The sequence below is a fragment of the Pseudoalteromonas sp. Xi13 genome, from assembly GCF_003952205.1.
Classification (GTDB): Bacteria; Pseudomonadota; Gammaproteobacteria; order Enterobacterales; family Alteromonadaceae; genus Pseudoalteromonas; species Pseudoalteromonas atlantica.
The window spans coordinates 576,716-692,058 of the sequence record NZ_CP034440.1; the positions used below are offsets into that span (position 1 = coordinate 576,716).

Sequence of the window (115,343 nt, forward strand, 5' to 3'; positions counted from 1 at the left end):
ACAATTGTGTTTAAACCAAAATAATTGCAAATATATAAACAATAAACTTTCAATATAAATAAATTAACACTTAAAGTTATATAATTAGTAATAAATAATTATTTAGTAAAAAGTGGAATTGTAGCTTCATCTTGAATTTTGTATGTTTCCGATTTGCTACTAAAATTTTCATGGCCATATTTAATTATAATACAGGTAACATTATCGCGTGCACCTCTTACTAAAGAAGAATGCATTAGCGCCATACCTGAATCAATAATACTATTAGGTTCTAATGACAAACATATTTCTTCATCAGACAATTCGCCTGTTAAGCCATCTGAACAAAGCAAGAAAATATCATTAGTATTTACTTCACCTTGTACTACATCTACTTTAACTTCGTCTGTAACGCCCACTGCACGGGTAATCACATTCGAAAGAGGATGCGTTTTTGCTTCCTCGATTGAAATTACGCCCTCATCGATAAGGTCATTTACTTGGCTATGATCCCGCGATACTTGCTGTAATTGGCCATTTCGCAACATGTATGCCCGGCTGTCACCTACCCACAAAACGTAATATTGATTATCTTTTATAAATAAGGCGGTTACTGTGCTGCCCGCGGTTTTACTTCCTAAGTACTGAGCGCTGTAATCATTTAATTGGCGATTTGCATCTTCAATAGCTGAAACAATATGAGAAACGCTAAGCGTAGCTAGTGTCTTTTCTTCAACTTTTGCTCTAATAACATCTACGACTAGTTGGCTTGCAACTTCACCCGCTTCATGTCCACCCATTCCATCAGCTACTACCCATAAGTTATGGCTATTAATTTCAACATGAGAGTCTTCATTTAATTGCCTAACTGCACCGCGATGAGTTATTGCGTAACTTGTACTTAAATTGCTAATCACTATTTTTTACCTGTGTGTAATTCCATTCCCAATGTTTCCATCGGCCATCTAACATAGCAGCAACTTGGTTAACAGGCGGTAGTCCTGAAGTAACAAGCATCATAGGCTTTATATTGCATGAACCGTGTGTCCACCAAACACTATAATCACCATGCTTTTTATATAAAAGTGCATGTAGGGTGTCTTTTAAAACATCACTTGATAGCTCATCACCTGAGAACTCAAATGCTTCACCTTCTTTATTTTTGTCGCTAGAGGGAGAAATACTAAGCTGCTTTTTAGGCGCTATAAGGGTGCTTATCGATTTAGCAACGTCTTTTCGCCAAGTAAAAAGGTCAACAGAGCTATCGAGCACTTTAAGTACAGTGTCTTCGTACTCTAAGGAGAAAACGCCCGAATTTAATACCTCTATCGGCGCAACTTCTAATGTACTGGCCACTGTAAATGGGTAATGGCGCCCTACTGCATCCATACTCGGTAATAGGGTTCCCATTACGCCTTTATCGCCAACAATATTTGGCGATAAAGCAAAATGCCATACAGGACCTGTTAGGTAGTTATCTTGCCAATTGTCGCCTAACTGTTCCTTGCTTACAGCAATAGCTGCTTGCAGCCATTGCTCCCAGTGCTCTGAAAATTCTTTCGAAACGCTGTCTTGAACAAAGTCCCCCAAGCTAGGGACTTTGCCGAGGTAGCCTATATTTATAATCGGGTCGGACATGAAAACTTCTCTACACTTTTATTCCAAAATGGATGCCTAATTGATTTTGGCAATAGCTCAACTTTTGCGTTGTTACCCATGAGAGAAAAATGTAACTCTAAATCCTCACGTGTTTTAGCTCTTTTAGCGCTAAGCTCATCTAGCATGCGATAAAGCGACCATTCACCTTGGTAAGTCGTATTTACTGAGCGGCCTCCATTAGGTGGAGTGAATACAACTCGCGTTTTACTTTGTCCACTTGCGCCTGGCCAAACAAAGTTAGTAACTCTTAAAGGGCCATGGCGGTAAATCATTGATTGACCGTCAATTTCAATCATTAAGCTCGATGTAGTTTTATCCAACGATAGCGGACGTAAGCCAAACTCAATTCTAGGTGTTGCACTTCCACCATCGAAGAATACGGTTTGAATTTGATGGGCTAGTTCAAACATGGCTAGAGTATCAGCGCTTATGCCAATGTCTTTTTCAAACTTCCACGGACTCGAACTCATATCCACACTTGGCGCTACATAGTTAGTGAAGAAGCTATCAATAGTGCCATCTGGTCCAAAGAAGCGTGTAAAGTCTTTCATATTCACTTCTTTTTGTGCATAAGGAGAGAAAGGGTATCGGCCCACAATAGCTGCGTTGTACTCACGTAAAACTTGGCTTTTCCAAATCTCATTTAAGTGTCTGTTAGCGCTATTTTTAGTGATATTACTGGTATCTCTGCTTATATCTAATAACCAGCTATTAAATGGGTAAGGTAGATCACGGCTTTGGAACTCAAGTTGGCGAATGAAACTTGGTTTACTTTTTCCACTGATTTGATCTTTTATTGATGACTTTAACTGATCACCTCTATCAAGCTTAGTTAGATATACATTGAGCTCTCTGAGGTTTTTCTGAATGTTATCTAATTGCTGAGCATCAATATTTATAACATCTTCAAACGCTTCTTCAACCTGATAACCTGGCAGTTTAATGTCAAACTTAGGCGCTTCGTCAGGTAAAAAACGTTTAATTCTGTTAGCTTTAGTTTGCATTGCAATTTCAGCGGCATTAGCGGCAACTTTACCCGCTGCTTTTTGATTCTCTGACACCGGCAGTTTGGTTAGTTGCACATTTTTTTGCACAGCCACAATAATGTTTTTAATCGGTGCTTCTGAGCCAGCAAGTACATCAGTAATATTCACACCCTCAGCAGGTGAGCTGTACTGATTAAGGCTTAAATCGTCGATAAATGATTGCCAAAAGAAGACATAATCTTGGAAATAACGCTGCTCTAATTTCTTTTCAATTTCTTCTTTAGAAATATCATAAGTGCCCGATGCTTCCTCGCCATATACCCAGCTGCTTGCCATCAAATTTCCAAGCATTTTACTTTTTTCAACATTAAAAATGCCGTGAAAACCGTTAAAGGTATATAAACCAGGGATACTTCGAGTCAGCTCGCCATTGTTTCTGAATGTGAATTTTTGCGCACTTTCAAAACTAATAATGTCTGTTAATCTAAACGGCGGAATGCTGCTATCAAGAAAATCAGCTTGTAGGCGTTGGTATGCTCTTTCGGCTATTGGTAACTTAGTTAATTCAGCTCTAGCTATACGCACTGCTTGATTATCTATTTTTGTTTGACTAACCCCCAGCTCTAATAAGGCAGCAATGTGGTTCATTAACTGGCCGCGAGTTAGCGCATTTTTATCACCCGGTAGATTTCTTTCTAGGTATGCATTAAACCAAGCCGAAATATCTTCACTTTCAAAGTACTCAGGTTGGAATAGCATTAAATAGCACTTTAGCGTCTCGTATAAATAGCTAAGGTGCTCTGGGTGCGCTTCCATTTCTTTAATTAACGTATTTGCGATATAGGGTTCTAAATACGTTTGTAGAGACCTGTTATAGGCTTGTGTAGATGACTGTTTAATTTCATTAAGCTTATTAAAACCTATTGACTGAGATTCATCGTCATCAACTAACGCAGGGTTATTAGCTGGTAAGTTTCTTAGCGCATTGAGCCTGTCGTTTAATACTAATAAGTTGCTTCTATCAAAAGAGGCGGCATCTAGCTCCTGATAAGTTTCAATGGCTTCATCTGTAGCAGCCATTAAATTATTATTCCATGCAAAGCTAAAGTACCACGAAATAGAAAAACCAATTACCGCAATACTGGCTAAAGAAATACTACCTACTCTGAGCCATTTGTTTTGCTTATCATGATGTTTGTTAGTGCTAGCTAGGTTTTGCTCAGGGAAAATTACACCTTCTAAAACGTTTTTAATAAAGAAGCTTTTCGACTGATTTATATAGCTAGAATCTGCTGAGTTTACGTCATTTAAAAAGCTAGCTGGCTTCCCTTCTTGAGTTGCACTGGTCAAATACACGCCCCTAAACATAGGGAGTTCTTCATAAGCGTTAGGGGTAAAAATTTCTTTTAAAAACGCATCGCCCACACCTTGTAGCACACGAAGTTGTCTCGGAAATTCGAAAATTTTGGCTCGTATTTCTTCATTACGCTCGTTAATCAGCCTACGATTAAGCATTTCTGTCAGTTTTGAAATTAATGCGTGAAACTCTTTGTTAAACGCTTCAACTTGAGTGTCTTTATCTAGGTCTAGCTCAAAAGTAACACCCCAAACTTGCTCGCATTCTTCTTCTGTAAGCTCGCCAAAAAACTCTCTAAAACCTTCAATTAAATCAACTTTAGAAAGAATAACGTATACCGGAAAAGTCATACCCAACTGATTTTGTAACTCTTGTAAGCGCTGTTTAATTGCGCGGGCATGTAGGTTACGCTCTGTTTTAGTTTGACTCATGAGCTCAGAAATACCCATGCTGATCATTACACCGTTAATGGGGCGTAGAGGGCGGTACTTGCGTAAAAGCCCTAAAAAGCCCTCCCATGCGCGTGAGTCATGTTTTGCGTGGCTACTTTGTGTAGTGTATCGTCCTGCGGTATCGATAAGTACAGCTTTATTAGTGAACCACCAATCACAGTTTCGTGTACCACCAACACCGTGGACTAAATCAACACCTAACTTATCTTTTAACGGATAGTCTAAGCCTGAGTTATTAATAACCGTTGTTTTACCGGCACCAGGCGGGCCAATCATTATATACCAAGGTAATTGATATATATTTTTACCTTTAAATAGCTTTACATCTTTGAGTAAGTTGATGGCTTCATTCATGCGATTTTTTAACGTGGTGATCTCTTCATTCACCTCGTTACTGTTCGACTCATCGCTTTCAATTAGTTCATCGGCCATTTTCTCATCGCGTTTGCTTTGTTGCGTTAAGCTATAAATTTTGGTGATAGCAAACACTAAAATAACAAACAAAATAGTTAACAGCCGTGCTGCTACACTCTCTAAAGGGATAAAGTCAGCAATCGCAATAAGCGGACCACCAAACCAAATTAATAAAGATAACGCCAAAAAGCCGATAATTAACATGGCTGTTTTAGAAGTAAGTACGTAAGTAATTTTTTTTATTTTGTGTGAAAAACTCATGTCAGCCTCATTAAAATAATAAATCGATTTCAATTCGTCGGTTTAGTGACCGAGAAGCTGAATCTGAATTGCTGGCGATAGGCTCTGCAGCACCTTTACCTTCAGGCCATAAACGGCCACTTAGGTTTGTACTTTTAGCCATTGAATTAGCAACTTGCGTTGCACGGGCTAAAGAAAGGTGCCAATTTGATGGGTATTTATCAGTCCGAATAGGCGTATCGTCGGTATGCCCAGTAATTAAAATACGCCCTTTTGTTCCTTCTAAACTAAGTGCTAGCTTTTCTAAAATGGGTTGAATTGACGGTAATAATTTAGCGTCGCCTTGATTAAATAGACTTTCGCTGTTTATTGAAATTCTTATGCGGTCTAGGTTTTTCTTTACTGTCACAATCCCCATCTGAATTTCTGTTTGCAGTAACTGCTCAAGTACTAATAGTTGCTTATCTTTTTTATCTACACTTTCGTTTTGCGCTATAGGATGAATAACAGCCAGCTTATCGTTAAGTGAAGTAACGCCGTCGTTGAGTTTCATGTTGATAAATAAGTAAACCATTAACAGCACTAAGCCCAGCACTGAAAAAATCACCCAAAGCGGAACTTGATTTCTAAGCTCTACGCCAGCGGCAACACGCTGCTTCCAATTAGGTGAAAGTTTATTGTTTAATGGGCCATCTAATTGATTTAAAAGGTGATACATTTGAGAGCGATATTCTTCTATTTTAGTATCGCCACCGTTGTCTAGTCTGTATTTACCTTTAAAGCCTAAGTTTAAGCAATGGTACTGCAGCTCAATAAATTGTTTGTGTTGTTCAGGTTGAGCCAGTGCATTATCAAGCAGGGTGTAAAAGTATTCACCGCCAAACGTTTCTTTATGAAACGTCGATAGTAAACTCTCATCAGCCCACTCCATTGAGCTCCATTTAGAATTTAAAACTGATTCATCTAAAATCGCGCACAAGCAATAACGCGAGTTGGTAATGACATCTTTAGAAAGCCCCTGGTTGCGCACTTCAACTTCAAAGCGCTTTACAGCCTCAACACAGCGATGCTTTAAAGCAGCAATATTTGTCATCTCTTTAGCTTGGCTAATCGAAATTACAATTGAAAAACAATCTGTTGCCGCTTCTAAAAGTGGGTTTTTAAAAATTGAAACTTTAGACGTATTAGCAACACTGCTGGCAACAGGCTCAACAGACATCACTGTTTTATCAGCATCGTTATCAACATTAGGAGTGTTTGAAGTGTCACGCCCTAGTCTACCAGGGCGAGGTTTTATAATGGTTTCGTCCATTGAAACTCTTCCTTTAAAAGTTAGGTTCTAATTGCCCAAAGGCTTATTTGTAGCTCTGGGTAATTGCCCGATAAGTGGATAGCGATACCACCACTTGAACGAAGTTTTTCCCAATGTTCACCCTGCTTGTTTAACTCAAAGTAATGAAAACCTGCATGGTATGGGATTTGGCGCGGTGCCGTTGGTAAGTTACTAATGGTAATACCAGGAATTTGGTTATTAACCAAGTCACGTATGGTTTCTACACTACCAATCTTAATTTGTGAGGGCAGTATTTTGCGCAGCTCTTCATGCGGTACACTTGCTTTGATTGCTAAAACAAATTGTGCCGAGTTAAGTACAGATTTATCTTTTAGTGCGCCAAACGAAATACCAAACTTGCTTTGCTCTAATTTAATTTCTGTCGCAGTTTGTTCAATAACATGACTTAAAGATTGATATAAGAAATTAACTACTTCAGAAAATACTTTGCCCAAATTTTCATGATCGTACTTAGGCAGCTTTGGTACTCTTTTATTCGCGGTACTAAAAGTAGATAGCTCGCCAGCAAGCTCAATAAGACGGGTATAAAATACATTTGGGTGGAGGTTATTCACGCTAAGTAGATTGTCAAAAACAGCATCGTACTTATTAAGGGTTTGCAGCATGATAAAGTCAGCAACAGAGGTGCTCCCTGCATAACCTTGACATAAACGCACAGAAATACTCTCTGCGCGCTGTTTTATCATAGAGCCTATTTCTCTTACTAAACCAAGTAACGGCTTGCATTGACCTACTTTTAAAGAGGCAGGTATGTATTTAGTGTCAAGCTTAATGCTGCCTTCGCTGCTTACTTCAATAATGCGCGCCACAGGTAGCAAAATATAACCAGCGTGATCATCTGATGAAAGCACAAGTTTGCTATAGATTTTAGCAACTTGAATTACCTCTTGAGATTGAGCTCCCAAAGAGTCATCACTAACTGTTAGATCATTTAGCTTATAGCGCGTGACGATATTTTCATCCAGCGCTGAAATATTAATACCACTGCTTTTTAATGCAGGGATGGCAAGGTATACCACCTCATCATACACGTCTTTATTAACCACTAATGGCTCAGGTAAAGGGGTTGATTGCGGCATTTCAATTGGGAGTAAATCAGGCGTGATAGCACTTAAAGACTCAAGAGCAAACTGCCCTGAGCTCAATAATTGTGTGTCTATACTTATATCAAGTATGCCCCACGGATCAGATAAATTCCCTTTGCATAATTGATTTATTAAGTTAGAAAAATGCTTATCTGATTGTTGAAAATGTTGCGGCCTTAAGAACATCCCTTCAGTCCACGCAACACGAGTGTTATCACCCATTTTACAAATCCTTTTTATCGCTCTCTCATGTATGTAGCAATTGCTTCAACATTTACATCTATATCGTCATAGCCTGTTGGGTCAACCTCAATAACAGCTCTCCACCTTGCTTGGTCGATATCTCTATAGGCCACAACAACACCCACATAACGGGTATTTCTGTTAAGGCTCATTTTGTATTTTTGTACTGAGTTTGGTTGTAGCTCTAACTCATCTTTTTTAAGTAAATCTGGACCCAGTAGCTTTTCAGGCGTTTCGTATAAGCTAAAAAAGTCCTGCGTATCAAAAATAGTTCGTGAACTAAGTTCAAATATTTTCATAACAACTGGCGACGGTCTCTCTGATGTGTCTGGATTTACATCTTTAGAAACATTAATAATTAAATCAGTTGAAGGCGGCACTATTTTATTTACGGTGGTACACCCAACCGTCAAAAAGAGTAGGCTAATGCTCATAAAAAAGAGCTTAAGTTTAGACATTATTTACTTTCCTTCCTAAAACGTTTCTTGAGTTTTATCATTGTAAGCCTTTAAAAAATCGTCAGATAACGCCATAGCGCCTTTCGCATTAACATCATGCGCTAGCTCTTCATGAAGGCTTTGGTATATCTTCCAACATTTTGCTTCTGACTGGCCTGGAATAATCTTTAATACATTAGAGTTTTCATTTACTTGCTGGGTGATCTGCTGGGGAGAAACCTGCTCTAAAATCCCTTTAAGTACACCATCAGCTCCTGCTAATAAAGCATGTTCATGTCTTCGTGTATCAGTAAAACTTTCTTTAATCGATTCACGAGACGACAGGAAGCTTGCACTATTTCTTATGAATAAATTCTGAATAACATCATCAATATCAGCAGAAAATTTTATAGGGTTATTTTGCTTTGTTTGAAACATGGTTTGATTCAAACGTAATTGATTTTTTACCAATGCTCGTTGTCTTAATGACTCCATCAGCTCGTTTAATAATAAATTTAAACTTTGCCCCATTTCAAACCACAACTCTGGTGTATTAAGGGCATTTTGAAGCTCAGTTTTAACACCTAAACCTTTTAAAAACGCCTCCGATAAAGCGGAATTAGCGCTTGCGGTACTAGCGTGTGTTTGCGTTTGTTTTACTGGCTGCTTAACGGGTTCTGGTGTTTTTTGTGGCTCAACTTTAACGGGTTGCTCTGCCACTGCAACATCATCAAAATGGCTTTGCGGTGAGACTGACACATCAGGGTTCATTAAATGTGATAATTCATCCCAATTTTCAGGAATTTGATTATCAGGCTGTGCCATGTTTTCTTCTTTCATTGAAACAGCAGGCATTGACTCATCTAAAATAGATTCATTTAAAAATAAGTTACTTGAAGAAAAATTATCTATTGCAGGTGCTGGGGCGCTATTTCTCAGTACAAAGTCATCCGTACTTGGGCGTGCTTCAGTGTATGCTGTCGTAGATTGAGAATCAGCTAACTCGACTTCAATTTGAAAGTCCCCCACAGTAATCACATCACTGTGCGCTAAACGGTGTTTATTACCTTGACCAAGCGCAGACACGCCAAAATTAACAAACGTTCCGTTAGTCGAGGTATCGTATAAGTAAAACGAATCCCCTTCTTTTTCAATACGGCCGTGTCGGCTAGAAATTATTTTTTCAGGATCAGGCAAGTGCCAATCGCACGCTTCCGAGCGGCCAAAAATAAGAGAGTGTTTAGTTGTTTTAGAAGCTTCAATTTCAGGCGAGAGTCTATGATAACTAGTTATATTTAGTATCAGTTCCATTTGATAAGTTAGTCCCATAAATCTACATTTTTATTAGGATAAAGTAGAAGCGAAACTATTGTCAACATTGAAATTAATATATAAAAATATACACATATATTTAAATTTGAAGACAATGATAAATTTAATAAACCTAAAAACATGAAATCCAATAATTAAATTACCGTTTGAATGTTCCTTTTTCAGCACACTGCAACAAACTTAATCCCAAACAAAATAAAGTGAAAAATTACCGCTGAATGTACCTTTTACGCCTTTTACAGCCCTTTTAAGCACGTTATTTTTTAAGTTTAAAAATAAAAACAAATTTTAAGTGAGTTAAAACAGGCGACATAATTAATTTTGTATGAAACTTCTACGCTAGAAAGATTGCTAAAGTAATCTTTTTTTGTAAAAATACTGCCGTTATCAAAGGGAGAATTGATAAAAACGATAAAAATTCACCTTTGCAATTATTTATATATACACAATAAAAGGATTTATAATGAGCGGTATCAATAATTCTAACGATAAAACTCAGATAGCGTCGCTTGATTCAAATCTCAAAAAACCCCAAGCTAAAAATAAGCTCAATCTAATTGGCAAAAAAATATCTGCTCGTTACTTGGTTGAAGAATTAATTGGCCAAGGCGGTATGTGTTATATCTATCGCGCAAGGGATTTATTTTTAGAAAGCCCAAGCCGCCCTGAAGTGTTTGTGGCGATAAAGGTGTTACTCGAAGAGTTTTCACACTCAGAAGAGGCAATCACTCTCCTAAAAGATGAAACCACTAAAACACAACAGTTAGCTCACCCTAATATAGTTAAAGTCTATTCAGCAGGTTCAGATGGCGATCTTCACTATGTAACAATGGAGCTTGTTGAAGGCGAAACACTTGAGCAAATAATAAAAAGAAATAAACCCACTGGCATGGTGTTTAAAAAAGCCAAAGTGATTTTAGAGCAGTTAGCTGATGCACTGATTTACGCGCATGCACGCGGTGTTGTCCACAATGATTTAAAGCCATCGAATATTATTTTTGATTCTAACGGCAACTTAAAAGTACTTGATTTTGGTATTGCAAAACATAAAACCATTGAAGATGCCTATGCTGTTCAAAACCAACAAAATGCCGCAGTTGTAGGTGGTTATACCCCCACCTATGCAAGCCCGGAGCAACTTAAAGGTGCAGAAGCATCAGTTAAAGATGATGTATTTTCTTACGCATGTATAGCGCTTGAACTATTAAGCAGCAAACATCCATTTAACCGCGTAGCAGCTGATAAGCTAGCAAAAGATGCCACGGCCAAACGCCCTAGTAACTGCCCATTATGGTTGTGGGGTAGCTTAAATAAAGCAATTGCATTAAACGCTTCTGATAGATTAAGTTCACTCGACCCCATTACTGCTAAATTAAACCATAATTACAAACCAGCTATCGCACTAGTAGCAAGCTTAGTGATTGCTACAGTATTAGCAGGGCAATATTACTTATCTAACAATAACAATGTAAAACAGCTCGAAGCAAAATTAGACAATGCTCAGGCGATAAATCAGCAAGTAAAAACGTGGATGTCGTGGAATGGCCCAAGCATACTCGATAAGCTTTCTGAAATACCGCCGCAATACGAAGTTTTAAAGCAAGGCTTATTGCGTGTAAATCAAGAGAGTGTTTTGCAAAGCTTTGATGGTATGGCTAATCAACTAAATAATAGTGGTGATAAGTTTAAGAACTTCGACGAAACAATAGATGTATACACTCAGGCACTTGAATACTACCCAGATTCAGAAAAGCTTTCTGTGCAACTGGAAAGCATTTTAAGAGAAAGACAATCTATTATTTTTGATATTACATCGCGAATTAATTTACTTTTAGAGCAATCTCGTTATAACGAAGTTGATAACAATAGTATTCCTCAGTTAATTATCGATTTAAAACAGGTCGATGACACGTACGTCTATCAGCCTTCACAAATTCACTTTGATAACTACAAGTTAGCGCTTGATAATGCTATACAAGAAGACGACGTTATTGCTCAAAAAGCGTTATTAAACGTAGGGAAAGCCATCTTTACTAATACGCAAAAAGAAGAGCTGCAATTTGCTGAGCTGCTCAAAAGAGAGTCGGCAATCGATGCACTCACCTTGTACCAGGAAAAAGTAAATAAAGGCCAGCAAGCACAATTTCCAACTGCAGATGCTGTTGTATTTTATCAGCCACGCTTTAATCGCTACACAGAAAAGCTGGAAGGCATTGAACAATACAAAGAACTATTAGAATTTGAAGAGCAGATTAACGTGGAGTCAGTGGATTTACCATCAGACTTTTCGCTTTTGGTTTCTTTAAAGCAAGAGTTATCTAAACGATACATTACAATGGCGAATACCTTAATGAAGAGAAAAATGTATCGTACTGCTGAACAACTAGTAGAGCGAAGTGAAGCCATTACTCAATCACTTGATAATGTTTTATTGTAACTTATAAACAGTAAAGCAAAGCGATTGTGGCTTTGCTTTTACAATACACTTTAAAAGTTGATGAACACTTAGTTTTACCGACGAAAGTCAAGGACGACGAGTTAAGCTAACGCTTGTACTCCTCCATGATATTTCGCAATTTTAATTACTATAATGATTTATGGAGTACCAATGAAAAAAATAACCGCACTTGCAGCATTACTCATCTTAAGTGGCTGTGCAAACACTTCAAATATGAATGAAACTGAACAAAAAGTTGAAGACAATGTTGCCGATGTTCAGGCTGAAGTAGCCGAAGTGGTTGCTCCAATCTCACTTACCGTAATTACTAACCCTAATGACGCTCGCGTACGCATTATGAATATCAAACCGGTATACCAAGACGCGATCGAACTAAAAGAAGGTGAATACGATGTTGAGGTAAGCAAACCAGGTTACCAAACTTATCGTAAGTGGGTTGTGGTTGATAAAAAAACCATACTTACAGTAGAGTTAGATGAAGTAGCCAAAACTGAAGCTGCAAACTAAACACCGTGTAAAATTGTATTTATGCCTTTAAATACACATTAATTTAAAGGCATAACTCTCATGTTTTCTGCAAAAAATGTAATAGCCCCTATTACACTCACATTCCCAACAATACACAGCCATAACACCACTATAAAACGACGTTTTTGCGATTTATGCCTAAGCCATTGCTGTGCAATGAGTGCGCCGGGCCAACCGCCTAGTAACGACAGTAACTGAAGCGTGCGCTCGGGTGTGCGGTTTACTTTTTTATGCGCTGATAGTTTAGCTTGTCGTTTATCCCATGCGTACATTATAAAAGTAAAAAAGCTTAAACCTGTAAAGTAACTTGGTATATAAATGCTCATATTATAAAGCCAATGAGCTTGCCATACTGCGACCAAAAAAAGCAGTGCAAAGGTGATTAATGTTTTCTTTATCAATTCATGATCGCCTATACTAAAAAGAGTTAAACCAAAATAATAAGAGCCAAATTATGACATACTTTAAAGCCCTATTTTTAGTATTATGCTTATACGCCTTTAATAGTTACGCCGCTGATACCCCAAGCAACCTTGATAAAGAACTCGCTGTATTTAAACCTTATTTAGGTACTTGGCAGGCCGATTTTGACGTACCTAAAGGCGCAAAACCTGTACAAGATGTTGGCCACTGGGAGCGCGCATTAAATGGTAAAGCTATACATACCAAGCACTCTATTAATGAAGGTGAGTATGGTGGGGAATCAATGATTTTTTACGACAGCAAAAAACAGTCATTGGTGTTTTACTATTTTACTACCGCAGGTTTTTACACAAAAGGCACCATGAAAGTGCTCAGCCCTACTCAATTTGTAGCGTATGAAGAGGTAACAGGCAGTAAAGAAGGTATTACTAAAGTGCGCTCGATCAGCGAACTAAAAAACGATACGTTTGTAGTTTCAACTTCTTATTTAAAAAAGGGTGAGTGGACTAAGCCCGAGCAGCGTACTTACACACGCAGCACTAAAGCCGTTAAATTTAAATAATGGCCATTCGCTTACAATACAAAAAGGCAGCCTAGGCTGCCTTTGTTATTTATAAAACCGCTATTATTTAGCAAACTTTTTAAATGGTTCGTCAACTGGTGTATCAGCAAGGTGGTTAGTGTAGTTGCTCATTACTTTTTGCGATAAGCCTACAACAATTTCTAGTAGTTGCTGTTTACCGTAACCTGCTGCAAAAAACTTTTCAATTTGCTCATCGCTAATTACGCCGCGATCGCGTGTCATTGCAAGTGTGGTTTCACGTAGTGTTTCAAGTTTTGCATCTGCAAGTGGTGTTTTGTTTACTAGAGCATCAACAATATCTTGGTCTACATTCATTGAAGCGGCAATTGCGCTGTGTGCTGGTACACAGTAATGACACTCGTGCTCAACATTAATTGTTTGCCATACCACAGTTAGCTCTTCTGCGTTAAACGAGGTGTTTTGAAATAACTCATGCAGTACTTGGTAACCTTTAAGTAGCGTAGGCGCTTCAGCCATTACGGCATGAAGGTTAGGTAACATGCCAAATGCTGCTACTGAATCAGCCATAAGCGATTTTGACTCTTCTGGTGCGTTGTCTTGAGTATATAACGTAAATTCTGCCATGTTCTGCTCCAATAAATTAATGTGTTTGAGTAACCTGGTGCCAGGTTAAGTAACTTCGAGACACATACTATTTGATTTTGAGCGACTGTTCAAGTTAAAATTGAGCATACGTTCAAAATAGTTGAGAATAAAATGGCAAACAAAGTTAAATTTGAGCGCGATAATGTAATTCGCGTTGCAAGCCAATTGTTTTGGGAAAAAGGGTTTAACGCCACCTCAACCCGCGATTTACAAGAAGCCATTAACATGCGCCCAGGCAGTATATATGCGGCGTTTGGCTCTAAAGAAGGCCTATACAGCGAGTCTTTAAAAGACTACACAGTACAAATGAAAAGCCAAATTGATGGGTTTTTAGTAAGTTCTGACTCTGTTTTAGGTGGTTTGCGTGCGTTTGTAGAAAACGTAATTATTAAAACCAAAGACTGTAGCCCAAGTGCTATTTGTATGTTGGTAAAAGCAAACAGCGAATTTGCAGAAAAAGACGCCTCGTTATACGAGCTAAGCTTAGACCTATCGGCAAAGTTTGAAGCCTACTTAACCACCTTATTTGCTCAAGCCATTAAAAATAATGAGCTAAGCAGCAACCTTACCGCGCTTGAATACGCGCAATTTTTTCAGGTGCAATTTACTGGGCTGCGTGGCTATTTTAACCGCCCAGGGGTTGAGCAATTAGCGCAGCCAATGATCAACCAAATGTTTGCCTTAATCAAAAAGCTATAACGTTTCGTTTTACTAACTTCTAAAAAGTCTCAACTAAAAAAAGCGGCTAATTCGTGTGAATTAGCCGCTTTTTATATTTGCTAGGGTTGAGCTTTACTTACGTTTTAAGCTTATTAAGCTCGCTATCTTGCTGCGCTACCAGTGCATTAAGCGCTTCACTGCTATCGCCCGCCTGAGTCGATAAATCAGCAAGTTGCGATGCAGCATCAGAAATAAGCGTAAGGTTACGGTTTATCTCTTCGGTTACTAAGCTTTGCTCCTCGGCTGCGGTGGCAATGTGGGTAATTTGATTAGTAATTTCATCTACTTTTACTACCACACTGTGCAGCGCGTCAAACGCCACTGAGGTTTCGTCTACTGCGCTTTGCGCGCGTACTACGCCTTTTTCAATTACGGTTGATGCATTACCTACTTCTAACAATAAGCTATCTATAAGTTGGCTAATATCATCGGTAGATGAGCGTGTTTTAGACGCCAGTGCACGTACTTCATCGGCAACTACCGCAAAGCCTCTGCCGTGCTCGCCAGCGCGTGCTGCCTCAATGGCGGCATTAAGTGCAAGTAAGTTGGTTTGCTCTGAAATGGTTCTGATCACATCTAAAATTTGCGTAATATCTTTACTACGCGAAGCCACTTTTTCAACCGCTTGGTTGGCTTCTTTTATTTCTTCAGACATGGTTTTCACTTGGCTCATAGCCGATGACAAGCTCGACTCACTGCTAACCACTAAACCATTTATTTCATCCGCTTGTTGAGCAGATTGCTCAGAGGCTCTGGCAACTTCAAGTGCGGTGGCGCTCATTTCGTTCATAGCGGTCACTACGCTTTCAATTTCTTGAAACTGCGATTGCACATTATGTTTTGTATCAATAGCAATATGCTGTGCTATTTCGCCTTGCTGTTTTGTTTGCGACGATACATCTTTAAGCTCTGCAATTAAGCCACGTAACTTAGCTAAAAAGGCATTAAAACCACCCGCAAGCGCAATCAGCTCTGCGTGGGTATCTACATGGAGTGTATGAGTTAAGTCACCTTCTGAGCTGGCAAGGTTATCTACACGTTGTTGAATTTGCTCAAGGGGTGCAACCACAGTGCCTACTACTACTTTCATAATAATAAAAGCAATTAAAGCAATAACAGCACCGGTTATTAAAATAACAACCCCGAGCTGATTGGCCGAGTCACTCATGTTTTTAGCTAAGGCATTAGGCCCCTCTAAGGCTAAATTACTTGGCACTTCAATAAGTAGGCTCCACTGAGTGTTAGCCAGCTTAATATTAATTGGGTAGTTAACTAAATACTCGCTAGGTGTTTTAAAAAGGCCATGTTGCCCTTTAAATTTAACCAGCTCACTGTAAGTGTTACTACTAACTGCCTCTTTAAATGGGCGGCCTAATTTAGCTTTGTAGTGGCTGCTGCCTACAATTAAACCTATATCACTTAAAAGAGTTACTTTTGCTTGGCCGTTATAAAGCTCGCTCGAAAGCTTTTCGGTTAAGCCCTGAAACGTAGGGAGCGTTAAATCAACGCCTGCTAAACCAATAAAGCGGCCCGATTTAGTAATAGGTACGGTTAAAGAGGTAAGCATAACCGAATCGCCAGAAGGTATTTCGTAAAGGTAAGGTTCCATAATACAGGGCTTAAGTGTATCTTTTGCGCATAAATACCAATGCGCTTCACGAATACCAAATTCGTTTAACGAGGTCAGGTATTTATCGGCAGCGTTAGCTACTTTTTGCTGCTCAATAATGCCGTTTTGGTCACGCGTTATATATACTTCTAACGTGCCATCACCATTAACTGAGTGTTTATATCCTTGTTTAAATTGCGCGTCTTGCCCATCAAAGGCATTGGCTTCAAACTGCGAATAAATTGACGATAAAAACCGATTTTTTTCAAGTATAGAGCGGTTAATGCTCACTACCGTGTCGCGGTTTAATGTTTGAGTATTAGCCGCATCACCAAGTAATGCAGCTAATGAGTTTGGAATTCGGTAAGCTTCGTTGATAAATCCGGCAATTTTTTCGCCGTAAGCAGCCGCGTTTGCGTTAAGCTTTTGCTCAACTTCGGCAACGATATAATCTTCAGATTCTTTAGCGAGCGCCTCGCTGTTTGATGACATTTGCCACCATAAAACCCCAGAAAGTACTAATACTGTTAAAAATGTACTCCCTACAGTTATCCATAATAACTTTTTTGCTAACGTGAGTTCTCGCACTTAAATTACCTTTTGTTAAAACACTCCTACAGTTTAATATACAAACTGCATCAAGCCATCAATAACATAAAATAATTTAAGTTTTTTGAACAATTAGGCCTAACGCTTGGCCAAAATAGCAGTGGTTATTGTGGCACCTATGAGTAAAGCAACGCTCACCCACAAACACGCTACAAAGCCATAAACCTGAAACACCCACCCCGAAAGCACCGTGCCCAGTAAACGCCCCATGGCATTGGCCATATAATAAAAGCCAACATCAAGCGATACACCATCGCTTTTAGCAAAGCTGACAATTAAGTAACTATGCACAGATGAATTAACGGCAAATACACCGCCAAAAATAAGCAAACCTATAATTAACGTGGCATGCACGGCCACATCAAGTTGCATAAGTAGTGCTAATAGTGCTGTTACACCACTTAGCAGCAACACCCATAAATAGGCATGTTTAACGGTATCAACACTTGAGTTACTGGTGCCGGTAATACGCGGCGCTTGCGATTGAACACCACCGTAGCCAATTACCCAAAGCGCCATAAAGCCACTTACCCACCAAAAGTTCCAGTTAAATTGCTGGGCTAAATAAATAGGTAAAGCCACTACAAACCATACATCACGCGCGGCAAACAAGCATAATCGTGCTGCACTTAATAAATTTATTGCACGGGATTTAGAAAATAGCTCTTTAAACTTAGGCTTATTTTTAGCCTTGCCCATGTCGCCTTTTAAAAATACAACGCTAATAATCCACGCAATAGTGAGTAATAAAATTAGGGCTTTTAAAGCACCTACAAAACCCAGTACCGTAAGGAGTAAACCACCTAAAAAGAAGCCGACCCCTTTTAACGCATTTTTTGAGCCCGTTAAAATAGCCACCCATTTGTAAAGCTGGCCTTGGCCGCTTTCTCCCTCGGGCACTAAGTGTTTAATGGCGCTTTTGGCACTCATTTTATTTAGATCTTTTGCTATGCCGCTAAGCGCTTGCGCCGCCATAACATAAGCTACGGTGAGCCATTCACTTGGCGCACATAACATGGCAAGCGCCATTATTTGCAGCGCCAAGCCAAAGTTCATGGTTTTATTAAGGCCTAAATGAGCCCCTAGCCAACCGCCCACTAAATTGGTGATCACACCAAAAATTTCGTAAAACAAAAACAGCATGGCAATGGCCAGCGCACCATACCCTAACTGATGAAAATGCAGCACCACCAGCATACGTAGTGCGCCATCGGTTAAGGTAAATGCCCAGTAATTACCGGTAATTATTAAATACTGTTTTATTGCTGTAGGTAAATTAGCGAGTTGCTCAAACATGGTTAACGCCCTTAAAACCTTAAATTAAAGGTTAAACCAAGTCACTTTTAGCAACTTTAAGCATAAGCTCGGCAGTACGATTAGCGTAGCCCCATTCGTTATCGTACCAAGCGTATAATTTAAGCTGGGTATTATTAATAACCATGGTAGAGAGCGCATCAATAATGCTACTGCGTGGATCGGTTTTGTAATCAATCGATACAAGCGGTTTTTCTTCGTAACCTAATACACCAGCAAGCTCGTTTTTAGACGCTTGAGCAAACCATTCATTCACCTCAGCGGCAGTTACACCACGCTCAAGCTCAAATACACAGTCGGTAATTGATGCGTTAGTTAACGGTACGCGCACGGCATGGCCATTTAACTTACCTTTTAGCTCAGGGAATATATGCGTAATGGCTGTTGCACTACCGGTTGTGGTAGGTATTAAACTTGTCCCGCACGAACGAGCACGGCGTAAGTCTTTATGTGGCGCATCAATAATAGTTTGGGTATTGGTAATATCGTGAATAGTGGTCATTGAGCCGTGCTTAATGCCTACTTTTTCTTGCAGTACTTTTACAATAGGCGCTAAACAGTTAGTCGTACACGAAGCCGCAGTCACAATTTTGTGCTCATCTGGGTTATATAAATTATCGTTAACGCCCATAACCACATTTAAAATGCCGTCTTCTTTTACCGGAGCGGTTACCACAACGCGCTTTACACCTTGTGCTAAATATTGATTTAACAGCTCAGTGGTTTTCATTTTACCGCTGGCTTCTATTACAACATCGCAATCTGACCAATCGGTATCGCTAATGGTTTTGTTATTGGTAACGGCAATAGTATGTTTACCCACACTAAAGCTATTCTCGTTTGCTGTAACATTTTGGGCTAAACGCCCGTGCACTGAGTCAAACTCTAATAAATGGGCATGTGTTTTAGCATCGCCCGCTACATCGTTTACTTTAATAAATTCTACTTCTGGCCACTCTAGTGCTGCGCGCAGTGTTAAACGTCCCATACGGCCAAAGCCGTTAATACCTACTTTAATTGTCATAATAAATACCTTTAGTAAAGTTATATCAATTTGCTTAATTAACAGCAGCTTGCTGCACGCTCTGGGCGATTACCCATAGCATTGAGTCGATTTAAATCGTCGTTATAAAACGCAGAATTTTCGTTTCGTGTTTGCGTTAGTACGCTAAGAGCCCATTGTGGCAGGGCTTTATTAATACTGTAATACACCCATTGATTTTGCTTACGGTCGCTCAATAAGCCACATTGCCTAAGTTGCGCTAAATGGCGCGACACTTTAGGTTGGCTCAGTTCCAGCGCAGCAACAAGCTCACACACACATAGCTCTTGCTCATGGCTAATTAATAACATGGCTTTTAAGCGCGTATCGTCGGCTAAGCATTTGTAAAATTGAAGTGGGTTGAGTTGTTCCATAGCATCCTCGTTTAGTTAGTGTGCATACAATAAAACAAAATAAGAATATATGAAATAGTGAATATACGAATTTTCGTATATTTATTTAAAAGCCCGCTTCAATTAATGTGATATCTAGTAAATTGCAGCACACAAAAAAGCCCAGTGGCAAACCACTGGGCTTTTGTAGCGTTTTAGTATGAGCATACTTGTTTTATCGCTACTGCCATTTAAAGCCTTATGCTAACAAGGTATTTACGCAGCTCTGTGCGATAAAAAGATGCCCTACGCTTTGCTCTACTTCACAAGCAAAGTCTAAATCAATAAGCAGATACGTTATACATTGTGCCTGCACAGTAGCTATTGAGGTAATTACCACTAAGTTGCAAAAGAAAGCGCAAGATGATCAAGTAATGCTCGTATTCTTGCCGGTAAGTGGCGATTTGAAGCATACACTGCATTTAGCTCCAATATGCTTGCTTCATAGGGTTCGAACAGTAACTGCAATGAGCCGTCTTTTACGTAAGGCTCTGTCACGTATTGTGGGCCCATGCCTATTCCCAGCCCTTGAGAAGCCATATGGGTTACTGCTCTGGGGGAGTTAGAAGCAAAATCGCCTCTAACATTAACGGTGAACGTATTGCCATCTTCCTTGAACTTCCAGTTTTCAGGGTCGTTTTGAGAAGTTTGCAATAAACAATTGTGTGTCGCCAGCGCACGGGGATGCCTTGGTTTGCCATTGCGCTTTAAATACTCAGGAGAGGCAAAGAAAACAATACGCATATCCATCAATTTTTTTGCGATCAGCGTTGAATCCTTCAACGGCCCAAACCTCACAGCAACATCCACACCTTCATCGATGATAGCCACATACTGATCAGACAGGTTCAACTCAACATTAATTTTCGGATGCTTGGCTAAAAATGGGGCCAGTGCATCAACTAATTTAGTACTGCCAAATGCGGTAGGTGCGGTTAAGCGAACCGTGCCAGACAGAGCAGACTGCCGATGCTGAATGACATCTTCTAGCTCTTCAAATTGTTCCAGCAAAGGAACGCATCGCACAAAATACGCCTGCCCAGTTTCAGTCAAGGTAACAGTGCGCGTAGTACGGTGAAATAATAAAGCACCGTGTTTTTGCTCCAGCTGAGCAATGTATTTACTCGCCAGTTTAGTGCTTATGCCTAGTTGTTTGGCACCACCTGTAAAAGATTTTTGCTTTGCCACCGCAATAAACGTGCGCATGCCGTCAATGGTATCCATAAAACCTCGTTTAATATCCCGAATAATTTATGAATATATTGTACATAGTGATTCTATAAATCAATGTATTGTACATAAGAAATTCAGCGCCTATTATTTGTTCGAACGCAAAGATAAGCCCAAACAAGGCCAGTTAACCTTATACCTAACAGAGGATCTATTATGTCAAATGCAGTCAAAATTCATTCGTTCCCACTTTCAGGCCACGCTCAGCGTGTCGAGTTATTTGCGAACATCGCTGGTATCGCCCACCAAGTGATCAATGTTGACTTAGCCAACGGCGAGCACAAAAAAGCCCCCTTTCTAGCCCTAAACTCTGCGGGTCAAGTACCCGTATTAGAAGACGGTGACACGGTTATCAGTGATTCAAATGCCATTCTGGTTTACCTAGCACGTAAATACGCGCCGAACTATTTACCTACCGATGCCGTGCTTGAAGCCCAAGTGCAAAAGTTCTTGTCATTGGCGTCAGGAGAAATTGCTTTTGGCCCGTGCAATGCACGCTTAGTTACCGTGTTCAACGCAACCTTGGATGCTGACTTTGCGATTGCTACAGCCCACAACGTGTTGAAAAAACTGGATGCACATTTAGAGGATAGAGCGTTTTTGGTAGGAGAAAGCCCGAGCATAGCCGATATCGCTATTTATACGTACACAGCCCATGCTCCTGAGGGTAATGTGTCCTTGGCTGAGTACCCAAATGTTCGTCGCTTTTTAGCAAATGTAGAGGCACTAGATGGGTTTAAGCCAATGGCAACGACTAAAGCAGGTCTCGTTGCCTAACCTATTGACTTACCTTTTTTGACTGGGCGCTAAGCCCAGTCATACCAATCAAGCAAATTAACTTACCCGTATTGGAGGCTCCATGGAACCAAGCAATCGCTATGCTCCATTTCACGATGGTGAACGTCAGTTGCAAGCCAGTGTAGGTGCTCTGGAGCAGATGGACAATATTGGCCGTCGCGCAATCCGCCCATACATGCCAGATCAGCATAGGCAGTTTTTCCAACAACTGCCGTTTATGGTGTTGGGTAGTACATCAGATAAGGGGCAACTTTGGTCGTCAATTTTGCCTGGAAAGCCCGGCTTCGTGCAGTCCCCTTCCCCTACTCAGCTCACAGTAAACACCCCTATTTTATCAGGTGACCCATTAGGCACAGCAATCACACAAGGTGCTCGATTGGGTTTATTGGGACTGGAAATGTCGACCCGGCGTAGAAACCGCGTCAACACTTGTGTTACCAGCGCAGCGAACAACCAGTTTGCTTTAGAGGTTGAGCAATCTTTTGGCAATTGTCCGCAGTATATTCAAACTCGCGACCTTCACTTTATCCGTTCGCCAGATGCGCCATACAAGGCACCGGCAGCTGAAACTTTTTTTGAACTAAGTGATAGCCTAAAAGCCTTTATCCGCCAAGCGGATACGTTTTTTGTTGCCAGTTCTGCGGATCACGAACCTGCAAACGAAGTAAACCGTCAGGTATCTGCCCATAATGCTATGGGGGTTGATGTATCACACCGTGGTGGCATGCCAGGTTTTATAAAGGTTGATGAAAACACTCTCACCATTCCTGATTATGCAGGGAATAACTTCTTCAATACGCTGGGTAATTTCCTGTTAAACCCCAAAGCGGGTTTACTGTTTGTTGATTTTACCAGCGGCGATGTTTTTATGTTAACCGGCACGGTTACCTTGCTGGCGAGTGACTCACCGATAATTAAAGGGTTTCAAGGTGCGCAGCGCGGCTGGCAATTTACCCTAACCCAAGGGGTGACATTAAAAGCGGCACTTCCATTTCGCGCTCAATTCGATAGCTACTCTCCCAATTCTCAAGCAACGGGCACTTGGTCACAGACAGAAGCGGTGTTAAAAGCACAAGCTAAACGTAACCAGTGGCGCGCATTTACCGTCAGTAAAATCGAAGACGAGAGCAGTACAATCCGCTCATTTTATTTACAGCCAAAAGATGATGCTCCTGTACTGCCATTTTCCCCTGGGCAACATTTAACCCTGCGTATTAAACAGCAAAACTCTGACAGTTGGATTGTGCGCAATTACACTGTATCCAGTGCCCCAACGCAAAGTGGTTATCGTATTTCAGTAAAACGTGAAGAGTATGGTGTGATATCAAGTACCTTGCATTCTCGAATATCGATTGGCAGTGAAATACAGATTAAAGCACCAAGCGGCCATTTCTTTATCGATAACACACAACAGCGCCCAGCCATTTTAATAGGTGCGGGTGTGGGCATAACGCCAATGGTGGCCATGGCAAATGATGCAGTTAATGAAGGTATACGCACTCGCTATATCCGCCCAATAGCAGTTATTCAAGCGGCCAAAAATAGTGAGCAACGTGCTTTCTATGCAGAACTGAGCAACATTGCCAAACGTAGCGCTGGGCGTATTCAGTATTATTCTGTATTAAGTGATATTCACTACGCTCAGACAGAGAGTTCTGCGGCGTCTAACGATTACACTTCCCAAGGGCGAATTAGCCAAAGCTTGGTAATGGACGTACTTAATGCAATGGCCACAAAGCATAGCGTCGATTTCCCATCGCTGTTCGACAAAGACTTTTATCTGTGTGGCCCCCAAGGTTTTATGCAAAGTATGTATGACTTACTGATTGGCATTGGGGTAAAAGATAAAGATATTCATGCCGAAGCGTTTGGGCCATCATCTTTACTTCGCCAATCAAGAGATACCAGCAACCACGCTGAGCTAGAGGCTGAATCTGCTGTGATAAAGTTTGCCCACTCAGGTATTGAACAAAGCTGGTACAAGGGTGACAAGCCCCTGCTCGACGTAGCCGAAAGCAAAGGGCTTACGCCACCATACAGTTGCCGCAGCGGCCAATGTGGCTCATGTGCGGTTAAACTAAAAAGTGGTGCTGTAACGTATCGCACCAAGCCAAGTGCGCATATTGACGCATCAGAAGTATTGTTATGCTGCGCGGTACCAGCGAAAGATTGCGACACTGTTATATTAGACTTGTAGCTCAATTAAACAGGCTAATATTCAAAGTCACTTATTGATGAAACCTATACAAGTTATTCAACGTTACTTTACCCAAAGAGGATTTAAACATGAGTACACGCCCACCACTGCCCCCTTTTACCCGCGAAAGCGCCATCGAAAAAGTGCGTCTAGCAGAAGGTGGTTGGAACAGCCGTAACGCTGAAAAGGTGTCACTTGCTTATACAGTGGATACCAAATGGCGTAATCGCAGCACTTTTGTGAATAACCGCGAAGAAGCCGCTGCATTTTTAACAGGAAAATGGGAAAAAGAATTGGAATATAGGCTGATAAAAGAGTTATGGGCTTTCACTGAAAATCGTATTGCCGTGCGTTACGCGTATGAGTGGCACGACGACAGCGGCAACTGGTTTCGCTCCTACGGCAACGAAAACTGGGAATTCGATGAAAACGGCTTAATGCAAAACCGCTTCGCTTGCATCAACGACTTACCTATCAAAGAATCAGAGCGCAAATTTCACTGGCCCCAAGGGCGCCGCCCCGACGATCACCCAGGGTTATCGGAGTTAGGGTTGTAACCACACCCAATACATCCGATACAAACGATAAAGCCAGCCCTCTCTAGGCGTTCGCGCAGAACGCCTTAACCCTTTTCATCCTCCCAACGTTTTTCAGCATTAAAGAGCTGCTTACTTAATCACTGCAAGACAAATACAGCTGTGTCAGTTGCTGGTATATGGGTTAATTTAATCATGCTGTTTTCATATATTTATAACGTTATTTTTTAATAAACTTTGCATACAAAAAAGCCCAGTGGCAAACCACTGGGCTATTACAATGCTAAGTAATCTGTTAATTAAATAACCGAAAGCTCAACTTCAATATTACCGCGTGTAGCGTTTGAGTATGGGCATACTTGGTGTGCTTTATTTACCAGCTCTTGCGCTGCTGTTTTATCCATATCACCGAGTGATACAGCTAATTTAACTGCAATGCCAAAACCTCCTTCAATCGCGCCAATAGATACTTCAGAGTTAATATGTGTATCACTTGGTAGCGCAATTTTTTCGCTACCGGCTACAAATTTTAGTGCACCAATAAAGCACGCTGCATAACCAGCTGCAAATAATTGCTCTGGGTTTGTGCCTTGTCCATCGTCGCCACCTAGCCCTTTTGGGGTTGATAAGTTTACATTTAAACGGCCATCGTCTGATTTAGCTACACCTTCACGGCCACCGGTTGCAGTTGCTTTTGCTGTGTAGGCAACGTTTTGTAATACATTCATAGTGAACTCCAAAGTTTATCAATTAATTTAATTTGCATGCAAAATAATAGGTCAAGTAATTAGAGATTGCAAATACTTTGCATGCAAATTAAAATGTTTTTTGAGTTGAAGGTATTAACGCACTAGGAGTTAGGTATGTCATTTGAGCAATTAAAATTAAAAAATCAGCTTTGTCATAGGTTATATATGGCATCAAATAGTATTGCCCGCGCTTACCGTGAGCCTTTAGCTGCACTTAATTTAACGTATCCGCAGTATGTAGTGATGATGGCGCTGTGGGAGCAAGACAAAATAACCATAGCGCAGCTAATAGATAAAACCGCTATTGATGGTGGCGCTATGACCCAAATACTCAAAAAAATGACCGAAAAGTCTCTGCTGGCTGTTATTAAAGATGAGCACGATAAGCGTAAGCGCCTAATTCAGCTTACCCAAAGTGGGCAAGCCCTTAAAAACGAAGCTGCTGATATTCCAAAAAATATATTATGTAAGTTTGAAAGTGTAGACCCCACACAAGCCAAACAGCTAATGCAGCTGCTTGATTTAGTAATAAGCGATTTAACAACTAAAAACGATGATGAGTTAGTCAACTAACGCGGTTATTTTTTGTTGAATAAACGCCCTAAATGCGCTGATCACCGGGGTCATTTGGCGTCGGTCGGCGTACATCATATAAAGCGGTAGCGGATCGCTTTGCCACTCGGGGCATAAATGAACGAGCTGCCCGCTTGCTAAATCATCAATAACATCTAAGTACGACTTATACGCAATGCCTTTACCCTCTAGCGCCCATCGCCTAACCATTTCGCCATCGTTAACTATGTGTTGGCAATTTAGCTGCACTTTTTGCACTGCGCCATTTTTATAAAATCGCCACTCTTTAAACACCTCGCCAAAGCGCATAAAGGTAATGGTGGTGTGCTGCGTTAAGTTAAGTGGATGTGTAAGCAATCCATTTTTAGCAATATAGTCAGGAGAGGCCACTAAAATACGCGCATTATTTAAAAAAAGTGGCGCTGCAATTAACTGCGAATCTTTTGGTACACCAAAGCGCAGTGCAATATCAATTGATTGGCTGTAAATGTCGCTTACTTCGTCACTTAAGTGCAGTTTAAGTTTTACATGCGGGTAGTGTGCTAAAAACTCATTAAGCCATTCACTTAGTTTATTGCGCCCTAAGTCGCACGGGGCCGATACCTGTAGCGTTCCCGTTACTTCGCCCACTGCGGTTTGTACTGCAGCTACCCCTTGTTGAATAAGCGAAAGAGAGTCTTTGGCGTAACTTAAAAACTGCTCCCCTGCCACACTTAAGCGTAAGTTTCGGGTAGAGCGAATAAAGAGCACGTTTCCTAAGTCTTTTTCTAGGCGCTTAATAGCTGCACTTACCGCCGCTGGGGTTTGCTCGTTTTGTCGTGCAGCTTCAGAAATACTGGCGCAACTGGCTACATCTATAAAAGTTTGAATATCGTTAAATGATCGCATATTTTCAATTAAAATTTGAAAGTGCTTTAGTTTTTCATGTCTTTTTCTATTTTTCAACTGAGCTATAGTGCTTATAAGTTAAAAACACTTGGTTAAAATCATCAGGAACGCACATGAAAGCATTTGGCTACACCAAAAACACTAAAACGCTTACAGCAAGCTCTATACAAGCAATTGAACTTGATACCCCAACCGCCACCGGGCACGACCTACTTATTGAAGTAAAGGCTATTTCGGTAAACCCTGTAGATACAAAAATACGTGCAAATGTAGCGCCAGAGCAAGGCTACAAAGTATTAGGCTGGGACGGCGTAGGCGTTGTAAAAGCCGTTGGCGAGTCGGTATCGTTATTTAATGTGGGAGATCGTGTATTTTACGCTGGCGATTTATCGCGCCAAGGCAGTAATGCGCAATTTCAATTAGTTGACGAGCGTATTGTAGGGCGTGCGCCTAAAACATTAACCGACGCACAAGCCGCAGCGCTGCCGCTAACCAGTATTACCGCCTACGAAATGCTATTTGATCGCCTGCAAGTGCCTAAAAATAAGCAAAATACTCAGCAATCTATTTTAGTTATTGGCGCCGCAGGTGGCGTTGGCTCTATTTTGGTACAGCTTGCAAAGCAGCTTACTGGGCTAAAGGTGGTAGGTACTGCGTCACGCGAGCAAAGCGTAACTTGGCTTAAAGAGTTAGGAGCGGATCATGTACTCAATCATACTAAAAACTTAAACGAGCAGCGCAAAGAACTGGGTTTAGCTGAGTTTGATTACGTTATTGGCTTAACCCACACCGACCAATACCAAGACCAAATAGTTGAGTGTATTAAACCGCAAGGTAAATTTGCGCTAATAGATGACCCTACATCGTTCGATATTTTAAAATTTAAGCGTAAATGTATTTCAGTGCATTGGGAGTTTATGTTTACCCGCTCGCTATTTACTACCGCCGATATAACAGCGCAGCACACCTTACTTAATGAAATTAGCGAGCTGATAGACTCAGGTACACTTAAAACCACGCTTGGGCAAAATTTAGGATTAATAAACGCTGCTAATTTATATAAAGCGCATCAAATTTTAGAATCGCACACCTCACGCGGTAAACTTGTTTTAGAAGGCTTTGAAGCATGAACCAGATTAAAAAAATACTTTTAGTTGCAGCCTGTAGCACTGCGTTTTTAACCAGCAGTGTGTTTGCTAATACCGCTAATCAAAATGCTGATTTAAAAACAGTAGCTACATTCGACGCGCAGCACCCACCAGGTAATATTGCTATTACGCCCTCGGGTCGTAAGTTTTTATCGGTACATGGTTTTTACGGCCAAAAACAAAAAATTATGGAGCTATTAAGCGATGGCACCACCAAACCCTACCCTAATGAAGAATGGGCATACGCGTATAAAAACGGCAAAGGCTTTTACGATGTACTTGGCATAAATGTATCTGCCGATGGCGTGTTATGGATGCTTGATACATCAGGCCCTGATCATGCTGGGCGTTTAGTCGGTTGGGATACCAACAAAGAGCAGCTGCATAAAATAATTTATTTAGCTAAACCCACCATTACCGACACCTCGTTTTTAAACGATTTAGTTATCGATAATAAACACGGCGTTGTATACATTGCCGACACCGCACAAGGCAGCCAAGCCGCTATTATTACCGTAAATTTAAAAACAGGTGAGGCGCGCAGAGTATTACAAAATAGCCCATACACCACAGCCGAAAACATCGACATGGTCATTGAAGGGCGCACCATGAAACTAGGCGGCCAACCAGCACGTTTAGGCGTAAACCCAATCACACTCGACCCAAATGAACAGTGGCTTTACTTTGGCTCTATGTCTGGCACATCGGTTTACCGTATTGCCACAAGCGATATTAACAATAAAAGCCTGAGCGCAAGCGCCCTTGAAAGTAGAGTAACGCGTTACGGCACTAAACCAATTTCAGATGGCATTATTGTTGATGGCGGCGGTAATGTGTATGTTACCGACATAACCAACGGCGCAATTGGTGTAGTAAAACCAAGCGGTAAATACCAGGTATTATTTAAAGACGAGCGCTTAAGCTGGCCTGATGGCTTTAGTTATGGCGCCGATCATAAAATATATTTTACCGTAGATGAGCTACACCGCTCGCCAGTATTAAATAACGGTAAAAACGCCAGCCAAGGAAAATTTAGTGTGCTGTCGTTCGACCCACTAGTAAAGGGTAAAGTAGGGCGCTAAATACAGCGTATAAACCATACGCCACGCACCCGCTGCGTGGCTTTTTGGTGCAACTTTTGAGCCTTTTAGCCCCAAAATGGTGCTAAGCGCTCAAAAGTTATTTTTAGTGTTTTAATAAATATCTGATTTGTATTCATAAAATATTCAATTAACAGTTGGCATAATTCTTCCACAGTACAGATGTGTTCAGTGAAACTTTCAAGGAAAATACCATGGCTAACCTATACCACACCCTTTACCTACTATGGCGTTTAGACATTAGCGTATGGCAGGTAAACGATCCGAGTAATACCCATACCACGTGCGACAAAGAGCGAGTTTACAGCCGATAAATTTCGTATTTATAGGCTTTGCAAGCGCGGCCATTGCGTTGTATTGTTAAGTAACTAAAAACAATATGATTGGAACGTGTATGCACGCCTTAGAAGTAAATTTTGATGGCTTAGTTGGCCCTACTCACAACTATGCGGGTTTATCGTATGGTAATGTTGCCTCGTTAAATAATGCGGCAAGTTTTTCAAACCCTCAAGAAGCTGTGTTACAGGGCCTTGAAAAAATGAAAGCCATGCACGACAAAGGCCTAACACAAGGTGTGTTTGCGCCCCACGCACGCCCCGATTTAAACGTACTACGTCGCCTAGGTTTTACCGGCAACGACTCGCAAGTTATTCATAAAGCATTTAAAGCCGACCCTATTTTATTGCGCGCCTGTTACTCGGCCTCTGCAATGTGGACCGCCAATGCCGCTACTGTTTCACCTTCGCCAGACACCCTCGATGGCAAAGTGCATTTTACCTCAGCTAATTTAAACAATAAGTTTCATCGCTCCCTAGAGCCTGCTACAACTACCCGCTTACTAAAAGCCATGTTTAATAACGATAGCTACTTTGCACACCACACGCATTTACCCGATCAGGGCTTTTTTGGCGACGAAGGCGCAGCTAACCACACCCGCCTTTGCGACAGCCACGGCGAGCAAGGCCTAGAAATGTTTGTATTTGGTGCAAGTGCCTTTAACAGCCAATTACCAAAACCGGCTAAGTTTCCTGCAAGGCAAACACTAGAAGCCTCAGAAGCCATTTGCCGATTACATAATTTAAAAGAATCGAGCCAAATTTTACTGCAGCAAAATCCAGATGTTATAGACCAAGGCGTGTTTCATAATGATGTAATTGCAGTAGGTAACGCAAACGTATTGCTTTGCCACCAGCAAGCATTTTTAAACCAACAAGATGCCCTGCAAGAAATTCGTGATGCCTACACCGGCAGCAAACAGCTATACATAATTGAAGTACCTACCGATAAAGTAAGCATTAGCGATGCAGTAAGCAGTTACTTATTTAATAGCCAATTAGTAAGCCTAGATGATGGCTCAATGCTATTAGTAGCGCCACAAGAGTGCCAACTTAATAGCGCAGTAAACGCCTACATTGAAGAAATGATTTTAGCCGATAACCCAGTAAACCAAGTGCAGTTTTTTGACCTGCGCCAAAGTATGCAAAATGGCGGCGGCCCTGCCTGCTTACGTTTACGTGTAGCTCTTAACGAGCAAGAACTTGCTGCGGTAAACCCAGAGGTTATTTTAACCGATACTAAATACACTCAGCTTTGTGACTGGGCAAAGCGTAACTACCGCGATAAGCTAGGTGCAAGCGACTTTGCCGATTCAGCCCTACTTACCGAAAGCTACCAAGCACTGGATGAACTAACCCAGCTGCTTAACTTAGGCTCAGTGTACGACTTTCAATTAGAAGGTTAATACTCGTCAGCAAAAAGCTAATACAAAAATAGCGAGCCAAGGCTCGCTATTTTTATTTGTGCTTATGCTAATAGTGTTTAAAGGTTTTATTTACCGTTATTAACCGTTACTGCCGATGCCATCGACTCAGATATATGCAGCGTACGCTGCGGAAACGGAATGCTCAGCCCCGCACCTTCTATGGCTTCTTTAACGCGTTTATTTAAATCCCACACGGTTTGCCAGTAATCGCCATTTACAGCCCATGCACGTAATTGAATATTTACTGCGCTTTCGCCTATTGAGGTAACCATTACTTTAGGCGCGGGCTCTGCGAGTAATCGGCTTTCTGATTCGGCAACTTCTTTAAGTACATTTAAGCCTACATCAATAGAGTCGGCGTACGAAATTCCCACCACTATATCCATGCGCCTTTTACCGTTACGGGTAAAGTTTTTAATGTTGCCGCCCCACACTTTACCGTTAGGCGATGCGATATAAAGGCCGTCGGTGGTTTTAAAAATGGTCGTAAATAAGTTTATTTCGTTTACTGTGCCAAGCGTGCCGCTCGCATCTACAAAATCGCCTATTTTAAATGGCCTAAGTATGAGTAGCATAATGCCGGCTGCAATATTACTTAAAGTGTTTTTAAGCGCCAAACCAATCGCTAAACCCGCCGCGCCCATTAGCGCTATTAAGCTTGCCGTATTAACGCCAAAAATATCTAAAATAAACAGCGTAGCAATTATGTAAACTAAATACCCCGCAATGCTCGATAAAAGCGGCAGTAGCGTTTCGTCTACTTTTTTTAATGGCGACTTAGAATTTTTAATCGCTTTTTTTACCGAACGCGCAATAAGCGCACTCGCAACTAAAATAGCCAAGGCTAATACCACTTTGTAACCTAAAGTGATGATTGTTTCTGAATGGCTTTGCCAAAACACAATAAGTTTATCTTTCATACATATTCCAACTATGGGCTGATTATCAGCAAGAATTAAATCTATACACTTCAAAAGAAGTGGCGGGAGTATATAGTAAAAATTTTAAAGCGATAGCATTAAAATAAGGGGAAGGTGTGCCTATATCAGCAAATTAATTGGGCAAAGTTTTTCTTTTTTTCGCTTAAATTTTCACACTTAAAGCCTTAGTGATCACAAACTAGTTAACCTATGGCGTACATACTTTTGTTCAAAAATGCGCAAAGTAAAATAAAGATTAACTTCAAGTAACTATTCTAAAAACCAGTTCAATTTAAATTCAGCTTAGCCCTTCTACAATTCGCTTTATAAACTAAAGGAGTAAATCATGAATTTTAAATCAACATTAGTCAGCAGCGCCGTTCTTTTTGCATTAGCCGGGTGTGGCTCTTCAAGTGATGACAATGACACAACAACGCCACAATCTAGCGACAAGTCAACCTTTAGCCTTGGTGTGTCAGATGCCCCGGTTAGTGGTTTAAAAGCGGTTAACGTCGTGTTTGATTCAATCACTATTAAAACACAAGGCGATGAAGAATTTAGTTTTGAAACCCGAAGTGAAGCTGACGCATCTCAACCACAAATGGTTAATTTGCTCGATTACACCGGGGACGATGTTTTTGAGCTGCTTGACGATCAAGAAGTGCCAGCAGGCGAATACTCGTGGATCCGCGCTCAAGTTATAAATGGCGATACTAATAACCTTAGTTTTACATCTCACGTAGTATACGAAGACGACAGCATTGCTCCGCTCGTGGTTAAAAGAAAAGGGAATGATGGTGTAGGCGAAATACAACTCGATGGCTTTACACTTAACCAAACTGATAACGACTTTGTTTTAGAATTTGACCTAAAAAAATCGCTGGTCGATCCCCAAAATAATGAGGAGATCTTTTTAAAACCTAGAGGCGTACGATTACAAAATCTTTCTGAGTCACAAGAAATTGAAGGCACAGTAAGCCAAGCGCTTATTAATAACTGTGAAACAGACAATATCGCCACTGCTGCTGCAGATTCAACGTTTGGACACGCCGTATATTTATATTCATCAGATGCTCAAGTACCTAAAGATATATACGAAATAGATGAGCAACCCCCAGAAGATGCCCCTCTTGCGACCGCAAATGTTGTATTTGATCAAGACGATAACCAATATGAGTTTGAGCTTGCTTTCATTACACCGGGAGACTACCAACTTGGCTATACGTGCACCGCACATATAGACGATGCAGAGCTAGAAGATACTGATTTCACTGTTTATCAACTTAAGCAAATTAGTGTACCGCAAACTGAGGACCTTTCAGTTAGCTTTGACATAACACAATAAACGTATAGCGCACTTTAAGGTGCGCTTTTTTTATAAAAAGTATAACAAAAACGAACACTCCACCTTTGCAAAAACCCATTAAAGCCACTCACCTAACATCATCCAAATAATTCATTCGAAAAGTGACCTGCATTCAAGCCCTGTTAACCCAGAACTGGTACAGTTAATAGCACGTATTAGTTAAACCGTTCTTATCATTTTGAATATGTAAACATAGGAGAAATAATCATGGCGAAAGAAAAAGTAGTTCTAATTACAGGTGCCTCTAGTGGCATAGGTGAAGCGAGTGCAAAAACATTGGTTAATAACGGCCATAAAGTCATTCTTACCGCCAGAAGTGAAGATAAATTAGCTGAACTAGTTGAGTCGTTAGGTGAAGATAACGCACTGAGTGTACCCGCAGATGCCACCGACTTTACCGAACTTGAAAACGTAGTAACAAAAGGGCTTAAAAAATTTGGCCGACTAGATGCCGCATTTGCCAACGCGGGTATGGGCGTTTCAACCGCAGGCACTGAAAAAGGCGACCCCGATGAATGGTCAACCATGATAGACATAAACATTAAAGCCCTGCTATGGACGGCAAAAGCAACCCTGCCTCATTTACGCCAAAACAAAGGCCACTTTATATTAACCAGCTCAGCCGCTGGCCGTAAGCCAATAAAAGGCTCTATTTATGGCGCAACTAAATGGTTTGCTTACGGGTTTGGCCAAAACTTAGCTGAGGAAATGAGCGAGTGGAACGGCCGCTGTACCACCATAGCCCCTGGCATGGTAAACACCCCATTTTTTGATGAAGCTAAACCCGACAAACTCGACCCGCAAGATGTGGCCGACGCCGTACTATTTGCCATTGAAGCAAACCAGCGCAACAACGTGCGTGAGATATATTTAATGCCGACTAATTAACGTTGTTTGGTTAAATTTGAGCTGTCAGGTTTAATGCCAATGGCGTTAAACCTGACGGTTTTTTAATAAATACTGGCTGGATAGAATGAAGAATTTAAGATGGATGTCTTGTTTATTTATCTTGTTTATTTAGTAATGGTAACGGCACGAGATAACTGTAATTGCTGTATCATCCACGGCATATACCAAACGATTTGTATCATCTATTCTGCGAGACCAAAAGCCTGAAAGATTTTCTTTGAGGGGTTCCGGTTTTCCAATCCCATCAAATGGAGAACGCTTAACATCGACAATTAGCTTATTTATACGTTTCAAGGTTTTCTTATCTTGAGTCTGCCAGTAGACGTAACTATTCCAAGCTTCATCAGTCCATGATAATAACCTGTTAATCATCAATAAGTTCTCGTGGAGTCGTTTTGCCCGCTTTATACTGCGCAATTGAACGGTTTAAATGCTCAGCGTTCGCTGGAGAGCGAAGTAAATGAACAGTTTCCATAAGGCTGTTGTAGTAATCTAATGACATTACAACCGCATCTTCAGTGTCACGACGAGTGATTACTGTCGTATCTGCATCATTAATTACATTATCCAAAACGGTTTTTAGACTATTTCGGGCTTCGGTAAAAGACACTATTCTCATTTTGCACCTCACTTGTACATTATATAAGACAAGTTTAGCTGGAAAATTATTACATGTACAGGATACTGTGCATTACTTTGTCGTGGTAGCAAATTTCTAAATAAAGCGCACAGACATGTGGGCTAAAACAAAGGCCACTTTATATTAACCAGCTCAGCCGCTGGCCGTAAGCCTATTAAAGGCTCTATTTATGGCGCAACTAAATGGTTTGTTTGCTTACGGGTTTGGGCAAAACTTAGTTGAGGAAATGGTGTGTAGAATGGCCGCTGTACCACCATAGCCCCTGGCATGGTGAACACCCCATTTTTTGATGAAGCAAAGCCCGACAAACTCGACCCGCAAGATGTGGCCGACGCCGTACTGTTTGCCATTGAAGCAAACCAGCGCAACAACGTGCGCGAGATATATTTAATGCCGACTAATTAACGTTGATTGTTTGAGTTTGAGCTATCAGGTTTAATGCCAATGGCGTTAAACCTGATGGTTGTTTGTATTTTGAGGTTAGATTTTAATAGCGCAAAGTTGAACACTGCATAATTAAAGATCTGATTTGTATTAGCTGCCTACTTCTACACGCCAAGGTGGGTTAACTCTATTAACACCCGCCCAATAGAGCTTAATTTTATGCCCTGACGGATCATGCAGTACGGCCTCTCGCCATAAATAACTCTGGTCTGTAGGTTCTTGTATAAATACAAAACCTTTAACTTTTAAAGCCTCAACCAGTTCATCTAATTGTTCATGTTCAAAATATATTACCGTGCCACAATCAAACTCACCTCGATCTAAAGACAATGAGAAAGTTGAATCCCCATCTGGGCATTCAAAGCGAGCATAATGTGGGGTATCTACAATTTGGGTAAAACCTAAGTCGCGATAAAATTTAGTCGAAATTTCCATATCCGTAACGGGTAATGTAATTTGATTTAAGTTCATTTAACTTCCCTGTAAAAAATAAAGGTGACAAGTATGCCAGTTGTTTATGCACTGTCATGTAATATTTTGCTTTTTATACAAACAAAAGCCTGAAGCTTAGCCTATCAAAGTGAACACTATAAGTGGTTAATAGTTTAATGGGTTTTATTATGGATCACTCACTACAATGTACTCTCCATTGGGATATGACGGCTGCCTACCTGACACGATGAGCCTGCAGTAGTAAAGCGTCTAATCCAATGAGTTACTAAAGCATCGCCACTGTTTAATGGTTAGGGTGTACTGTTTAACTGCCTTTTTGTGATATTGGCCAAGCTCGAACACACCAAACCCAAGCTTCTCGATGACACTAATTGATCCCGTATTTTCAGGCTCCACTATCGCAATTATTTCTGAAATATTTAAATTAGTGAAAGCATACTCTATAACTGCACAAACAGCTTCAGTAGCATAGCCTTTATTCCAATGTTCTCTGCCAAGTCTATATCCTAAATTTACGACTAGCTTATCATTATATGTTTCTTTATTTAGGCCTGAAAAACCAAGCAACTTGTTATTATTTTTATCAATTATTGCCCAAGGCCCGAAGTCATATTCTTCATAGCTTTTTTGACACCATTGGACAAAATTTGATGTTGCTATTTCATCCATAACACCATTTAAAGAATAAAGCATAACCTCAGGATCAGATAAAATTAGTGATAAAGGTTTAATATCGTCACTAGTTAATGGACGAAGCAAAAGTCTTTTAGTTTCTAGCAAATTTACTCAACTCCTTTTAATTAAGATGACACCCACTTTATTTAATCTGTTCAAATTTTGCCATCGAATTAAATTTTGAAACTAAATTTACGCGCTTATCACCCTAAAAATCGAAGTTAACGGCTAAAATAATTAAGATGGCAACCACTTTATTTAATCTGGCGGCTCACTTAATGCAAAACTTAGGGTGGGTGTCTATTTAATTTTCTTTAGTTTTATAATGCACACACTCCATAACTTTTAAACTTATAACTCGTTATTATTTATACAAATCATAAACCACGCCTATTGAATACTCTGTATTTTTACTTCATATTAAATAATCTTATTTCTCACTTATTAGGCTGTTATGTCACTTTTTAAATTTAGCCAAGCACTTATTTTTACCCTTGCGAGTACCCTACCGCTTACAAGCCACGCGGCGCTTAATAAAAACGAGCGTAAAATAGTAAAACAAGTTGAGCAAAACATGCCGCAAGCGCTTAAAGAAATAGAACAAGCGGTAAACATTAATAGCGGCTCACTAAATATTGAAGGCGTAAAAAAGGTAGGCGCGCTTGCAAGCGAGCAATTAAAAGCCATTGGTTTTGAGGTTGAGTGGCTAGATGGCAGCGCGTTTAACCGTGCAGGGCATGTACTCGCTGCGCACAAAAGTAAAAACCCCGATGCAATAAAAATACTGATGATCGGCCATCTTGATACCGTGTTTGCCAAACACGATAACTTTACTACCTATAAACAAATTGATGAACACACCGCCAGAGGCCCAGGTGTAGCCGACATGAAAGGTGGTAACACTATTATAATTACCGCACTTAAAAGCTTACAAGCCCTTAATTTACTTGAAAACGTAAGCGTAAAAGTACTGCTTACCGGCGATGAAGAAAGCAGCGGCCGCCCACTTAGTTTATCTAAACAAGCCATTGTTGATGGCGCAATTTGGGCTGACGTAGCGCTAGGTTTTGAGAACGGCGATAACAATATTAAAACCGCTATGGCGGCGCGCCGTGGTTATACCGGCTGGACGTTAAATGTAACGGCCAATGCTGCACATTCATCGCAAATATTTAGTGACAATGTGGGCTATGGCGCTATTTACGAGGCGTCGCGTATTTTAAATGACTTTAGAGAACAACTTGCCACACAACCTAACTTAACCTTTAACCCGGGGCTTATTGTAGGCGGCACAAATGCCAATTACGACAGTGCTAACTCGTCAGCCACGGCGTTTGGTAAAAGTAACGTAATTGCGCAAACCGTCCATGTAGCGGGTGATTTACGGGCACTTTCGCCAAAGCAGGTAGAAGGCGCTAAAAAAGTGATGCAGCAAATAGTGGCTAAAAGCTTAAATGGCAGCCACGCTGAGCTTATTTTTGAAGACGGCTACCCACCAATGGGGCTCACCAAGGGTAATAAAAAGCTGCTTGCACTGTATAGCCAAGCAAGCCAAGACTTAGGCTATAACAAAGTGGAGGCTGCAAACCCACGTAATGCCGGTGCGGCCGATATTTCGTTTGCTGCAAACCATGTTGATATGGCGCTTGATGGCCTAGGCCTAATGGGCAGTGGCGCACACACTAAAAACGAAACCGCCGATTTAACCTCACTTAATAAAAACACCGCTAAAACAGCACTGCTTATTTACAGATTAGGGCAGTTATAAACACAGGCTTAGCCTTTATGGGTTAATAGGCTCTAACCGTTTGCCTGCTACTTGCAATGCAAACTTACGCAACGTTTTAAGCTGCGGGCTTTCGGTTTGCCAATAGTGCCAATACAAAGGTGTATCAATATAATATTCTGGGAATAAATCGACTAACTCGCCTTTTATCAGCGAGTCTCCTAGCTGTAAGGTAGGTAATAGCCCATAACCTAGGCCTGCTATCATGGCTTGTTTAAATCCCTCTGACGAAGGGTAAATATGGGTAAACAGTGGGGCTGAGCCATTAATATCTTCTAAAAACTGGTGTTGTAGCTTGTCATACTCACTAAATACCAAGCACGGTAAATGCGCTAATTGCGAAAGCTCAGTAAGCTTATGTTGTTTTATAAAATCGGGGCTTGCAATGGCTTTGTAGCGTATGGCGCCAAGTGGGCTAACTAGGCCACCATTAACGGGCTCGGGGGATGAGCTAATACACACCATAACCTCGCCGTCTTTCATTCTTTTATGGGCAATGGATTGATCTTCACTAATAACTTCAAAGCGTAATTTGCACGCAAGCTCTGTATCTAATACGGCGAGTGCTTCGGGCAGCCAGGTGGCAAGCGAATCCGCATTAGCAGCAAGCTTTACGCTAAGCGGGGTGTTTAAATCTGTGTGCTTGTTAAGTGCCTCTACATTAAGGGCCACTTCTAGCTGCAATACTTGCTGTAAATGATTAAGTAAACGTTTACCAAGTGCCGTGGGCGTTGGCGGCTGGGTTCTTATTAATACGGGCTCGCCTAGTTTGGCCTCAAGCTGATGAATACGCCTGCTCACCGCCGATTGGGTAATAAATAATTTTTTTGAGGCCTTTTCAAATCCGCCTTCACTTATCACGGCACTAAGCGCATTGAGTAACTGGTAATCAATCATGAGTTTTACGCATATAACAACAAATATATTCATTGGATTTGTAACAGAATCCCCCCTACCCTGCAAGGCATTGGATAACGGGTTTTATTTGAGTGGATTTGAAGTATGTCGTTTTTGTCGGGTGTGATGTTAGGGCTAAGTTTAATTATTGCCATAGGGGCGCAAAATATTTGGATTTTAAGCCAATGTATGGCGGGCGCTAACCGTTTTGTTTTAGCTGCGGTTTGTATACTTTGCGACGCCACATTAATTATTATAGGTGTATTTGCCGCTAATGAGTTAAAGCTATGGCTGCCGGGGTTATTACCGTGGTTAACGTGGGGCGGTATAGCTATGTTACTTTACTTAGCATTTGGCTCTGCGCGCAGTGCAATTAAAGGCACATCGGGGTTAAAAGTAACTCAGGTAATAAAAGTGAGCTGGTGGAAAACGGCCCTTGCGGCCTTTGCTATAAGCTTACTAAATCCACATGTTTATTTAGACACCGTATTACTACTTGGCAGCATTGGCGCATTACAACCCGCGCCTATGCACTTTGCTATTGGTGCTTGTGTGGCCTCTGTTATTTGGTTTAGTAGCTTAGTGTTGTTTGCGCCAAAATTAAAAAAGGTTTTAAGCTCCCCATTTAGATGGCGCGTATTTGATAGCTGTATTGCGGTTATTTTATGTTTTGTGGCGTTTCAGTTATATAACGTGCCAAGCCAATAAGCCAAAACAGCGGTAGTTATGTATTTAATTACCGCTGTTGTTAGCCGTTTTTTAAAAGACTAAGACATTATTTTATAAAGTAATTCTCGCACTGTGGCCGGTTCAAACGGTTTATCACAAATAGCATCAACTCCTGCTTGCGCAATATTAGCTAGGTGAGTGTCGTTTGCCTCTGAGCTCACCATTAAAATAGGAATATGCGAGTAAGCATTTGAGCCACGTACAGTTTCGGTTAGTTCGCGACCATCCATTTCTGGCATGTTGTAATCGGTAACGATTAAATCGAACGACTGCTCACTAAGGTGCGCTATGGCTTCTTTTCCGTTTTCGGCTTCTACGGGTTCGGGGATCCCCATGCCAGCAAGTACGCGTATTATGTGTTTACGAGCAAAGCGGCTGTCGTCTACTACAAGTACGCGAAGTAGCGTTACATCAAAATGATCAAGCTCTACTTCTTCTTCGCTTATTATATCGAGAGTTGCTTTAAGTGCGCGAGTAATGGCTTTTGCGCTAAAAGGTTTAGGTAAAATAGCCAACACACCGGATTGGCGTAGTTGCTCAAGGTACTTTTTATTACGCTCGCTCGATATAAGCATAAAAGGTTGATGTTCCGTGGCGGGGTTAAGTCTTATTTTTTGCAATAATGAGTCGGCGGTGCCGTCTGATAAGTACATCGAGCTTATTACTAGGTCTGGGTGGTAACTTTCAAGTAACGATAAAACCTGCGCTTGAGTAGCCGCGGTTTCTACTTGTTTAACACCACTTTCTGCAAGCGATTTTATTATTATTTTTTGCTGAACCTCTGAAGGCTCTACAAGTAAAATGGACAAGTTTGCTATTGCAGTTAGGTCGCTCATTCAAGTCTCTTTAGTATTGTTATAATAAGGATAATAATAACATTGTTGACTCGTTAATATTATATAAAGAGATTGTAATATTTAAGAAAACATTAGCAATCTCTTCAAAATATAGCACTTTCTAATTAGATTGGATGTATTCTAATGCATTCATTTTTTTGTACGTTACATTGCTGTGCATTATGTGAACAGGGTTAGGGTCTACCACTTCTACAGGTATGTCGTAATTACGGGCTATTTCTAATGCCATTTGGGTGATATTTACACTAAACGAGGTGCCCATAAATACAATTTTATCGGCGTTGAGCATACGCTGTTGTGCTTCGGTTATTCTGTAAAGCTCGGTGTAAAATTCATCGAACAACAACACAAAAGGCTTAAACGAATGATTAAGCTCCGGTGTTTGGTTTTGAATATTAAATAGCTCAAAAAGAGACTCATGCAGGCGGCTTTCATCTACACTATCCCACGGAGTCATAAGCGGTTTAACGGCTTCGCCTTGCTCATGAAATAACGTCATTTGATCGAGCCTACCGTGTATAGCAATGTAATTTTTGTTACCGGCTTTGCCATCAAGACCATCTATATTTTGGGTTATTAAATTTTTATCGCTCAGCCAATGGTGTACTTCATTAGGGCCATGGTTACGATAGGCAGCAAAACGGTTGTAATACCAGGCTAAAAACTCGCGCGGATTGTTTTGATACATAGCACGCGTGGCCATTTCCATAGGCGTATAGTTTTTACTGCCTATAGTCCAAAAGCCATCTTCGCCTCTAAATGTAGGTATGCCACTAGCAGCACTTACCCCTGCACCGGTAATATAAAGTGTATTCACTGTGCTACCTCGTACCCTAGTACATCGTTTATTACTTGTTGTTGGTTGTTCATACCGCCAATACGATATAAAGCCCCTTTGTGCTCAAGTAGGCCACGGTGATCCATACTGCCAACAGCTACATTAGGTAATATCTGCCACGTGTTTTGCTTTATATTAAAACCCCACACATGGTTGCTCGCCGGAGCGGGCTGTTTATTGTAGCCAATCCCATCGTAGTTATAGGGGTTATTAGAGCCGCCAATCATGTAAATATTGTTATTGTAGCTAGTAGCAGCCATACGGTAATGCGACTCCCCTGTAGGGTGGGGCAAAGTACGCCAATCTATTTTTAGTGGATTGTTGGCATTTATTGTGCCTTTTAAACACTGCGCAACACCTGCAAACGAGCGGCGAGAATCTGGATTTGCTTGGGTTTTAACGCCATCGCAAATAACAATAGTATTACCACTAATAGCAGCCGCTTGGCCAAATACTGGCTCACCTAAAAAAGGCGACGCCTGCTGCCATGTATTGTTTTTAGTATCGTACACCTGTACTAAATTTACGTTGCCATCGTTATGCCAGCCGCTAATAAGGTATATGTAACGCTCTTTGTAGCTTAGCGCTACGCTGTCATCAACCGGTACTGGCATACTTGCAAGGTGTTTATACGTATTGTTTTTTATATCGAAACGGTACACATCGGGGCTTGATATTTCAGTATGATCGCTATCTACCGTGTAGCCACCAAATATATAAGCGTATTCACCTAAGCCAACAGCAGTACTGGCTAAGCGCCCCTTTAATGGCAAACTTGAAGGCACACTCGCTTGTTGCTGCCATGCGCTGTCGCCCAGTTTTAGCGAAAATACCTTATTGTGTACATCGCTATGTTGTTTGTTTTTACCAAGCCCCATAAAACTCAAAAAATAGCGTTGGTTTTCAACAGTAACCTTTGCTACGGCATTGTTTGCAACGGGTTCGGGTAAAGCAGGAAGGCTTGCTAACGCAATAGAAAAAAGAAGGCTCATAAAAACAAATAATATAAAAGTGACTAATACACTTAGGGTAAATTATTTTACCTGCATGAACCAGCTAACTATAAGTAATTTACCTTATTAATGCGTGTGTTTAGGTGTGCTGCGTTTTACAAACCATCTAATAATTAATGGTGTAGCCAGTGGGCTAAATTAGATAAGCGAATTTACAAGCAGCGCCTAATGTACACTGCATTATTACTTGATTTTGAGGCTTTATTTGTTAATTTTATTTAAAAACTACAAAACTTTAATAATTTAGCGTTAAGTTTTAAAACATCCTTACTACTTAGTAATTTATGCTAGTTAGCCTAATAAAGTGTACTTTTAGCAATATAAAGTATGCTAATATTTTGTGGTAACAAATGTTTTACAAAAATATATCCTGTTTTTGATTTTTGATCCCTGTGGAGAAACCTAGGTGAAAATACCTAAAAAGTTATTGTGCTCACTTATTATTGCCTCACCAATACTTGCTGCAGAACCATTAAACGACGATGACTTAGACCTTGACGCGTTAATGGGAATGGATGTTCAAGCAACTTCTGCAATGAAACGAGCACAATCGGCCTTTAACACCGCCTCTTCTATTTATGTGCTAAGCAAAGAGCAAATTACCAGCTCGGGCGCTACCTCTATTCCTGAGGCATTAAAAATGGTGCCAGGCCTTACCGTAAGACAACTTGATAACAATCAATGGGCTATTTCTGCACGCGGTGTTGCTTCACGGTATTCCAGCAAATTATTAGTAATGATAGATGGGCAAAGCCTATATACTCCCAAATTTGCGGCTGTGTATTGGGAGTCGTTGCATGTGCCTTTATACGATATTGAACGCATTGAGGTTATTCGTGGTCAGGGCGGGTTGTTATGGGGTAATAACGCAAATAACGGCGTGATCAATATCATTACTAAAAATAGCTTAGATACACGCAACACTTACGCTAAAGCAATTACAGGTAATCAAATAAATGCCGACATAAGCCTTCGCCATGGTGGTGATATTTCTGATATTGGTAGTTACAGGAGCTACTATAATACTAAAAATACCGCACCTTCTAAAAAAGGCAGCCGCATTAAACCTAATGACTTTACTAAACAGCACGCTGGCGGCTTTAGAGCTGATTTTACGCCAAGCGATGAGTGGTCAATCCTCCTACAAGGGGATCATACCCACACAGAGCACGGCCAAAACCTTACTGGGGTATTGGATGCGTCTAACCGCAGTCAGCAGTTTCCAACTATTGCAGATAGGCGCGATACGCGATTAATGACCCGTGTTGAGCATCGCCTTTCAGATAATGCAAACCAAATGCTGCAAATGTCGTGGCTTAAACAACATGGTGAACAACCCTATATAAATGAAGACTTTGAATCGATTGACGTTGATTATCAAATGAACTTTATTACCGGTGCACTCCAGGTAGATTGGGGGCTTAATTATCGATTTAATGATATTTCTTTTCAAGACAGCATTTTTATTAATAGCGATAAAGACCTAGAAGACCTTCATCAATACGGTGCCATGCTGCAAGCGCAATACAGTGTTATTCCAGATACGTTAAACCTCATTGTAGGCACAAAAATAGAGCATAACGATTTAACCGGTTGGGAAAATCAACCCCTTGCCCGCTTTACCTATCAGCCAAATAGTAAGCACCTAGCATGGGGTTCAATTTCACGAAGCGTACGTATTCCTACACTAATTGAATTTAACGATAACTTTAGAGTAAATGGCCAAAAAATCTCAGACGTTATTGGCATGCAGTCGGGTATTGCTGAAATAGATCAATACCATATAGCTACATTTTTAAATGGTAACGATAACGTAAAAGCCGAAAATTATATCTCGTACGAGCTAGGCTACCGTATATCAAAGGCGCAGTGGTCTTTAGATGTTTCTGCATTTAATACGCAAGCGGATGATGTGGCCGTAATTAGCTTAAACCCTCATGTAGAACAATTTATACCTGCATTAAACTTTTACTTAGCCGGGGAAGTGTCACAAGCATTTGCGGCGCTTCAAACAACAAGCTTAGATTACGACTTTGTTTCGGTAGGTGAAACCACCACAACCGGCGGTGATTTATTGTTCTCGATGCAACTAATGGACAACTTAAGCAGCGAAGTTGGCTACAGCTATACAAAAATAGATTACGACTTACCTAATGCAACGCGCCCTACTATTGGCTACGACTCAGTAAACAGACAATTATTTACTAAACTGAATTACCAATTAAGTGAGCAGCATTCTATTTTTGCCACGCTAAGAGCCGAAAACTCAAATACTTACAATACAGATAACTACACCGCTGTAGACCTTACATGGAACTGGAAAATAAACAATAACTGGGCCACAGCAGTATCAGGCAAAAATTTATTTGCAGGCTCACACATAGAATACGCCAATACTCGCGAAACATTTACGGTTCCTAATTACATAGACGAATGTGTAACGTTTTCTGTTAGTGCAACATTTTAAGAGAGCCAATGCTTAAGCCTTTAAATCGATTGCTTTACCTATTTTTTTGCCTTGCGCTTTGTACAAGCTCAAGCGCGTTTGCGGTGCAAAAAGAATATGTGCTTAAAGCAGGCTTTTTATATAACTTTGCCCGCTTAGGGCAATGGCAATCTGCACCCGAAAACGGCTCCGACTTTTTAATTTGTAGCCCCGACAGCCAATTTATAGCAATAGCAAATGCCGCCCTAGAAAACAGAAAAGTACATGAACGCCACTTACGAAATAAACTAACTCCCCTCGAGACAACTGCACTTGAGGGCTGTGATATAGTATTTATTACTGATAATACCTATAACATGTGGTTAGATGCCCACCCCGCGCTTAATTTAAAAAATACAATGATAGTTGGCGAAACCGATGGCTTTATAGCCGCACAAGGACATATTCGATTTTTCCTTTCAAGTAGTAAGGTGCGCTTTGAAGTTGCCCCAAGCAAGCTTAAAAAAGCAGGCATTACTATGAGCTCAAAAGTGCTGCGCCTAGCACGTGTAGTTGAGGGGTAAATAATGAAAAACTACTTCTCACTCAACTCAATGAGTAAAAAGCTGCTGTTTATTTTAATGAGCGTTGCGCTTATTTCTACAGCTACCGTTACTGCCGTTTTTAGCGCCTATGAGCTAAAAACCGCAAAACAAGAACAAACACAAAGCCTAAAATCACTCTCGCAAATATTAGCCCCCAATATTAGTACTGCTTTAATATTTTACGACACCGCCGCAATAAAAGAGCTGATTGAGCCGTTATTAATGCGCTCCGATATTGTATCGGTAGAAGTGATAAACAATTTGAGCCAACAAATTGCAAGCGTGACCTCGCCTAAATACAGCCAAGAAAGCTCAGCCCCGCATACAATAGAAGTAAAAACAGCATTAACAATTGACGCTCAACGCTACGGTACGCTGATTGTGCGCGCCGACGACAGTGACCTAAACGACAGAGCCGCTTTTTATGGCCGGTTTATTATTGTATTAATGATTTTTAGCTTTATTTTAAGTTTGCTTGTATCGCTAATGCTCAGAAAACGTTTTTTAAACCCCATTTTATATTTAGCACAAACAGCAGAGCAAATTACCTCATCTAACGACTATAGCTTACGTGCAAAAGAGCTTTCAAAAGATGAAGTGGGTAAACTAACTAGCTGCTTTAATACCATGCTGCAAACTATAGAACAGCGCGATAACCTGCTAGAAAACCAAGTAAAACGCAGAACAAAAGAGCTCGAAAATGCCAATGTTCAGCTGCATCAATATGCCTATCAAGATGGCTTAACCGACCTACCTAACCGCCGTTATTTTTATGAGCACCTGCAACAGCTTGTAAGCACACCTGAACAACCATTTTCTTTGGTATTTATTGATTTAGACGGCTTTAAAGAAGTAAACGATAGCTTAGGCCACGACTTTGGTGATTTATTACTTCACGAAGTGGCTAAGCGACTTCGCCGCTGCTTAAAACAGCAAGACATAGTGGCGCGCTTAGGCGGTGATGAGTTTACCCTAATACTAAAAGGAATAAGCGATACAACAGCGGTTTCGCACATTGCACACGATGTAATGAAAAGCCTGACCCGAACGATAACCATAAAAAACGAACATGTGCAGGTAACCGCGAGTATAGGCGTGGCGTTTTTTCCGCATGACGGCATATCGGTCGAAACCTTAGTTAAACGAGCCGACCAAGCGATGTATTTGTCAAAAAGTAAGGGGCGAAACAGGTTTGAGTTTTTCTCATACGAAATGGAAGAACTGGCGATTGAAAAGCGCCGCCTTATAGAAGAAATACGCATTGGCTTAAATAACAACCAATTTGAACTTTACTATCAGCCAATATGGGACCCCCATTCACGTACGCTAAAAAAAGCAGAAGCGCTGATCCGTTGGAACCACCCAGAGCGAGGCATTATTGGCCCTGTTGAGTTTATCGATATAGCAGAGCAAAATGGCTTGATAAAAGAGCTAGGCGAATGGGTTAAATCGCAAGCTGTTCGCGATGCGGTGCAGTTTAATAAACTAAGCTATACACCGGTGCAAATTAGTGTAAATACCTCACCTTTAGAAATTGATCGCGACGGTGTTTGGGTTACCCAATGGGTAGAGGCGTGCAAACTTTATAATTTGCCACCTCATACTATATTAATTGAGATAACCGAAAATAGCTTAATGGACCCAGATAATGCTATTCAGCACCATTTAAAACGCCTTAATGCGCTTGATATAGACATTGCCATTGATGATTTTGGTGTTGGGTACTCATCGCTTGCGTACTTGCAGCAGTTAGACATTGATATACTTAAAATAGATCAATCGTTTATACAAAATATTGAAGCTAATAGCAGCAGTATAGCGCTAATTAAAGCCATAATTACTATGGCGCATAACTTAGGGGTAGAAGTGGTCGCCGAAGGGGTTGAAACACCAACCCAACAAGCACAATTAATCGCGTTGGGCTGTGATTACATCCAAGGCTACTTATATTCTAAACCGCTTTCAAAGCAAGATTTTATAAATAGCCATCTGCAAATAAAAGCAACCGTTGAATAACCTACAACCAGCGCGGTACGGTTTGCTTATATTTTAGGTAGTCATTATTAAAACGCGTTACTAAATGCGCTTCTTCAACGGCTATTTGTTTATAAAGCGCATATAAGCCCACAGCAAGGCAAATTAAGCTAAATAAGCTTGGTAATGCTAAAAAGAACCCCAACTGAGCAGTTGCCACACCAACATACATAGGGTTGCGCGAAAAACTATATAACCCTGTAGTTTTAAGCGTTTGAGGCCCATTTGGGTCTATACCCGAGCGCCAAAGTGACGCCATATGAAAATGAACAACCATACTGAGCACAAAGCCCGCCGTGAGCATAATATTGCCAAACATAACCCCCGGCCACCCATTTAAGGTATAAAACATACCTAAGTAGTTATCGGTGGCAGGAACAAACACACGCAGCACACACACAAACCATATAGCAGCTCTAAAAAACTTAAACGCCATATGATTCCACCAGCTAGTACAAAACTTAGCGCCAGGAAAAATAACACCCGCAGGCGTTGAACGGTTTTTATAAATAATTCTAACGGTGTAAAACCCCGCCACAAACGTATAAAAAAGCGCTAAATACACACGCGTAAATTCGATTAGCGAAGCAGAATCATCTATCAACGGTTGGTAACTCATTAACCAATAACTTTTTATCCATCAAATATTAAACCATATTAGTATTCATGTAATTAAGAAACAACCCCTATACGAGCAGTGAATAAAGTTTAAATAAAATGAAGTAGCTCATGTAATTCGTCAAACTCAATAAATTGCTATTTAATACTATGGATTCGCAAAAAATGTTTAATTTCTCTTTATTTTTATATGAAGCTTTTTTTAAAGCCAATTAAATAAATAGATTTATCAAAATACCTGCGCTAGAGTTTATAGCAAGAGAGTAATTAATCAGTTGCTCTCTCCTCCATAGCTAAGCGCCTCAAAATTTTCAAAAGAGCGTACCCTGATTCTGTAAATATTAAATTTTTCTATAATAAGCTTACAACTTTTTGTGAGCTCATTAAGTATTTAGATAATTAAATTTATATGGAAATTTACTTATGAAACCAAAAAAGAAGTTAGCTCTAGTATTAAGTTGCTGTTTAATATTCAGCTTTAACTCGCTAAGCACCCAAATGAACCTTGACCCTAATAATGATGGCTTATACAGTGACCAAGAGCGCTACCAGCTATTAAATTTTTTAGCTAATGAATACCCCGAACTTGAAGGTAACTATGATGTTGATAATGACTCAAAAGTTACTATTTTAGAACAAACTCAAGGGCGTTTACCCTTATCTATGCGCATTCCTGAGCGCGCAATTTCAAGTGAGAAAAAAGTACCCTGGGCGCTAAACCTTTTCCCAGAGTGGCTTATGACTGCGTATTTTCAGGAGGATGCTCAAGTAGGTAAATTACCCAAACATTCTTCCCGGGGCACAATTATTGCCAATGCAACTCAAACTACAGACGCTTTGCAGCCTGTTAAAACGGACGCAAAAAAAGGGATTGAATTTTTAGAAAATACGGGAAGCTACTTTGCAGTTCCTGGCCAACGTGATGCTAGGTGGAATTATAGATGGTGTATTTTTGTATTTAGAATTGATGCCGAGACAGGCAACGATGAAAAAACAACTCTTGTAGATATAAATCAAGGTAATGGATCGAATAAATCATCGCCCAAAATTTGGTATGACAAATCAAATGGGTTGAATATTCAATACGTTGGATTAAATAGCTTTGGGCTCGATAAGCGTATTATTACAACCAAAAATGAAGTTATCGCAGACGGTAAAACATGGAACGTGGTTGTAACAGGGATACGATATGGACAGCTATTTGCTTCTGTAAATGGTGTATCGTTATCTACTGACACTGAGCAACCAGATCGATTTTCTGGACAATGGCTATATGAGCCGAGTTCCTACCTTGGAGATAAGAGCACCGGAAATATGGCTTGGGCTTACGACACTTTAGTTTTTGGCTTAACTGAGCCTTCAGAAGCAATGGTTCGTAAAATGACAGGGTGGGCTGCACATCGCTCAGCTGCACTCGCTGATTCGACTAATAGCCAATTAAGTCCAATTGATTTACCAAACGACCACCCGTACAAAGATACTCGCCCGGTTATGGATAAAGAAGATTTTCCTTATAGATATATCCACGATGAACAGGAATGGACTGAATGGGGTAAATCAATTAGCCCTTCACAGGTTCGGGTAAATAGTGGTAAAGAAAGAGTCGTGCCTGAAGGGTTTGAGAGAGTATTCTATGATGACTTTCGCCATGATAGAGTAAAACATAGTGCCAGTGGCGAGGCCGACCTATGGGCTGCCCCAGGTTTTAACCCTGCAGTCGGTGCGAGCTCTCAGCTCATTGCTCCTAATGGTACCTACAACGCTTATCCTCACGATAGTGATGACAAAATCCAAACGTTAGCGCTCATTAAAAAAAATGATCGTTGGAGAGGGAGTGCTTTTTACAGTGTAAATGATCTGGGTCATGGTTACACTTGGAGCGGGCCGAAAGTATTTAGGATACGGTATATGCTTCCCAAAGTAGCCCAAAGTGACTTACCAGGTGGGTTATTCCCAGCTTTTTGGTCGTACAACCCTGACTTTTTATTTTGGCGAACTGCTAACCGTATTGAAGTCGACTGGTTTGAGCTCGACGGCCTTAATGGTCAGTGGTTAAATGGCTTGTCTTCACATTATCATTATACTGCTGTAAAAAATATTTTTGCCAAACAATCCTCAAGTTATAAAAGTTACAAAGCTTATTGGGGGGAATTAACAGAGCAAAAAAGTAATATTGAAGGTGGAATGGAGTTTTGGGATGGCAAATACCACACTTGGGAGTTTATTGTTGATACTGACATGACGTATATCAATGTTACTATTAGTGATGACTCAGGTAATGAAAAGTGGGTAGAAGTTGGGCGTGTCCCCACCCCTGCAACTTACTTACAAAGGCTAGATATACAATTAGACTATGCTCTAAAATCACATAATGGTAACCCAACAACAGAGCAAGAAAACTTTAACATTGATTTTATTGAGGTTTTACAAAAAACCTCAGAAATCGAAAAGCTCCCAGAGCCATTTCTAGCGAGACCAAAGATCGTCGGGGATGCCCTTGCAGGAAACACTGTTGAATGCCAAGCAAACATTCAAGGCGTTAAAGATGTTCGCTATTACTGGTTTGCAAGTGGTTACCCACTAACGTACACGGTAAAAAACACCTTCGAATTGACCAATGAATTTGTTGGAGACGAAATTCGCTGCATGGTGAAAGCTGTTGGAGCCCTTAACATGCCTGAGGCATGGTCTTCGAGCGTTACCATTGAGCAGAGTAATTTTTCTAAAACGCTAGATAATATACTGCGCCCAATCAGATCTTTTTTTGCCGACAATAGTTCTATTAATGAATAGCAAAATGGCAACCTAAGCCTAGCATAACGGGCTTAGGTTGCTCCTTTAAAAACTATAATTTATACCCGCGTAGTAGCGCCTACCTGAGTAACTTGAACTTAATAAACGCGCATCGCTATCATTACCTAAACGCGTAACAGTTTCCGATTTAGTTAAGTTAATAACAGAGGCTGTTAAACTTAAGCCATCAGATATATTAATGGCGGCATTTACATCAACTTGCTCATAAGGGTCTTGGTATACATTTAAACCACTATTTAAGCCAAGTACTGTTTCGCCGCGTTTATTATACGACGCGCGAAGAGTAAAGTACTCGCCTTCGTAATAAGCAGAGGTGTTGTACTGGTATTTAGCGCTTCCTATTAAAGGTGATTGGCCAAATTCTTCACCATTTACACTCACATCGGCTTTATTGGTTTTGTTATAGGTGTAATTAGCATAAAAGCCAAAACCACCTGCAAATGCATGTTGAATAAATACTTCAGCCCCTTTTGATACCGCATCGGTGCCATTGCCCACTGTGCTGTATGGTGCAACGGTAATTACATCGCTTTCTACTATATTTTCTTTGCCTGCAAAATCTTGCTGCATATCTATTACCAGCGGCACAACAAAGTTATCAACCTTTTTATGAAACAGCGCTAACCCCAATGCAGAGCCCTCGGCGTAATAATATTCAATAGATAAATCGGCCTGCACTGATTCAAAAGGTTTTAAATTTTTATTACCGCCACTGCCACTAAAGCCTGCAAGCTCGTTGAATGCCGATCTGTCTTCTGCCCATTCATTTGATACAAACGTAATACGCTGCTGCGAGCCTAAATCGCTGTAATCTGGTCGCGCCATCACTTTAGCAATAGCGCCTCTAATCACTAAATCGTCGGTGGCATCCCACGCTATGTTAAAGCTTGGTAGAATTTGTGTGTCGGTATTTTTTTGTGTAACCAACTGATAGTCTTCTACAAAACGCGCATCGCCAGTTACCGGCTCGCCTGTTTCATCATTGGTGTGATCAAGTTGATAAGTATATAAATCGGTAGAAGAGGTTAAGGTTTTAGTTTGTACTACGCGCACACCTAAATTACCTCTTACTTCACTAAATTCAAAATCGCCTTGAATATAAAACGCTGATATTTTTTCTTCAATATCGTATACAAAGTTATCTTCTATGCGGGTATAAGGCGTGTAGTTATCGGTTACTAAATCTCGGTATTTATCCCAATCTATGCTGGGCATTTGGTTTATATTAAACCCGCCAACTATATTGGTTTGATTAATAAACACATCCTCGGCAAGTGGCATACCGCCATTCCATTGGTAGCTATCAAATTGCGTTATACCTTGCTCACTCGCCTCACCTGCAGCAATATCAAAGTTAGGATCTAAAAAAAACGTATTCCCGGTCTCGCGGTGTAAGTTGGCATGGCGATATTTAGCCCCGGTTCTAATCGTTTTTAAAAATCCCCAATCAACATAAAAGTCAATGTCGGCTTGATAATAATCCTCTTCGAGTTCGCTGCGCACAAAGCTTGAATTTGACGAACCAGCATCACGCCCACCGCCTAAGCCACTTTGCAAGTTAGCTAATGTGTTGGGATCAATACTCAGCGATACATTATTTTCATTTAAAGACCACGCAGCGCTTTGCGATGCGTTTTGAATAACGGTTTCGTTTTCACCGGCGTTTGAGCTTTTATAAGCGGCTTCCCAGCTTTCTTCAGGGCCGCCCTCAGATTGAGTGTTACCAATAACAAAGCGGGCTTTAAAGCTATCGCCTTCATAGGTTAAATTAAAATCGATAGTATCGGAGGTAGACTCTTCTCGTACATAACTGCCACGCATCCACGGAAATTGCATATCGTTTTCAACACCGCTAGCACTGGCATTGTATTGCATACCCGTTGCAATAGTGCCTGTTTCATCCAAGTTTACTGCGGTTAAAAAATCAGGATTGAGTGACCACTCGGGGATATCAATGACTGATTCGGTTCGGTCTTGCCCGAGTGTAAAACCAAAGTAGTTAAACCCTAGCTCTAAGCGATTAGTTGGGCGCCATTGTGTACTAAATTGAATACCTTCACGCTCACGTTTTTCATTAAGCACAGAGCCACGTACAACTTGCGGAAACCACACGCCATCATAACGATTACCGCTGGCATCACTTATCGTATCCCACCCGTTATTGTTATCAACGGCATTACCATTAATAACAGTAGGTTGACCGTCACCAGTGTAACGCCATACATTTGCATCGGTGCTGCCTGTTAAAGTGCGATTAGTACGCTCTTGATAGGTATAACCCACTAATACGCCAAAGGTGTCGTCGTCATTTTTCCACGAATATAAGCCACTAAATTGCGGCTCGTACTCTTTTGTCACATCGGCGTAAGTAGATTCAACGTTAAATACACCTGAGTTTGCCTCCATGCTTAAAGGCTTGCGGCTATGCATTAATACTGTGCCGCCTACGCCGCCTTCATCTAAACGTGCTTCTGGCGATTTATACACTTCTACGCTTTCTATCATGGCAGAGGGTAGTAAAGTGTAGTCGAACGAGCGAGAAGGCTCCCCAGGTGATGAGGCTATAAAATTGCCATTAAGCTGAGTAAATGTGAGCTCAGATGATAAACCACGAATACTCACCGATGCCCCTTCTCCGCCATCGCGTTCAATAACAACGCCGGGGACACGCTGCAACGAATCCGCTACATTTTTATCAGGAAATTTGCCAATATCTTCGGCAGTAATTGCATCCACCACAGAGCCAGACATACGCTTAACATCTAAGTTCTCAGCCATGCTTGAACGTATACCCCGTACTTCAATTACTTCCATATTTTTTTTAAGCAGAGTTTTAGCGTTTTGTGAGGAAGCATCATCAGCTAAGCTAAATGGGCTTGAGGTAATAAGTGATGCGCAAAATAAAGATTTGTATACTTTAGATAAAGGATAATGACGTAGGCAATTAATCATTTTTTACAGCTATTCCATTTACATTGCTTAGGCTAAGCAAATCAGTGATCCATTAGCGTATTGCAGTACGTAATGGCAAATTGCTGCAAAGTTTACATGGCGAAACTTAATGTATTGTTAACGCCTGGCTTAATTTAGTCTCAACTGTGGTTAAAAAATGACTCACACCTTACTATTTAACTTTACTAGGGTTTATGCGCCCGTTTTTAAGCTATTTAATGCTAGCTAAAGTGGAAATAACCCCTTTTAATAAAAATATTACCCGCCGCTTTACTTCACCTGAACTCCGATTAAGAGACTTACTAACAAATTAAATTACAGTGATAGTTAAATTTATTTTCTCTAGCCAGAGGTAGGTTTATTACCCACAGTTCAAATTACTTAATATGTGCCGGTACGCATTCTTGTTAAAGCAAAAAACCGCTTTCGCGGTTTTATTTTATGCTTGTGTTTAAACGTATTTACTCAATCAGTTATTAGAGTTTAATTGGCTGGTAAATTGGCCCACCGCATTTACCACTTTTTGGGCTCCATCTTGAATTTCTGCCATAACCTCACCCGACTCTTTAGAAAGCGCTAAACCTTGCTCTGCTTTTTCTTTGCCTTGCTCAATAACCGCTACCGTACTTTGGGTTTGTGACTGATTACGCTGCACCACTTCCACAATTTCTTCTGTTGCTTTTGATGTTCTTGACGCTAAATGCCTTACTTCATCAGCAACCACAGCAAACCCGCGCCCTTGCTCTCCTGCACGCGCAGCCTCTATTGCAGCATTGAGTGCAAGTAAGTTGGTTTGCTCGGCAATACTACTTATGCTTTGTACTATGCTGGCTATTTGTTGAGATTGTTGATCCAGCGCCGAAATTTCGTTAGCTGCTTGCTCCATGTTTACAGCCAGCTCGTTCATAACAGATACGGTTTCTTGTAATACGCAGCTGCCACGCTCTGCGGTTTTATCTGTTTCTGTAGAGGTGCCATAGGCTATTTCGGCTGCTTGCGAAATAGCAATTTCACGGTTTACTTGCTCAGTAATTACGGTGGCAAATTTCATTACTTTATAAAGCTGATCCGCATCATTCGATATAGGGTTGTAGGTGGCTTCTAACCAAATTACATTGCCATATTTATCTATGCGTTTAAACCTGTCGGCAATAAATTGGCCTTGCCTAAGCTTGCTCCAAAACTGTTGGTATTCAGCCGAATTAGCTTCTTCGGTTTCACAAAACACCCGGTGATGCTGGCCAATTATTTCTGATTCATTGTACCCCATGGCTGACAAAAACTGATCGTTTGCCGTCAACACATGCCCCTGTAAATCAAATTCAATCACAGCCATAGAGCGATAAATCGCTTTTATTGTGTCGCTTTGTTCTCGAGAGGTTGTAATGGTTTTAGTAAGTACGGTGCCAAACACCGAAAAATACAATAACTGATTTTGCTCGCCCACCACAGGGTGCACAATTAATCTTAGCCACTCTGCATTGCCATCTTGGCGAACAAATTCAATAGCCCCACTCCAGTGGCCTTCTTTTTGGAATGCTTTTTCAAGTTCTGCGTATTCAGGTGATAGCCGCGACTGATCAGCAATAAAATCGCCTAGCTGATTATTTGTTAAATTATCTTCGTTATAACCTAATGCGTTTAAAAAGTTATCGTTAGCATGCGAAATTCGCCCATCATAAAGTACATTAAGTACCAGCATTTCTTTGTAAAGCCCTTCCCACACTTGCTCTAAAGGGTACAACTGGGCTTTTAAAGCGGCTATTTCGTTTTGCTTACCTTTTGAAAAAAACATTAACTTCCCTACCAAAAAACACTAAATCAAGTTACTTCCAGTATAGGAGGTATTAATGATAACGCGATAATTAATAAGTAGTTTAAGCTAATTTTTTGCTAAAATTGTAAGCATATGTTCCTTTTTATGTGCTCAGCCTTCACTTTCAACTAGGTTTACATACTTTTGTGCGAGCTGCTCAAGTGACTCCCTATTTAAAGGATCGCTTTTAATGCAATTAATGGGGCACACTATGACACACGTTGGTTTATCGTAATGCCCCACACATTCAGTGCACTTATCTGGGTCTATTTGATAAGTTTTTGACCCCATAAAAATCGCGCTGTTGGGGCACTCATCTACACATACATCGCAGTTAATGCATTTATTATTTATAAATAGTGCCATGCTAGCGCTTACTCACTTGCTACTTTTTTATAGGGGTTGCGGGTATCTTGGTGCTCATCTAAATTGCGCATTAATATTGCGTGCTCTAAATTAATGCTCTCATCTAATGAGATTTTTACAATATGCCCAGAGCCTTTGGCATCGGTAATACTTTCGCCCTTTTTGTTTTGCATATATTCAAGCTCAAAAGTAATGTTCCCTTGTGGTGTCATAAGCTCTAAAGAATGCCCAACGCAGAATTTATTTTTTACCTCTATTTCAACTAAACCATCAGCATGGCGCCCTATTACTTCCCCAACAAATTGCTGCTTAGTAGATACCGAGTGACCGTATTCGTAGTTTTGATAATCTTGATGGGCATGGCGCTTTAAAAAGCCTTCGGTGTAGCCTCTATGCGCTAAGTTCTCAAGTGTTTTAAATAAGTGAGTATCGAATGGTTTACCCGATGCCGCATCATCTATGGCTTTACGGTATACTTGCGTGGTGCGCGCTACGTAATAAAACGATTTAGTCCGCCCTTCTATTTTTAAACTATGAACGCCCATTTTTGTGAGATGTTCAACATATTGCACGGCGCGCAAATCTTTTGAGTTCATAATATAAGTGCCGTGTTCGTCCTCAAAGGCTGGCATGTACTCCCCTGGGCGCCCTTGCTCTTCAAGCATGTAAATATTATTTGTTGGCGCACCTTCACCCAGAGTTGGTATAACTTGGTTAGGGTCAATTTTATGCACCATGTCGCCCGTTTCGTTTTCAACGCCCGGTTTTACATCGTAATTCCAGCGGCAGGCATTCGTGCAGGTGCCTTGGTTTGGGTCGCGCTTGTTAATATAACCCGAGAGCAAACAGCGCCCTGAATACGCCATACATAACGCCCCATGCACAAACACCTCAAGCTCAGTATTTGGGCAAAGCGTGCGTATTTCCTTAATTTCTTCAAGCGAGAGCTCGCGCGATAAAATAACTCGCTCAATACCTTGTTTTGCCCAAAACTGAACACTTGCATAATTAACAGCATTTGCTTGCACCGATAGGTGAATAGGCATGGCTGGCCACTTTTCTCGTACCAGCATAATGAGCCCAGGATCTGACATAATCAGCGCATCGGGCCCCATAGCAATCACTGGTTCTATATCACGTAAATACGATTTAACCTTTGCGTTATGCGGAGCAATATTTGAGACCACATAAAACTTTTTATTTTGCGCATGGGCTTCATTAATCCCTATTTGTAATGTCTCTAAATCAAACTCATTATTACGTACCCGCAAACTGTAGCGAGGCTGGCCGGCGTAAACGGCATCGGCTCCATATGCAAAGGCGTAGCGCATGTTTTTTAAACTCCCCGCAGGGCATAACAGTTCGGGAATAAAAGAAGTTACAGAAGAAACAGCTGGCATATGCGCTCCGTACAGCTAACCGAGTACAAGTCAGTTACATGATTAATTAATTTACAAGCGCGGCATTATAAATGCGCCAAACAATGTGCTTTTGATCAAGATCATAAAACTGCAACCAAACTGGTTTTTAATAAAATTAGGTTTTTTCAATTAAAACGCGTATAATTCGCGCCCGTAAATATTCACACTTTTATTTAAAAATTATTGGAGCATAAAGATGGCTTTAGAGCGTACTTTCTCAATCGTAAAACCTGATGCAGTAGCAAAAAACCACATCGGCGCAATCTACAACCGTTTCGAAACTGCGGGTCTTAAAATCGTTGCAGCTAAAATGGTTCACCTTTCAAAAGAGAAAGCTGAAGGTTTCTACGCAGAGCACAGCGAGCGTCCTTTCTTCGGTGCTTTAGTATCTTTCATGACATCTGGTCCAGTAATGGTTACCGTTCTTGAAGGCGAAAACGCTGTTCTTAAAAACCGCGAAATCATGGGTGCTACTAACCCAGCTGAAGCACTAGCAGGTACTTTACGTGCAGACTACGCTGATAGCATCGACGAAAACGCTGTTCACGGTTCTGACGCTGTTGAATCTGCTGCTCGCGAAATCGCGTACTTCTTCGCTGACGAAGAGCTTTGCCCACGTACTCGTTAATTCGAGTTTTACAGTTAACGCTGTAATGCAAAGTAAGAAAAGGGCTTTCGAGCCCTTTTTTAGTCATTACGTAAAGTATCCTTAAGTGCATTTTTGATATTTTACTTAATGATTAAAGTGGGTGATTTGTGTACAATTCGCCCTTGTAAATTTTATCTCCACCGTCACCGATTGAGGTTGTTTCATGACCGAGCAAAAAAAGATTAACTTATTAGATTTAAACCGAGATGCAATGCGCGAGCTATTTGTATCATTCGGTGAAAAGCCATTTCGTGGCGACCAGGTGATGAAATGGATTTATCATTTTGGCGTTGATAACTTTGACGACATGAGCAACGTTAATAAAAAGCTTAAAGAAAAGCTTAAAAACGAATGCGAAATTGTTGCGCCAGAAATCTCTGTTCGCCAGCAAGCAAGCGACGGCACAATTAAGTACGCATTAGTGCTTGATGGCGGCCAAGAAGTTGAAGCTGTATGGATACCAGAAAAAGACCGCGCCACCTTGTGTGTATCTTCGCAAGTCGGTTGTGCCCTTGAGTGTACGTTTTGTTCAACTGCGCAACAAGGCTTTAACCGTAACCTTAAAGTGTCTGAAATTATTGGCCAAGTTTGGCGTGTAGCTAAAGACATAGGCCTTGATGGCAATAGCGAAAAACGCCCAGTTACCAACGTAGTAATGATGGGTATGGGCGAGCCTCTACTTAATATTAAAAACGTAGTGCCGGCAATGGAACTTATGATGGACGACTGGGGCTTTGGCTTATCTAAGCGCCGCGTAACCTTAAGTACCTCAGGGGTTGTACCTGCCCTTGATTTATTAAAAGAAAAAATAGACGTAGCACTTGCTATTTCTCTTCACGCACCCGATAACGCTCTACGTGACGTACTTGTACCAATTAATAAAAAGTACCCAATTGAAGAATTTTTAGCCGCGTGTCGTCGTTATATCGATGGCTCTAAAGCAAATAAAGACGTGACCATTGAATACGTTATGCTAAATGGCGTTAACGACAGCACCGACCAAGCACATGAGCTGGTTAAAACGCTTAAAGGTACACCTTCTAAAGTTAACCTTATTCCGTTTAACCCGTTCCCGGGTAACGAATACACGCGCTCTAGCAACAGCCGTATTGACCGTTTTTCTAAGGTTTTACAAGCTGCGGGGATTACGTGTATTGTTCGTCGTACTCGTGGTGACGATATTGACGCCGCCTGTGGGCAATTAGCCGGCGATGTTGTTGACCGTACTAAACGTATGGCGAAAAAGAAAATGCGCGACGATAACGCAATTAGCGTAAATATCCAGCAAGCATAAGCCTGTAACCACCCTGCGTATATTTCCTATGCAGGGTGGTTAAGTTGTTTATTTTTAAATAAATGATGCAACACTAAGGGTTTTAGGTAAGATAGGCGCTATGGATAGAAAAACAGAGACAAGGTAATGCGATCTTTACTTGCTTTAACACTTTCAACACTTGCCCTTACAGGATGCGTAAGTGAAAGTAGTTATAACGGCAGTGACAAACCCGTCGTCGAAAACAAAATCAATAATGCAGGCGCAGCACGCACTCGTATCGCCCTCGCTTTACAATACTTAGAAACTGGCAACAACTCGCAAGCAAAGTATAACCTTGAGCGAGCTATAGAATTTGCCCCAAACCTACCTGAAGTACATTACTCTCTTGCTTATTATTACCAACAAGTAGGCGAAAAAGAGCGTGCCGATAAAGCCTATCAAAAAGCATTAGCAATTAAGCCTGACGATCCGAACACGCTTAATAACTACGGTGTGTTTTTATGTAGTATTGAAGAGTATGACCGCGCGACCGATCAGTTTTTAAAAGCAATTGATATTCCAAGCTATATTCGCGTTGCCGAAAGCTACGAAAACCTTGCATTATGTGCCATAGAATTTAACGACTTTGAAAATGCTGAGAGTTACTTTAAACAAGCACTTAATCACAGCTCGCAACGTACATCGACCCTAATAAGCTTAGCCGCCCTTTTTTATGCTAAAAGCGATTTACATAAAGCCAGCGAAGTATTAAAGCGTCATGACGACACCGGCCGAGTGTCTGCACGTGCTTTATTGCTTGGTTATTTAATTAAGCAGCGCATGGGCAGAATAGAAGAAGCAGAAAAAATTGCCGCCACCATAATGCAAACTTACCCAACCAGTAAGCAAGCCTATGCTATTCGCGATAATCGTACTAAACAAACTGAGTTTGAAATACTGCGCGAAAAATACCGTAAAGCGCAGCTCGAAGAGCTTCAAGAGCAGTATGGCGAAGAGCAAATCAGTGTTGAGCAACCAAAAATTAAAATTATCCGAAAAAAGCGCCCAACTACCGATAATTCGACCAGCTTACTTTCTCCAGGGGTTGAGCCTTCAAGCCCAGTATTAAATGAGACGGCAAAAGCACAGGCAACCATTGCCGCAGCAAACAAACAAAAAACCGTAGCTGAGCAAAATGATGACGCTGCCACTTTCACGCCAGCGGCTCAACCAACGCAGGCTGAAGTAGTTACAACAACAAAAGCAGTAGTGCCAGCTGCGGCAGCGGCTCCAACCGTAACAAATACTGCCCAAGTAGCAACTACAACTACAACATCTGCGCCTGCAGAATCTAATACAGATACCGCAGCGGTGCTTTTGGCTTTAACAACGGATCACCAAGCGCAACAAACGTCTACTCCCACAGCTGAGCCGCCAAAAGCCGTCGCTAAACAAACACCCAAAGATGATGACGAAGTAAAAATAATTTCATTTGGTGCGCCAAAACAAGCTAACTTTAACACCCCACAAAATACACGCCCTGCTGCAAATGGCCCACAAAATACGGGCTTAAATAATTCGGTAGTATTTTATGAGGCTAAAAAAGACAGTGCGGTATTTAGTAATAACCCATACAGCGACAGTAACGACATTACACTAAAAAACTACCAACCAAGTGTAAAACAAGAGCCTCCCATGCTTAATCCAAAAGTACCCCCTTTAAAGGTGCCTTTTCATATTATTGAGTTTGGTGAAAACCTATTTAGCATTTCAGTGCGATACAATGTTAAACTACAAAAACTCCTGCAGTGGAATGGTCTAAAGGAGTCGGATCGTGTTATCAACGGAAGTAAAATTTATTTAAACGATCCTAATATTTATTACGAGATTAAAGCTGGCGATACCCTTTACGACATAGCTACCCAGCGGCATGTATTAATTGATGAATTAATGCGATGGAATAAATTAAGCCCAGATATAGAACTTACACCTGGGCACAGACTATTACTAGTGGATCCAAATTCGTACCTATTATGACAGAAGAAACTACGCAACAAAGCGATGAGCCAAGTGTTGGGCAACTATTAAAAGCGCACAGAGAGCAAGCGAATGTAAGCTTAGAGTCACTTACTGGCCCACTTAAGCTTTCTATTTCTCAGCTGCAACGCTTAGAAAGCGATCAGTACCAAACGTTAGGCCCTATTACCTTTGTAAAAGGCTACATTAAAAACTATTGCCGTGAACTACACGTCGATAGCGCCCCTATATTAGCTAAATTGCCTGCACCGCCCGAGCCTACAAAGCCGGCTAACATGCAAAGCTTTTCGCGCCGCACAGAAAAAGAAGCCCACGACAGCCGCCTAATGCTGGTGAGCTACATTATTTTAGCCATTGTTATTGGCTCATCTGCCTTATGGTTTTGGCAAAATGCTACGCCTATCGATGAGCAAACAAGCACTATCAATATTGAAAATTCAATTTTAGATAACCAGCAAAATAACAACGCGCTAAATAACGAAAGCGAGAACATCTCGCAAATGCAAGCAACACAGGCAGTTGAGCGCACACCGGCTGTAATGCCTATAAGCGCTGAACAAGTCCCCTTAAGTGATGCCGTTAATGCCACGGCGCCTATTGCCGCTAGCACCCAAACAGCCACTAACGAGCCCGACACGCAAAGTAACACCAGTACAATTAACATGGTGTTTAACGATGAGAGCTGGGTAGAAATACACGATGGCGAAGGTGAGCGCATAGCATTTGGCGTAAAAAAAGCAGGCTATAAAATGGCTGTAAGCGGCACCCCGCCTTTTTCAGTCGTGCTGGGTAAGCACGACGTAGTTAGTGTTTCTCTAAACGGCGAACCAGTTGATATTTCTGGTTATCCTAAAAATCGTTTAGCCAAATTTAAATTACCATTAGCAGAGTAGTCGCTATGTTTTCAGAATCTCCAATTAAACGCAGAAAATCAACCCGCATCAATGTAGGCAACGTGCCTATTGGTGACGGTGCCCCTATTGCCGTGCAGTCGATGACCAATACCGACACCATGGATATAGATGCCACGGTAGCGCAAATCCAAGCAATACAAGATGCCGGCGCCGATATAGTGCGTGTATCTGTACCAACTATGGATGCAGCAGAAGCGTTTAAAAGTATAAAAGAGCAAGTTAGTATACCGCTTGTAGCCGATATTCACTTTGATTACCGCATAGCGTTAAAAGTGGCAAAACACGGCGTAGATTGCCTACGTATAAACCCAGGAAATATAGGCAGTGAAGAGCGTATTAGAGCCGTTGTAGACTCAGCACGCGAGCATAATATTCCTATTCGTATTGGTGTAAATGGCGGCTCACTAGAGCGCGACCTACAAGAAAAATATGGCGAGCCAACTCCCGAGGCATTACTTGAATCAGCAATGCGCCATGTAGATATATTACGCCGCCTTGATTTTGACCAATTTAAAATATCGGTAAAAGCATCAGACGTATTTTTAGCTGTAGGCGCTTATCGCTTACTTGCTAAAGAAATAGATCAACCCCTGCATTTAGGGATCACCGAAGCCGGCGGCATGCGCTCAGGCTCGGTTAAATCGGCTGTAGGTTTAGGTATGTTACTTGCCGAAGGTATTGGCGATACGCTACGTGTATCACTTGCTGCCGACCCAGTTCAAGAAATCAAAGTAGGTTTTGATATTTTAAAATCGCTGCGTATACGCTCTCGCGGTATTAACTTTATTGCCTGCCCTAGCTGCTCACGTCAAGAGTTTGATGTAGTGAGCACCATGAACCAGCTTGAAGAGCGCCTAGAAGATGTTGTTGAGCCAATGTCTGTCTCAGTTATTGGCTGTGTAGTTAACGGCCCAGGCGAAGCCCTAGTTAGTGATATTGGTCTTGCCGGTGCAAACCGCCGCTCAGGTTTATACATTAATGGCGAGCGTCAAAAAGCGCGTATTGATAACAACAACATTGTTGACCAGCTTGAAGGTTACGTGCGCGACTTTATTGCTCAAAAAGAGCAGCAAACACCTATCGACATTAAAATAGTCGAATAAATACCGTATAAAGCGCCAAACGACCCCAAGATACAGAATTCAGCGTTTCACAGGCTCTTAATATCAAGGCGTTACTTTGCAAGAATGGCAATCAGTTTTAAAAAAGTAACAACGATGAGAGTAAGTGTCTGTGAACCGCCCAACGGGTTGGTTTTAAAGCGATTTATACTGCGTTATTGATTTTAACAATAGAACCACTATTACTTTCAATCAATGCCTTGCCTAAATCGCTTTTAATTCCAACGACGCTCGCATCATGGGGTCATTTGGGTATATAATGACGGGTCAATTTTTAGCATTCTTGTTGTGTAAGCATTTTTTTATTACACATAAACAGTAATTAGGATTTATCAGTGGCAAAACAAATTCAGGCAGTTCGCGGTATGAACGATTGTCTGCCGGGCGACACGCAAGTTTGGCAGAAAGTAGAAAACATTTTACGCGAGACAGTAGCATCGTTCGGTTATCAAGAAATTCGTTTTCCTATTGTAGAATCAACCGACTTATTTAAACGCTCTATTGGTGAAGTAACCGATATAGTAGAAAAAGAAATGTACACCTTTGCCGATCGTAACGGCGACATGCTAACCCTTCGCCCAGAAGGCACCGCAGTGTGTGTACGTGCAGGTAACCAAAATGGCTTGCTTTATAACCAAGAACAGCGCCTGTGGTACATGGGCCCAATGTTTCGTCATGAGCGCCCTCAAAAAGGCCGCTACCGTCAGTTTCACCAATTTGGTTTAGAAACATTTGGTATTGCCACAGCCGACATAGACGCAGAAGTTATTTTACTTACCGCGCAATTATGGAAAGCATTTGGCATTAACGAACACGTACGTTTAGAGCTTAACTCGTTAGGCTCTAACGAAGCACGTGCTGATTACCGCGATGCACTCGTTGCCTACCTTGAACAGCATACCGACGTGCTTGATGAAGATTCAAAGCGCCGTATGTACTCAAACCCATTACGTGTACTTGATAGCAAAAACCCAGACGTACAAGCAATCTTAGTGGATGCGCCTAAATTGTCTGAGCATTTAGATGCTGAATCAAAAGAACATTTTGCAAATTTATGTGAACGTTTAGACGCAGCTGGCGTCATATACACGGTTAATGAAAAGTTAGTACGTGGTTTAGACTACTACAACCGCACAGTATTTGAATGGGTAACAGATAGCCTAGGTGCACAAGGTACAGTGTGTGCTGGCGGACGCTACGATGGCTTAGTTGAGCAACTTGGCGGCAAAGCAACGCCCGCAGTTGGTTTTGCTATGGGTCTAGAGCGCTTAGTACTGTTACTCCAAGCACTTGAGTGTGTAGGTGACATTCGCCGCAATGCTGATGTATATTTAGCGGCAATGGGCGACAAAGCCAGCGTACAAGCCCCTGCCATTGCAGCGCAACTGCGTAGCGACGTACCCGGTTTACGCGTTATGGTGCATGCCGGCGGCGGTAACTTTAAAAAACAACTAAAACGAGCTGATAAAAGCGATGCACTAGTGGCTGTTATTATTGGCGAAGATGAATTAGAAAAAGGCGTTGTGACCATCAAATATTTACGTGAGCGTAAAGAGCAAGTCACACTAGAATTAGAACAAGCTAAAGCGCTATTAGCTGAGCTTATCAATAGCTAAGCTAACTTAAGAGGTAATAATGGACATTTATTCAACAGAAGAACAACAAGCAGAAGCCATTAAGCGCTTTTTTCGCGAAAACGGTATTTCACTTGCGCTAGGTGTAATTGTAGGTTTAGGCGGCTTATACGGTTGGAAAGCATACAACCAAAACCAAATTACAACTGCTGAGCAAGCGTCTGACGAATATACAACACTTGTACAAAGTGACGATGTACTTGGCGCAGCCGATACATTCATTAAAAACAACCAAGACACAAGCTATGCAACTTTAGCCGCTTTTGTTGCGGCAAAAGACGCTGTTGATGCAAAAAAATTAGACCTTGCTAGCGAAAAACTTAGCTGGATTGTTACAAACGCCCAAAGCGAAGAGCTTAAAGCCATTGCCATTACGCGTTTAGCACGTATTCAACTTGCGCAAAGTAAATTTGACGAAGCCCTAAGTACATTAAACTCACCCCTACCTGAGGCATATAACGCCAATGTAGCTGAGCTAAAAGGCGATATTTACATTGCACAAGGTAATAAAGACCAAGCTCGCACTGCGTATCAAGCAGCTGCCGATGCAGGCGGTTTAACAACAAACCCTTTATTACAAATTAAATTAGACGACCTAGCAGTAACTAGCCCAGCGGCATAAGGTTTTAGGTATGAAAAAAATAACAACAGCAACTCTAGCACTGTGCATGGCAACGCTAATGGGTTGTTCATCAAGTGATGACGAAGACGAGTTAGTACTTCCTGAAATTGTTAATCAATTTGAAACAGACGTAGTGTGGCAAGAGTCGGTTGGCAGTGGTGTAGAACATTATTTTTCTCGCTTATCGCCTGCTGTATACAAAGACACTATTTATGTAGCTAGCCGCGAAGGCCAAATTGAAGCGCTTTCGCTTACCAATGGCGACACGTTATGGGAAACCGACGTACGTGAAGACTTATCGTTTTGGCCATGGTCAGATAACGGCACAGCTAAATTATCAGGCGGTATATTACAAGCTTATGGTAAAATTTACGTCGGCTCTGAGCACGGATTTATTATTGCCCTTGACCGCGAAACGGGTGAGGAAGTATGGCGTAAAAATGTGCCAGGCGAAGCGTTATCAAAACCAGCTGCGGGCGATGGCCTAATTTTTGTTAATTTAGGTTCGGGTAAACTATTAGCGCTGCACCCAGATACAGGCGAAGAACGCTGGAACTTTGAACAAGAAGTACCACCGCTTACATTGCGTGGCCAAAGCTCGCCAACAGTTGCAAACGGTGGTGTGTTAGTAGGCTTAGAAACAGGTAAATTAAGTGTACTCATTTCTGAGAGCGGTTATTCAGCATGGAGTGCAGAAATTGCCGTTGCTAAAGGCGCATCAGAATTTGAGCGTTTGGTTGATGTAGACACACAACCAATTATTAGCGGCCCTTACGCTTATGCTATTGCATACAACGGTAACCTAGCAGCGGTAGATATTCGCTCAGGCAATGTTGTATGGAAACGTGAATACAGCAGCTACCGCGAAATAGCGATGGATGCACAAACTATTTACCTAGTAGATAGCGAAGGCGTAATTTACGCATTAGATAAAAATTCAGGTATTGAACGTTGGAGCCAACCCGCTCTACGTGGTTGGTACCTAACAGGCCCTGCGGTTGCAGGTAGCCACTTAGCTTTAGGTGACCAAGAAGGTAACCTACATTGGCTAAACAAAGACACTGGCGAGTTAGTATCTCGTGAAGAATTTGACAGCTCAGGCTTTTTTGTTGAGCCGGTTGTAGCCGACGACAAGCTAATTTTATACACCCGTGATGGTGAAGTTAGTGTGGTAAACACCCCTAACTAACTAGCTAACACTTAAAGGTTTTTTGTAAGGCTTCGCACTGCGAAGCCTTTTGTTGTTTTTTAAAGAGGTAGTTTATGCTTCCCGTGATCGCTCTAGTTGGGCGACCCAATGTGGGCAAATCCACATTATTTAACCGTTTAACACGTACTCGTGATGCACTCGTAGCCGATTTTCCAGGTTTAACACGAGATAGAAAATATGGCCAAGCTAATTACGATGGCTATGAATTTATCGTGGTAGACACGGGTGGTATTGATGGCTCTGAAGAAGGCATCGAAACCGAAATGGCCGACCAGTCGTTACTTGCCATTGAAGAAGCCGATATTGTGTTGTTTTTGGTTGATGCCCGCGTAGGCATGACCGTTGCAGACCAAGCCATTGCTAATCACTTGCGCAAGCAAGAGAAAAAAAGCTTTGTGGTTGCCAACAAAACAGATGGCATTGACGCCGACTCAAACTGTGCAGAATTTTATCAATTATCATTAGGTAATATTCACCATATTGCAGCAGCACATGGGCGTGGTATTACTCAGCTTTTAGAGCACACTTTACAGCCTGTAATTGCAGAGCTTGCGGCACTAGATGAAGACGTTGCAGATGACGATGAAGAGTTAATCGACCTTTATCAAGAAGCCGAAGGCGACGATACAGACCATCAAGCGTTTGCCGATAAACCAGTAAAACTGGCTATTATTGGTCGTCCTAACGTAGGTAAGTCTACACTTACAAACCGTATACTCGGTGAAGAACGTGTAATTGTATACGATATGCCAGGCACCACCCGCGACTCTATTTATATTCCGATGACTCGAAACGACAAAGAATATATTTTAATAGATACCGCAGGTGTTCGTAAGCGTAAAAAAGTAAGCGACGTAGTTGAAAAGTTCTCAGTAATTAAAACGCTTCAAGCCATTGAAGATGCAAACGTTGTATTACTGGTTGTTGATGCTCGCGATGGTATTTCTGATCAAGACTTAAGCTTATTAGGTTTTGCGCTTAACTCAGGTCGTTCATTGGTTATTGCCGTGAACAAATGGGATGGGCTTGATGATTACGTTAAAGATCGCATTAAAACAGAGCTTGATCGCCGTTTAGGTTTTATTGATTTTGCACGCTTACACTTTATATCTGCACTTCACGGTACAGGTGTTGGTCATTTATTTGAATCGGTTGATGAAGCGTACGAGTCAGCAACTAAACGTATTAGCACCGCAATGCTACGCCGTATTATGGACATGGCACAGGCCGATCATCAGCCGCCACTTGTTCGTGGTCGTCGTGTTAAGCTTAAATATGCGCATGCCGGTGGTTATAACCCACCACGTATTGTAATTCACGGTAACCAAGTTCACGATTTACCAGATAGCTACAAACGCTACCTGATGAACTACTACCGTAAAGCACTTAAAATTATGGGCACCCCAATCAAAATTGAATTTAGAGAAGGTGATAACCCATTTGCAGGGCGTACTAACAAAGTAACGCTTTCGCAAAAGCGTAAAATACGTGCCTTTGCCAAAGAAAACCGTAATAAATAAATTCGTTAGAGTTAATTTACTACAAAAAAACGGCGTACTTTTTAGTACGCCGTTTTTTATGCTTTATACCAATTAGTTTAATTGAGTGATTTATTTTGAGGCTTGGTATTAAAGATTAAGTAATGCCAATTGCACCAGCCGTTCAACGGTGGTGTCTTGGCTATTTTTAGGCGCTTTGGGGTAATACTTAGATTTTGGCGGCTTAATAGATATAAACCCATGATTGGTGGCCATTTCGTGCGCTAACAGCTTTCGCTCTTTGGGTGTTAAATGGTTTTCGTGTATTTTTGCAAGCTCCCCACTATCAAGCCATATGCCAGCGCAACCTGGGCACTCGTCTATCTCAACCACTTTGAGCGGTGAAAAATACCGGCGCATCATCACTATGCTTGCGCACTTTGGGCAATTTACTCGCGATGAGACTTCGCCCTCGCCTTCGGTATAATTACTCAAATACTTAAGTAGAACCTGACCATGCTTTAACTCTGGCGAGCTAAACTTAAAAATTTGGCTGTTATCAAAAAATACGCCGCCTTGCGCTGACGTAAAAACAGTAATGCCGCCAACAAGTAAAGGTTCAAGTGGCGTATTACTACGAGGACAATACATTTAAAATTCCTTTTTATTTATTTATGTTCTTTTACTCAAGCGCTTTATGAATAAGCCCAACAAGCGGCGCTGGCAATGTAATATTACCTGCAAGTACAAACTCATGCGCGTCATCTGACATTTTTTGCCATGTACGGCGAATAATCCCTATCCATTTTTGCTCATCGTAATCAGGCTTACTATTAGCAAACCCGAGCATGTAATGCTCAATAAATACCAGGCTTGCTACGTCTTCTACTAATTGGCTATCAGGGTTACGTTTAATATTTTTTTTAGCAACTGCATCGTACACTCTGTTTTGCTCAGCATCGCTGTACCCAGCTTGCTGCATAAGCGCAACAACACTACTTGCATGAAATATATAAAGCGCACTGCGCCACTGATGATAGCCTTGCTTGTTCATTGCAAAGTCGCTACGCGGCGATTGCCAACGTTGTATATGCTGCCCACGCACTGCAATTTGCATAAGCTCGTCAGCACCTGGGTTAAAACGGCTAAGCATATCGCTCATACGCTGTGAGTATAAATACTCTTTTGGAAAACTTTCTCCATTGTGCTGCTCAGTATTCGGGTCTTGGTTATTAGCTTCATCAATCAGCGTTATTACTTTATTAAACATGACGGTCATTTTTTATAATAAGTTTTAGTCATTCTAAACGCTGATAAAACAATAAACTAGTGCGCCACTCAGTTACGCAGTGAAATTTGTTCAATCAAAAAGTAAAGCCTAGAGGTACAAGTTATAAAAGTAAGCGCATTGATTAAGTTAACTTGGTACTATATTGAGCACAAATTAAAATAAAAAAGCGCGACTAACTCGCCAATAACGGATAACTATGTTTAAAAAACGTATTTTAGCTATTTGCTTAGCAGCCACCTCGCTACCAAGCCTTGCCGACAGTAACAGCGATTTAAAAACCATTATTGATAACCACTGGCAAAATGCCAAAGCTGAAAAAATATTTTTTCGGACCGATCCAGACGGTTGGAAACCAAACGGCACATTACCAAATTGGAGCGAGCAAGCCATTGCAAAGCGCCAAGCTTATAACAACAGCGTACTAAAAAGCTTAGCCAACATTGACCCTAAATCGCTCAACAAGGATCAGCTAATGAACTACCGCTTATTTAAATATGAGCGAGAAACCGAGCAGCAAAGCTACCTTTATCAAGATAAGTATTTTCCGGTAAACTTTTTAAGTGGCTGGCATACCTACTTTGCAGAAGCACCCGCTAATATGGCTTTTTTAACAGCTGATGATTACAACGCATTTTTAATCAGCCTTGCCGACTACCCGCGCTTTAATCAGCAAAATATTGATTTAATGAAAGAAGGGATAAAAACAGGATTTACCCATTACTGTAAAACCTTTGAAAATTACAGCCAAAGCATTAGCGCGCACATAGTTAAAAACCCCGAAAACAGCGCCCTTTACGAACCCTTTACACGTATACCTAATACCTTTAGTGCATCGCAAAAAGCAAACTTAAAACAAAAAGCCCAAGCCGTAATTAAAGATAAAGTAATTCCTGCGTATCAGCATTTTTACGACTTTTTTGAAAATGACTATATGCCACATTGTAGAGCGCAGCCGGGCATAGCAAGCGTTAAAGGCGGGCTTGACTACTACAAGTACACAGTTAATTACTACACCACAACAAACGCCACACCCAAACAAATACACCAACTAGGCCTTAAAGAAGTCGCGCGTATTAAAGCGCAAATGCAAAATATTATTGATGAAGTAGGCTTTGATGGCACCTATAGTGAGTTTTTAGAATTTTTAGCAACCGATGAGCAATTTTATGCAAAAGACGCGCAAGACTTGCTAGAAAAAACCGCGTTTATAACGCAAAAAATGTATGGTAAATTGCCCACTTACTTTGGCCACTTACCGCGTAACACCTTTACTATTAAGGGCTCAGCAAGTCGTGGGGCGTTTTATATGCCACCGCCAGATAACCGCTCACCAGGTACTTACTTTTTAGCCTCAACACCTAAACTGCAGCCTTTATATAATTTAGAAGCACTTAGTCTGCACGAAGCCATACCCGGGCACCATTTACAAAACGCCATTGCTATGGAGCTAAATGTCCCCGAATTTAGACGCACACTTAGCCACTCTGCATTTGGCGAAGGTTGGGCACTATACACAGAACGCTTAGGTAAAGAAGCTGGTTTTTATCAAAACCCATACAGCGACTTTGGTCGTTTAGGCTACGAAATGTGGCGTGCAGTGCGCTTAGTGGTTGATACCGGTATTCATGCCTTTGGTTGGAGCCGCCAAAAAGCAATTGATTACTTAGCCAGTCACACCGCTTTACCACAAAGTGCGGTGGAAGATCAGATAGATCGTTACATTTCATGGCCAGGCCAAGCGCTCTCGTACAAAATGGGCGAAATAAAAATACGCGAACTGCGCACAAAAGCCGAAAAAGAACTCGGCGCTCAATTTGATATACGCAGCTTTCACGACACTGTTATTGGCCAAGGCTCATTGCCTATGGCAGTGCTTGAAGACGTTATAAACGATTGGATAGCAAAACAAAAACCAGTAAGTTAAAACAATACTTTTAAACACGACTTTTAAACACTAAAGGGCGGTAAGTTTATCGCCCTTTTCAAACCGCATTAAACACCTCAAAACTAATCCCTACCCGCTTTTGCTTCGTAAACTTAATGATTACAAATAGCAGAGCATAAGTATGAGCAAACGCATTTTATATTGGCTACAAAACGATTTACGCCTAACCGACAACCCAATTTTTAGTGACCTTATGTTGCAGCAATGCGCGCTTGATATTGTATTTGTTATTAACCCGCACTGGTTTAAAAATAATAATTACCAACAAAAACCTTTCGGCATACACAAACAGCAATTTTTAATGCAAAGCTTGTACGAACTACAACAAGCACTTATTGAGCGCGGGCAAACCCTGCATGTGCTTGAGGGCGAACCCGTATCGCTCTTAAAAGCGCGTATTAATGAGCAAAATATTGATGAAGTTGTATACAGCGAACAATTTGGCGTGTACGAGCAACGCCAAATAAACTTACTCAAAGCACATTGCCCCAATACACAATTTACAGGAACGCAGCAAGACACGCTCTATAAACAAAGCGACCTCCCTTTTGATTTAAGCGAATTACCCAAACACTTTACCCCGTTTCGTAAAAAGGTAGAGGCCGCTAATAGCCCTATTACACCAACAACTTTGCCACACGGCTTGCTGCCTAAGCCAATAACTTTATGCGCAAAAAAACCTATAGAACGTATAACAAATAAAGGCGTAATGCATGGCGGGCTTAACAGTGCGCAAGCTCATTTAAAGCAATACTTTGCAGGCGCAATGCCAAGTACTTATAAAACGACTCGCAACGAGCTTGATGGCTTTAACAACACCACCAAATTTAGTACTTGGCTTGCCTTTGGCTGTATAAGTGCAAAACAAGTTTACAAAGCCGTAGAAAATTACGAGCAATTCAATACGGCAAACGAGTCTACTTATTGGATTAAATTTGAACTGCTATGGCGAGAGTATTTTAAATGGCACGCACTTAAAGCAGGTAACAGCCTGTTTAGCTTTAAAGGGCAAAAACAAACTAAACCGCTTACTACTTTTACACCTACACGCTTTGCTGCTTGGTGTAACGGTACAACGCCTTACCCGCTTGTAAATGCCATTATGGAAGAACTAAACACTACGGGTTACATTTCAAACCGTGCACGGCAAATTGCAGCAAGCTGTTTAGTAAACGAGCTTGGCCTTGATTGGCGATACGGCGCAGCCTATTTTGAGCAACAATTGATTGATTACGATGTAGCAGCAAACTGGGGCAACTGGCAGTACATAGCCGGTGTGGGGGTTGACCCACGTGGCGGCCGCCACTTTAATATACAAAAGCAAACGGCGCAGTTTGATCCAAATGGTGTTTATACCAATAAATGGCACGGGCACAGTAATAAAACACAGCAGCTCGATCACTTAAACGAAGTAGACTGGCCTATTTAAGCCAATCTACCTCCACTTGGTTATATTTTAAAACAGCTGCGCAATGCCTATATTAATGGCAAAGCCAGCTAAGGTTAAAAACAAAAATAAACAACCTGCTAATAACAGTGGTTTTATACCCGCTTGGCGAATAGCGCCAACATGTGTACGCAGCCCAAGTGCGACCATGGCAATGGTGAGCAATATATTATCAAACCATATAATAGCGCTTGTAGTACCTTGCGGAATAACCGATAACGAATGCACGCCACTTGCCACTATAAATAACACTGCAAACCAAGGGATTGTAATACCCGCTTTTTGCTCGCCGCCATGTGCGTTTATGTTTGCATGCTTTTTACTTTGCCAAAACGATAAGCCTACTAAAAATGGCGCAAGCATCATTACGCGTAGCATTTTTTCTATCACGGCGGTGTCGGCCGCATTGGCACTTACCGCAGTCCCTGCTGCTACCACTTGTGCAACTTCATGAATGGTTGAACCAACAAAAATACCGTACGCATGCTCACTCACACCCAAATATTCAAACATAATTGGGTAGGCAAACATACTTAACGTGCCAAACACCACAACCGTTGCCACCGCTACAGATACTTTATGCGCTTGTGCTTTTATAACCGGCTCTGTTGCCATTACCGCTGCGGCTCCACAAATAGAGCTACCCGCACCTATTAGTATGGTTGTTTGTTCATCAAGCTTAAAAACGCGCTTACCTAGCTGTACTGCTAATATAAACGTACCAAGCAGCATTACCACATCGGTTAATAGGCCATGCCATCCTACACCCGCTACTTGCGCAAAAGTAATTCTAAACCCAAATAAAATAACGCCCGCTTTGAGTAATATACTTTTAGCGTAATCAACGCCTACATCGGTACGCGTAGCTATACGCGAAAACACACTGTTACCCACAATAATGCCAAGCACAATACCAATTGTTAAGGAGCTAAATTGCGCACTTTGCATTATAGGTAACTTACTTAATGCAACAGATGCCCCCGCTAACACAACCACCAGCAGCATACCTAACCACCAGCGCGTATCGCCGTATTGCTTAGTATTAATACCCAAAGGCTGAAAACTATTTTTAATAGCGCTGAGCATAATATTCCCTCACTTAAACCAAGTTGATGTGTTGACTTAATTGTAAGAAAGCTCAAAATATAACTCCAATATATTAAAATCATGATTTAATAACTTAAAGTTATACAATTTAGAGTTATGCAATTTAAGGTTATACAATGAACTTACATGCACTTAGAGTCTTTTATACAGTGGCTAAATTGGGTAGCTTTTCAGGCGCAGCCGAAGCGCTTTTTATAAGCCAGCCCGCTGTTTCTAAAGCGCTAAAAGAGCTAGAGCATCAGTTAAACATTCAACTTATTGAACGTGCATCTAAGGGTAAAAAGCTTACCTTAAGTGAAGGTGGACAAGCACTTTTTGATCACGCCCGCAGTATTTTTGCTATCGAAAAAGCCGCCATTGAAGATATTAAATCGCGCACAGGGCTTAAGCGCGGTACATTAGTTATTGGCACCAGCACCACCATTGCCAGTTATTGGCTACCGCCTTATTTAGCCAAATTTTGTGCGCAGTACCCGCATATAAAAGTAGAAGTACAAGTGGCTAATACCGCGCAAATTGAGCATGCCTTACTTGAATGCACTATCGATTTAGCACTGGTTGAAGGCACACCTACCGAGCCGCACATTATTAGTAAGCACTGGCAAAATGATTTAATGAGTGTGGTTATACCGAGCAACTTTAAGCCCGCTAAAGACTTAAAAGCATGGTTAAACGAGCAGTTTTGGTTATTACGCGAGCCAGGCTCTGGCACGTTAGAAATGTCTGTAAAGTTATTAGCAGAGCATGGCGTACAAGCAGAGCAAAGTATGCAATTAGGCAGCAACGAAGCCATAGCAAGAGCTGTTGCTCAAGGTATGGGGGTCGCTTTATTGCCAAATGTAGTCACAGAAGATTTAGTGCAGTTAGGCAAATTAACGCGCCTGAGCCAAAAAAATAACGAGCAACTCTCTCGGCCGCTATACCAACTGCATTATAAAGACAGACCGTCTTCGCATGCTGCGCAAGCATTCGAAAAAAGTTTATTTAGTGCTCAATTTTTAAATGAGTGAATTTAACGCGCGTCGTAAATTTACATAAACGTTAAAGCGAGCGTTGATAACTCGTGATGTGTGAGACAGTTTGTCCTCTATCGCTTATGTTTGTTAGGGTTTTGTGAGCTCATAAGCACGAGCTATAACTAAAGGAAAAAAATCTCCGCCTAAAATTACTGCCCATTGCCCACAACCAAAACGTTCAATACGATTTGCATCTGTCAATACATTACGTAAATTATCAGGGGAAGCATTATCTATATTTGAAATGATATTTTTTACTTCTTTTGGGTCATAATCAATTTTTAACCACGGAGGGGAACATAGACTATTCATAAATTCAGAAATAACTTCAGGATAATTAGGGTAGCCACTAGAACTATCAATATCAGGTAATGCCTGCTTAGCTAACCTAAAGTTTTCTTCAAGCTTTTCTACATCACTTTTTAAAAACATACTTCCTCCTTAAAAAAAACAAAGGGGTAAAATCCTGACCTCTCATATTGAAATACTAAGAGATCATTCATAACAGCCCACAAGCTAACTTATAAGTCTATTAGGCTGAATCAGTAAGCTCTCACAGCCCCAAGCTCTACTCACAAACCCTGCGTTAAATCTTGCGCCAATGTACCCGTTGGTTTTTCAATTACGCGTACTAACTCTTTACCATCGTCTTTTACTATAAACGTAGGGGTGTATTGCAAGTCGTGCGCTAGTGCTATTCCAGCGTCGTCTTGCTTGTTGTAACCTACGGCCACATATTTAACGCTTGCAAGCTCTACCTTTGATTCATCAAGTAACTTAATAAGCTTTGGTACTTCGCGTTGGCTGTCGTGACACCAAGTGCCAAATAATACAACTAATGCCTTGCCTTCTAGCTTTTGCATTAAGGCTATATCTTGCTCGGTTGGCGTAAATGCGCTGTACTGCTTATTAAACTTATCGTAATCGCTTAATAGTACATCAGTTGTAATATCGCCCGAAAATGGCGCAGTAGCGGCAGTACTTACAAGCGGCATGCTTAACGCGCACAATAAAATTAATTGTTTAAACATAAGGGTAAAGTAACTTTTAAAGTGAGTAATTAAGCTCACTATACTGAATATTACTGAATGTTTACACATTGTTTGCACCTTCTATTTTTATAGTTTGCCCACTTTAATAAAATAATAAGCGTGCATACATGAATATAAAACCTTTTATATTTTATTCAGTTATCGCCTCTACTACATTTTTATATGGCTGTGGCGGTACTGAGCAAACAACCGATAGCAGCACAGAGCAAACTGACTCATCATCAACAACCACCTCAACGGGCTTAGTTATTAACGAAATTGTCGCAAGCCCAAGCGATACCACCTACGACTGGATTGAGCTATACGCCACTGAAGATATAGCCAACTTATCGGTATTTTCACTTGTTGATGATAACGCCGACAGAGAGCCTCAAGCTTTACCCGCAGTAGCGCTTTCCCAAGGTGAGTTTATTGTTATTCAAGCCATTGATGAAACCGATACACCGCCCGATAACGGCTATTACGTTACCTTTAAACTAGGGAGTGACGATGCGGTTACGTTATACGAGGACGGCACTGCGGTGTCTGTACTTGATTGGGAAGAAGGCGAAGCCGCTGAAGGTTTTAGTTACGGCTTATACTCCGATGGTACCGGCACCGCGCAAACCCTAACGCCAACAGAGGGCGCAGCTAACCAAACAGCCGATACCTCTACACTTGTTACAACGCTAATTGCTGAAGATGCTCCACTTCGTATAAACGAAGTAGTAGCAAAAGACAGCAGCGGCGGCGAGGACTGGATAGAGCTTTATGTAACAAGCAGTAGCGATGTTTATTTAGCCGACTACACACTAAGTGATGACAATAACGAGCAATTTGCACTACCTGATATTACGTTATCGCCTGGTGAGTTTTACCGTATTTACGCAAGCACCGATGATTTAGGCGACCTGCCAAGCGTAGCGTTTAAATTAGGCTCAAGCGATACCGTCAGCCTTTACAGTAACAATGTAATTATAGAGCAGTTATCGTGGAATAAAGGCCAAGCGCTAAGTGGTTACAGCTATGGCCGCTACCCAGATGGCAGCGATGCAACTACGGTACTCACTCCAACAGAGCTTAGCTCAAACAGCCAAGCAACCCACGGGCCACTCGTTATTAACGAAATAGTGGCAAGCGCCGCAGACGATGGCAACGACTGGTTTGAGCTATACAACAACAGCGAAAATACAATTAACTTAGCCAACTACCACGTTATTGATGAAAGCGACGACATAGACCCCGTAACCCTGCCTGACATAGATTTATACGCAGGTGAATACATTACTATTTATGCCACCGATGAAGACCCAGGCACTTACTACGTCCCGTTTAAACTAGGCAAAGAAGACGAGCTAAGCTTAATACTCAACGATGAAGTAATTGACTATATTGACTGGGACGAAAGTGATGTAGCCACAGGCTTTAGTTACGGCCTAAGTAGCAGTACAGGCTTTACTCATGCGTTTTTAACACCTACCCCGAGTAGTGAAAATACAGTTGCAACCGCCTTTACACCCACAGCGGTTAATACGCTTTCTATTACAATTAGCGATGAAAACTGGCAAGACATTCTAGATAACCCACTTGATGAGCAGTACCACGAAACCGCTATTACCTTTAATGGGGTTACACTCGATAGCGTGGCTATTCGCACAAAAGGCGGCTCAAGCTTAAGCAGCGTTGCCAACTCTAGTAGCGACCGTTACAGCTTTAAGGTTGATATTAACGAATATGTGTCGGGGCAAAAGTTTTTTGGGCTAAAAAAATTCACACTACAAAACTCGTTTAACGACCCGTCGTATATGCGTGAAGTAATCGCCTACGAGCTAATGGATGAAATGGGCGTGCCAACGCCTGAGCATGCTTACGTTAACTTTTATGTAAACGGCGAACTATTTGGTTTGTATTTAATGGTAGAAGCCGTAGATGGCGAATTTGTTGAAAAACACTTTGCCAACAGTAACGGCGATTTATACAAGCCAGATGGCACAGGCAGCGATTTATTATGGCTAGGTGACGACATACAAAGTTACACCGATATAAACCTGCAAACCAATGAAGACACCACAGATAACGGCGCCTTTATTAACTTTGTAGAATCGCTCGATAAAGGCGAAACCAGCGCCATAGATATAGACACGCTGCTGCGTTATATGTCGGTAAGCACTTCACTGTCTAATTTAGATAGCTACCACGGCCCGCTTGCACATAACTATTATATTTACGATGACGATGGCGTATTTAGCATTTTACCGTGGGATTTTAACGAGTCATTTGGCACCTTTAACATGGATTGTAATAGCGTAGATGTAAGAGAGCTCTACATTGATGAGCCTGTAAGCGGCGCATTAAGCGAGCGCCCATTAATTGCTAATGTATTTGCCGAGCAAAGCCACCTCGATACGTACCACAGTTACTTAACACAGCTTATTAATGGCTCACTTTCAAGCGACACATTTAACGCACGCGTAAATGAAATAGCCGATTTAATTCGTGAGCACGTACAAAACGACCCAACTAGCTTTTATGGCTCAACCTACTTTGAGCAAAACCTAACCTCTACAACGGGGCAGTTTTACGGCTTAACCTCGTTTATGGAGTACCGCGTAGCAAATATGGCCGCGCAGCTTGATGGCACATTGCCCTCAGCCGGCGATGGCAGCGGATTTTGCTCTAGATAAACAACCCATCCTTGATGCGGTGTCAGCACGCTGGCACTGCACTCTATTACTTTGCAATTTAATAATCTGAGAAAATTATGACAATTCAAGCACGTTTTAAGGATGAACTTTTTGAAAAGGATACTTCAATCTCACCAGTAGCAATTACTGCAATAAACACTAAAAATAAGCAGGCTCAGCCTGAAAAACCAGATGCTCGTGGCTCATTAACAAGCTTAATTAACGAGTTACTTATTCCGTTTGAAGGTTACGGATTAAACGATCTTAATAACGCTAATTTAATGAACCGTGTAGACAGTAAGTTTATGCTGCCACTATCGTTTTTACCTGAGCTGCTTACTCATATACAAGGCCAGTATCGGGTACTTGATATACAAGGCAAGCGTTTATTCTCTTACTATAATCAGTACTTTGACACACCCGAACTTGATTTATATAAAGCTCACCATAACGGTAAGCTTAATCGCTACAAAGTACGCCAAAGGCGCTACGTTGATACCGCCACCGAATACCTAGAAGTAAAACTAAAAAACAACCAAAGCCGCACCGTAAAAACACGTATAAAGCTCGCGCAAACTAACAACCAGCAAGCTAACAGCACGGCGTTTATTAAAGAGCAAATGAAAAACAGCTTTGCACATTTAAATGTAACCCAGCAAAGCGGCTATAACCGCATAGCCCTAGCTAACGAAGAAAAAGCCGAGCGTTTAACGCTTGATTTTAACCTGTGGTACAACACCCCAAAAGGCGATAACAAAATAACCTTACCGGGCTTTTTTATTGCCGAGCTTAAACAAAGTAAAAAAACAAAACGCTCGCCATTTTATAAACTTATGAGCAAACACCACATATTCCCTGCCTCGTTTAGTAAATACTGCATTGGCTGTGCTTTGCTCTACCCCGAGCGCTTAAAAGTAAACCGCTTTAAACCTGTTTTAGCCCGTTTAAAACACCTTAACTGCACTAACCCGCTTTACCTTTAGAGAATAATTAAATGACAAAATTAGACCTTATTTTTCTTTCCCGCTTTTTAGTAAACATCCTATCGCTGGCTGTACTTTGCTATGGCTGTTACTTTCGCGTAAGTAAAAATGCAGTGGTGGCAGGCTCGTTTATTTTATTTGGCGTAGGCGTTTTTATTATTACCTTTTTGCTACACGGCGTTGATATGTCGATGGAATTTGCATTCGGCCTATTTGCCGTATTTACCATGCTAAGGTACCGCACTGAGTCTATTTCGATTAAAGAAATGACCTACTTATTCCTTGTTACTGCCATTGCTTTACTGACCTCTGTAGGGCAAATGAGCTTAATTGAGCTAAGTATTCTTAATGGCATTATTTGCTTAATTGCCTTTTTGATTGACTCAAGCGTATTTGTAAAACGCTACGAAGTACAAAGCGTTTGCTACGAGCGCATAGAAAACATAACCCCACAAAACCAAGCCATTCTCATCAATGATTTAAAACAGCGCACAGGCCTAAACGTCGTTGCTGTAGATATAGAACACATCGACTTTTTAAGAGACGTAGCGCAACTAAAAGTAAGTTACTTAGCCGAAAAACAAACAAAGGCAGCCTAACATGACCTCTAAACAAACGATTACTTATGCGGCACTTTCAGCGCTTTGCCTTGTTAGTAACGCAAGCTTTGCCAAAATTAACGACAATATAGACCTAAGCGGCTATATCATGCTCGACTACAACAAGTTTGATACCTCATTGTTAGAGGGGCAATACGACAGCAACAGCTCAGAAAGTACCTCAGAAATACGCCGCGCACGCCTAAGTTTTAAATCAGACATAAGCAAAGACTGGAAAAGTAAATTTCAGCTTGGCTTTGCCGATGGCGAAACCGAAATAAAAGACGCCTACCTAGAATACTCTGGCTGGAAATATGCCGATTTAACCATAGGCCAGCAAAAAGAAAGTTTTGGCCTAGAAAAACTAACCAGCTCGCGTAAATTGCTAATGCTCGAACGCAGCATGATAAGCGAAGCGTTTTCACCAGGGCGCAGCTTAGGTATTAGCCTATCGGGAGGCATAGCCTCAGTAAATTGGCAACTAGGTTATTACGAGCCCGATGAAGACGAAGCAACGTCTGCTATTACAGGGCGCTTAGCCTGGGTGCCATGGCAGCAAAACACCAACCTTTTACACCTGGGCGTCGCATTTAGTGAAAGGCAGTACGACGGTAACGAATTTAGAGTAAATGAACCTCTTGAAGTTTATACCGCCGACTCATTAATAGAAGGCGATAAAGTTAATGCCGATAGCCTTTCGCAACAAGGCGTAGAGCTACTATGGCTAAAAGACAGATTTACCATGATGGCCGAGTGGCAACAAGCACAAGTAACCAGTATTGAAAATACAACCAATGATTACGAAGGCGGCTATTTGCAATTTGGTTATCAACTATCGGGCGGATACCGTAAGTATAAAAACGCAAAACTAGGCGCAAGCTCAGAGCCAGGCTGGGAAATTACAGGCCGCTACAGCCTACTTAAGCTCAAGCAAGAAAACCAAGACGCAAAAACCTACGCCCTCGGCGTTAACTACACCGTAAACAAAAACATAAAGTTTATGGCCGACTACATTAAAGCCGACTACTTTGAAGCAGGCGGTACTATCACATCGGGCAATGCAATCTCATTAAGGCTGCAGTATTCGTTTTAATGCGTTTGGTGTTTAGTAGGTTAGCCCAAACCTGTGTTAAACGTTACGTTTAACACAGGGCTTATTTTAATAGAGCTGTTATAAACTCCTAAAGGTAACTTATCAGGTTGGTACTTATTCCACTAATTACAGTAAGGGATTTAAGTTTACCTGTTCACTAATTAATACCGTTCAATAAAAATGAACACCAGCATTTAGTGAACAAAAGATGGACAAGGGCTAATACAGGCAGTTATCGAAAAACTAAACTTGCAAACGAGTTTAGGCACAAAGTATGAAACTTTTAAAAAAGAGTGTACTGAGGGCGAACTCGCTTTGCCTAATGTTAAAAGCAATGCATAGTAAAAACGCTGCCCACGCCGAATCACTCTTAATTGCTTTGTTAGCTGCGTTTCAAAATTGGCAATACTTCAGGTATTTCAGTATCTAGCATTTCCAAAACGCTTTTAAAACCATGTATAGGTGACCACCCTAATTTGTCACATGCAGATGATGAATCATATACGCGATCTAAGCTTTGAGGTAGTTGCCAATCTCTTTGTTTAAATGCTAGCGCGATGTCAGGACATTGACGCTCGATGACAGATGCAGCATCAGTATATAGCGCTTCACAATCAGAAAGTTGAAAAGGTGTAGCGCCTGAGATTATAAAACGATTAAAACCACTTAAGCGTTTTTCCACAGAACATAAATGAGCGTTTGCTACATCACGAGCATCTATGCCACGAGTAAGGCGAAATACTGCCATTAAATCCGCAGGTTCAGGAAAACATCTCGACATTTGCAGCACAGTAACTGGAAGCTGAAACATCTTTGAAATTTCTTCTAGCTTAGCTTCAGCCGCAATTTTACTTTTATGATAAATCGACTTGGGTTGAGGTGTGACGTCTTCATTTATCCAACCTGCAATACCTTTAGGTGTTGAAGCATAGCCGTACAATGCAGTAGTGCTGGTAAAAATAAAGTGCTTAATACCTGCTTTTAATCCAGCCAGAGCGAGTTTCTCGGTCGCGTCTACGTTGATAGACTGAAACTCTGAATCAGGTACTAAACCAACATGTGGAGCGTGAAGAGCCGCTGTATGAATTATGACATCAACATTTTTAAGAGCCCGATCAATCAGATCACTATCAAGAATATCACCAATGTAATCGGCTGTTGAGCAAGGCGTTTTATCAATGCCGACCACGTCATGGGTGCGCATTAATTTAATATAGATTGCACGCCCGACTCTACCGGCAGAGCCTGTTACTAAAATTCTCACTATGACACCTTACTAATGATTGACCTCAAAGCAGCTAACGCCTCGCTTAACCGGCGCAAAATAGCAGGCTAAAATTAGCGACGAAGGAGCGCAAGCCTGCTGTTTTGCGTCCTTGGTTGAAGCGTTTGTTAAGTTACCTTTAAACTTATATTTTGCAGTTCATCACTAATGCTCGTCAGATGTTTATACTTTGTTTTAACCGTTAGTGAAAAGATGAGTATTGGATTCAAAATAGTACTACTAAACCCTTCCTTGAATTGGTCACCATCTCCATGGTTTTCTAAGCACTGCCTTATTGTTTCTATGTCTTTGCCATTTGGGCAGTTGGCACTATGTAACAATAGCGCACCTCTAGACTGGTCTGAGAAATAAAAACCGATATAGTCTACTATCGATTTTTGCAAGCTTTGATAATGGTCCAAATCAAAGTTTGCTAATATAAATTTGAGCTCGCTTACAAGATCATCTTCGTTATTGTAAAATGCTTCAATCGAAGTGGTAAAACCATTCTTATATTTTAATGAGATATCAAACATACCGACGAGATCTTTTTCCTTGAAATCTTGATTCAATTCCAATGATGCTCCTTCCCTATCTACAACAGGAGTTGTAACTTCAAAAAACGAATGTCTCATGTTGTTAAATACCCATGAAATAGCATTAGAATAGGCTTTTAGCTTTCGGTCATTTTCTAATTGAGCTTGATGTTTTAATGCAGTTTCTGTCTTCTTTTCAACTTTTTCAGCATAGTTTGACCAAGCCGCGTTAATAAGCATACCTAGAATAACAATCCCTAGTAATGCTTGGACCGAGATAACTAATTGCATGGGTTCAGAAGTTGGAAGAATATCTCCATAGCCAAGGGTTGTTATTGTAACAATACTAAAATATAGAGCGTTTATTGGCGATAACTCTTGGTTGAAGTTTTGCAACGCTGTAGGTGAGCAATAAAAATAGACAACAGCGAAAAATATTATGCATGCAAAATATGCTAAAACTAATTTTTTAACCGAAATAGAATTTAAACTCATACTATCCTTGGTAACTTAACGCCTCAATCAGAGGCAAAAAATAGTTGGTTAAAATTAGCGACGCAGGAGCAAAACCAACTGTTTTTTGTCCTGCTGAATTGACTTGTTAGTACCCGACGTACTGCTTTAACAACCCCAAACGAAATATAGGGTGAGCTCTTTCACTTAACCCCATTTCCAGAAGACTATCAATGTGAGAGTCAATTTCTTCAGCCGACAATTTGCTCACATAAAGATGCTTATATAGCAAACCGTAATAGTGGGCAAGCCCATCAAAAAGCAAGTGCTCCTCAGTTACGAATAAGGGCGGATAACGAAACTCTGTTAGGAAACGGACTGTATCTTTTATTATTTGAGCCAAGTTGGCGTCAAAAAAGTCTATTTTCGTTTGCATTAGCTCTGATACGGTATCGGAATCGAGACTTCTTGGTTTTCCACTTTCCTCATGTACCGGATTGAGGAGTAAAGTAAACAAGAGGAATAAGATATTTAGATCTTTAGTGCCTTCAACCTCTTGCTGCAACTCCCACATAGGGTGGTTAATTAGCCCGAATTGAACAGCAGTTATATCATCTTTACCAGTGCGGCCAATCAGAAATCCATACGAAAAGTCATTATTGATGGGTTTGAGATACCGCACTTGAGCACCATCACTTCCCGCTTTGGTAAAACCGTTTTTCTCAGCGGTCCTAATTAACTTTGATTTCATAAACAGAGTCTCTGAGGGTACTAACAATTTAATAGTGCGCTCGTCGCGCATATTTCTACCGACTTAGCGCTCATTTATCTACTTTATATAGTTTTAACAAATTACCTAAGGTATTACTATCACTAAGTTTTCTAAAGTTTTTAGGTAAACTTAAATAATCCAATTTGCGCGCAGCGCTCACTTTCATGAATATATGCGCAAAGTGCAGTTTAACCAATCAATTAACGACGATATTTAGCCAATCTCAATGACCTGTTATCGCTCATAAAGGCCTTACTACATTTTTAGCATAAGATAGCTTGGCTTGTGCGGGCACTCTTTTAATACGGGCTACAACATTCAACCGCAATGCATACCGTATTAAATCAAAAAAGATAAGTATGAAATTTTAATTTGGAATCTCTATTTAATGCTTTGATTAGGTAAAGCCTAAAAACCAAATTCTATTCCCTATGAAGAGAAGCCTATGAGAAAAACTCAAATAAGGAACAACAACACCATCGCTACAAGCCTTGCCACATAAGGCTCTTTATTCTAGATGTGTGACAAACTATTCCAAAGTTGAATGAGAAAGAACATATAGCGATCTTTTTTGATCAAAATACAGCGATTATCCGATTAAGTGCAATTTGTCATAAAACTGCAATCAAAATAGGTGATAATTTAAACTCGAACTGTATTTTTTATAATCTAGAAGTTGAAGTAAATGAGCACACCAATGACGCAACTCACATTTGCGTTACAATCGTTTGAAGATCCTCTCTCTGCGGCTATGGGCCACACAATGGAATACGAGCAGTTAACCTTGCAAGCCAGTGCTATGCATGAAATAACGCTGCAATGCGTATTGCCTGACGACGCCCACGATAACGATATTATTTCGCTGAGCGCAACGTATCCCAGTGCCCGTGATGCGCAATACTTTACTGAAAAAGTACTCACTAACGCCGACTTAGAGCGTGGTTATGTGTATTTAACATTAAGTAAAATTACCCAAAGCCACTGCTTAGTAATGCAATTGATGCTGCATGGCTTAAATGCCACTTTAAAAAATAGTTTACAGTTTGATATGCAAGTAAATGCGTTTGAGGCTGGTTATAAAAATCAGCAAGCCCTTAAAAGCCAAACTAAGCCACACGGCGTTAAAAAATACTTTCGGAATATGAGCTCAAGTTTATTTTCGTTTTTTTAATGTGTTGGTATACAAATTTATAAAAACTTAATCAGCAAAACTCACTTTACCCATAGTGACCCCAGCAATACCCTGCGCAGTATTATTTAGGTGCTGTTGCTCACCTGCTAGGCATTCGTTGGCTAAAATGGCAAATAGTACGGCTTCCTTGGCATCGGGGTTTATGCCCAAATCATCGGTATTTTTAAATGCTTTAATAGTCGGGCACAGCGCATTAAGGTGCGCCATTAATAATGGGTTATGAATACCGCCACCACTTGCGTACACCACACACTCTTTAGCACTTTGCGCGCATTCGTTTAACGCATTTGCAATTACCCTTGCGCTAAACATATTTAAAGTTGCCATTACATCTTCATGGCTTAAGTGCTGTGTATTTGTTTGCAGCTGAGCGGCATGCAAATACGCTAAATTAAATACTTCAGGCCCTGTTGTTTTAGGCAGCGCAAGCTCAAAAAAAGTGTTGCTACACAATGCATTTAATAAGAGTGAATTAACCTTGCCAGCTTTAGCTATTTTAGCGCCATCATCAAAGTGAATGCCTTTAAAATTCTGCTGTACGTACGCATCCATAATGGTGTTACCTGGGCCTATGTCGCTACTAAATACGCTATTTGCATCACCGCTTTTAGGTAAAAACGTTAAATTAGCAATACCCCCCATGTTTAATAAAATGCGGTTCTCATTGTGGTTTGCAAAAAATAAGTAATCGCCATATACCGCAAGCGGTGCACCTTCCCCTCCTGCGGCTATGTGTTTTTGCCTAAAGTCGCCAATCGTTGTAATACCGGTAGTAACGGCTATTTGGTCGCTGTCGCCAATTTGTAATGTGCCATTAGTAAAGCTTTTATGATTATGCTGCGACTGTGGGCAGTGGTAAATTGTTTGCCCATGACTGGCTATTACATCAATACTTGCTGGATTTACCTGCCAAGTATGTAAGCACTGATTAACCATATCGCCATGGAGTTTACCCACCCACGGGTGCAATAGGGTAACAAGTTCTAAATCACACTCTCGTTTGGCAAATACCTGCTTTATTTTGCTTTTATACTCGTTGTTATAGTCAACGGTGGTAAAGTTCAGCACTTCAATTTGCGTATTTATACCTGCGCCCGTTACCTTACACAGTGCTACATCGAGCCCATCTAACGAGGTACCACTCATTAAACCTATAATTAAACGGCTTGGTTTTTGGGCACTATTATAAAGGGCGGCTATGTGTGGGTGCATAAAGGTATCTTAAACAGGTATCATATTTTGCTTATATTAGAGTACTTTAAAACAAAGTTATAGCCGTAAACGGTTAATCTTTGTGATTGTGCAATCTCTAATTGCTTGCTAAGTTGACCCGTATGCAACAGACACTTAATTAAAACAATGATCACCCTAAGAGACTTTAAACCAAAAGACGCGCCACACATTATTACTACCTTAAACGATGAACAGGTTACGTGCTTTTTATCCTCTAAAATTCCATTTCCGTATACTCAAGCCGACGCCGACTGGTGGATAAACCAAGGCTCTAAAAGTGGAATAGTTAAGGCCATTGTTGTAGATGAGCAATTTGCGGGGTGTATTGGTATCACCCCCGGAGAATTTGAATATAGCCGCAGTGGCGAAATAGGCTATTGGCTTAATAGCCACTTTTGGGGGCAAGGAGTAATGACTCATGCTATTTCGCATATTTGCGATGACGCATTTAAAAGCTCAAACCTAAACCGTATTTTTGGCGCTGTATTTGCTGGCAATACTGGCTCTATGAAGGCACTCACTAAATGCGGTTTTAAGGCCGAGGCTGTGCTCAAACAGGCCATTTATAAACATGGTGTGTTTTACGATAGCCATATTTTTAGCAAGCTAAAATAAACCGTTTAGAATAAATACTCTGCAAAGCTTGAATTACCAGCCTCGCGCCCAAAGCTCATGTATTAAGGTACAAATTTTTATTTTCGTATAACTTAGCGCGCATTATTGTTTAGGCTCAACCTGGTTTTAAACGCGTAAACATTCGCTAAGTAAATTCACTCTTAAGAGGAGATTTTTATGTCTGCAACTAGTCGTCAACTTACTTTAGCATCACGCCCGCACGGTGCCCCTACCGATGAAAACTTTGAACTTAAAACAGTAGATTTACCAGCGCTTAAAGATGGCGAGGTGCTGCTGCGCACTATTTACCTATCACTTGACCCATACATGCGTGGCCGCATGAGCGATGCAAAGTCGTATGCCGATCCGGTTAATGTGGGCGATGTAATGGTAGGCGCTACCGTATGCCAAGTAGAAGAGTCTAAAAACGATAAATACAGCGAAGGCGAATGGGTACTTGCTTACACCGGTTGGCAAGATTACGCCATTACTAACGGCGAAGGCCTTATGCAATTAGGTAAAGAGCCAGAAAACCCATCGTACGCACTCGGTATTATGGGTATGCCAGGCTTTACAGCCTACATGGGCTTACTTGATATTGGTGCACCTAAAGAAGGCGAAACCGTTGTTGTAGCTGCAGCTACAGGGCCGGTTGGCGCAACGGTTGGCCAAATAGCTAAAATTAAAGGCTGTAAAGTGGTAGGCGTTGCTGGTGGCAGCGAAAAATGTACACATGCCGTTGAAAATCTGGGCTTTGATGCCTGTATTGATCACAAAGCCGATGACTTTGCAGAGCAGCTAGAAAAAGCCTGTGATAACGGCATAGATGTTTATTACGAAAATGTGGGCGGTAAAGTGTTTGATGCCGTATTACCTCTACTTAATACCGCAGCCCGTGTGCCACTGTGTGGTTTAGTATCGCAATATAATTCTACCAGCCTTCCAGATGGGCCTGATCGTATGGGAATGCTAATGGGGCAGTTGCTTACTAAACGTATTAAAATGCAAGGCTTTATAATTTTTGACGACTACGGCCACCGCTACGACGAATTTGCACAAGACATGCAAAAATGGCTACAAGATGGCAAAGTACAATACCGCGAACACATGGTAGAAGGTATTGAAAACACCATTAGCGCATTTAACGATATGCTAAATGGTAAAAACTTTGGTAAAACCGTTGTTAAAATTAACGAGCCACTTTAAATTTTACAAAGCGTTACTGCACATGCAGTAACGCCAACAAGGACTGACATGATTAAACTACACCATTTAAACAAATCGCGCTCAAAACGTATTATTTGGCTTTTAGAAGAGCTTGATGTTGATTACGAAATTGTTGCCTACCAGCGCAACACAGAGACCTTTTTAGCGCCTGACGAACTTAAAAAAGTACACCAATTAGGTAAGTCACCAGTGATTGAAGACGATGGCTTAATTGTTACCGAATCTGGCGCGATTACCGACTATTTAATTACTAAATACGGTAACGGTAAATTTGCACCAAAAGCCGGCACTGCCGAATATGTTGAATATCAACAATGGCTACACTTTGCTGAAAGCTCAGCTATTTTACCGCTGCTACTTAAAATGTTTGTTTTAAAAGATGGCGCTAAAACAGAGTTTTTAGAAAATTACGCCGATGCAGAAACCGTAAAAGTAATTAGCTACTTTAACGACCGACTCCAAGGTAAACGTTATTTAGTAGGCGACACTTTAACCGGTGCCGATATTATGATGTCGTTTATTGTAGAAATAGTTAAAAACTCAGGCCAGCTTGCCCACTTTAAACACCTTGTAAAATACGATGAGCAATTACAAAGCCACGAGAAGTTTCATACAGCTAATGAGCTAGAAGCTAAATACGACTAATTTTATACGCCTATGACTGTGGAAACACAGTCATAGCAAACATTTTTGCTGCTCTGTTTTATTTACACTAATTTGCTCAAGCGTATTAAAATTCAATTAAAAATAATTTATCTGGATCATTGTGCTGTAGAGTAAAACTCTAAAGTTCTCATTTTTAGTCAACTAATCGATAACCCACGGCCGGTTCAGTTAAAATATATTTTGGACTCGCAGGGTTAGCCTCTAGTTTTTGTCTGAGTTGTGCCACATGGACTCTTACGTATTCAGGACGCTCTACATACTGCGCCCCCCAGATATGGCTTAAGATTGCATTATGGGTGAGTACTTTATTTTTATTTTGAAACAGCAATAAGAGTATTGCGTACTCTTTTTTAGTGAGTTTTACCTCACCTCCAGAAGCAGTAACACTGTGTTTTTGCGGATCTATTTTTATATTCCCGCAGGTAAATGCCACACTCGGTTGGCTTTGGGTGCGTAATAAAACCCGAATTCGGGCTAGCAACTCATTCGCGCTAAACGGTTTAGTAATATAGTCATTTGCCCCATTATCAAGCGCTGTGACTTTTTCAACTTCGCCATCTCGAGCTGAGAGTACTAAAACAGGTAAGGCACTCCATTGTCTAAACTCAATTAACCAGTCTTGACCATCCATGTCTAAAAGGCCCAAGTCTAACAATACAAGATCGTAACTTTGCTCACTTAAACGTGCAAAGCCATCTAACCCTTTATCACAAATACTTAGCTCGTAGCCACTGGCTTGCAACAAAGTTTTTAAAAAGCTTTGAAGGGGGGGAGAATCTTCTAATATCAAGATTTTAGTCATTACTTTTTTCCCAGATTAACTTTGCGTACGCCATATTTGTTTCGTTATTAATTGTTAATGTAAATGTGCCCTGATGAAATTTAGCAACCACATCACAAATAATGCTGCCTAACCCAACGCCTTCATTGCTACTTGTTTGCGCTTTAGTGATCACGTTATTAGTGAGAATTAGCTGATAACATATCTTTTGCTGATTGCTACTTCGAATAAATTCAACGCTCACCTTTTTATCACCATAACGCCATGCATTTTCGAGCATATTAGCCAGCGCAATTTCTAACAAAGTCACATCCCCTTCGCATGTTGTCTGAGCGTCTATATTGGTATTTATGACAAAATCAGTGAGTTGCTGCTGCCTTCTAGCTTTAGCTTCACTAAGTAGTGCTTGTAAGTTTATTGTTTGCCAACTTAGGTTTTCACCCATTTTATTAACTCGGCTTAACTCCATTACTTTATCAAAGTGCTCATTTAGTATTTTACTTTGCTCATAAATATTACTCGCTTGCTCTTTTATCACGATGTCACTGAGTGTAATCTCATCATCTGCAAGCATGCTCGATGCGCCCATAATAGTCGCCAGTGGTGTGCGTAAATCGTGAGACAAACTGCGTAAAAGTGCATTTTTAGCGCGCTCTAATTCCGCTTGCACCGAAATAGCAGCCGACTGTTGGCGTAATAACGTTTTTTCATGTACCTGATAAAGAAGCGAAATAGCGGTGTCAGCAAAGGATTTTTGCCCTTGCGTTAACCGTTTAGTAAAATTAAACCCGCCCCAGCTAGGGTTAACTTCACTAAGCAATATAAACTCACTATTGCCCTGCGATGTTGCAGGTATAAATGTACAAGATGCGTTTAAATGCTTACTGATGCGCTGCACAAAGTACTTTTTTTGTTCATCCAGCGTATCTAGGCTGTTTAATTCTTTGGCCAGTTCGTACAAGGTGCGACTATTACTTGCATGTAATTGCACATCCCTAACTTTAGTACTGAGCTCCCCTGCCAATTGGCTGATCACAAAACCAACAATGAGCATAACCATAAAGGTTACTAAATATTCTATGTTTTCAATATGAAAAGTAAAATTTGGAGCAACAAAAAACCAATCTGTACACGCTACACTCACTAAGGTGGTCAGTATGGCAAGACGACGATTACTGCGCACAGCAACCCAAGTCACCCATAATAACTGAAGCATCACGATATCGGTGGTAGTAAACCAATTACGCACAGGGTAAATGGCAATAACAACAATTAATGGCATTATTACTGCCAAAAACAATGCGTTATACCAACGTGGTTTAGCCTCTGCCTGATTCATTAATTATTCCTCTAACATTTGAGCACCTAGATTACTGCCTTTTCGATATTGCCTCTATAAAGTTTTTATAAAGTTTTTTATCTGATTCGTTAAATCTTTATAAAGCTTTTAACGCCTACCTTCATTGTTACTTTAATAACTCATATTCTAACTTCAGCAGAAGGAGTAATAGGTGTGTTGGGTTGGATAAAAACAGTGATGCTTACAGCCTATGTATTAACTGTTTATTGACCAAATGAACTTTACCACTTCTCTCTTTTAACTTTAATTTAGGTATCAACATGGCACATTTTACAGTGATCGGATTAGGTCGATTTGGCATTGCAGCAAGCCTTGAGTTAATTCATTTAGGGCATACAGTCACTGGAGTTGATAGTAACCCTAAACTCGCTGAAAAATATGTTGAGCATTTATCTGAAACCGTTGTTTGCGACTCCACTGATGAAGCCGCACTTAAAGAGCTTGATTTAGCGAGTAGTCAGGCAGTTTTAGTGGCAATTGGGGAAGACATGCAATCGAGCATTCTGTGCACCCTTGCATTAAAAAACCTAGCTGTTAAGCAAATATGGGTAAAAGCGAGCACTAAAGCACATCACACAATTATTTCTAAGCTGGGTGTAACACGCATCATTCATCCTGAAGAAGAAATGGGCGTACGCGTTGCACAAGCGCTTAATTACCCTGTAGTAAACGACTATATTTCCTTAGGCAATGGCTTATACGTTGTTGAAGTAAGTATAAAAGCGCACTTACATAAAACAAAACTAGGGCATTTACTTAAAGAAATAAAAGGCACTGTAAACCCATTATTGGTCAAGCGCGCAAAGCAAACGTTTGTCGAACTTGATGACGACTTTGAGTTACTTACTTACGACATTTTACTGTTATCAGGTAGCCGAGTCGAACTAAACTATCTTGCACCAAGGCTTTTATAATTATGGTTTTATGGCACCCTCTCAAAACACCTATAGATCGAAAAGCCAATGGGCATAAAAAACTCAATGCGGCTCCACCGCTTGTTCTCTGCTGTAGTTTTTTAATATTAATAACGCTAGGGGCCTTGGCGTTAAAACTACCTTTTGCAACCTATGAGCCTATTTCATGGATACAAAGTGCGTTTACAGCTACCTCCGCGGTGACTGTAACCGGATTAGTTGTAGTTGATACAGGTTCAGTATTTACTCCTTTTGGACAAGGCGTTATTGCGCTATTAATTCAACTAGGTGGTCTGGGTTTAATGACCTTTGCGGTTGTAACTTTAATGGCGCTGGGTAATAAAGTTGGCTTTATTCAAAAAACAGTGACCAAAGCAGCCTTTAATCAAACAGATACATCGACTTTGGTAAATACCGCTAAGTCTGTTTTGCTGTTTGCGCTAATCGTTGAATCTTTAGGCATTATTATTTTAACGCTGTATTGGCTACCTGAAATGGGTTTACAAAAAAGCTTTTTCCATGCACTTTTTTATACTATTAGCGCTTTTAACAACGCAGGGTTTGCATTGAGCCCCAATAGCTTAATGCAATATGTAGAAGACCCCATTGTAAATTTAACAATTACCTATTTGTTTATTATTGGCGGCCTAGGCTTTACCGTATTAACCGATTTATATAAATCAAAGCGTTGGGCTAAGCTCAGTCCTTACAGTAAATTAATGCTGATCAGCACTGTTATTATTAACGTTATTGCATTGTTGCTTATTTACGTAATTGAATACGATAATCCAAAAACACTGCAGCCGTTATCTGAAATAGGTAAATGGCTAGCAGCTTGGTTTCAAGCCGTTACCCCTCGTACTGCGGGGTTTAATACCATTGCTATTGAAGAGTTAAAAAATGCAAGTACCGCTTTAACTATAATGCTTATGTTTATCGGTGGCGGCTCTTTGAGTACTGCAAGTGGCATAAAGGTCGTTACGTTTATCGTTTTAATATTAGCAACCTATAGCTACTTAAGGCGTGACAAGGGCGTCAACGTGTTACGCCGAGAAATAGACAAAGATTCAGTGTATAAAGCATTGGCCTTAACCGTTATTTCAGCGGGAGTCACTTGGTTGGCTATTTTTACATTACTGGTCGTTGAAGATGCACCTTTTTTAGATATTGCTTTTGAAGCGGTATCGGCACTGGGTACGGTAGGACTTTCACGCGGTTTAACGTCATCGTTATCACCGCTGGGGGAGTTTATCATTATGTTTTTAATGTTTATGGGCAGAATAGGCCCGCTCACTCTCGCCTACTTTTTAGCAAGTCCACGAAGTAAAAAACTAAGATACCCAAGCGCACAACTCTCTATTGGTTAAAAACACAAACGCGGGTTTATTAGTTAGTCCGTATTTTTAAATACCGGCTATTTCGCGCTCTGTAATACACTCGTTTGAGGCCATTTCAAACTCACGGCACGTAAGTGGGCGGTTTTCATAAATGGTACACATTAGCGTATTGCGGTCGAGTGCTTGGCACCAGCCGTCGTCTGCACGTTTCATTACTTCGCTGCCCCATTTGTCGTAATCAATGTACTGAAAAGGCACGCCCGTGTCGGTCACTATGCGCACTTCTAATTGGCAGCAACATGCCTGGCAATTAGCGCAGGTTACGGGCTCAGGTGTAGAGGAAATAGTTTTACTTGGAATAACAGTATTAGGCATAGTGACTTACTTTTTTGAATAAGCCACTAGGATACAGTAACTAATTTAACGCGCTAGTAGTTTTGCTTTTATATTGCTGTAACGCATCTGCTCACAAAGCGCAAAACCACTCAGTTGGCGCACTTTATTACGTGCAAATAATGGCACGCTCATGCCCGCTAAAAAGCGGCACTGAGTTTCAATACCTACACTGTGAATACCTTTTGTTGCCATGTGCGCTAAAAACTCATCCACTTTTTGATAAACAACGTCATCGGCAATGTGAGCAGGCTCTATTGAATACTCAAGCTTTACAGCATTACCACGGCATACACTACAATGCCCGCATTGCGCTGGCGCATTTTGATCGTCAAAATAGCGCGCCAAGTTATAGCTTAAGCAACTTTGTAGCTCAAAAAAGCGTACCAATGCAGCTATACGTTTAATCTCAGCTTGTTCTTTTTCGATAAAATAACTGTGTAATTGTTTTGCAAGTTCAGGGTTATTTATAACCTCACTATGCACTTTGTAAACTTGGGTAATACGTTTGGTTTCAAGGGTTATTAGGTTTTTTTCGGCTAGGTAGTCAAGCGCGGCCACAACCCGTTTCCGATCAACTTGGGCGGCTTGGGTAAGGGTGTCAAAATTAAGCGTGCCCCATATTTTTTTAAAATCGGTGTGGCTAAATATTTGCGTTAAAAAGGCTTGGCGCTGCTCGTCAAACTGGCTCAGTAATTCGTTTTTATCAACCAAAAACTTGTATTTAAAATCGGCGTAGTAAGCATATTGCGGCGTTATTGCGCCTTGCATTTCTAGTTGTACCAGCAAGGTTTTAAGCGCTAATTGGCGAATGTTACTTTCGCTCGATAAGCTGTACTCCTGCATTTCCCATTGCTGCGGCTGGGCTTTAATATCATTAATTACGTATTCAATGCCGCTAAGCTCAGGGGTGTCGCCATACACAAAGTTTTCTACTGTGTTTAGGCCATCTAAATTAGCCAAGGTGTAGCAGTTTGATGGGTTGCCATCGCGCCCTGCGCGGCCAATTTCTTGGCTGTAGTTTTCAATCGATTTTGGTAAATCGTAATGAATAACAAAGCGTATATCTGATTTATCAACGCCCATACCAAAGGCTATAGTTGCCACAACAACGTTAATTTTACCCGCCATAAAATCATCTTGAATTTGCCAGCGTAGTGTATCTTCAAGCCCTGCATGATACGCAACTGCCTGAATACCTTGCGCACTTAGCGTATTAGCCACTTGCTCAGCACTTTGCTGAAGCGTTACATACACAATACCTGGGCCATTTTGCGCACGCACTATGTTTGTAAGCTCAGTGTTTTTATCAGCCGTTTTTACACTTAGCACACTTAAATCGAGGTTAGCGCGGTAAAAGCCGGTTTGTACAATACACTCTGGGGCAATATTAAAACGCTCGCTCATGTCGCGTTTTACTTTTTTAGTGGCTGTGGCGGTAAGTAATAGTACCAGTGGAATATTTAGCTCTTCGCGGTATCGCGGTAATTTAAGGTAGTCGGGTCTAAAGTTATGGCCCCATTCAGATATACAGTGCGCTTCGTCTACCACCAGCATAGACAGCGCAACTTGGCTTATAAACTCTCTAAAACGCTCGTTTTTAAAACGCTCAACCGACACCATTAATACTTTAATTTTACCATTTCGCACATCGTTCATTACGGTGCTGCTTTGCATTTGGTCTTGGCTCGAATCAAGGCTTGCCGCGTAAATACCTTTGCTATTTAAAAAGCTAATTTGATCTTTCATCAATGCAAGTAAAGGCGACACCACCAAGGTTAAGTTTGGTAAATGCATAGCCGTTAGCTGATAACACAACGACTTACCCGAGCCCGTAGGAAATATAGCCAATGACGACTGACCATTTAAAAGCTGCTCAATGGTTTGCTGTTGCCCTGCTCTAAATTGGCTAAAACCAAAATGCTGCTCAAGTGATTTAATTAATGGCGTGGTCATAAATATCCTTTTTGGCTAGGGAATAGGCTTTAACAGCAAAAGTGCAACGTAAATGAAATATTTGCATATACCCCAAAGCATCTCAATATAAGAGTGTCTGTTGGCATTAAAAGCAATTTAGATAAAGCATAGATTGCAAGTATTAGCGGCTCTATTGCAATAATCAACAAAGCACTAAAACCTAATTTAAATCAAGAGATTAAAATATTTAAAAGCATTTAGTTTCAGCGTTATACCCTATTAAAAGCAAGCTGCCTTTTATGTAAAGTAACGCCTTTATATTAGGCCCCTGTAAAGCGCTAAATTTTTCATATTGAGGCAATTTAGACCTTAGTATACAACAAATAAGCTTATCAATTGCTGACATATGTTTTATTTAGGCGCAAAATACGCAGCAGATGCTCAATGGTGCTAACAGCCAAGCTAATTTTGTATACCCAAGTGATTTTTTATAAGCGTTATAAGCAGATTATTTGGGTATATTATTTTTTAAGGGCATTGCTATGAATATAACTAAACCTAAAATCGTCGTTATTGGCGGTGGCGCAGGCGGACTAGAGCTAGCAACACAATTAGGGCATAGATTAGGGAAGAAAAAACAAGCCGAAATTCTTTTAATCGATAAAAACCGCACCCACATATGGAAGCCGTTACTACACGAAGTAGCGACAGGCTCTATTGACCCCGATTTAGATGGCGTTGTGTATTCAGCTCACGCTGCAAAACATCATTATAATTTTCAGCTTGGTACATTTTGCGATATAGACCAAAGCAATAAAACCATTACCCTTGCACCGCACCTTGATGAGCTAGGCCACACTATTTTGCCACAGCGCAGCGTACGCTACGACCACCTTGTTATTGCCATTGGCAGCGTAAGCAACGACTTTAATACCCCAGGCATAAAAGATCATTGCTACTTTTTAGACTCAAATCAGCAAGCTGAGCGTTTTCAGCATTCTCTACTCGACAGCTTTACTCGCCTTCACCAAGACGACAACCAACAACAATCATTAAATATTGCCATTGTGGGCGGCGGCGCAACCGGTGTTGAGCTCTCAGCAGAGCTTTACCATGTATCTGAATTATTAAAGCTTTACGGCCTTACAAATATGTCGTCTAAGCGTTTACATATTCATTTAATAGAAGCGGGGCCACGTATTTTGCCCGCCCTACCCGAGCGCATAGCCGATAGCGCAAAACGCGAGTTATTAAAACTCGGCGTAAACGTACGAGAGCAAACACTGGTAAAAGAAGCCACCGAGCAAGGGTTTATAACAAAAGACGAAGAACACATAGACGCCGATATAATGGTATGGGCAGCAGGTGTAAAAGCGCCAGACTTTATTAAAGATTTAGGTATTTTTGAGCTTACCCGCAGCAACCAAATTCAAGTAAACGAGTTTTTACAAAGCACCGTAGATGAAAGCATTTTTGTTATTGGTGATTGCTGCGCCTTTACCCAAGAAGACGGAAAGCTTGTACCCCCACGCGCACAATCGGCGCATCAAATGGCGCTATGTGTAGAAAAAAACCTCATTGCCACGTTAAAACAACAGCCATTGTGCGGCTTTAAATATAGCGACCATGGCTCACTCGTTAATTTATCGCGCTACAGTACGGTAGGTAATTTAATGGGTAACCTAACCAGCAATACCTTTTTTATAGAAGGTAAAATTGCTCGCTTTATGTATATATCACTGTATCGCATGCACCAGCGCGCCATACACGGCAGCGCAAAAACCTTTGCATTATGGATAAGCGAAAAAGTACTACGCGTAGTACGCCCTAAAATGAAACTGCACTAGAACATAAACAGCAGCTAAATAGTCAAAAAGCTTTAATAGGTAATGTAAATTATCTTTTAAAGCTTTTTTGCTTTATGCGTATCTAAAATAGTACCATGCAGTTAGATGTAATTGTAATTCAAGGGATTGACGCTAATGAAAAAAGTACTTTTTGGGATTGTAATAATCACTGCTTTAGCTGTTTATTTTTTTCAAACTCAACCGCACTCTGTAGCTGTAGAGCAAGCAGAACAAGTGAAACCAACCACCTTTGAGACAAGCGTAGTTAATAAAAAGCAGCCAAATGAGGACTCACAGCTACAGGTAGTTAATAAACTAAAAAAACAGATTAGCCTGTGTAGAGATCAGTCACAACAACAAAGCAATAAAGTACAAACATTGAATCAATCGCTTGTTTCATTTTTTGTAAGTGAGCTTAAAAAAGGGACATCGGTATCCACGTTTTTAAAGTATACAGATTTATCAAAAATCAATCAGCGTACATACATTGCCCTTTTAAAAGATGCCATTATTGCAGAGCAAAAGCAGCAACTTAACATTACTAGCTCTTTAAACGAGTTAGCTAATTGGCAAGGTATTGAGGCTATTAAGGGCTTCACCAATGATAAAGTAAAAGAAATGATTCAACAGCTTGGAGATAATAAGCATAACCCTCCAGGACTTACTCTGAGTGTACCCCTTGATGAAAATGTACAAAAAGAAACGCTTTACGCTTTATTAAGCAACACCGATACATTTACCACTTACTCTAAAACGTTTCTTAAACTTGAAGGTAGTGAGGTTATTTCTCCGGCTACATTGTTTGTGCTTAATGCAAATAAATTTACGCCAAAAGAGTTTGAGCAGGCTATTTCATCTAACCAATTTACAGTGAATGAAGTGGCTACCGCTATAAAAAACGATATTCCTAATGAGTATATTATTGCGCTTTTACAGCAAGTTCCCGTGCTAGATGCCATGCCGTTATACGAAAAAAACACTGTTTTATATAACTTAGCCGATATTGCGGTCAGTAAATTTAATTTACCTCTTGTAAAAGCACTGCAAACAAAAGGGATTACGCCAACCAACGAGCCAGGCCTATTTACAGGTTTAGATGTGGCTATTGTAAACCTGCCTAAAAGCGGTAACTTAACCCTAGCCCCATTAGATACTAAGCACACCCAGCTTTTAGATTATCTTAAAAAGCGTGGTTACAAAGCACATAGCGGCAATGCGAATGAAGGCCTAAATAGCAAAGGGGTATTTTTTGTAAATGACTTTATTTACCAGCAAGGGGCCTATATTAATAAGCAGGACAACCCAGCGCAATACGCTTACTTTAGCCCTATTAGTAAAATTAACAATAACGCGTTACCCCAAATAACTGAGCCTGATAATTCTGATGTTGCCCTTTTTTTAGTAGATTTAAAGCAGCAAAAAGCGCAGCTAAACAATAAAAGGCAAAACTGTGAGCTGTTACAACAACAGTTAAAAGATACAGAGCAGCTGCACACAGTAATGCAAGCTTATGACAAAGTTCAACAGGTTAAAAATAAGCACGGATCTAACTTTGTACGTGTTTTGCACGATATAGACCCTGTTTTAGTCAATTATTGGTGGAGTAGTCTGAGTAACCAGCTTTCAAACGATAGAAGCCAAAGCACATTTAACGAATATTTATCTAAGAAAGAATATCAAAAAGCTTATGAATACAGCCTCAGTACGGTATTAACTCAAGCCGAAACCGATACGCTTTTTTCTTTATTACTCTTAAACCCTGATGATTTAATCACTACTTGGCAAAACCGCATAAACCCTAAGCCACCGCGTGAGTTAACACGATTAAGCCGCTTTTCGCTAAATCATTGGCAAGCACTCGCACAGGCGGGTTTTGATTTTTCGATTACCGATATACATGGGCGCGACGTTTATACACAAGCTGCATCGTCTTCTTCTGAGGCAGTACAATTTTTAATTGATAATAAAATACCGGCTGATCCAAGTAAGCTTGGCGTAGATATACTCGACTTAGCACTAGAGCAAAGTTACACCAAAGGGGCGTTAAGCCCAATGATTCCTTTAGCTTTGCAGCTTGTGGAAAAATTTGAGCCAAACCACTTAGCCCGCGTAGCACGATTAAAAATGTTTTACCCTGAGAATTATCAGCAGTTAATTCAGCTAAACCCAGCGCTTAAGCCTGCCCAGGGCACAGAGCTAAATCATTATATGTTTGATAATCACTAAATAATCCGCTAAGCACGCTAACGCCACTTAGCGTGCTATTTGAAAAATTAATGTCTTTAATATTTAACATTCCCTGTGTAGAGTATTTAAAACAATTAAAGGATTAGGGCTATGACGGGTAAAACGCTAATTTTTAATTTTGATGGTACTGGGGGCGAGCCTCGCGATGCAGAGCAATTTAGCTCAGACCATTTTAAAGAAGACAGTAGTATTTCTAATATTCTTAAGCTGCATTTATTATTAGGCGGCAAACTCGATGACTCCCCCACAACCCCATTTACAAACCAACTTAGTTTTTATTATCAAGGTATTGGCACTAAAGGTAGCCGCTTAAAACGTATTTTAAACCAAACTTTAGCGCCACGTGGGGACGATGTTGCCAGTATTTTAAATCAAGCCATGAGTGATTTTAAAGCGCATTACCAACTAGGCGACACCCTTTTACTTACCGGCTTTAGCCGAGGCGGCGCACTCGCTAGGCGTTTTGCAAAAATCCTAGAGCCTTTAATTAGCGATAATGTTTACGTCTGTGTATTTGATACCGTGGCCTCAATAGGTTTATCAAAAGTCAGTAAAGCAACGCGCGGTGCCGAGCATGTAATATTTGAAAACCACACCATTGCTAATAATATTTCGCAGGCACTACACTGCGTAGCGCTTGATGAAAAACGCCGTGCGTTTGAACCCACCCTAATGAACCATCAAAATAATATTACCGAGCTTTGGTTTGCTGGGGCGCATTCAGATATTGGCGGCGGTTATTACCGCGATGGCCTAGCTGATATTTGCCTGCGCTATGCGCTTGAATGGTTAATTGAGCAACCACTTAATATTAGCTTATTAACCAGCCACGATATTGACTACGAAACCTTATTGCCTGGCAGTAAATTAGTTGACCAAGACGATGTAACCGTAACGCCCGATCCTCTAGCTTTAAGTCATCAGCAAAATTACTTTTGGTTTAATCCCTTTTTTAAATTGGTGGATAGGGAGTGCTATGTACTTATTGATAACGAAGCCAGCAACCTAGAACCACATATACATCAAAGCGTTGCTACACGAATTAATAAACTAACTAGTTATCGCCCAGAATCGCTTAAAAACCTGCATTACAAAATTAGGTATGACGATAACAGCACATTAAGCTTTACTGGTTTAAGCCAACACATTGCCCTTGAAAACCAAAACATGAGTGTATTACAAGTTTCGCAAAGCCAAGATGTAATGGTGTTTGCCAGCGAGGCACATAACAATACCGGGCTTATGTTAGTTGAAGGCGCAACTTATAAGTTTGAACCCTACCCCAATCAATTTTGGTATGACGACGGCATAAAATGCACTGCAAGCGGCTGGCACCGCGATAATGTGCAATTAGGGGTTAAAGAAATCCCCATGGCATTGCTTGAACCATTTAGACGACTTCCAAGAGCGCAGTGGTTCTCTTTGGTTGGCGCAATTAACAATAACGACGAATATTTATTTGAAATAGCCAATGGCGCTACAGTAACTATTATTAAATCAGGTGAATTTAGCCCCTTTGCCAATGACTTAAGCCGCTTTTACGGCGCCAATGCAGGGAAAATAAAAGTAAAAGTAACCCGCATAAGTTAAATGGGCTGTAATCGCGCAGCTTACTGGCGTTTAAAAATAACGCTTTAATCGAGGTATAAAGTGAGTGTTTCACCACCGAGAAGCGAAGGAGAACACCTAGAGAAGTAACTTGCATCTCGCGCGAGCAAGCTTCGCGCCTACAGCTTTCACTTCTCATTTACTCCTCATTCTCTTCTCTTTGTGCATTTTTGTATTAAAGATCAATAAATCACAAAGAGGTTTAGAGGCGCTTCGCTTTTAGAGAAGTAACTACCATCTTGCGCGAGCAAGCTTCGCGCCTACAAGTTTCACTTCTCGTTTACTCCTCATTCTCTTCTCTTTGTGCATTTTTGTATTAAAGATCAATAAATCACTAAGAGGCTTAGAGGCGCTTCGCTTTTAGAGAAGTAACGAGCATCTTGCGCGAGCAAGCTTCGCGCCTACAGCTTTCACTTCTCATTTACTTCTCTATCCCTTCTCTTTGTGCATTTTTGTATTAAAGATCAATAAATCACAAAGAGGTTTAGAGGCGCTTCGCTTTTAGAGAAGTAACGAGCATTTTGCGCGAGCAAGCTTCGCGCCTACCAACAAAATTAACACCGAGGTAAATTACCCTGTAGACGCGCAGCTTGCTGGGGTTTTAAAAGCAACGCTTTTACCCTAGTGTTAACCCCCTTAATTTGAGGCGGCTAAGTCCGCTTCAGCATCGGCAAGCATGGCAAACTCTTCATCTGCACTTTTAGCAACTAAATGCTTAGCGCTATAGCCAAAGTAATAAGCTGCACCAATCACAAATAGCACTACGGTGTATAAAAATGCACGAGGGTCAAACGCATACACACCCGTTAATGCAATAAGCGATAACACTAGCGCAATACCCGATGTAACCACGCCACCTGGCGTTTTATAAGGACGAGCTAGATTAGGTTGCTTAATACGTAACATAATATGGCTCAGCGCCATTAACGCATACGATACCGTTGCACCTACCACCGCCATGGCTAGCATTAAATCGCCCTCACCACTCAGTGAGGCAATAAATCCAAAAATAGCGGGTACAATTAACGCACGCGCGGGTACTTTGCGATCTGTAGTAATTGATAACGAACGCGGTAAATAGCCCGCACGCGAAAGCGCAAACACTAAACGGCTATAACCATAAATAATCGAAAAGAACGACGCGACCAGCCCCGCTAAACCTAAAATATTTACCACAGTGGCTAAGCTTGTATTGCCCGTGGCGTTAAGCGCATCAACTAAAGGAACTGCACTGGCGCCCATTGCGTTTGCGCCACCGGCAGCGGGAACTAATACCACAACAAGTAAAGCGGTAAACAGTAAAAATAACATAGCGCCAATAATGCCTTTAGGTACATCTTTAGCTGGGTTTTTAGCTTCTTCGGCAGCAAGCGGCACGCCTTCTACTGCTAAAAATAACCACATAGCAAAAGGCAATGCAGCCCACACACCATACCAACCAAGTGGTAAAAATTCATTTGCACCTGCAGCATTAGTTACCGCAACATCAAATAAATTAGCCGCGTCAAAATTAGCAATTAACGCCACGGCGGTGGCAATAATAGCCAATACAGCTAAGCCACTTATCACCATCATTACTTTTAGCGCTTCACCCACACCCGCTAAGTGAATACCTACAAACGTTAAGTAAAACAGTGCATATACCCACGGGCCATTAAAACCCGTTAACGCCTCAACCGCCGAGCCAATAAATATAACAATGGCGGCGGGGGCTAATGCATATTCAATTAATACCGCAAGGCCAGTTAAATAACCCCCGGCAGGGCCCATAGCTTGGCGTGCAAAACTGTAACCGCCACCTGCCGCAGGAATTGCTGCCGACATTTCAGCAAGCGATAACACCAGCGTTAAATACATTATTGCCATTAACACCGCAGCAATGGCAAATCCGCCCCAGCCGGCTTCGGCTATGCCAAAGTTCCAGCCTGCAAAGTCGCCCGAAATTACATACGACACCCCTAGCCCTGCAAGCAATAACCAGCCCGCAGTGCCACTTTTTAACTGCCTTTGTGCAAGATACTCTTTATTGTTATTAGACATATTGACCTCTTTTTATGGTTTTATTCCGCGATTAAAAAATTTGTGGTTTGAACCTGATGCTCTATTACATCGTCTTGTGTTCTGTCTTTTAAGTTAACCCCAGTAAGCTCGCACTTTTTGGCCTCTTGCAGTAAATATACGGCTCTTCGGGCAGCCTCAAAGTAGCTAAGCCCTGCAGGGCGAATGTTAGAAATACAATTACGGCACGCATCGTTAAGCCCCGTTTTTGGCTCCCACGTTAAATAAAGGCCAAGGCTGTCGGGGGAGCTAAGCCCTGGGCGCTCACCAATTAATACCATTACCACTTGTGCGTTTAACAGCTCGCCAATGTCATCACCAATCGCTACGCGGCCTTGCTCTACTAGGGTAATTGGCGCAATTTTGTAAGGTGAGGGCTCAGTAGGAAGTTGCTTTAAAAGCTCGCTTATAAATGGCGCTGCGTTTTTTTGTACCGCCAACGACGAAAGCCCATCAACTACTACAATGGCTAAATCGTATTGTGCCTGAGTACTGCTTTGCCTATTTTGCATAGTATTTAAAAGCGTTGCACGCCCTGCTTGGTTTAACTTTCGGCCTAAATCGGGGCGCTGTAAATAAGTAACACGATCAACAGCCTCACTTTGTACACTTAGCGGTTTTTCAACCTCACTAAGCGCATCAATAGCACTAAGAGTTTTTGTCATTTCTCTAATATCTAACGGAAAGTTAACCGCATCGCGCGCCTGAGCATGCGATAACTGAAACGCTAACATTTCAGATGTAGGTAAACTAATGCCTGCGCGGCCAAGACCTATACGGGCATCGGTAAAACGGCGTAAATCGCTCCATGGGTTTTCAACCACTTTGCCATTATCGTGATCGTGGCTGCTTTGCGTGTTTATGCTTTTAACCGCTTTCATTACATCCCTCCTTGTACTGCTTTTAATGGCTTAGCAAAGGCACTTGGTAAGGTGTTTGATAAAATAGTCTCGGCGGTATTTTCCATAATTTTCATTTTGCTAAGCCACGCTTCAAATTCTGGCGCTGGGCGCGAGCCTAAAACCCGGCGCACATATAAGGCATCATGAAATGAGGTAGTTTGGTAATTAAGCATAATATCGTCCGAACCAGGAATCCCCATTACAAACGAGCATCCCGCCACACCTAATAAGGTGAGTAAGTTATCCATATCGTTTTGGTCGGCCTCGGCGTGGTTGGTGTAACACACATCGCACCCCATAGGTATGCCTAAAAGCTTGGCACAAAAGTGATCTTCAAGCCCTGCGCGGGTAATTTCTTTACCATCAAATAAATACTCGGGGCCAATAAAGCCTACAACGGTATTAACTAATAAAGGGTTAAACTTACGCGCTACAGCATAAGCACGCGCCTCGCAGGTTTGTTGGTCAAGCCCATGATGTGCATTAGCCGAAAGCGAGCTGCCTTGTCCGGTTTCAAAATACATTACATTATTGCCAACCGTGCCACGCTTTAAGCTCAGCGCAGCATCTTGCGCCTCAGCTAGTGTATTTAAATTAAAACCAAAGCTTGAGTTTGTGGCTTCTGTACCGCCAATAGACTGAAAAACCAAATCAACCGGCGCGCCTGCTTCTATGCATTCTATGGTGTTAGTGACATGGGTAAGCACGCAGCTTTGTGTTGGAATTTCGTATTTTTGAATAACATCATCCATCAGCGTCATTAACTTAATGGCTTGTGCTACGTTGTCGGTGGCGGGATTGATGCCAATTACCGCATCGCCATTGCCGTATAAAAGGCCATCGAGCATACAGGCAGCTATACCATTTATGTCATCGGTTGGGTGGTTAGGTTGCAAGCGGGTTGATAAATGCCCAGGCAAACCTATGGTGTTTCTAAACGCGCTTTTTACGTGGCACTTTTTAGCAACAAGTATGAGGTCTTGATTACGCATTATTTTACTTACCGCAGCGGCCATTTCAGGGGTAATGGCTTGCCTAACACTTGCAAGTACCGCAGGCGTTGCAAAATCACTTAATAACCAGTTTCTAAAATCTCCCACGGTTAAGTGCGATATAAGCTTAAAAGCGTTTGCATCGTGCTCATCAATAATAAGGCGTGTAATTTCGTCTTGCTCGTAGGGAATAAGTACATCGTTTAAGAATGTTTTTAGCGGTACTTCGGCCAATGTCATCTGCGCTACAGCGCGCTCTTGTGCCGATTGTGCAATAACTCCCGCCAACCTATCGCCCGAGCGCTGCGGCGTAGCTTTAGCCATTAACTGCGCTAAGCTCTTGAATTGATAAGTACGTGTTCCTAAAGTATAACTGTACGTATGCCCCATGATTTACTCCGCATAACTAATATTACAAACCTTGGTATAGGTCTTGCCTCATATAAGCTATAAATCAATTTTGAATAGTCACAAGAAGGCTTAATTTGTACCAAGTGGCTATCGAATTTTGGCAAATCGTTTTTTATTATTTTATTTCAGTAAGTTAACGCCTTTATTTGGCATTCACTTAAACCAAAAATATGTTTACTTTAAAAGAGCATCACCTATATGGCGCAGCAAGGCAGCAACAACGCACCACAAAAGAGCAAGGTATACACGCACGATATTGACGAGCAAGCCCACAACCTCACTCAATGGCAGCAAAAGTACGACCAAGTAAGCGATGGCCGCTTTTATGGCTGTATAGAAGGCGTAAATTACAACGATATTCATGCTTTTAAAGAATACACCGAGCGTGCGCTGCGCCAGCAATGCAACATAGCCCCTAACTCTATTTGGCTTGGCATACCGAGTCAGTCGCAGCAAAGTAAAATTAATGGCCTTGATGTAGCGAGCAATCAATTTATGTGCCGTACCAGCAGCAGTGACTTTGAGCTAATTACCCCTGAGCAATTTGATATTTACGGTTTGGTTATTGATTGGCATTCCATTGAGTACATGGCGCAGTTACAAGGCGTAACAATTAAAAACCTATCATCTGCACAATCTGCTCGTTTAACGGTTAGTGACTCATCGCTGCAAACAGCAAGGCAAATTATTAACAGTATGGTTATAAATAAAGGCTTTGGGCTTAAACCAGAGTCACAGCAAGATATGCTTAGTATGTTAGCACTACACTTATTGCAAGCCGATAACCCGCAGCAAAACATAGCCCCAAGCTACAAACACCGTAAAGCGGTGGTCGATAAAGTAAAAGAGTACGTGGCAACCAACCCACAAAAAACAATAACCATAACCGAACTTTGCGAGCTTACTTTTGTTAGTAGGCGCACGTTGCAGTACAGTTTCGAAAGCATTTTAGGTATTAACCCGCTTAGGTTTTTGCGTTTAACCCGTTTAAATAATGTAAGGCGCGAGCTTAAAGTGGTTGGACAAACTAAGCCTATATCAATCATAGCGGCCAATTGGGGGTTTTGGCACGCAGGGCAATTTACTAAAGATTACACGCAGTTATTTGGTGAAAACCCCTCTCAAACTATCGCCAATAATATAAAAGAAGGCGCCTTTGAGTATTAAATGCTGCGCATTGCGCGCGAGCAAGCTTCGCGCCTACCACTTTTACTTCTCATTTACTTCTCTATCCCTTCTCTTTGTGCATTTTTGTATTAAAGATCAATAAATCACAAAGAGGTTAAGAGGCGCTTCGCTTTTAGAGAAGTAACGAGCATTTTGCGCGAGCAAGCTTCGCGCCTACAGCTTTCACTTCTCATTTACTCCTCTCTCTTCTCTTTGTGCATTATTGTATTAAAGATCAATAAATCACAAAGAGGCTCAGAGGCGCTTCGCTTTTAGAGAAGCAACTATCATCTTGCGCGAGCAAGCTTCGCGCCTACAATTTTTACTTCACGTTGCGGTTATATCCTTTTAAATTTAAAAAATAAGTTTCGTTAACCCTACTTTAACCCTCTATAGTTTAAGCTAGCTGCATTAATGTAGATTATTCAATTGTACACGCAACTAAAGGCCACTTTTTAAGTTAGAAATAACCACAATGAAACTTACAAAAGATACAACAAGTACGTTAAGCAAAACCACCATAAGCCTGCATTGGATTGTAGCTATTTTAATTATTGGGTTATTAGGCTCAGGCCTATATATGGAAAACTTTAAAGCGTTTTTTCTAATGAGTTGGCACAAATCATTTGGCGTAATGCTGCTTGCTTTTGCGTTATTAAGAGTAACATGGCGCATTGTAAATGGTTGGCCAAAGCACGATGTTAAACACCCAAATTATGAGCAAGTGTTAGCTAAAATTGTGCATTACGTTCTTATAATAAGCATGTTACTTATGCCTATTTCGGGGCTGATTATGTCAGGCTTTGGTGGGCATGGTGTAGAGGTGTTCGGGCTAGAGCTTATACCGCACAACCCCAACCCAGAAAACCCACAAAAAAGCCTCGCTTTTAACCAAGGCTTAGCAGAGATAGGAAAAACCGTTCACGGTATTACAGCAAATGCGCTTCTTATCGCGTTAGGTTTACATATTGTGGGCGCTTTAAAGCACCATATTATTGATAAAGACAACACCCTTACGCGTATGCTTGGCAAAAAGTAGGTAGTTAAAAGTCTTATTTGATCGGTGCTATTTAAGCCGCGATTAAATAAGACTCTCGTCCTACGTGTTTGTTATTGCGCTTAAACGAGCCTTTCCCTTTTTTAGCTTTAACCACTTGAGGTTTAAACACTTTAGAGGTTACTAGCGCCGCCAGCGCATTATGATTAATAACACCTCGGCCGGTGTCTACCGCACTATTATTTGCGGCTTTGGTTTTCGATTTTTTAGCCATTTTATTTCCTAACTATTTATAACAATAAGAACCTTAAGAAGTGGCGATTGTATGCCTAATTTTCAACCTTGCAAGTGTTTTAACGCTCTTTTTTCATAATAAATAAACATAAAAAAAGCGCAGTAAATAACTGCGCTGAGTAACCTGAACGCTGGATAATAAAATATGTTGGTATATCTCTTAACCAGAATTTAGGTTAAATAGTTTTAGCTCAAATAATTAAAATTCAAAGCTTACTTTTGCATAATAAGTACGCCCGTCAAAGCCGTAAGGCAATGCACGTACAGGGTATTTAAACGCGCCGTTGGTAATAAAGTTAAGCACTTCGTCATCACCTAGCTCATCTGGGGTTTCATCAAAAATATTATCAGCCCCTACCGATACGTTAAATATTTCGTTAATTTGGTAGCTAACGTTTAAATCCACTAGTACTGCTGATTCAACTGTACTTGTTGGTTTAAACGACCCCGTAGGTGAAAGCTCACCCGGTAGTGAAATATGGTCATTACCAAAGTATTTAACGTCTGTTTCGCCAAAGTAATTAAAGCGAAGCGTTGTTTCATACGCATCACGTTCGTAGTCAAACGTTAAAGTTGCGCGCTCACCTGGCTGGCCATCGGTAAAAAAGCTACGTTGTAAATCATCAAACGCCACCGACTCAGGAATACCTTCTTCTGCGTTCACGTTATCAATTTTAGTGTCGTTTAAGTTACCCGCAAAGGTCACTCCAAAATTACCGCCCTCTACATCAGTACGATAAGAGGCAATAATATCAACACCTTGTGTAGTTGAATCTACAGAGTTTGAAAAGTAATTAGCTTGCACTGCGCCGGTTGCTTGAAGCGCGGCTACGGCTTCATCGCTAAAGGCAACATCCTCTGCAGAAAGTAAACTACCAAGCGTAATACGGTCTTTAATTTCTACGCGGTAAAAATCGACCGTTAACGAAAGCTCACTTGTTACATCGTAAACAAAACCAGCACTGTAGTTAGTTGAGGTTTCAAGCTCTAGGCTATCTACACCTAACGCACTTGGAAAAGCAGTCCCCGTATTTGCAGTGAACGACTGTGTAAGTGTACCGTCTGAGCCTAGGTTAGTTGTAAATGCGGTATAACCACTTTGCTGAAGCGATGGCGCTCTAAAACCAGTAGAAACCGCACCACGTACTGCAAAGTCATCGTTAAATTCATAGCGTGTTGCTAACTTACCAATTAAGTCATCGCCCGCATCTGAAAAGTCTTCATAGCGCAACGCACCACTTACGTTCCATGCATCCGTTACCATGGTTTCTACATCTACATAAAACGCGTAGCTGTGGCGTTCGCTCTTATTTGTTGCCTCTGGGCGCAAACCGTTATAAGCCTGAAAACCACACTCAGCAAATTGATCAGGATCGTTTACTGAAGGGTACGAAGCATCGGTATTTGCTAAACCACATGCGTAAGAGGCTTCATCGCCAGGTACTATTTCGTAGTTTTCTTTACGGTATTCTGCACCAATAGTTACATATAAAGGCTCATTGCGGCCAATATCAACGATGCCGTTAAAATCAGCATTAACTGTTGTTTGATCAAATCTAAAACCACCAGAGTAACCGCCGCTTGGGCCTGCATTTGCTGCTATATCGGCATCGCTTGCATCTGGGTTGTTAAATACGTACTCCGCCGCATAAGAGGCATTTATAGTATTACGTGAGGTAAAGTCGTATTTGTTTTCGCCATACACTGCCGATACATCGTATCCCCAATCTGGGTTTATATCGCCTCTAAAACCAACCGCTACTGAAATATCTTCAGCTTCGTTATAAATACGGGGTAAAAAGCCATCGCTGTATACTTGCGTTACATTTTTAGACGCTTCGTTAAAGTTACGGTAAAAACCATTACCCAGCGCGGTGCGCTCAGAATAACCACCAAATGAGTACAATTCGCTGTCACCCATTGGCAAAGCCATATTGTAAAATAACGAGGTAAATTCACTTTCTGAGTTACCTTGGCTCCAACGTACATCTTCACTCAGCGTGCCTGGCTCAACATTTAACGACCCACCGGTATCGCGCTCTGCACGGTTAGTGCCATCGGCATCACGATACTCAAGCGATAAATTAATAAAGCCGCCTTCGTTACCTAAGTCAAAACCACGGTTTAAACCTGCAGAAAGCGTATCGCCGTCGCCTTCACTGGTGCCGCCGTACTGTACGTAACCCGTTGTTACGCCAGTTGAATTATTAAGCGATAAGTTAATTACGCCAGCTATCGCGTCAGAGCCATACTTAGCTGCTGCGCCATCGCGTAGTACTTCTACACCTTTAAGCGCAGTTAGCGGAATGGCGTTCATGTCGGTGCCGGCAGCGCCTGCACCTACAGTGCCGTTAAGGCCAAAAATAGATTGATTATGGCGGCGCTTACCGTTAACCAACACTAACGTTTGATCTGGCTGTAAGCCGCGCAGCGTTGCTGGTCTAAATAAATCAGAGCCATCAGATACTTGCGTACGAGAAAAGTTAAACGACGGGGCAGTAGCTTGCAGACTCTGCCCTAGTTCTGTAAAGCCACCTTTGTTTAAATCATCAGCGTCTATTAAATCAATAGGTGACGAAGACTCAGTAGAGGTGCGGTTAGAAACGCGCGATCCTAATACAGAAATTTGTTCAATATTTTGTGCAGCCTCAACAGGTGCTTCTTGAGCGCTTACAATGCTTGGTGCGCTTACGGCAAACGCAACAGCGGCAGCTAATGTATTTAAACGGTATGTTGACATGGTGACGACCCTGTTTAGTGTGTTCTTTAATATTTGTTATTGCGATGTAACGCATCGCACTGGGGAACATCCTAGCAACATATGCAAATAAAAAGAAATGAAAAAAACTAGATAATAGGTCTAACTATGCAAAAAAATGTAAATACTAAAAAATAACACTTAAACTTGTTCAAAACACATACAATTAAGGATTTTAATTTCAACCCCAAACTAAATTAACACTTTATTTACAATGGGTTTATCACGCTTTCTTGTACTTTTACGGGTAACCAACAACAAATGGTAGTACCTGTTCCTAAAGTACTGCTAACTTCTATTTTTCCGCCGTGATCTTGCAAAATAAAGTTAACAACGGTCATTCCTATTCCTAATGAGTGGGCTGTTTTATGTGTAGTAAAAAAAGGCTTAAAAAGGTGCGCTTGGGTATTTTCATCCATTCCACAACCGTTATCTTTCACTTTTATACATACCCCCTCATTTTGCTGCGTTACGCTTAGTTCAATAATGGTGCCTTTTTCTAATTCATGTTCGCACGCTTGTTGAGCATTTAATAACAGCTCAACAAAAATTTGATGAATAGACGACAGCTCCCCCCAAATTAGCGGCACTTGCTCAAAATTAGTTTTTATTTCGCAGTATTTTAGTTGCCCTTGCAACACGCCTAAAGCAGAGCCTGCAACCTCGCTTGCATCTAAATATTGCTTGTTATGGGTACTAGTAAATTGGCTAAGGTTTAATAAATTATGCACGGTTTGCTTTATGCGCTTTAAACCATCTAGGCTTTCGCTCAACTGCGAGTAAATTTCGTGTCCATTCCATGCCAGTTCGTATTGTTTTTTTAGATCAACCAACACGTTTTTAAATTGCCCTGCATTTAATTGGCCGGTTAAAAACTGCTCGTTATAATGAAGAGATTTTGATAAAAGAGGGCTAACATATTGCAAGCTTTCTATATTACTAATTACATACGAAAGCGGGTTATTTATTTCATGCGCAATACTGCAAGACAAAACACCCACACTTGCCATTTTGTCGGCCTGAACAAACATTTGCTGATACAAAGACAGCTCAGCAACGTTTTTGGTTAGTTCGCCATTTAACACAACTAACAATTGGCTTTTATCGGCAAGCAGTTGCTCTGCGGCTATACGCTTTTGCTGCTCATCTAAAAAGGCTTGTTTGTAGTCGTCGGTTAAAGTGCTCATCCTATTCGCTCCATAAATACGCATCCATGTATAACGTTTAGTTTGCCATACGTAATTATGCAAACTAGGGGCAATTTTTAGGCTATGCTTATTATTTTAAAAGGTAGCACTATGACCAAACCAGCAGACGCTGCACATTCAATCACTGCCGTAGATGTACTTTGTGTTGATGACGACGAAATTGTTCTGCGCTCACTAACCTCCTTATTAAAAAATAATAACTTTAGTTTTATGACCTGCAAAAGCCCAGTGCAAGCGCTTGAGCTTTTAAACAGCCACGAATTTAGCTTAATTATTAGCGACATGAAAATGCCCACCTTGAATGGTGCGCAATTTTTAGAGCAAGCCCGTAACAAAGCTCCCGAAACACAACGTATTTTATTAACCGGTTACGCCGAAATAGAAACCACCCTAGCAGCTGTTAATCTGGCACAAATTAACGGCTACATACAAAAGCCATGGCAAAACGATATGCTTTTGCGCAGTATTAATGACAGCATCGAAAAATTTCAGCTAAAAAAACAAAACAAGCAACTCGAGCTGCAAGTAAAACAGCAAAACAAAGAACTTCTCGAATTAAATAACTCATTAGAGCAACGAGTAGAAAAGCGTACAAAGCAAATTAAGCAGGTACTTAAACAACTAGAAGATGCCAACGAGCGCGAAAAACACGAACACAAAGCCACCGTAGAGCTACTTTATAATTTTATAAACGCCAACCCATACTTAGATGGCAACAAAGCGCAAAAAATTGCCGACACCTGCACCCAAATAGCACTGTACTTAAACCTCTCGCAAAAAAGTATAGATTTAGCCCCCATGGCGGGTTACTTAGCGCAAATAGGTTTACTTGCTATGGACCCAGAGCTCTATAAAAAGCCAGTGAGTCGGCTAAGCGAGCAACAGCGCAAAGCCTTTTATACACACCCAAGCACAGCACAATTAATGCTTATGCCTGCTATACATTTACATGATGTATCTGATGCAATTTATCATCAATATGAGCGCTTTAACGGCAACGGTTTACCAAAAGGATTAGCAGCAAACGACATTCCTATTGGCGCTATGGTGCTTAGCGTTGCTCGCGATTATTGGAACGCATTTGAACAAAGCCAAGGCCCTACAGACAAAGAGCGCCACAGCGATGCACTCGAAAGCGTTAAAATGTACAGTGGCACTTTTTACCACCCTAAAATTGTGCGCGCACTCGAGGCAAGCCATAGCAAATTAAATGAGCAACTTAATAATGCGGGCTCTATCATTATATGCAGCGCTCAAGAGCTAAAAGCCAATATGATTTTAGGTCATACGTTACACAGCCACAGCGGTATTATGTTGTTACCTAAAGGCCATGTGTTTGGCAAAAAATCCATCGAAAAACTACAGCAACTAGAAGCCAAAAAACCGACCCCATTTAGAATAATGGTAAAAAGCGCTAAATGAGTGATCTAAACTGTGGCTTTTTTCGTTACAATTACCGTAAATAAGCTAAACTAATTCAAACAGGTACCTGTTAATCTGGGTATAAATTTTAAACTGTTTAATACCAATCCGCTTAATTAAGTAATTTATTTTGAGGATGGAAAAACGTGTTGATAGCTAGGCAAAAAATTCGCTATTTAGTTGTTCTAAATGAGAGTTTTTTAACGCTGGTAGCGACACGTTTAGTCCCGCAAAATGATCAAGTATTATTGCGAATTGGTATCACATTGCTTTAAGGAGCACAGCGTGTCGCGATTTTCTGCAGTCACTGACAATCCCCACGACGGACGTTTTAATCAAAAAACGGGCATTTTACTTACCAACTTAGGCAGTCCAGACGCGCCCACCCCTGCGGCACTGCGTACCTACTTACGTGAATTTTTATCCGATCCGCGCATTGTAGAAATTCCACGTTTAGTGTGGATGATAATACTGCACGGTATAATTTTGCGTATTCGCCCTAAGCGCTCAGCAAAACTATACGAAAGCATTTGGACCGAAAACGGCTCGCCGCTAACGCATATTACCCGCTTGCAACGTGACAAACTAAGCGCACTACTCCAAGAGCAAGGTTATACCAATACCGAAGTTGTTATGGCCATGCGTTACGGCAATCCTTCAATAGAGGCGGGCCTGGAAGCGCTGCGCGATAAAGGCCTAACGCGCATAATTGTACTACCGCTTTACCCGCAATATTCAAGCCCTACCACCGGCTCAACATTTGATGCCGTATCAAGAGTATTGCAAAAATGGCGCTGGGTGCCAGAGCTACACTTTGTAAATGGTTATCACAAAAACACCGCTTACATTGATTCATTAGCTAGCAGCATTAGTGAAGATTTAGAAAAAAACGGTATGCCACAAAAATTAGTTTTTTCATACCACGGTATGCCAAAGCTATTTTTAGATAGAGGCGATCCTTACCACTGCCTATGTTTGCAAACCACGCGTTTAGTGGTTGAAAAACTAGGCCTTGATAAAGATAAAGTAATTAGCACTTTTCAAAGCCGCTTTGGTAAAGCCGAATGGTTAAAGCCATACACCGACGCCACGCTTGCATCGTTACCTGATGAAAACATTACCGACGTAGCAATTTTAAGCCCTGCTTTTAGCGCCGATTGCTTAGAAACACTCGAAGAGCTTGAAGAAGAAAACCGCGAAATTTTTGAAAACGCAGGCGGCGAAAAGTACCGTTATATTGCAGCCTTAAACGACAGAGACGATCACATTAACGCT

At 41.1% G+C, this 115,343-nt stretch carries 97 protein-coding genes and 1 pseudogene (1 of these 98 cut by a window edge); 49 read left to right on the forward strand and 49 right to left on the reverse strand.

Translation table 11 applies throughout. From position 1 onward, the window contains the following. Window positions 1-98: 98 nt before the first annotated feature. The 7 genes from EJ103_RS19030 to tagH are packed head-to-tail and all read right to left on the reverse strand — an operon-like array spanning window position 99 to window position 9,517. A complete protein-coding gene (locus tag EJ103_RS19030; protein WP_126009409.1) occupies window positions 99-896 on the reverse strand; it encodes a protein phosphatase 2C domain-containing protein in 798 nt (265 codons plus the stop codon). Beyond that, entirely contained in the window at window positions 889-1,617 is a 729-nt protein-coding gene (gene tagF, locus EJ103_RS19035; RefSeq protein ID WP_126009411.1) for a type VI secretion system-associated protein TagF, read from the reverse strand. Before tagF ends, EJ103_RS19030 begins: the two co-directional genes overlap by 8 nt. Then, window positions 1,599-5,108, reverse strand: coding sequence for a type VI secretion system membrane subunit TssM (gene tssM, locus EJ103_RS19040; RefSeq protein ID WP_126009413.1), 3,510 nt, complete (start codon window positions 5,106-5,108; stop codon window positions 1,599-1,601). Before tssM ends, tagF begins: the two co-directional genes overlap by 19 nt. A gap of 10 nt (window positions 5,109-5,118) precedes the next feature. After that, window positions 5,119-6,399 carry a type VI secretion system protein TssL, long form gene (tssL, locus tag EJ103_RS19045; protein WP_096042737.1) on the reverse strand — a complete coding sequence of 427 codons (1,281 nt, stop codon included), beginning with the start codon at window positions 6,397-6,399 and terminating at the stop codon, window positions 5,119-5,121. A 20-nt stretch (window positions 6,400-6,419) separates the two neighbouring features. After that, window positions 6,420-7,748 (reverse strand): type VI secretion system baseplate subunit TssK, encoded by a 1,329-nt coding sequence (gene tssK / locus EJ103_RS19050; RefSeq protein WP_024032884.1) that lies wholly within the window; start codon window positions 7,746-7,748, stop codon window positions 6,420-6,422. Window positions 7,749-7,762: 14 nt separating this feature from the next. After that, entirely contained in the window at window positions 7,763-8,227 is a 465-nt protein-coding gene (gene tssJ / locus EJ103_RS19055; RefSeq protein WP_024032885.1) for a type VI secretion system lipoprotein TssJ, read from the reverse strand. Window positions 8,228-8,242: 15 nt separating this feature from the next. Then, window positions 8,243-9,517: a type VI secretion system-associated FHA domain protein TagH gene (gene tagH, locus EJ103_RS19060; protein ID WP_126009415.1), complete on the reverse strand. Its 1,275-nt coding sequence runs from the start codon at window positions 9,515-9,517 to the stop codon at window positions 8,243-8,245. Between the two features lie 484 nt (window positions 9,518-10,001). On the opposite strand from tagH, the gene EJ103_RS19065 reads away from it, so the two are divergent. Further along, window positions 10,002-11,975, forward strand: coding sequence for a serine/threonine-protein kinase (locus tag EJ103_RS19065; protein ID WP_126009417.1), 1,974 nt, complete (start codon window positions 10,002-10,004; stop codon window positions 11,973-11,975). A gap of 171 nt (window positions 11,976-12,146) precedes the next feature. After that, a complete protein-coding gene (locus EJ103_RS19070; protein WP_096042733.1) occupies window positions 12,147-12,503 on the forward strand; it encodes a PEGA domain-containing protein in 357 nt (118 codons plus the stop codon). Window positions 12,504-12,541: 38 nt separating this feature from the next. Here EJ103_RS19070 and EJ103_RS19075 read toward each other — a convergent pair whose 3' ends face one another. Beyond that, the gene (locus EJ103_RS19075) at window positions 12,542-12,925 is read right to left on the reverse strand and encodes a DUF1294 domain-containing protein (protein WP_126009419.1); all 384 of its coding nucleotides are present in this window, start codon (window positions 12,923-12,925) and stop codon (window positions 12,542-12,544) included. A gap of 53 nt (window positions 12,926-12,978) precedes the next feature. Between EJ103_RS19075 and EJ103_RS19080 the strand changes: the two genes are divergently transcribed. After that, window positions 12,979-13,509: a hypothetical protein gene (locus EJ103_RS19080; protein ID WP_126009421.1), complete on the forward strand. Its 531-nt coding sequence runs from the start codon at window positions 12,979-12,981 to the stop codon at window positions 13,507-13,509. A 63-nt stretch (window positions 13,510-13,572) separates the two neighbouring features. Here EJ103_RS19080 and EJ103_RS19085 read toward each other — a convergent pair whose 3' ends face one another. Further along, the gene (locus tag EJ103_RS19085) at window positions 13,573-14,115 is read right to left on the reverse strand and encodes a carboxymuconolactone decarboxylase family protein (protein WP_024032892.1); all 543 of its coding nucleotides are present in this window, start codon (window positions 14,113-14,115) and stop codon (window positions 13,573-13,575) included. Window positions 14,116-14,247: 132 nt separating this feature from the next. Between EJ103_RS19085 and EJ103_RS19090 the strand changes: the two genes are divergently transcribed. Further along, entirely contained in the window at window positions 14,248-14,835 is a 588-nt protein-coding gene (locus EJ103_RS19090; protein ID WP_126009423.1) for a TetR/AcrR family transcriptional regulator, read from the forward strand. Between the two features lie 97 nt (window positions 14,836-14,932). Here EJ103_RS19090 and EJ103_RS19095 read toward each other — a convergent pair whose 3' ends face one another. From EJ103_RS19095 to EJ103_RS19115, 5 genes are all read right to left on the reverse strand, one after another. Continuing rightward, the gene (locus EJ103_RS19095) at window positions 14,933-17,053 is read right to left on the reverse strand and encodes a methyl-accepting chemotaxis protein (protein WP_126009425.1); all 2,121 of its coding nucleotides are present in this window, start codon (window positions 17,051-17,053) and stop codon (window positions 14,933-14,935) included. Between the two features lie 99 nt (window positions 17,054-17,152). Then, window positions 17,153-18,370, reverse strand: coding sequence for an organoarsenical effux MFS transporter ArsJ (gene arsJ, locus EJ103_RS19100; RefSeq protein ID WP_126009427.1), 1,218 nt, complete (start codon window positions 18,368-18,370; stop codon window positions 17,153-17,155). A 31-nt stretch (window positions 18,371-18,401) separates the two neighbouring features. Further along, entirely contained in the window at window positions 18,402-19,412 is a 1,011-nt protein-coding gene (locus EJ103_RS19105) for an ArsJ-associated glyceraldehyde-3-phosphate dehydrogenase (protein ID WP_096042729.1), read from the reverse strand. 38 nt (window positions 19,413-19,450) lie between these two features. After that, a complete protein-coding gene (locus EJ103_RS19110; RefSeq protein ID WP_004587025.1) occupies window positions 19,451-19,804 on the reverse strand; it encodes a metalloregulator ArsR/SmtB family transcription factor in 354 nt (117 codons plus the stop codon). Window positions 19,805-20,161: 357 nt separating this feature from the next. Next, window positions 20,162-21,046: a LysR family transcriptional regulator gene (locus EJ103_RS19115; RefSeq protein WP_126009429.1), complete on the reverse strand. Its 885-nt coding sequence runs from the start codon at window positions 21,044-21,046 to the stop codon at window positions 20,162-20,164. Window positions 21,047-21,208: 162 nt separating this feature from the next. Here EJ103_RS19115 and EJ103_RS19120 point away from each other — a divergent pair, with 162 nt between their 5' ends. From EJ103_RS19120 to EJ103_RS19130, 3 genes are all read left to right on the forward strand, one after another. Then, window positions 21,209-21,829: a glutathione S-transferase gene (locus EJ103_RS19120; protein ID WP_126009431.1), complete on the forward strand. Its 621-nt coding sequence runs from the start codon at window positions 21,209-21,211 to the stop codon at window positions 21,827-21,829. A gap of 82 nt (window positions 21,830-21,911) precedes the next feature. Then, window positions 21,912-24,047, forward strand: coding sequence for a pyridoxamine 5'-phosphate oxidase family protein (locus tag EJ103_RS19125; RefSeq protein ID WP_126009433.1), 2,136 nt, complete (start codon window positions 21,912-21,914; stop codon window positions 24,045-24,047). An 89-nt stretch (window positions 24,048-24,136) separates the two neighbouring features. Next, window positions 24,137-24,604: a nuclear transport factor 2 family protein gene (locus EJ103_RS19130; RefSeq protein ID WP_126009435.1), complete on the forward strand. Its 468-nt coding sequence runs from the start codon at window positions 24,137-24,139 to the stop codon at window positions 24,602-24,604. 278 nt (window positions 24,605-24,882) lie between these two features. Here the strand turns inward: EJ103_RS19130 and EJ103_RS19135 are convergent, their stop codons facing one another. Beyond that, the gene (locus EJ103_RS19135) at window positions 24,883-25,311 is read right to left on the reverse strand and encodes an organic hydroperoxide resistance protein (protein WP_004587024.1); all 429 of its coding nucleotides are present in this window, start codon (window positions 25,309-25,311) and stop codon (window positions 24,883-24,885) included. 135 nt (window positions 25,312-25,446) lie between these two features. Here EJ103_RS19135 and EJ103_RS19140 point away from each other — a divergent pair, with 135 nt between their 5' ends. Beyond that, window positions 25,447-25,905: a MarR family transcriptional regulator gene (locus EJ103_RS19140; RefSeq protein ID WP_126009438.1), complete on the forward strand. Its 459-nt coding sequence runs from the start codon at window positions 25,447-25,449 to the stop codon at window positions 25,903-25,905. On the opposite strand, the gene EJ103_RS19145 is transcribed toward EJ103_RS19140, so the two are convergent. Further along, window positions 25,894-26,793 carry a LysR family transcriptional regulator gene (locus EJ103_RS19145; protein ID WP_241232320.1) on the reverse strand — a complete coding sequence of 300 codons (900 nt, stop codon included), beginning with the start codon at window positions 26,791-26,793 and terminating at the stop codon, window positions 25,894-25,896. The genes EJ103_RS19140 and EJ103_RS19145 overlap by 12 nt on opposite strands. A 113-nt stretch (window positions 26,794-26,906) precedes the next feature. Here EJ103_RS19145 and EJ103_RS19150 point away from each other — a divergent pair, with 113 nt between their 5' ends. From EJ103_RS19150 to astB, 3 genes are all read left to right on the forward strand, one after another. Beyond that, entirely contained in the window at window positions 26,907-27,923 is a 1,017-nt protein-coding gene (locus EJ103_RS19150; protein ID WP_126009442.1) for a zinc-binding alcohol dehydrogenase family protein, read from the forward strand. After that, window positions 27,920-29,023: an L-dopachrome tautomerase-related protein gene (locus EJ103_RS19155; protein ID WP_126009443.1), complete on the forward strand. Its 1,104-nt coding sequence runs from the start codon at window positions 27,920-27,922 to the stop codon at window positions 29,021-29,023. The genes EJ103_RS19150 and EJ103_RS19155 overlap by 4 nt, the downstream gene beginning before the upstream one ends. A gap of 412 nt (window positions 29,024-29,435) precedes the next feature. Further along, window positions 29,436-30,782, forward strand: a complete 1,347-nt coding sequence (gene astB / locus EJ103_RS19160) for an N-succinylarginine dihydrolase (protein WP_126009445.1) — start codon at window positions 29,436-29,438, stop codon at window positions 30,780-30,782. 86 nt (window positions 30,783-30,868) lie between these two features. Here the strand turns inward: astB and EJ103_RS19165 are convergent, their stop codons facing one another. Next, window positions 30,869-31,723 carry a mechanosensitive ion channel domain-containing protein gene (locus tag EJ103_RS19165; protein WP_126009447.1) on the reverse strand — a complete coding sequence of 285 codons (855 nt, stop codon included), beginning with the start codon at window positions 31,721-31,723 and terminating at the stop codon, window positions 30,869-30,871. 346 nt (window positions 31,724-32,069) lie between these two features. Here EJ103_RS19165 and EJ103_RS19170 point away from each other — a divergent pair, with 346 nt between their 5' ends. Together EJ103_RS19170 and EJ103_RS19175 are read left to right on the forward strand one after the other, a co-directional pair. Next, on the forward strand, window positions 32,070-33,068 hold the full coding sequence (locus EJ103_RS19170; RefSeq protein ID WP_126009449.1) for a DUF4382 domain-containing protein: 999 nt from the start codon (window positions 32,070-32,072) through the stop codon (window positions 33,066-33,068). Between the two features lie 228 nt (window positions 33,069-33,296). Continuing rightward, window positions 33,297-33,977 (forward strand): SDR family oxidoreductase, encoded by a 681-nt coding sequence (locus EJ103_RS19175; RefSeq protein ID WP_004587015.1) that lies wholly within the window; start codon window positions 33,297-33,299, stop codon window positions 33,975-33,977. A 129-nt stretch (window positions 33,978-34,106) separates the two neighbouring features. On the opposite strand, the gene EJ103_RS19180 is transcribed toward EJ103_RS19175, so the two are convergent. Together EJ103_RS19180 and EJ103_RS19185 are read right to left on the reverse strand one after the other, a co-directional pair. Then, window positions 34,107-34,370 (reverse strand): Txe/YoeB family addiction module toxin, encoded by a 264-nt coding sequence (locus tag EJ103_RS19180; RefSeq protein ID WP_126009451.1) that lies wholly within the window; start codon window positions 34,368-34,370, stop codon window positions 34,107-34,109. Then, window positions 34,363-34,617 carry a type II toxin-antitoxin system prevent-host-death family antitoxin gene (locus EJ103_RS19185; protein WP_126009453.1) on the reverse strand — a complete coding sequence of 85 codons (255 nt, stop codon included), beginning with the start codon at window positions 34,615-34,617 and terminating at the stop codon, window positions 34,363-34,365. The genes EJ103_RS19180 and EJ103_RS19185 overlap by 8 nt, the downstream gene beginning before the upstream one ends. Window positions 34,618-34,746: 129 nt before the next feature. Here EJ103_RS19185 and EJ103_RS19190 point away from each other — a divergent pair. Then, window positions 34,747-35,043: pseudogene (locus EJ103_RS19190) on the forward strand (SDR family NAD(P)-dependent oxidoreductase); the annotation flags it as partial. Window positions 35,044-35,172: 129 nt separating this feature from the next. Here the strand turns inward: EJ103_RS19190 and EJ103_RS19195 are convergent. Together EJ103_RS19195 and EJ103_RS19200 are read right to left on the reverse strand one after the other, a co-directional pair. Next, window positions 35,173-35,553, reverse strand: a complete 381-nt coding sequence (locus EJ103_RS19195) for a VOC family protein (RefSeq protein WP_126009455.1) — start codon at window positions 35,551-35,553, stop codon at window positions 35,173-35,175. Window positions 35,554-35,784: 231 nt separating this feature from the next. Beyond that, complete coding sequence (locus EJ103_RS19200; protein WP_126009457.1) at window positions 35,785-36,315, reverse strand: GNAT family N-acetyltransferase; 531 nt, start codon at window positions 36,313-36,315, stop codon at window positions 35,785-35,787. Window positions 36,316-36,664: 349 nt separating this feature from the next. On the opposite strand from EJ103_RS19200, the gene EJ103_RS19205 reads away from it, so the two are divergent. Then, window positions 36,665-37,978: a M20/M25/M40 family metallo-hydrolase gene (locus EJ103_RS19205; RefSeq protein WP_126009459.1), complete on the forward strand. Its 1,314-nt coding sequence runs from the start codon at window positions 36,665-36,667 to the stop codon at window positions 37,976-37,978. Between the two features lie 15 nt (window positions 37,979-37,993). Here EJ103_RS19205 and EJ103_RS19210 read toward each other — a convergent pair whose 3' ends face one another. Beyond that, on the reverse strand, window positions 37,994-38,926 hold the full coding sequence (locus EJ103_RS19210; RefSeq protein ID WP_241232321.1) for a LysR family transcriptional regulator ArgP: 933 nt from the start codon (window positions 38,924-38,926) through the stop codon (window positions 37,994-37,996). Window positions 38,927-38,998: 72 nt separating this feature from the next. Between EJ103_RS19210 and EJ103_RS19215 the strand changes: the two genes are divergently transcribed. Continuing rightward, a complete protein-coding gene (locus EJ103_RS19215; protein WP_126009461.1) occupies window positions 38,999-39,601 on the forward strand; it encodes a LysE family transporter in 603 nt (200 codons plus the stop codon). A 59-nt stretch (window positions 39,602-39,660) separates the two neighbouring features. On the opposite strand, the gene EJ103_RS19220 is transcribed toward EJ103_RS19215, so the two are convergent. The 3 genes from EJ103_RS19220 to EJ103_RS19230 form a co-directional block, all read right to left on the reverse strand. After that, complete coding sequence (locus tag EJ103_RS19220; RefSeq protein ID WP_121638280.1) at window positions 39,661-40,458, reverse strand: response regulator; 798 nt, start codon at window positions 40,456-40,458, stop codon at window positions 39,661-39,663. 121 nt (window positions 40,459-40,579) lie between these two features. After that, entirely contained in the window at window positions 40,580-41,296 is a 717-nt protein-coding gene (locus tag EJ103_RS19225) for a Sir2 family NAD-dependent protein deacetylase (RefSeq protein ID WP_024032918.1), read from the reverse strand. Then, on the reverse strand, window positions 41,293-42,309 hold the full coding sequence (locus EJ103_RS19230) for a kelch repeat-containing protein (RefSeq protein ID WP_126009463.1): 1,017 nt from the start codon (window positions 42,307-42,309) through the stop codon (window positions 41,293-41,295). The genes EJ103_RS19225 and EJ103_RS19230 overlap by 4 nt, the downstream gene beginning before the upstream one ends. Before the next feature lie 427 nt (window positions 42,310-42,736). On the opposite strand from EJ103_RS19230, the gene EJ103_RS19235 reads away from it, so the two are divergent. From EJ103_RS19235 to EJ103_RS19245, 3 genes are read left to right on the forward strand one after another with little or no spacing between them, the layout of a single operon-like run. Next, window positions 42,737-44,797, forward strand: a complete 2,061-nt coding sequence (locus EJ103_RS19235; RefSeq protein WP_126009465.1) for a TonB-dependent receptor — start codon at window positions 42,737-42,739, stop codon at window positions 44,795-44,797. An 8-nt stretch (window positions 44,798-44,805) separates the two neighbouring features. After that, window positions 44,806-45,339 carry a YfiR family protein gene (locus tag EJ103_RS19240; RefSeq protein WP_126009467.1) on the forward strand — a complete coding sequence of 178 codons (534 nt, stop codon included), beginning with the start codon at window positions 44,806-44,808 and terminating at the stop codon, window positions 45,337-45,339. Between the two features lie 3 nt (window positions 45,340-45,342). Continuing rightward, window positions 45,343-47,376 (forward strand): EAL domain-containing protein, encoded by a 2,034-nt coding sequence (locus EJ103_RS19245; protein ID WP_126009469.1) that lies wholly within the window; start codon window positions 45,343-45,345, stop codon window positions 47,374-47,376. Window position 47,377: 1 nt separating this feature from the next. Here EJ103_RS19245 and EJ103_RS19250 read toward each other — a convergent pair whose 3' ends face one another. Next, the gene (locus EJ103_RS19250) at window positions 47,378-48,013 is read right to left on the reverse strand and encodes an isoprenylcysteine carboxylmethyltransferase family protein (RefSeq protein WP_121638275.1); all 636 of its coding nucleotides are present in this window, start codon (window positions 48,011-48,013) and stop codon (window positions 47,378-47,380) included. 497 nt (window positions 48,014-48,510) lie between these two features. On the opposite strand from EJ103_RS19250, the gene EJ103_RS19255 reads away from it, so the two are divergent. After that, complete coding sequence (locus EJ103_RS19255) at window positions 48,511-50,805, forward strand: hypothetical protein (protein WP_126009471.1); 2,295 nt, start codon at window positions 48,511-48,513, stop codon at window positions 50,803-50,805. A 45-nt stretch (window positions 50,806-50,850) separates the two neighbouring features. Here EJ103_RS19255 and EJ103_RS19260 read toward each other — a convergent pair whose 3' ends face one another. From EJ103_RS19260 to yegQ, 4 genes are all read right to left on the reverse strand, one after another. Beyond that, a complete protein-coding gene (locus tag EJ103_RS19260) occupies window positions 50,851-53,778 on the reverse strand; it encodes a TonB-dependent receptor (protein ID WP_126009473.1) in 2,928 nt (975 codons plus the stop codon). A gap of 469 nt (window positions 53,779-54,247) precedes the next feature. Next, window positions 54,248-55,573 carry a PAS domain-containing methyl-accepting chemotaxis protein gene (locus EJ103_RS19265; protein WP_004586999.1) on the reverse strand — a complete coding sequence of 442 codons (1,326 nt, stop codon included), beginning with the start codon at window positions 55,571-55,573 and terminating at the stop codon, window positions 54,248-54,250. A gap of 132 nt (window positions 55,574-55,705) precedes the next feature. Further along, the gene (locus EJ103_RS19270) at window positions 55,706-55,960 is read right to left on the reverse strand and encodes a YfhL family 4Fe-4S dicluster ferredoxin (RefSeq protein WP_055255597.1); all 255 of its coding nucleotides are present in this window, start codon (window positions 55,958-55,960) and stop codon (window positions 55,706-55,708) included. Window positions 55,961-55,968: 8 nt separating this feature from the next. Then, the gene (yegQ, locus tag EJ103_RS19275) at window positions 55,969-57,360 is read right to left on the reverse strand and encodes a tRNA 5-hydroxyuridine modification protein YegQ (protein ID WP_126009475.1); all 1,392 of its coding nucleotides are present in this window, start codon (window positions 57,358-57,360) and stop codon (window positions 55,969-55,971) included. A 217-nt stretch (window positions 57,361-57,577) separates the two neighbouring features. Between yegQ and ndk the strand changes: the two genes are divergently transcribed. The 9 genes from ndk to der all read left to right on the forward strand — a co-directional run bounded on the left by ndk (window position 57,578) and on the right by der (window position 68,343). Next, window positions 57,578-58,009, forward strand: coding sequence for a nucleoside-diphosphate kinase (gene ndk / locus EJ103_RS19280; protein ID WP_004586996.1), 432 nt, complete (start codon window positions 57,578-57,580; stop codon window positions 58,007-58,009). Between the two features lie 184 nt (window positions 58,010-58,193). Beyond that, the gene (locus EJ103_RS19285) at window positions 58,194-59,324 is read left to right on the forward strand and encodes a bifunctional tRNA (adenosine(37)-C2)-methyltransferase TrmG/ribosomal RNA large subunit methyltransferase RlmN (RefSeq protein ID WP_004586995.1); all 1,131 of its coding nucleotides are present in this window, start codon (window positions 58,194-58,196) and stop codon (window positions 59,322-59,324) included. A 126-nt stretch (window positions 59,325-59,450) separates the two neighbouring features. Further along, window positions 59,451-61,322, forward strand: coding sequence for a type IV pilus biogenesis/stability protein PilW (pilW, locus tag EJ103_RS19290; RefSeq protein ID WP_126009477.1), 1,872 nt, complete (start codon window positions 59,451-59,453; stop codon window positions 61,320-61,322). Then, a complete protein-coding gene (locus EJ103_RS19295; protein WP_126009479.1) occupies window positions 61,319-62,215 on the forward strand; it encodes a RodZ domain-containing protein in 897 nt (298 codons plus the stop codon). Before pilW ends, EJ103_RS19295 begins: the two co-directional genes overlap by 4 nt. Before the next feature lie 5 nt (window positions 62,216-62,220). Further along, on the forward strand, window positions 62,221-63,339 hold the full coding sequence (gene ispG / locus EJ103_RS19300; protein ID WP_126009481.1) for a flavodoxin-dependent (E)-4-hydroxy-3-methylbut-2-enyl-diphosphate synthase: 1,119 nt from the start codon (window positions 62,221-62,223) through the stop codon (window positions 63,337-63,339). A gap of 353 nt (window positions 63,340-63,692) precedes the next feature. After that, window positions 63,693-64,973: a histidine--tRNA ligase gene (hisS, locus tag EJ103_RS19305; protein ID WP_004586991.1), complete on the forward strand. Its 1,281-nt coding sequence runs from the start codon at window positions 63,693-63,695 to the stop codon at window positions 64,971-64,973. A 19-nt stretch (window positions 64,974-64,992) separates the two neighbouring features. Beyond that, entirely contained in the window at window positions 64,993-65,613 is a 621-nt protein-coding gene (locus tag EJ103_RS19310; protein WP_004586990.1) for a tetratricopeptide repeat protein, read from the forward strand. 10 nt (window positions 65,614-65,623) lie between these two features. Next, a complete protein-coding gene (gene bamB / locus EJ103_RS19315; protein ID WP_004586989.1) occupies window positions 65,624-66,802 on the forward strand; it encodes an outer membrane protein assembly factor BamB in 1,179 nt (392 codons plus the stop codon). A gap of 74 nt (window positions 66,803-66,876) precedes the next feature. After that, the gene (der, locus tag EJ103_RS19320; RefSeq protein WP_004586988.1) at window positions 66,877-68,343 is read left to right on the forward strand and encodes a ribosome biogenesis GTPase Der; all 1,467 of its coding nucleotides are present in this window, start codon (window positions 66,877-66,879) and stop codon (window positions 68,341-68,343) included. Between the two features lie 108 nt (window positions 68,344-68,451). Here the strand turns inward: der and EJ103_RS19325 are convergent, their stop codons facing one another. Continuing rightward, entirely contained in the window at window positions 68,452-68,952 is a 501-nt protein-coding gene (locus tag EJ103_RS19325) for a zf-TFIIB domain-containing protein (protein WP_126009483.1), read from the reverse strand. A 31-nt stretch (window positions 68,953-68,983) separates the two neighbouring features. Then, entirely contained in the window at window positions 68,984-69,571 is a 588-nt protein-coding gene (locus EJ103_RS19330) for a DUF4202 domain-containing protein (protein ID WP_126009485.1), read from the reverse strand. Between the two features lie 217 nt (window positions 69,572-69,788). Here EJ103_RS19330 and EJ103_RS19335 point away from each other — a divergent pair, with 217 nt between their 5' ends. Both EJ103_RS19335 and EJ103_RS19340 read left to right on the forward strand, forming a co-directional pair. After that, a complete protein-coding gene (locus EJ103_RS19335) occupies window positions 69,789-71,516 on the forward strand; it encodes a DUF885 domain-containing protein (protein WP_126009487.1) in 1,728 nt (575 codons plus the stop codon). Window positions 71,517-71,658: 142 nt separating this feature from the next. Continuing rightward, a complete protein-coding gene (locus EJ103_RS19340; RefSeq protein ID WP_126009489.1) occupies window positions 71,659-72,966 on the forward strand; it encodes a DASH family cryptochrome in 1,308 nt (435 codons plus the stop codon). 27 nt (window positions 72,967-72,993) lie between these two features. Here the strand turns inward: EJ103_RS19340 and EJ103_RS19345 are convergent, their stop codons facing one another. Continuing rightward, complete coding sequence (locus EJ103_RS19345; protein WP_126009491.1) at window positions 72,994-74,070, reverse strand: YeiH family protein; 1,077 nt, start codon at window positions 74,068-74,070, stop codon at window positions 72,994-72,996. A gap of 137 nt (window positions 74,071-74,207) precedes the next feature. Here EJ103_RS19345 and EJ103_RS19350 point away from each other — a divergent pair, with 137 nt between their 5' ends. Next, window positions 74,208-75,101 (forward strand): LysR substrate-binding domain-containing protein, encoded by an 894-nt coding sequence (locus tag EJ103_RS19350; protein ID WP_126009493.1) that lies wholly within the window; start codon window positions 74,208-74,210, stop codon window positions 75,099-75,101. Between the two features lie 93 nt (window positions 75,102-75,194). On the opposite strand, the gene EJ103_RS19355 is transcribed toward EJ103_RS19350, so the two are convergent. Both EJ103_RS19355 and EJ103_RS19360 read right to left on the reverse strand, forming a co-directional pair. Next, complete coding sequence (locus EJ103_RS19355; RefSeq protein WP_126009495.1) at window positions 75,195-75,539, reverse strand: hypothetical protein; 345 nt, start codon at window positions 75,537-75,539, stop codon at window positions 75,195-75,197. Between the two features lie 140 nt (window positions 75,540-75,679). Next, on the reverse strand, window positions 75,680-76,138 hold the full coding sequence (locus EJ103_RS19360; protein WP_126009716.1) for a thioredoxin family protein: 459 nt from the start codon (window positions 76,136-76,138) through the stop codon (window positions 75,680-75,682). Between the two features lie 128 nt (window positions 76,139-76,266). Here EJ103_RS19360 and EJ103_RS19365 point away from each other — a divergent pair, with 128 nt between their 5' ends. From EJ103_RS19365 to EJ103_RS19380, 4 genes are all read left to right on the forward strand, one after another. Beyond that, window positions 76,267-78,822 (forward strand): CotH kinase family protein, encoded by a 2,556-nt coding sequence (locus EJ103_RS19365; protein ID WP_126009497.1) that lies wholly within the window; start codon window positions 76,267-76,269, stop codon window positions 78,820-78,822. Window positions 78,823-78,899: 77 nt separating this feature from the next. Continuing rightward, window positions 78,900-79,805, forward strand: a complete 906-nt coding sequence (locus EJ103_RS19370; protein ID WP_241232323.1) for a polyphosphate polymerase domain-containing protein — start codon at window positions 78,900-78,902, stop codon at window positions 79,803-79,805. An 11-nt stretch (window positions 79,806-79,816) separates the two neighbouring features. Beyond that, the gene (locus EJ103_RS19375; RefSeq protein ID WP_029772252.1) at window positions 79,817-80,404 is read left to right on the forward strand and encodes a DUF4956 domain-containing protein; all 588 of its coding nucleotides are present in this window, start codon (window positions 79,817-79,819) and stop codon (window positions 80,402-80,404) included. A gap of 1 nt (window position 80,405) precedes the next feature. Continuing rightward, window positions 80,406-81,497 (forward strand): porin, encoded by a 1,092-nt coding sequence (locus tag EJ103_RS19380; protein WP_126009499.1) that lies wholly within the window; start codon window positions 80,406-80,408, stop codon window positions 81,495-81,497. A 382-nt stretch (window positions 81,498-81,879) separates the two neighbouring features. On the opposite strand, the gene EJ103_RS19385 is transcribed toward EJ103_RS19380, so the two are convergent. The 3 genes from EJ103_RS19385 to EJ103_RS19395 all read right to left on the reverse strand — a co-directional run bounded on the left by EJ103_RS19385 (window position 81,880) and on the right by EJ103_RS19395 (window position 84,501). Next, window positions 81,880-82,761, reverse strand: coding sequence for an NAD(P)-dependent oxidoreductase (locus EJ103_RS19385; RefSeq protein WP_126009501.1), 882 nt, complete (start codon window positions 82,759-82,761; stop codon window positions 81,880-81,882). A gap of 128 nt (window positions 82,762-82,889) precedes the next feature. After that, on the reverse strand, window positions 82,890-83,792 hold the full coding sequence (locus EJ103_RS19390; RefSeq protein ID WP_126009503.1) for a potassium channel family protein: 903 nt from the start codon (window positions 83,790-83,792) through the stop codon (window positions 82,890-82,892). A 106-nt stretch (window positions 83,793-83,898) separates the two neighbouring features. After that, window positions 83,899-84,501 carry a hypothetical protein gene (locus EJ103_RS19395; protein ID WP_054200766.1) on the reverse strand — a complete coding sequence of 201 codons (603 nt, stop codon included), beginning with the start codon at window positions 84,499-84,501 and terminating at the stop codon, window positions 83,899-83,901. Window positions 84,502-85,207: 706 nt separating this feature from the next. Here EJ103_RS19395 and EJ103_RS19400 point away from each other — a divergent pair. Further along, on the forward strand, window positions 85,208-85,693 hold the full coding sequence (locus EJ103_RS19400; protein ID WP_029772835.1) for a hypothetical protein: 486 nt from the start codon (window positions 85,208-85,210) through the stop codon (window positions 85,691-85,693). A 27-nt stretch (window positions 85,694-85,720) separates the two neighbouring features. On the opposite strand, the gene EJ103_RS19405 is transcribed toward EJ103_RS19400, so the two are convergent. Further along, window positions 85,721-86,926, reverse strand: a complete 1,206-nt coding sequence (locus tag EJ103_RS19405; RefSeq protein WP_126009505.1) for an anhydro-N-acetylmuramic acid kinase — start codon at window positions 86,924-86,926, stop codon at window positions 85,721-85,723. Window positions 86,927-87,073: 147 nt separating this feature from the next. Here EJ103_RS19405 and EJ103_RS19410 point away from each other — a divergent pair, with 147 nt between their 5' ends. The 3 genes from EJ103_RS19410 to EJ103_RS19420 all read left to right on the forward strand — a co-directional run bounded on the left by EJ103_RS19410 (window position 87,074) and on the right by EJ103_RS19420 (window position 89,434). After that, complete coding sequence (locus EJ103_RS19410) at window positions 87,074-87,562, forward strand: GNAT family protein (RefSeq protein WP_126009507.1); 489 nt, start codon at window positions 87,074-87,076, stop codon at window positions 87,560-87,562. 177 nt (window positions 87,563-87,739) lie between these two features. Continuing rightward, a complete protein-coding gene (locus EJ103_RS19415; protein WP_126009509.1) occupies window positions 87,740-88,768 on the forward strand; it encodes an NADP-dependent oxidoreductase in 1,029 nt (342 codons plus the stop codon). A 48-nt stretch (window positions 88,769-88,816) separates the two neighbouring features. Next, window positions 88,817-89,434 (forward strand): glutathione S-transferase, encoded by a 618-nt coding sequence (locus tag EJ103_RS19420; RefSeq protein ID WP_004586963.1) that lies wholly within the window; start codon window positions 88,817-88,819, stop codon window positions 89,432-89,434. 154 nt (window positions 89,435-89,588) lie between these two features. Here EJ103_RS19420 and EJ103_RS19425 read toward each other — a convergent pair whose 3' ends face one another. Both EJ103_RS19425 and EJ103_RS19430 read right to left on the reverse strand, forming a co-directional pair. Then, on the reverse strand, window positions 89,589-90,257 hold the full coding sequence (locus EJ103_RS19425; RefSeq protein ID WP_008130878.1) for a response regulator transcription factor: 669 nt from the start codon (window positions 90,255-90,257) through the stop codon (window positions 89,589-89,591). Then, window positions 90,250-91,575: a DUF4118 domain-containing protein gene (locus tag EJ103_RS19430; protein WP_126009511.1), complete on the reverse strand. Its 1,326-nt coding sequence runs from the start codon at window positions 91,573-91,575 to the stop codon at window positions 90,250-90,252. The genes EJ103_RS19425 and EJ103_RS19430 overlap by 8 nt, the downstream gene beginning before the upstream one ends. Window positions 91,576-91,856: 281 nt before the next feature. On the opposite strand from EJ103_RS19430, the gene EJ103_RS19435 reads away from it, so the two are divergent. Together EJ103_RS19435 and EJ103_RS19440 are read left to right on the forward strand one after the other, a co-directional pair. After that, entirely contained in the window at window positions 91,857-92,510 is a 654-nt protein-coding gene (locus EJ103_RS19435) for a TrkA family potassium uptake protein (RefSeq protein ID WP_126009513.1), read from the forward strand. Window positions 92,511-92,512: 2 nt separating this feature from the next. Beyond that, window positions 92,513-93,877, forward strand: a complete 1,365-nt coding sequence (locus tag EJ103_RS19440; protein ID WP_126009515.1) for a TrkH family potassium uptake protein — start codon at window positions 92,513-92,515, stop codon at window positions 93,875-93,877. Between the two features lie 36 nt (window positions 93,878-93,913). On the opposite strand, the gene EJ103_RS19445 is transcribed toward EJ103_RS19440, so the two are convergent. Beyond that, on the reverse strand, window positions 93,914-94,222 hold the full coding sequence (locus EJ103_RS19445) for a YkgJ family cysteine cluster protein (protein ID WP_004586962.1): 309 nt from the start codon (window positions 94,220-94,222) through the stop codon (window positions 93,914-93,916). 45 nt (window positions 94,223-94,267) lie between these two features. Next, complete coding sequence (locus tag EJ103_RS19450; protein WP_126009517.1) at window positions 94,268-96,196, reverse strand: RecQ family ATP-dependent DNA helicase; 1,929 nt, start codon at window positions 96,194-96,196, stop codon at window positions 94,268-94,270. A 503-nt stretch (window positions 96,197-96,699) separates the two neighbouring features. On the opposite strand from EJ103_RS19450, the gene EJ103_RS19455 reads away from it, so the two are divergent. The 3 genes from EJ103_RS19455 to EJ103_RS19465 all read left to right on the forward strand — a co-directional run bounded on the left by EJ103_RS19455 (window position 96,700) and on the right by EJ103_RS19465 (window position 101,841). Beyond that, window positions 96,700-98,004 carry an NAD(P)/FAD-dependent oxidoreductase gene (locus tag EJ103_RS19455; RefSeq protein WP_126009519.1) on the forward strand — a complete coding sequence of 435 codons (1,305 nt, stop codon included), beginning with the start codon at window positions 96,700-96,702 and terminating at the stop codon, window positions 98,002-98,004. Window positions 98,005-98,139: 135 nt separating this feature from the next. After that, window positions 98,140-100,230: a cupric reductase gene (locus EJ103_RS19460; RefSeq protein WP_126009521.1), complete on the forward strand. Its 2,091-nt coding sequence runs from the start codon at window positions 98,140-98,142 to the stop codon at window positions 100,228-100,230. A 111-nt stretch (window positions 100,231-100,341) separates the two neighbouring features. After that, complete coding sequence (locus EJ103_RS19465) at window positions 100,342-101,841, forward strand: DUF2235 domain-containing protein (RefSeq protein ID WP_126009523.1); 1,500 nt, start codon at window positions 100,342-100,344, stop codon at window positions 101,839-101,841. 654 nt (window positions 101,842-102,495) lie between these two features. On the opposite strand, the gene eat is transcribed toward EJ103_RS19465, so the two are convergent. Genes eat through EJ103_RS19480 form a run of 3 tightly spaced genes read right to left on the reverse strand, consistent with a single transcriptional unit; the run spans window position 102,496 to window position 106,201 of the window. Continuing rightward, on the reverse strand, window positions 102,496-103,899 hold the full coding sequence (gene eat, locus EJ103_RS19470) for an ethanolamine permease (RefSeq protein ID WP_126009525.1): 1,404 nt from the start codon (window positions 103,897-103,899) through the stop codon (window positions 102,496-102,498). 20 nt (window positions 103,900-103,919) lie between these two features. Next, window positions 103,920-104,798, reverse strand: a complete 879-nt coding sequence (eutC, locus tag EJ103_RS19475; protein ID WP_126009527.1) for an ethanolamine ammonia-lyase subunit EutC — start codon at window positions 104,796-104,798, stop codon at window positions 103,920-103,922. Then, a complete protein-coding gene (locus EJ103_RS19480) occupies window positions 104,798-106,201 on the reverse strand; it encodes an ethanolamine ammonia-lyase subunit EutB (RefSeq protein ID WP_126009529.1) in 1,404 nt (467 codons plus the stop codon). The genes eutC and EJ103_RS19480 overlap by 1 nt, the downstream gene beginning before the upstream one ends. A 219-nt stretch (window positions 106,202-106,420) precedes the next feature. On the opposite strand from EJ103_RS19480, the gene EJ103_RS19485 reads away from it, so the two are divergent. Then, on the forward strand, window positions 106,421-107,389 hold the full coding sequence (locus tag EJ103_RS19485; RefSeq protein WP_126009531.1) for a helix-turn-helix domain-containing protein: 969 nt from the start codon (window positions 106,421-106,423) through the stop codon (window positions 107,387-107,389). 475 nt (window positions 107,390-107,864) lie between these two features. After that, window positions 107,865-108,428 carry a cytochrome b gene (locus tag EJ103_RS19490; RefSeq protein ID WP_126009533.1) on the forward strand — a complete coding sequence of 188 codons (564 nt, stop codon included), beginning with the start codon at window positions 107,865-107,867 and terminating at the stop codon, window positions 108,426-108,428. Between the two features lie 31 nt (window positions 108,429-108,459). On the opposite strand, the gene arfA is transcribed toward EJ103_RS19490, so the two are convergent. The 3 genes from arfA to EJ103_RS19505 all read right to left on the reverse strand — a co-directional run bounded on the left by arfA (window position 108,460) and on the right by EJ103_RS19505 (window position 112,625). Next, complete coding sequence (gene arfA / locus EJ103_RS19495; RefSeq protein WP_024032961.1) at window positions 108,460-108,660, reverse strand: alternative ribosome rescue factor ArfA; 201 nt, start codon at window positions 108,658-108,660, stop codon at window positions 108,460-108,462. A gap of 219 nt (window positions 108,661-108,879) precedes the next feature. Further along, window positions 108,880-111,420 (reverse strand): TonB-dependent receptor, encoded by a 2,541-nt coding sequence (locus EJ103_RS19500; protein ID WP_126009535.1) that lies wholly within the window; start codon window positions 111,418-111,420, stop codon window positions 108,880-108,882. A 227-nt stretch (window positions 111,421-111,647) separates the two neighbouring features. Next, entirely contained in the window at window positions 111,648-112,625 is a 978-nt protein-coding gene (locus tag EJ103_RS19505; protein ID WP_121638646.1) for an ATP-binding protein, read from the reverse strand. A 111-nt stretch (window positions 112,626-112,736) separates the two neighbouring features. Between EJ103_RS19505 and EJ103_RS19510 the strand changes: the two genes are divergently transcribed. Further along, the gene (locus EJ103_RS19510) at window positions 112,737-114,068 is read left to right on the forward strand and encodes an HD domain-containing phosphohydrolase (protein ID WP_126009537.1); all 1,332 of its coding nucleotides are present in this window, start codon (window positions 112,737-112,739) and stop codon (window positions 114,066-114,068) included. Between the two features lie 285 nt (window positions 114,069-114,353). After that, window positions 114,354-115,343, forward strand: partial view of a ferrochelatase gene (gene hemH, locus EJ103_RS19515; protein ID WP_126009539.1) — the 5' portion only. It continues 30 nt past the right edge of the window; only the first 990 of its 1,020 coding nucleotides appear in the window; the start codon lies at window positions 114,354-114,356; its stop codon lies beyond the right edge, outside the window.

Bases quoted from the DNA above. Each gene is read 5' to 3' on its own strand.
- EJ103_RS19485 (WP_126009531.1), top strand. From the start codon at position 106,421: ATGGCGCAGCAAGGCAGCAACAACGCACCACAAAAGAGCAAGGTATAC.
- EJ103_RS19365 (WP_126009497.1), top strand. From the start codon at position 76,267: ATGAATATAAAACCTTTTATATTTTATTCAGTTATCGCCTCTACTACA.
- EJ103_RS19165 (WP_126009447.1), bottom strand. From the start codon at position 31,723: ATGAAAGATAAACTTATTGTGTTTTGGCAAAGCCATTCAGAAACAATC.
- EJ103_RS19185 (WP_126009453.1), bottom strand. From the start codon at position 34,617: ATGAGAATAGTGTCTTTTACCGAAGCCCGAAATAGTCTAAAAACCGTT.
- EJ103_RS19125 (WP_126009433.1), top strand. From the start codon at position 21,912: ATGGAACCAAGCAATCGCTATGCTCCATTTCACGATGGTGAACGTCAG.
- EJ103_RS19345 (WP_126009491.1), bottom strand. From the start codon at position 74,070: ATGCTCAGCGCTATTAAAAATAGTTTTCAGCCTTTGGGTATTAATACT.
- EJ103_RS19450 (WP_126009517.1), bottom strand. From the start codon at position 96,196: ATGACCACGCCATTAATTAAATCACTTGAGCAGCATTTTGGTTTTAGC.
- EJ103_RS19510 (WP_126009537.1), top strand. From the start codon at position 112,737: ATGACCAAACCAGCAGACGCTGCACATTCAATCACTGCCGTAGATGTA.
- EJ103_RS19270 (WP_055255597.1), bottom strand. From the start codon at position 55,960: ATGGCACTATTTATAAATAATAAATGCATTAACTGCGATGTATGTGTA.
- EJ103_RS19445 (WP_004586962.1), bottom strand. From the start codon at position 94,222: ATGCCTAATACTGTTATTCCAAGTAAAACTATTTCCTCTACACCTGAG.
- EJ103_RS19355 (WP_126009495.1), bottom strand. From the start codon at position 75,539: ATGTTTTTAAAAAGTGATGTAGAAAAGCTTGAAGAAAACTTTAGGTTA.
- tssK (WP_024032884.1), bottom strand. From the start codon at position 7,748: ATGGGTGATAACACTCGTGTTGCGTGGACTGAAGGGATGTTCTTAAGG.
- EJ103_RS19155 (WP_126009443.1), top strand. From the start codon at position 27,920: ATGAACCAGATTAAAAAAATACTTTTAGTTGCAGCCTGTAGCACTGCG.
- EJ103_RS19115 (WP_126009429.1), bottom strand. From the start codon at position 21,046: ATGGATACCATTGACGGCATGCGCACGTTTATTGCGGTGGCAAAGCAA.
- EJ103_RS19120 (WP_126009431.1), top strand. From the start codon at position 21,209: ATGTCAAATGCAGTCAAAATTCATTCGTTCCCACTTTCAGGCCACGCT.
- EJ103_RS19505 (WP_121638646.1), bottom strand. From the start codon at position 112,625: ATGAGCACTTTAACCGACGACTACAAACAAGCCTTTTTAGATGAGCAG.
- EJ103_RS19090 (WP_126009423.1), top strand. From the start codon at position 14,248: ATGGCAAACAAAGTTAAATTTGAGCGCGATAATGTAATTCGCGTTGCA.
- EJ103_RS19205 (WP_126009459.1), top strand. From the start codon at position 36,665: ATGTCACTTTTTAAATTTAGCCAAGCACTTATTTTTACCCTTGCGAGT.
- EJ103_RS19425 (WP_008130878.1), bottom strand. From the start codon at position 90,257: ATGACTAAAATCTTGATATTAGAAGATTCTCCCCCCCTTCAAAGCTTT.
- EJ103_RS19085 (WP_024032892.1), bottom strand. From the start codon at position 14,115: ATGGCAGAATTTACGTTATATACTCAAGACAACGCACCAGAAGAGTCA.
- EJ103_RS19175 (WP_004587015.1), top strand. From the start codon at position 33,297: ATGGCGAAAGAAAAAGTAGTTCTAATTACAGGTGCCTCTAGTGGCATA.
- bamB (WP_004586989.1), top strand. From the start codon at position 65,624: ATGAAAAAAATAACAACAGCAACTCTAGCACTGTGCATGGCAACGCTA.
- EJ103_RS19405 (WP_126009505.1), bottom strand. From the start codon at position 86,926: ATGCACCCACACATAGCCGCCCTTTATAATAGTGCCCAAAAACCAAGC.
- EJ103_RS19265 (WP_004586999.1), bottom strand. From the start codon at position 55,573: ATGTTTTTTTCAAAAGGTAAGCAAAACGAAATAGCCGCTTTAAAAGCC.
- tssJ (WP_024032885.1), bottom strand. From the start codon at position 8,227: ATGTCTAAACTTAAGCTCTTTTTTATGAGCATTAGCCTACTCTTTTTG.
- EJ103_RS19370 (WP_241232323.1), top strand. From the start codon at position 78,900: ATGACAATTCAAGCACGTTTTAAGGATGAACTTTTTGAAAAGGATACT.
- ispG (WP_126009481.1), top strand. From the start codon at position 62,221: ATGTTTTCAGAATCTCCAATTAAACGCAGAAAATCAACCCGCATCAAT.
- EJ103_RS19070 (WP_096042733.1), top strand. From the start codon at position 12,147: ATGAAAAAAATAACCGCACTTGCAGCATTACTCATCTTAAGTGGCTGT.
- EJ103_RS19390 (WP_126009503.1), bottom strand. From the start codon at position 83,792: ATGAGTTTAAATTCTATTTCGGTTAAAAAATTAGTTTTAGCATATTTT.
- EJ103_RS19455 (WP_126009519.1), top strand. From the start codon at position 96,700: ATGAATATAACTAAACCTAAAATCGTCGTTATTGGCGGTGGCGCAGGC.
- EJ103_RS19335 (WP_126009487.1), top strand. From the start codon at position 69,789: ATGTTTAAAAAACGTATTTTAGCTATTTGCTTAGCAGCCACCTCGCTA.
- yegQ (WP_126009475.1), bottom strand. From the start codon at position 57,360: ATGCCAGCTGTTTCTTCTGTAACTTCTTTTATTCCCGAACTGTTATGC.
- EJ103_RS19480 (WP_126009529.1), bottom strand. From the start codon at position 106,201: ATGGGGCATACGTACAGTTATACTTTAGGAACACGTACTTATCAATTC.
- EJ103_RS19400 (WP_029772835.1), top strand. From the start codon at position 85,208: ATGAGCACACCAATGACGCAACTCACATTTGCGTTACAATCGTTTGAA.
- EJ103_RS19220 (WP_121638280.1), bottom strand. From the start codon at position 40,458: ATGAGCGACCTAACTGCAATAGCAAACTTGTCCATTTTACTTGTAGAG.
- EJ103_RS19375 (WP_029772252.1), top strand. From the start codon at position 79,817: ATGACAAAATTAGACCTTATTTTTCTTTCCCGCTTTTTAGTAAACATC.
- astB (WP_126009445.1), top strand. From the start codon at position 29,436: ATGCACGCCTTAGAAGTAAATTTTGATGGCTTAGTTGGCCCTACTCAC.
- EJ103_RS19080 (WP_126009421.1), top strand. From the start codon at position 12,979: ATGACATACTTTAAAGCCCTATTTTTAGTATTATGCTTATACGCCTTT.
- EJ103_RS19360 (WP_126009716.1), bottom strand. From the start codon at position 76,138: ATGTTTAAACAATTAATTTTATTGTGCGCGTTAAGCATGCCGCTTGTA.
- EJ103_RS19460 (WP_126009521.1), top strand. From the start codon at position 98,140: ATGAAAAAAGTACTTTTTGGGATTGTAATAATCACTGCTTTAGCTGTT.
- EJ103_RS19325 (WP_126009483.1), bottom strand. From the start codon at position 68,952: ATGTATTGTCCTCGTAGTAATACGCCACTTGAACCTTTACTTGTTGGC.
- EJ103_RS19415 (WP_126009509.1), top strand. From the start codon at position 87,740: ATGTCTGCAACTAGTCGTCAACTTACTTTAGCATCACGCCCGCACGGT.
- EJ103_RS19440 (WP_126009515.1), top strand. From the start codon at position 92,513: ATGGTTTTATGGCACCCTCTCAAAACACCTATAGATCGAAAAGCCAAT.
- EJ103_RS19195 (WP_126009455.1), bottom strand. From the start codon at position 35,553: ATGAACTTAAATCAAATTACATTACCCGTTACGGATATGGAAATTTCG.
- EJ103_RS19240 (WP_126009467.1), top strand. From the start codon at position 44,806: ATGCTTAAGCCTTTAAATCGATTGCTTTACCTATTTTTTTGCCTTGCG.
- EJ103_RS19245 (WP_126009469.1), top strand. From the start codon at position 45,343: ATGAAAAACTACTTCTCACTCAACTCAATGAGTAAAAAGCTGCTGTTT.
- EJ103_RS19430 (WP_126009511.1), bottom strand. From the start codon at position 91,575: ATGAATCAGGCAGAGGCTAAACCACGTTGGTATAACGCATTGTTTTTG.
- EJ103_RS19140 (WP_126009438.1), top strand. From the start codon at position 25,447: ATGTCATTTGAGCAATTAAAATTAAAAAATCAGCTTTGTCATAGGTTA.
- EJ103_RS19435 (WP_126009513.1), top strand. From the start codon at position 91,857: ATGGCACATTTTACAGTGATCGGATTAGGTCGATTTGGCATTGCAGCA.
- EJ103_RS19490 (WP_126009533.1), top strand. From the start codon at position 107,865: ATGAAACTTACAAAAGATACAACAAGTACGTTAAGCAAAACCACCATA.
- tssL (WP_096042737.1), bottom strand. From the start codon at position 6,399: ATGGACGAAACCATTATAAAACCTCGCCCTGGTAGACTAGGGCGTGAC.
- EJ103_RS19330 (WP_126009485.1), bottom strand. From the start codon at position 69,571: ATGTTTAATAAAGTAATAACGCTGATTGATGAAGCTAATAACCAAGAC.
- EJ103_RS19130 (WP_126009435.1), top strand. From the start codon at position 24,137: ATGAGTACACGCCCACCACTGCCCCCTTTTACCCGCGAAAGCGCCATC.
- EJ103_RS19500 (WP_126009535.1), bottom strand. From the start codon at position 111,420: ATGTCAACATACCGTTTAAATACATTAGCTGCCGCTGTTGCGTTTGCC.
- EJ103_RS19380 (WP_126009499.1), top strand. From the start codon at position 80,406: ATGACCTCTAAACAAACGATTACTTATGCGGCACTTTCAGCGCTTTGC.
- EJ103_RS19420 (WP_004586963.1), top strand. From the start codon at position 88,817: ATGATTAAACTACACCATTTAAACAAATCGCGCTCAAAACGTATTATT.
- pilW (WP_126009477.1), top strand. From the start codon at position 59,451: ATGCGATCTTTACTTGCTTTAACACTTTCAACACTTGCCCTTACAGGA.
- EJ103_RS19340 (WP_126009489.1), top strand. From the start codon at position 71,659: ATGAGCAAACGCATTTTATATTGGCTACAAAACGATTTACGCCTAACC.
- tagH (WP_126009415.1), bottom strand. From the start codon at position 9,517: ATGGAACTGATACTAAATATAACTAGTTATCATAGACTCTCGCCTGAA.
- EJ103_RS19215 (WP_126009461.1), top strand. From the start codon at position 38,999: ATGTCGTTTTTGTCGGGTGTGATGTTAGGGCTAAGTTTAATTATTGCC.
- EJ103_RS19230 (WP_126009463.1), bottom strand. From the start codon at position 42,309: ATGAGCCTTCTTTTTTCTATTGCGTTAGCAAGCCTTCCTGCTTTACCC.
- EJ103_RS19350 (WP_126009493.1), top strand. From the start codon at position 74,208: ATGAACTTACATGCACTTAGAGTCTTTTATACAGTGGCTAAATTGGGT.
- EJ103_RS19105 (WP_096042729.1), bottom strand. From the start codon at position 19,412: ATGACAATTAAAGTAGGTATTAACGGCTTTGGCCGTATGGGACGTTTA.
- tagF (WP_126009411.1), bottom strand. From the start codon at position 1,617: ATGTCCGACCCGATTATAAATATAGGCTACCTCGGCAAAGTCCCTAGC.
- EJ103_RS19150 (WP_126009442.1), top strand. From the start codon at position 26,907: ATGAAAGCATTTGGCTACACCAAAAACACTAAAACGCTTACAGCAAGC.
- EJ103_RS19410 (WP_126009507.1), top strand. From the start codon at position 87,074: ATGATCACCCTAAGAGACTTTAAACCAAAAGACGCGCCACACATTATT.
- EJ103_RS19255 (WP_126009471.1), top strand. From the start codon at position 48,511: ATGAACCTTGACCCTAATAATGATGGCTTATACAGTGACCAAGAGCGC.
- EJ103_RS19295 (WP_126009479.1), top strand. From the start codon at position 61,319: ATGACAGAAGAAACTACGCAACAAAGCGATGAGCCAAGTGTTGGGCAA.
- EJ103_RS19065 (WP_126009417.1), top strand. From the start codon at position 10,002: ATGAGCGGTATCAATAATTCTAACGATAAAACTCAGATAGCGTCGCTT.
- EJ103_RS19110 (WP_004587025.1), bottom strand. From the start codon at position 19,804: ATGGAACAACTCAACCCACTTCAATTTTACAAATGCTTAGCCGACGAT.
- EJ103_RS19260 (WP_126009473.1), bottom strand. From the start codon at position 53,778: ATGATTAATTGCCTACGTCATTATCCTTTATCTAAAGTATACAAATCT.
- EJ103_RS19135 (WP_004587024.1), bottom strand. From the start codon at position 25,311: ATGAATGTATTACAAAACGTTGCCTACACAGCAAAAGCAACTGCAACC.
- ndk (WP_004586996.1), top strand. From the start codon at position 57,578: ATGGCTTTAGAGCGTACTTTCTCAATCGTAAAACCTGATGCAGTAGCA.
- EJ103_RS19210 (WP_241232321.1), bottom strand. From the start codon at position 38,926: ATGAATATATTTGTTGTTATATGCGTAAAACTCATGATTGATTACCAG.
- EJ103_RS19145 (WP_241232320.1), bottom strand. From the start codon at position 26,793: ATGCGATCATTTAACGATATTCAAACTTTTATAGATGTAGCCAGTTGC.
- EJ103_RS19285 (WP_004586995.1), top strand. From the start codon at position 58,194: ATGACCGAGCAAAAAAAGATTAACTTATTAGATTTAAACCGAGATGCA.
- tssM (WP_126009413.1), bottom strand. From the start codon at position 5,108: ATGAGTTTTTCACACAAAATAAAAAAAATTACTTACGTACTTACTTCT.
- EJ103_RS19395 (WP_054200766.1), bottom strand. From the start codon at position 84,501: ATGAAATCAAAGTTAATTAGGACCGCTGAGAAAAACGGTTTTACCAAA.
- EJ103_RS19465 (WP_126009523.1), top strand. From the start codon at position 100,342: ATGACGGGTAAAACGCTAATTTTTAATTTTGATGGTACTGGGGGCGAG.
- arfA (WP_024032961.1), bottom strand. From the start codon at position 108,660: ATGGCTAAAAAATCGAAAACCAAAGCCGCAAATAATAGTGCGGTAGAC.
- arsJ (WP_126009427.1), bottom strand. From the start codon at position 18,370: ATGTTTGAGCAACTCGCTAATTTACCTACAGCAATAAAACAGTATTTA.
- EJ103_RS19310 (WP_004586990.1), top strand. From the start codon at position 64,993: ATGGACATTTATTCAACAGAAGAACAACAAGCAGAAGCCATTAAGCGC.
- EJ103_RS19250 (WP_121638275.1), bottom strand. From the start codon at position 48,013: ATGAGTTACCAACCGTTGATAGATGATTCTGCTTCGCTAATCGAATTT.
- eat (WP_126009525.1), bottom strand. From the start codon at position 103,899: ATGTCTAATAACAATAAAGAGTATCTTGCACAAAGGCAGTTAAAAAGT.
- der (WP_004586988.1), top strand. From the start codon at position 66,877: ATGCTTCCCGTGATCGCTCTAGTTGGGCGACCCAATGTGGGCAAATCC.
- EJ103_RS19170 (WP_126009449.1), top strand. From the start codon at position 32,070: ATGAATTTTAAATCAACATTAGTCAGCAGCGCCGTTCTTTTTGCATTA.
- eutC (WP_126009527.1), bottom strand. From the start codon at position 104,798: ATGAAAGCGGTTAAAAGCATAAACACGCAAAGCAGCCACGATCACGAT.
- EJ103_RS19180 (WP_126009451.1), bottom strand. From the start codon at position 34,370: ATGATTAACAGGTTATTATCATGGACTGATGAAGCTTGGAATAGTTAC.